At 71.9% G+C, this 93041-nt stretch carries 52 protein-coding genes and 1 pseudogene (1 of these 53 only partly in view); 26 read left to right on the plus strand and 27 right to left on the minus strand.

All coding sequences use genetic code 11. From position 1 onward, the window contains the following. Positions 1-1359 carry the beginning of a BTAD domain-containing putative transcriptional regulator gene (locus I4J89_RS32135; protein WP_196417881.1) on the minus strand. Its footprint begins 1974 nt before the window's first position, so the window shows 1359 of its 3333 coding nt (coding positions 1-1359); the start codon lies at positions 1357-1359; the stop codon falls past the left edge of the window. A gap of 230 nt (positions 1360-1589) precedes the next feature. Here I4J89_RS32135 and I4J89_RS32140 point away from each other — a divergent pair, with 230 nt between their 5' ends. Continuing rightward, positions 1590-2000: a hypothetical protein gene (locus tag I4J89_RS32140; protein ID WP_196417882.1), complete on the plus strand. Its 411-nt coding sequence runs from the start codon at positions 1590-1592 to the stop codon at positions 1998-2000. Between the two features lie 56 nt (positions 2001-2056). Here the strand turns inward: I4J89_RS32140 and I4J89_RS32145 are convergent, their stop codons facing one another. Both I4J89_RS32145 and I4J89_RS32150 read right to left on the minus strand, forming a co-directional pair. Then, positions 2057-2488, minus strand: coding sequence for a hypothetical protein (locus I4J89_RS32145; protein ID WP_196417883.1), 432 nt, complete (start codon positions 2486-2488; stop codon positions 2057-2059). Positions 2489-2498: 10 nt separating this feature from the next. Beyond that, entirely contained in the window at positions 2499-2819 is a 321-nt protein-coding gene (locus I4J89_RS32150; protein ID WP_196417884.1) for a hypothetical protein, read from the minus strand. Between the two features lie 349 nt (positions 2820-3168). Between I4J89_RS32150 and I4J89_RS32155 the strand changes: the two genes are divergently transcribed. Further along, positions 3169-3891: a helix-turn-helix transcriptional regulator gene (locus tag I4J89_RS32155; protein ID WP_196417885.1), complete on the plus strand. Its 723-nt coding sequence runs from the start codon at positions 3169-3171 to the stop codon at positions 3889-3891. Positions 3892-3978: 87 nt separating this feature from the next. After that, a complete protein-coding gene (locus tag I4J89_RS32160; protein ID WP_196417886.1) occupies positions 3979-5271 on the plus strand; it encodes a GAF domain-containing protein in 1293 nt (430 codons plus the stop codon). Here I4J89_RS32160 and I4J89_RS32165 read toward each other — a convergent pair. Continuing rightward, the gene (locus tag I4J89_RS32165; protein ID WP_196417887.1) at positions 5261-5707 is read right to left on the minus strand and encodes a tyrosinase family oxidase copper chaperone; all 447 of its coding nucleotides are present in this window, start codon (positions 5705-5707) and stop codon (positions 5261-5263) included. The two genes, I4J89_RS32160 and I4J89_RS32165, sit on opposite strands and share 11 nt — an antisense overlap. Before the next feature lie 378 nt (positions 5708-6085). Between I4J89_RS32165 and I4J89_RS32170 the strand changes: the two genes are divergently transcribed. Together I4J89_RS32170 and I4J89_RS32175 are read left to right on the plus strand one after the other, a co-directional pair. Next, positions 6086-6535, plus strand: a complete 450-nt coding sequence (locus I4J89_RS32170; protein ID WP_196417888.1) for a tyrosinase family oxidase copper chaperone — start codon at positions 6086-6088, stop codon at positions 6533-6535. Between the two features lie 88 nt (positions 6536-6623). Next, positions 6624-7403 (plus strand): tyrosinase family protein, encoded by a 780-nt coding sequence (locus I4J89_RS32175; protein WP_230859952.1) that lies wholly within the window; start codon positions 6624-6626, stop codon positions 7401-7403. Here the strand turns inward: I4J89_RS32175 and I4J89_RS32180 are convergent. The 4 genes and pseudogenes from I4J89_RS32180 to I4J89_RS32190 form a co-directional block, all read right to left on the minus strand. Next, on the minus strand, positions 7394-8740 hold the full coding sequence (locus I4J89_RS32180; protein ID WP_196417890.1) for a glycosyltransferase family 2 protein: 1347 nt from the start codon (positions 8738-8740) through the stop codon (positions 7394-7396). The two genes, I4J89_RS32175 and I4J89_RS32180, sit on opposite strands and share 10 nt — an antisense overlap. 1 nt (position 8741) lies before the next feature. Continuing rightward, positions 8742-9560: a glycosyltransferase family protein gene (locus tag I4J89_RS32185; protein ID WP_196417891.1), complete on the minus strand. Its 819-nt coding sequence runs from the start codon at positions 9558-9560 to the stop codon at positions 8742-8744. A 128-nt stretch (positions 9561-9688) separates the two neighbouring features. Then, positions 9689-9994 (minus strand): cellulose binding domain-containing protein, encoded by a 306-nt coding sequence (locus I4J89_RS51665; RefSeq protein ID WP_309238562.1) that lies wholly within the window; start codon positions 9992-9994, stop codon positions 9689-9691. Positions 9995-10096: 102 nt separating this feature from the next. Next, positions 10097-11143, minus strand: a pseudogene (locus I4J89_RS32190) (PQQ-dependent sugar dehydrogenase); the annotation flags it as partial. A gap of 133 nt (positions 11144-11276) precedes the next feature. On the opposite strand from I4J89_RS32190, the gene I4J89_RS32195 reads away from it, so the two are divergent. Continuing rightward, positions 11277-11951: a hypothetical protein gene (locus I4J89_RS32195; RefSeq protein WP_196417893.1), complete on the plus strand. Its 675-nt coding sequence runs from the start codon at positions 11277-11279 to the stop codon at positions 11949-11951. A 56-nt stretch (positions 11952-12007) separates the two neighbouring features. Next, on the plus strand, positions 12008-13729 hold the full coding sequence (locus I4J89_RS32200) for a glycoside hydrolase family 43 protein (protein WP_196417894.1): 1722 nt from the start codon (positions 12008-12010) through the stop codon (positions 13727-13729). An 8-nt stretch (positions 13730-13737) separates the two neighbouring features. On the opposite strand, the gene I4J89_RS32205 is transcribed toward I4J89_RS32200, so the two are convergent. Genes I4J89_RS32205 through I4J89_RS51670 form a run of 4 tightly spaced genes read right to left on the minus strand, consistent with a single transcriptional unit; the run spans position 13738 to position 18720 of the window. Beyond that, entirely contained in the window at positions 13738-15543 is a 1806-nt protein-coding gene (locus I4J89_RS32205; protein ID WP_196417895.1) for an amylo-alpha-1,6-glucosidase, read from the minus strand. Then, positions 15540-16859, minus strand: a complete 1320-nt coding sequence (locus tag I4J89_RS32210) for an MGH1-like glycoside hydrolase domain-containing protein (protein WP_196417896.1) — start codon at positions 16857-16859, stop codon at positions 15540-15542. The genes I4J89_RS32205 and I4J89_RS32210 overlap by 4 nt, the downstream gene beginning before the upstream one ends. Then, entirely contained in the window at positions 16856-17674 is an 819-nt protein-coding gene (locus I4J89_RS32215) for a sugar phosphate isomerase/epimerase family protein (protein ID WP_196417897.1), read from the minus strand. Before I4J89_RS32215 ends, I4J89_RS32210 begins: the two co-directional genes overlap by 4 nt. Next, positions 17671-18720 carry a zinc-binding dehydrogenase gene (locus I4J89_RS51670; protein WP_196417898.1) on the minus strand — a complete coding sequence of 350 codons (1050 nt, stop codon included), beginning with the start codon at positions 18718-18720 and terminating at the stop codon, positions 17671-17673. The genes I4J89_RS32215 and I4J89_RS51670 overlap by 4 nt, the downstream gene beginning before the upstream one ends. Positions 18721-19006: 286 nt before the next feature. Between I4J89_RS51670 and I4J89_RS32225 the strand changes: the two genes are divergently transcribed. Both I4J89_RS32225 and I4J89_RS32230 read left to right on the plus strand, forming a co-directional pair. Further along, complete coding sequence (locus tag I4J89_RS32225) at positions 19007-20215, plus strand: ROK family protein (RefSeq protein ID WP_309238561.1); 1209 nt, start codon at positions 19007-19009, stop codon at positions 20213-20215. A gap of 44 nt (positions 20216-20259) precedes the next feature. Next, positions 20260-21156: a Gfo/Idh/MocA family protein gene (locus I4J89_RS32230; RefSeq protein ID WP_196417899.1), complete on the plus strand. Its 897-nt coding sequence runs from the start codon at positions 20260-20262 to the stop codon at positions 21154-21156. Positions 21157-21159: 3 nt separating this feature from the next. Here I4J89_RS32230 and I4J89_RS32235 read toward each other — a convergent pair whose 3' ends face one another. Both I4J89_RS32235 and I4J89_RS32240 read right to left on the minus strand, forming a co-directional pair. After that, positions 21160-22500 (minus strand): M1 family metallopeptidase, encoded by a 1341-nt coding sequence (locus tag I4J89_RS32235; RefSeq protein ID WP_196417940.1) that lies wholly within the window; start codon positions 22498-22500, stop codon positions 21160-21162. After that, positions 22497-26366 carry a Pls/PosA family non-ribosomal peptide synthetase gene (locus I4J89_RS32240; protein ID WP_196417900.1) on the minus strand — a complete coding sequence of 1290 codons (3870 nt, stop codon included), beginning with the start codon at positions 26364-26366 and terminating at the stop codon, positions 22497-22499. The genes I4J89_RS32235 and I4J89_RS32240 overlap by 4 nt, the downstream gene beginning before the upstream one ends. Positions 26367-26620: 254 nt before the next feature. Here I4J89_RS32240 and I4J89_RS32245 point away from each other — a divergent pair, with 254 nt between their 5' ends. From I4J89_RS32245 to I4J89_RS32280, 8 genes are all read left to right on the plus strand, one after another. Next, positions 26621-27751 carry a hypothetical protein gene (locus I4J89_RS32245; protein WP_196417901.1) on the plus strand — a complete coding sequence of 377 codons (1131 nt, stop codon included), beginning with the start codon at positions 26621-26623 and terminating at the stop codon, positions 27749-27751. A 202-nt stretch (positions 27752-27953) separates the two neighbouring features. After that, a complete protein-coding gene (locus I4J89_RS32250) occupies positions 27954-28391 on the plus strand; it encodes a glycosyltransferase family protein (protein ID WP_196417902.1) in 438 nt (145 codons plus the stop codon). 10 nt (positions 28392-28401) lie between these two features. Next, positions 28402-28548 carry a hypothetical protein gene (locus tag I4J89_RS32255; protein ID WP_196417903.1) on the plus strand — a complete coding sequence of 49 codons (147 nt, stop codon included), beginning with the start codon at positions 28402-28404 and terminating at the stop codon, positions 28546-28548. Between the two features lie 109 nt (positions 28549-28657). Continuing rightward, positions 28658-30475 carry a sensor domain-containing diguanylate cyclase gene (locus I4J89_RS32260; protein WP_196417904.1) on the plus strand — a complete coding sequence of 606 codons (1818 nt, stop codon included), beginning with the start codon at positions 28658-28660 and terminating at the stop codon, positions 30473-30475. Between the two features lie 74 nt (positions 30476-30549). Further along, positions 30550-32412: a sensor domain-containing diguanylate cyclase gene (locus tag I4J89_RS32265; RefSeq protein ID WP_196417905.1), complete on the plus strand. Its 1863-nt coding sequence runs from the start codon at positions 30550-30552 to the stop codon at positions 32410-32412. Next, positions 32409-34742 carry a putative bifunctional diguanylate cyclase/phosphodiesterase gene (locus I4J89_RS32270; protein WP_230859953.1) on the plus strand — a complete coding sequence of 778 codons (2334 nt, stop codon included), beginning with the start codon at positions 32409-32411 and terminating at the stop codon, positions 34740-34742. Before I4J89_RS32265 ends, I4J89_RS32270 begins: the two co-directional genes overlap by 4 nt. A gap of 63 nt (positions 34743-34805) precedes the next feature. Next, the gene (locus I4J89_RS32275; protein ID WP_196417906.1) at positions 34806-35246 is read left to right on the plus strand and encodes an ATP-binding protein; all 441 of its coding nucleotides are present in this window, start codon (positions 34806-34808) and stop codon (positions 35244-35246) included. Positions 35247-35342: 96 nt separating this feature from the next. After that, the gene (locus I4J89_RS32280; RefSeq protein ID WP_196417907.1) at positions 35343-36956 is read left to right on the plus strand and encodes an ATP-binding protein; all 1614 of its coding nucleotides are present in this window, start codon (positions 35343-35345) and stop codon (positions 36954-36956) included. 18 nt (positions 36957-36974) lie between these two features. Here the strand turns inward: I4J89_RS32280 and I4J89_RS32285 are convergent, their stop codons facing one another. The 11 genes from I4J89_RS32285 to I4J89_RS32335 form a co-directional block, all read right to left on the minus strand. After that, positions 36975-38138 carry a PP2C family protein-serine/threonine phosphatase gene (locus tag I4J89_RS32285; protein WP_230859954.1) on the minus strand — a complete coding sequence of 388 codons (1164 nt, stop codon included), beginning with the start codon at positions 38136-38138 and terminating at the stop codon, positions 36975-36977. Positions 38139-38278: 140 nt separating this feature from the next. Continuing rightward, on the minus strand, positions 38279-38803 hold the full coding sequence (locus I4J89_RS32290) for a peptidase M23 (protein WP_196417908.1): 525 nt from the start codon (positions 38801-38803) through the stop codon (positions 38279-38281). A gap of 79 nt (positions 38804-38882) precedes the next feature. Further along, on the minus strand, positions 38883-40280 hold the full coding sequence (locus tag I4J89_RS32295; RefSeq protein WP_196417909.1) for an MFS transporter: 1398 nt from the start codon (positions 40278-40280) through the stop codon (positions 38883-38885). A gap of 6 nt (positions 40281-40286) precedes the next feature. Next, positions 40287-41612, minus strand: a complete 1326-nt coding sequence (locus tag I4J89_RS32300) for a glycosyltransferase (protein WP_196417910.1) — start codon at positions 41610-41612, stop codon at positions 40287-40289. A 28-nt stretch (positions 41613-41640) separates the two neighbouring features. Further along, positions 41641-42981 (minus strand): NAD(P)/FAD-dependent oxidoreductase, encoded by a 1341-nt coding sequence (locus I4J89_RS32305; RefSeq protein ID WP_196417911.1) that lies wholly within the window; start codon positions 42979-42981, stop codon positions 41641-41643. Further along, positions 42974-43393 (minus strand): DUF4345 domain-containing protein, encoded by a 420-nt coding sequence (locus I4J89_RS32310; RefSeq protein WP_196417912.1) that lies wholly within the window; start codon positions 43391-43393, stop codon positions 42974-42976. Before I4J89_RS32310 ends, I4J89_RS32305 begins: the two co-directional genes overlap by 8 nt. Before the next feature lie 44 nt (positions 43394-43437). After that, a complete protein-coding gene (locus I4J89_RS32315; RefSeq protein ID WP_196417913.1) occupies positions 43438-44277 on the minus strand; it encodes an SDR family NAD(P)-dependent oxidoreductase in 840 nt (279 codons plus the stop codon). After that, positions 44274-46589, minus strand: a complete 2316-nt coding sequence (locus I4J89_RS32320; protein WP_196417914.1) for an SDR family NAD(P)-dependent oxidoreductase — start codon at positions 46587-46589, stop codon at positions 44274-44276. Before I4J89_RS32320 ends, I4J89_RS32315 begins: the two co-directional genes overlap by 4 nt. Then, positions 46586-47959, minus strand: a complete 1374-nt coding sequence (locus I4J89_RS32325) for a cytochrome P450 (RefSeq protein ID WP_196417915.1) — start codon at positions 47957-47959, stop codon at positions 46586-46588. Before I4J89_RS32325 ends, I4J89_RS32320 begins: the two co-directional genes overlap by 4 nt. Beyond that, positions 47952-53831: an SDR family oxidoreductase gene (locus I4J89_RS32330; RefSeq protein WP_196417916.1), complete on the minus strand. Its 5880-nt coding sequence runs from the start codon at positions 53829-53831 to the stop codon at positions 47952-47954. Before I4J89_RS32330 ends, I4J89_RS32325 begins: the two co-directional genes overlap by 8 nt. Positions 53832-53841: 10 nt before the next feature. Next, entirely contained in the window at positions 53842-55356 is a 1515-nt protein-coding gene (locus I4J89_RS32335) for an acyltransferase domain-containing protein (RefSeq protein ID WP_196417917.1), read from the minus strand. Between the two features lie 503 nt (positions 55357-55859). Here I4J89_RS32335 and I4J89_RS32340 point away from each other — a divergent pair. Then, positions 55860-56618 (plus strand): thioesterase II family protein, encoded by a 759-nt coding sequence (locus I4J89_RS32340; protein WP_196417918.1) that lies wholly within the window; start codon positions 55860-55862, stop codon positions 56616-56618. A 127-nt stretch (positions 56619-56745) separates the two neighbouring features. Here the strand turns inward: I4J89_RS32340 and I4J89_RS32345 are convergent, their stop codons facing one another. Beyond that, positions 56746-57243 carry an HIT family protein gene (locus I4J89_RS32345; RefSeq protein ID WP_196417919.1) on the minus strand — a complete coding sequence of 166 codons (498 nt, stop codon included), beginning with the start codon at positions 57241-57243 and terminating at the stop codon, positions 56746-56748. A gap of 54 nt (positions 57244-57297) precedes the next feature. Between I4J89_RS32345 and I4J89_RS32350 the strand changes: the two genes are divergently transcribed. Beyond that, entirely contained in the window at positions 57298-57795 is a 498-nt protein-coding gene (locus I4J89_RS32350) for an NUDIX hydrolase (protein ID WP_196417920.1), read from the plus strand. Between the two features lie 247 nt (positions 57796-58042). Here the strand turns inward: I4J89_RS32350 and I4J89_RS32355 are convergent, their stop codons facing one another. Continuing rightward, the gene (locus tag I4J89_RS32355; RefSeq protein ID WP_196417921.1) at positions 58043-59911 is read right to left on the minus strand and encodes a Xaa-Pro dipeptidyl-peptidase; all 1869 of its coding nucleotides are present in this window, start codon (positions 59909-59911) and stop codon (positions 58043-58045) included. Between the two features lie 277 nt (positions 59912-60188). On the opposite strand from I4J89_RS32355, the gene I4J89_RS32360 reads away from it, so the two are divergent. The 7 genes from I4J89_RS32360 to I4J89_RS32390 all read left to right on the plus strand — a co-directional run. Further along, positions 60189-60881, plus strand: coding sequence for a 4'-phosphopantetheinyl transferase family protein (locus I4J89_RS32360; protein WP_196417922.1), 693 nt, complete (start codon positions 60189-60191; stop codon positions 60879-60881). Positions 60882-60918: 37 nt separating this feature from the next. Continuing rightward, positions 60919-63249 (plus strand): ACP S-malonyltransferase, encoded by a 2331-nt coding sequence (fabD, locus tag I4J89_RS32365; protein ID WP_196417923.1) that lies wholly within the window; start codon positions 60919-60921, stop codon positions 63247-63249. Further along, positions 63246-64052, plus strand: coding sequence for an alpha/beta hydrolase (locus I4J89_RS32370; RefSeq protein ID WP_196417924.1), 807 nt, complete (start codon positions 63246-63248; stop codon positions 64050-64052). Before fabD ends, I4J89_RS32370 begins: the two co-directional genes overlap by 4 nt. A gap of 35 nt (positions 64053-64087) precedes the next feature. Beyond that, entirely contained in the window at positions 64088-64924 is an 837-nt protein-coding gene (locus tag I4J89_RS32375) for a methyltransferase domain-containing protein (RefSeq protein ID WP_196417925.1), read from the plus strand. Between the two features lie 9 nt (positions 64925-64933). Then, the gene (locus tag I4J89_RS32380) at positions 64934-78028 is read left to right on the plus strand and encodes an SDR family NAD(P)-dependent oxidoreductase (protein ID WP_196417926.1); all 13095 of its coding nucleotides are present in this window, start codon (positions 64934-64936) and stop codon (positions 78026-78028) included. Next, positions 78025-90435 carry an SDR family NAD(P)-dependent oxidoreductase gene (locus tag I4J89_RS32385; protein WP_196417927.1) on the plus strand — a complete coding sequence of 4137 codons (12411 nt, stop codon included), beginning with the start codon at positions 78025-78027 and terminating at the stop codon, positions 90433-90435. Before I4J89_RS32380 ends, I4J89_RS32385 begins: the two co-directional genes overlap by 4 nt. After that, positions 90417-93041 (plus strand): SDR family NAD(P)-dependent oxidoreductase (locus I4J89_RS32390; protein ID WP_196417928.1); only part of this gene is annotated, 2625 nt, incomplete at its 3' end. The genes I4J89_RS32385 and I4J89_RS32390, both read left to right, overlap by 19 nt.

Here is a 93041-nt window from a genome sequence, read left to right on the forward strand (position 1 = left end):
CACGCCCAGACCGGTAAGCAGCCGTCGCAGGGCCTCGCCGCAATCGACCGGCCGGTCCTCGTCGTAGCCGCGCAGGTCGAGATACAGCTGCCCGTCCGGGAACCGGTCGCGAACCCGGTGGGCCCACCTGATCGCCAGAGCGGTCTTGCCCACCCCGGCGGTGCCCGCTATCGCCGAGATGACGACCGTGTTCGGCTCCGCGTGGCCGGCCAGCGTGTCGAGTACGCGCAGTTCCGCCGAGCGGCCGGTGAACGCGGTGACGTCCGCGGGAAGCTGAGCCGGCGGTGGCGGATCAGCCTGGCCGCCCGCAGGGGACCGGACAACTGCCGGATGCTGCTGCCGCAGCACGTTCAGATGGGCCGCGGTGATGCCGGGTCCTGGCGACACGCCGAGCTCGTCGGCGAGCCGGCTCCGCAGATCCGCGAATGCGCCGAGCGCGGCCGCCTGCTGACCGGAGCCCGCCAGCGCCAGCATCAGCCGCTCATGCAGCCCCTCGTGCAGAGGATGCTCAGTGATCATCCGTTGTAGCTCGGCCAGCACCGCCGCCGGGCGGCCCAAGGCCAGCCCAGCGTCGGCGAATCCGATGGTTGCCAGGACCCGTCGCTGAGTGAGGGAGACGGCCGCCGGATGACTGCGCAGCCGGTGGGTGCCATCGGCGAGGACCGGACCACGCCAGTGGGCGAGGGCCCGGGCGAAGGACGGGAACGCCTTCTCCGGCTGTCCCGCGTCGAGGAGCCGCTGTCCCTCATCCGCCGACCGCCGGAACTCGGCCACGTCGAGCTGCCCGGCGGCCAGCCGTAGCAGGTATCCGCCGCGGGACGCGACGACGAACGTGCCGGGGCTGCGCGGTGCCCGCCCTGGCTCCAGGCTGTCTCGCAGTCGCCGGACATAGACGTGCACCAGGTTGTGGCAGGTCCCCGGCGGGCGGTCACCCCAGAGGACGTCGATGATGTCGGCAACGGCGACGCGGTCGCCGGCATGGATGGCGAGCAGGCCGAGGACGTCGCGCTGCATCGGTGAGGAGAGGTGGACGTCAGCGGAGTCGCGGCGAACGGCAAGTGGTCCGAGCGCGGCCACGGCGAGGGGCTCGACGGTCACGACCGTGGCCTCGCCGCCGTCCGGTGGCAGTGCACCGTTCGAGCCCGGCCCGTCCAGCGCGGCGATCAGCCGCCGAACCGTCTCCGGCCGCGGCCTGGCCATGACACCACGCTCGATGTTGCGAATGGCCCGCACACTCACGCCCGCTCGGTCGGCGAGCTCCTCCTGCGACATCGCGGCGCGCCGACGCCGCTCTCCCAGCTCGCGTCCCAGCACTGCTCGGTCGTCCCCGACAACCACGATCGGTCTCCGCTCGGTCATGGCCCTGCCCCGCAAGGATCACTGTATCGACGTCGGTGATGCCGGCATTGTCGTCGCGGTGACAGCAGTGCCGGTAACCCGACGGCGGCATCATGCCGGTCGCGCCGAATAAGCCCTGGTCAGCTGGCTGTCGCCGCGGTCAGTGAGAGTTCAGTCCGGCACCCTGTGGTCGCACCTAGATTCGTCATCGGAGGTGGATGGCAATGTTGAGAACACGCAGACTCGTCGCGATGCTGATCGCTGTGAGCATGTGCACCGCCGCGCTCACGGTGGTGCCGGCGTCACCCGCGTCAGCGTTCGCCTACCGGTCGGACAGATGCTGGGAGGACGGTTGCGGCAGCGCCTCGGCGGACCGGCTCAGCGCGTCCAGGTACTACCGGGGCCAGTTCTCCACCAAGGACTTGCGCTGTGGGCCGCTGTCGTTCTCCGACTATTTCGGCACCGTCCGCGTGTGGTGGAGCGACGGATCCAGCCGGTACGTTCCGGCGGAAGCCAAGCGCGGCCAATGCGGCACGCCGAAGGCGTACACGTGGGAGAGCCCGATCCGGAGCGGACTGGAAGTGATCCGCTTCCGGTACGTGATCTGCGACAGCACGAGCAGCCCCGGACGCGGCTGCTTCGAAGGCGGCGACGCGGGCTGATCGGCCGCACACTGCTGGGGCCGCCACGGGGAGCCCCAGCAGTGCTGCCGCGGTTGTCAGGAGTTGCGAAGGAAGCAGCCGCTGGCCAGCAGCGGGCCACCGAAGAAGGGATGGAAGTCCTGGGTGACCCAGATGCAGGCGTGGCTGGTCTGCGCGGTGCTCCACGGCCGTTGCAGGTTGCCGGAGTACGTCGACCAGGTTCCCGGATCACGCGGCGGGAAACGAGCACTGGTGTCCGCCAGGACCTGGCCGAAGATGTCGATCCATTGCACTCGGATCACAACATAATGGGCCGGATCGCATTTACCGGAGAACGCGTATCCCACTCCGAGATTGCTGACATTGGCATTGAGGTTGATCGCGGTGCAATCCACCGCGGCGAGTTTGGTGTCGGGCGCGGCGTGCGCGGTGCCCGCGGTGGTGCCGAGGGCGAGCGCGATGGTGACGAAAAGCAAACCGAGCATGCGTCGGACAGTGTGCATCTTCATCGGTGCCTCCTCAGCACGAAACACTGATGTGGATTTCGATGTTGATGTCGCTCGGGAAGCGCCCGTCCTCGGCGGGCATCAGCCGGAACACCTCGTAGTTGGTCGGGCCGGGGTCCTCGTCCAGCGGCGGCCGCTTGGCCCGGCCGGCGTAGCCGACGGCCGAGACGCCGAGCCGCTTCAGCGCCCGGGAGACACCCGCGGGGTCGCCCGTCTGCAGCGCCTCCGCCATCGTCCTGGCCGCTGCCCCGTCCTCGGCGAAGCGATCGGCGGTCGAGGCGATCTCGCGCAGCGCCGTCTGGTAGCCGCTGACGCGCGAGTCGGTGATGGTCATTCTCGTTCCTCCATGAGTGAAGTGATCCGCAAACGGCGCCTGCCGCCGTTGCGCTTTCGACTATGGCAATCGGTGGTGGCTCCGGAAATTCGCAGAATTGCGTACGCGTTCGCGAGTTTTTCCACCGCGTCTTCAATCCGGAGCAGGACAATGGTTCGTCGAATCTCGGACAGTCGAACAGGTCGATGCTGTGTCACCCTCGAGCGCGACATTCCGCGGAGCCGGCCGTTCGTGCGCGGCCACCGGACACGGGGACGGCGAGAGGCTTCCGGCCATGAATTCAGTGACCGCCGCAGATTGGCGCAGAATCTCCGATCTGATCCATAGGTTCCACGCATCGGAGCAGGACATGCCCGCGGCGGTGCTCGCCGACATCGGTGGACTGATCGGCTGCGAGGTGGCTTCCTACAGCGTGGTCGACCACGTGGAACAGCAGCTCCTGCAGGCGGTCGCCGTACCGCATACGTCGAATCTTCTCGGCATCGCGTCGTTCCATCAGCTGTTCGATCAGCACCCCGGCTTCTCGGCCTACCGCGACGGCAAGCTGGACCACGGGGAGTCCGCCGCCTGGTCCGATCTGCTGGAACGGCGAGCGCTCCGCCGGCTGCCGTTGATCGTCGACTTCTTCGAACCCCGCGAGACACGCGATCAGCTGCTGTGCGTGGTACGCCTGCACCGCCACCAGGGAGGCGTGCTTGCCATCAACCGGTCTCGCCCCGGATTCTCCGCGCGTGATCGAGCCGTGGTCGAGACACTGGCGTCACACCTGCGCGTGGCCGTGCTGCACCGTGAACAGGTGTCGATGATGCGGGCCGCCGTGCGCCGTACCGACCGCCACAACCGGCGACTCGACCGGGCGTCACCCCGGTTGGACACGCTCACCGCGCGGGAACGGGACGTCGTCACGCTCCTCACCGACGGGCTGGGCGACCGCGAGATCGCTCAGTCCCTGCACGTCAGCGTGCGTACGGTGCACAAACATCTGCAAAACGTCTACCGCAAGCTGGGCCTCGACGGTCGTGCCCAGGTGATCGCCATGACATCCGCGAGTGTGGCCGACGACCTGATTTGAGCCGGCACGTCAGCCGGTACGCTGCACCGGCGGCTCAGGTCCGGCCGCGCGATCATTGGCCGAGATCCGCGGACGAGAGGCAACAAGATGACGGCGGTATCAGGCCAGCACCCGGCTGTTGCGGGCCCGGCGATCGCCGGACAGGCAGCGGAGGAGGATCTGCGGGCCCTGTTCGGGCACTCCACCGCCGTCTTCGCGTCGCTGGCGGGTCCCACGCACCTGGTGGAGACGGCGAACCCGGCGTTCTTCGCCGCCATCGGCGAGGAACGGGCTCGTCCCGGGGCCGCACTCGCCGAGCTGATGCCGGAACTGACCGGTCAAGGCTTCATCGCGCTGCTTGACGAGGTCTACCGCACGGGTGAGCCATACACCGGCCGTGACGTGCGGATCGAGCTGGGCACCGGCCCGCACGCGCGGGAGGCGTTCTTCGACTTCACCTACGAGCCGCGCCGGGACGCCGGCGGCACCGTGACCGGGATTCGTGTGCTGGGCGTGGAGACCACCCAGGTCAAGCACGCCCAGCGGCTGATGGCCGAACACCGTGCCCTGCTGGAGCAGATCGCCCGTCAGGCACCCCTGGCCGAGGTACTCGACGGGATGGCCCGCTGTATCGAGAATCTCGCACCGCAGGAGGTTCTCGTCTCGGTTCTGCTCGCCGATCCGGACGGCCGGCACCTGCGCCACGGCGCCGCGCCTAGCCTGCCCGACTTCTACAACCAGGCCATCGACGGGATCGCCACCGGTGAAGGCGTCGGCTCCTGCGGCACCGCCGCCCACCGCCGGGAACCGGTGATCGTCACCGACATCGCCACCGACCCGTTCTGGGCCGACTTCCGGCATCTGGCCGAGCGGGCCGAGCTGGCCGCCTGCTGGTCGACGCCGATCCTGGCCCGCGACAGCGGCCTGCTGGGCACCTTCGCGATGTACCACCGCACCCCGCGCGTCCCGCAGGACACCGACCTCGCCCTCACCCGGGTCTTCGCCGGCACCGCGGCCCTGGCCATCGAGTGTCACCACAGCGAGCAGGCGCGCCGAGCCGCCGAGGCACGCGCCAAGTCAGCCCATGACCAGCTGGCCGAGGTGGTGAGCGTGGAGCGGGAGCTGCGCGCCGAGGCCGAGCAGCGCGCGACCGCCGCCGCGGAACTCGCCGCGAGGATGCGCGCCGCCGCGGCCGCGCAGGCCGCCATGCCGCACCCCGAGCGCTGCGAGCTCGGCGGGGCCGCCGGGTGCACCGCACCGGCCGAGATCAAGATCGCCGATTCGTGGGGCGACGCGGCATGGGGCTGCCCGGCCCACGTCGAGGAAGCGATCATCAACGTGCGGTCGGTGTTCATCGCCAGCGAGGAGCTCGGAGGCCTGGCCGCCTACGTCAACCGCTGACCGCTGTCCCCTTGTCCTTCGGGCGGATCTTGAACGCCGGGCAATGCCCCGGCGGCTCCGTCGCGTCGACCATGTCCAGGTCGCCGAGTACCCGGACCGAGGCCTTGGTGATGGCTCGGAGGCCGCGCTCCTGCTGGTAGCCCTGCAATGAGCTGGTGTACAGGCCCTTGCCGGCCGGATAGAGCACCAGCCGCTTGCCGTCGATGTAGGCGCAGGCCGACTCGTCGTGTCCCCAGCCCATGATGTGGTGTCCGCGGTAAGTCTCGAAGAATCCGACGTTGTTGCCCGACGGGACCGGTGGAGCGGCGGGGGCGGCGGCGGCCGAGCCGGCGGTGGCCATCACACCGACGGCGACAGCCAGCGTGGTGAGCGCTCGTCTGGCGTTCCCCGGGGTCTTCGCCCGCTGTTTTCTCTGCCGCTGTTTTCTCTGCTGCATTGAGATCATCGCCCAATACGCCAATCATCGACGTTCGAAAGAATATTACCGAATCGTGCGGCGCCGTCGACCGATCCTACCTCGCAGGCGGCCTACCCGGTGCGGCGTCGAGCCGTTTTGGTTCGCGGAGGGGCCGACGCGGTAACCCCGTGGTGGCGTCCGCCCAGCCAATCACTCGAAAGCCTTACTGCCGGCCGCGGCCGCGAACCGCCTTGCGGTAGCCCTTTCGGTGGCCGGTCCCGTCCATATTCCTTCGATGGGCTTATGCGGGTAGGAGTTCAAACCTCGATCTGGTTCTATGGAGATACACGGCGCACTTTCAACACCGTAATAAACGGTGTCCGAGCGCTTGCGACCGGTTCCAGATAAGAGGTTTCCATGACCGACATGAAACGCCGCGACCTCCTGCGCTACAGCGCGGCCGGAGTGGTCACCACCGCAACCGTGCTGGTAGGTGCGCAGGGGCTGGCGGCCTCCGGCCCCGCCTCGGGACGGCAGAACGCTGCCCCGGAGGACCCCCGCGACTTCGACGAGGTCTACAAAGGCAAGAAGATCAAGGGCAAGCACAACGCCGCCCGAGACAAGGATGAACTGCGTATCAACAACAAGAAGTTGGCGCTTACGGTCATCAGCACCCTGTTCATCCCGGAGGACGGATCCGCGCCGCATGTGGGCCTCGGCTACATCAGCGCCATCAACCATTACGATCCGGTGGAGATAGACAACGATAAGCACAAGGACGGCCTCAAGAAGCTGGCCAAGAAAGTCGTCGACATCTTGGGGGATCTCGAGCTGAGCGACGAGGCTGCGAAGGACCACAAACACTGACACGCGCGTCAACCCGCCAGCATCTGATAGTCCTCAAAATGAGAGGCGACTGACCAAAATGGCCGTCGTACGCAAGAGCATCGCAGTCATGACGAGCGCGGAGAAGACCGCGTTCATCGACGCTCTCCGCCAGTTCAAGACGACATCCGCGAACGGGCGTAACTACAACTGGTACATCGACCAGCACATCACCTTCTTCTCCCGCACCTCTGACAACATCAGCCATGCTCACCAGTCGCCGTCGTTCTTCCCCTGGCACCGCGAATACCTCCGGCTGCTGGAGCTGGACCTGCAGACGGTCAGCGGCAATCCGGAGATCTTCATCCCTTACTGGGACTGGACCGGCACGACCTCGCCGTTCACCGCCGATTTCCTCGGCTCGATCACCAACGGCAGCGTCTCCAGCGGCAACTTCAGTCCCTCCTGGGGCTGGGCCATCTACCGGAGCAGCATCGCCACCAGCTTCCTCCAGCGCCGGCTGGGACAGAACGCCAGCCGTCCGACCGCTACCACGGTGAACACGGTTCAGGGCTACACGGTCTACGACCGGTCGCCGTGGAACTCCACCGTGTCGAGCAGCTACCGCAACCGCAACGAGATCGAGCTGCACAATCGGGTGCACAACTATGTCGGCGGCCACATGGGAACCCGGGAGGCGCCCAACGACCCGGCCTTCTGGCTGCACCACTGCAACATCGACCGCCTGTGGTGGCTGTGGCAGAGCAACCGAGGCATCGACACCTACCAGCCTCGGACCGGAACCACCTCCGGCGTCATCGACAACACCGAGACGATGCGCCCGTTCGCCGCCGGTCGCACCCCGTTCGCGGTACGCGACATCAGCGCCCTGGAGTACAGCTACGCCTGACCTCGGCGCCACTCGTCGCGGTGCTCCCACGCCGTTGCCCACAACGGCGTGGGTTGGACCAGCGCTCTGGTGCGAACCCCGAGGACGAGCGCGCGGCAGGCGAGCCGGCCGATCCGGGCCGGCAGGTGCTCACGGTGAAGCAGGAGCTCATCCCGCAGGACATCCATGACATCCAGGTCCGGCCGGGTGCACCGGACCGGGATGGACACGGGTGTGATCCCCGACCGGCCGGCACGCAGGCACAGGTCGATCACCGCACCGTGATCGCTGAACCTCGCGTCGGTGCCACCGAGTCGCCGCAACAGGGCACGCCGGACGAGGACCACCGACGGCTGCCGTCCGAGGGCGGTCAGCCCGAGGCAGAAGGCGATCGCGCGGCGCAGCGTCGGCCGGACCGCCGATCCGCCGTAGAGCCCGGCGGCGGGAAACCTCGCGGCGAGGGCGCGCAAGTCGTCGACCGCGTCCGTGCCGGAGCCGACCGTCACCAGATCATCCGAAGCGGAGGCGGCGGACGCCGATGCCCGTACGCCCTCCGCCCGGGCCCAGCGGCGTCCGCGGCGCAACCGGCTGGTCCCCTGCACCCAGAGGAAAGCGGCGAGGTGGCGCCACAGGTCAGGTGCGGCCAGCACCGCCCGCGCGTTGCGGCCGCCGCCCGCGGCCGGCGACGACCCGCCCAGCTCGGCGTTGCCCCGGCGCCATCGCGCCAGCACCCGGCTCAGCTCCGGCCCGGCCGGCAGGACGAGCAGGAACCCGGCCCCGTCGACGACGATGCGTTCGTCCCTGGCGAACAGTGAGCGTACGTAGGCGTCGTCGGCGACCAGATCCGGAAAGACGCTCCACCGTCGCCGGCCCGGGGCGTTGACCGCGTAACAGCCGGCTCCGATCACGTCACCCTGTACTGCCGGCAGGCGCGACCAGACGGCGGCGAACCCACGGCTCAGCCGGTCATCCGGGCGGACCAGGATCGGACGCGGTCCCACCATGACCGGCCGGCCGGCCGCGTCCATCGCCGCCAGCAGGGCCGGCAGCGTCCCGGGCGTTATCACCGTGTCCGCGTCGAGGTAGACGACCGGGCCGCCTCGGAGGTGGTCGTTCGCCGCGTTCAGTGCGGCCGGCTTGGCCGCGATCGGCAGCTCGACCACGACGAGTTCGACGCCCGTGGCGGTGTCATCGCCCAGCGCGCGGGCGACGTCCACGGTGGCGTCGTCGCACCCGTTCGCCACCACGATCACCCGTACGTCCAGATCGCGCGAGTCGCCGGCGACCGCACCCAGGCACGCTCCGAGCAGGGCTTGCTCGTTGTGGGCCGGGACCACGACGTCGATCCGCCCAGGCACCTCAGCCACCGTGGGCCGGGCGCCCGAGTCGGCCGGGAGTCACCCAGGCCGCGACGTGCACGGCCAGGAAGACGGCGGCGGCCGGCCACGCCGCGGGGTTGGCCAGCAGCGATCGTACGATCCCGTGGTGCCGGGTGTGGTCGTCCGGATAGGGCGGCTGCACCGCGAGGCCGGCCAGCTCCCGGTTGCCGCGCTGGTACCGGCGCCGGGCCCGGAGCAGGGCCGGCAGGCCGTCGGGCGCCACGACCTCGTACCACGCGGCGGAGACGAGCAGGCGTTCGTGAGGCGCGAAGTGCCACCGCACCCACTTGTCGTCGGAGTGCAGGTCGGGCAGCTCTTTCCAGCGCGACCGGCCCTCGGCCGAGACGGCGTACGCCCCGCACGTCGCCGGTGACCGCCGTACGTACGGCAGATCGCGCCAGATCCGGAAGTACGCCCGCGTCACCGCGCTTCGTGCCGGCGCCAGACGCGACGCCGGCGCCGCGAAATGGATCCCGGAACCGGGAGCGAGGACCGCGAGCAGCGTGGCGACCGCGCACGGCGAGAGCGCGGCGTCCTCGTCGAGGTAGAGCCGGGCGCCCGGTGGCAGCAGACGGTCGCCGGCCCGTAACGCCGCGGACCGGCCCGTAGGCGTACGGATGACCGTGCACCCGATGCCGGCGGCCCGGAGCGCGGGTGCCAGGTCGACGGCCCGGTCATAGCTGTCGGCGCGGCTGTCGTTAACGGCCACGACGACGTGAAGGTCGCGCGTCCGGGTCTGCCGGGCCAGCGAGCAGACGCTGCGATCGAGCAGGGCGGAGCCGCGGTGCGTCGGGATCACGACACCCAGGCTGGCCACGGTTGCCCCCGCTCCGTCAGACAGGCCTGCATCGTCTCACCGGTGGCCGGGCCTGCCCATTGGTGGACCGGCCCGGCATCGATGTCTGAGCGGAGGACCTTGCTGCTCGCTCAACCGGTCGCCGTGCAGGTCGCCCCGTCCAGGCGGAAGTCGGTGGGCCGGCCGTTGGTGCCGCTGTAGGTGGCCTGTAGACCGAAGGTCACCGTCGCCCCGGCCGGCAGCGTGCCGTTCCAGCCGGCGTTGCGCGCGGTCACCGCACTCCCGGACTGGCTGACCGTGGCGTTCCACGCGCCGGTGACCCGCTGGTCGCCGGGGAAGGTGAAGGTGACCGACCACGAGTTGCGGGCGGCGCCGAGGTTCGTCACGCCGACGTTCGCGGTGAAGCCGGTGCCCCACTGGTCGGCCGTCCAGCGCACCGAGCAGGCCGTGGCCGGCGGGGAGGCCGACGGCCCGGTGGACGGCGGGGAGACCGAGGGCCCGGTGGACGGCGGCGTGCTGGGGGAGCCGAGCGGCGGGAAGCGCAGGATCCGGTCGTCGTCCGCGGCCGGCGTACCCCGGCCGTCGCGGTTGCTGGTGGTCACCCACAGTGCGCCGTCCGGCGCGCGTTCCACCGTGCGCAGCCGTCCGTACCGGCCCTGCAGCAGCGCGACCGGCGTACCGGCGCCGCCGGCGCCGTCCAGCGGCACCGACCACAGGCGCTGGCCGCGCAGGGCGGCGACGTACAGCGTCTGGCCGTCGATGGTGGCGCCGCTGGGCGACGCCTCGGCGGTGGTCCACACCACGATCGGGTTGCGGAAGCGGGTGTCGGTGCTGCGGCCCTCGACCGTGGGCCAGCCGTAGTTGCCACCGGCGACGATCTGGTTCACCTCGTCCCAGGTGTTCTGGCCGAACTCGGCGGCGTACAGCCGGCCCTGCGCGTCCCAGGCCAGACCCTGCGGGTTGCGGTGACCGAGGCTGTAGACCAGCGAGCCGGGGAACGGGTTGCCGGTGGCGGGCACGCCGCCGTCGGGTCGCATCCGCAGGATCTTGCCGTTGAGGCTCTGCTGGTTCTGGGCGTTCGCCGTCACGCCCGCGTCGCCGACGGTGGCGTAGAGCATGCCGTCCGGTCCGAACGCGATGCGCCCGCCGTCGTGGATGCTCGCCCTGGCCAGCCCGCTGAGGACCACCTGCTGGGTCTGCGGCGCGTCCAGCCGGAACCGGACGATCCGGTTGTCGCTTGACGAGGTGAAGTAGACGTACACCAGGTTGTCCTGCGCGAAGGTCGGTGACACCGCCAGGCCGAGCAGGCCCGCCTCGCCGGTGGCGGCGACGCCGGCGATGGTGGTGACGGTGGCCGGCGCGGTGCCGGGACGCACCCGCGACACGCGGCCGCTGTTGCGTTCGGCGACCAGCGCACTGCCGTCGGGGAGGAAGCCGAGCCCCCACGGAACGGTCAACCCGGTCGCCACCACCTGCGGGTTGGCCAGGTCGGGTTCCAGGGCGGCAGCGGGCGGACCGGCCGCGACCAGGGCGGCGCCCAGGGCAAGCGCGGCGAGTGTGCTGCAGACAGCCAGTTTACGGCGCATGGGCACCTCCAGATTGATCGACGCGAGTCAATCTACTCGGGTCGTGGGAGCGTTTCCAATCGGAGCGCCTCGGCGCAGATGGTGAAAATCATCCGGTGAACGGGTGCCGCGGCGCGGGGCGACACTGGAAGGCATGGTGGGAACCAGAGACGCACGGCCACCGGATTTCGTACCGGTGTTGTCGCGGGGAAAGCACCGGCATCCGCGCCGGGGCGCCTGTTTCATGGAGTTCGCCTCGTACCTGGCGGGCGAGAGATGGACTGATCATCCGGCCTGTACCCATCCCCTGCTGGCACACCTGGCACGCCTGGTCAACGACTACACGTCCGACGCGGAGCGTCGCCGGTTGATCGGGCTCATTCCCTCTGTGGTGGGTCTGACCAGCGACGACGCACGCGTCGACCTGAAGATCGCGTTGCGGGCCGCGACAACCGCGCTGCCGGTGGTCGCCGAGGAACGGCAACGGACCATGGCGGTGACCGTGCTGACGGCCAACCGGTTGCTCGCCGAACTGGACGGCCGGGCGCCCGGTCATCTCGAGGACGCCAGCGCACACGCCCTCAGGCAGGCCCCGCTTGCCGCCCGCTGGGCGCGGGAGTACACGGCGACGGTGCCGGTGTCACTGCGCGCCTTCCGTGAGCGCGGCGCGCGGGCGGCCGTGCTGTACGCGGTGGACGGCATCTCAACGGCCTGCACCGGGAACCCCGACCAGCTGCTCCGCGAACTGCTGGCCGCCGCGATCGACGACTGCGCCGCCCACGTGCGCGCGGCAACCTCCCCACAGCCGCACGTCACCGCCGGACGGTAGGCCGCAGCGATACATTGTCGACGATGTATCTCGCTGCGGCCTGAGGGGCGGACACCATGCGCCGATTCATCGCTGTCCTCGCGGCGGCGTTTCTGCTGCCCGGAGCGTCGCCGGCCGCTGCGCGGCCGAGCGAGCGCTATCAGAACCCGGTGTCGGCGAGCTTCGCGGACACCTTCGCCGACCCGGTGATCATCGCGGGAGACGACAATCATTGGTACGCGTACGGCACCAGCGACCCGCTTCGGGAAGGAGAGGGTACGCCGCACCGGATCCCGATGGCCCGCTCGACCGACCTGGTGAACTGGACGTACGTCGGCGACGCTTTCGGTCCGGCCCAGCTCCCGGCATACGCGCGACCCACCGCCGCGCTCTGGGCACCCGACGTGCGCAAGACCGGGAACCACTGGGTCATGTACGTGACCGTCACCGAGACCGAACCCGACGGTGCCTCAGCGATCGGCGTGGCCACCAGCCCCACTCCCACCGGTCCGTGGACCTTCGCTCCGGAACCGGCCGTGCCGCCCCGCGCCGCACCCGGCGGCGGTTGGTGGTGGACGTTCGACCCGGCGCGGCTGACCACGCCGGACGGCACGCGCTACCTGTACTACGGCAGCTACTTCGGGGGCATCTGGGTCTCCCGTCTCAGCCCGGACGGCCTGCGGATCGTCGGCGATCCCACCCGGGTGGCGATCGACAACAAGTTCGAGGGCGCCTACGTGGTACGCCGCTCCGGCTGGTATTACCTGTTCGCCTCCTCGGCGAACTGCTGCGCCGGACCGACCACCGGCTACTCGGTCGCGGCCGGGCGCTCCCGCAGCCCGCTCGGGCCGTTCGTCGACCGTGACGGCCAGTCGCTGAACGTCTCCCGTGCCGGCGGCACTCCGGTGATCGCACCGAACGGCAACCGCTGGGTCGGCACCGGCCACAACGGCCTGGTCACCGACCGCACCGGGCAGGACTGGCTGGTCTACCACGCGATCGACCGTGCCGACCCGTACCTGGACGAGCCGTTCGGCGTCAACGAGCGGCCCATGCTGATCGACCGCCTGGACTGGATCGGGGGCTGGCCGACCGTGAACGGCGGCGCCTGGGCGTCGGAGTCGCCCCAGCCGGCGCCCGGCCGCCGGCTGGGCCCGGTCCGACCGGCCCCGACCCCGCAGGCCGGCCGGTTGCTGCCCGCCTACTCCGACGACTTCACCGCCGGCACACTCGACCCGGAGTGGGAGTTCGTCCGGCCCGATGCCGCGGTGACGGTGTCCGGCGGCCGGCTGCGCTGGCCGGTCCAGGGTGCCGACCTCACCGGTGACTCCGACGACGCCGGGGTGCTGCTGCGCGACGCCCCGCCCGGGAACTGGATCGCCGAGACGAAGGTCGGCATCGACCTCGGTGAGGATACGGTTCGCAACTTCCAGCAGGCCGGGCTGATCGCGTACGTGGACGACGACCACTTCGCCCGGCTGTCCACGGTGGCGATCTGGAATACCCGGCAGGTCGAGTTCGGCAAGGAGATGCCGTTCGCGGCGAGCACGTCGTACGGCGGAACCATCGCCGGCACCCCCGGTCTGACGACCACCTGGCTGCGGCTGGCCCACCGGCGGGACGCGGGCGGGGAGCACGAGTACCGGGCGGGGGTGAGCCGCGACGGCCGCAACTGGACCTGGGGCGGGGTGTGGACGCTGCCGGCGGACACGGTTCCGCGGATCGGGCTTGTCGCACACGGCGGTGCGGCACCCGCGGTCACCGCGGACTTCGACCACCTGCGCTTCTATCGCTGGTGAGCGACCGGTCACAGGGTCAGCAGCAGCAGGGGAGCGGCGGCCGCCCAGGCCTGCGGCGAGCAGGAATGCGGGTACGGCACCGGGCCGTGCCCGCGCTCGCGTGCCAGGCCGGTCATCACCTCGGGTAGCCGGCCCTCGGTGTAGGACGCCGCAGCGAGGAGGCCGTCGGCGATGCTCGCCGCCTCGGCGCGGTACCCGGCGGCGGCCAGACCGGCCACCGTGATCGCCGTGTCGTGCGGCCACACCCCGCCGCGGTGGTAGGACAGCGGGTGGTACGGGACCTGCCCGGCGGCGAGTGTCCGCACCCCCCAGCCGGAGAAGAAGTCGTCGCCGGCCAGCCGCGAGGCCACCGTGGCCGCCCAGTCGTCGGCGAGCAGCCCGCACCACAGCACGTGTCCGGCGTTGGAGGCCGGCGCGTCGACCGCTGTGCCGTTCGCGTCGAGGGCGAGCGCCACGAAGCCGTCCGGCAGGCGGAAGTCGGCGGCGAACCGGTCGCGCAGGCCGGCCGCGGTGGCCGTGAGCATCGTGGACCAGGCCGGGTCGTCCCAGACCCGGGTGGCGAGCCGGGCAGTGCCCAGCAGCGCGCGATAGGCGTACCCCTGCGCCTCGGCGACCGCGATCGGCCCGGCGGCCTGCGTGCCGTCGGTGAAGACGATCGAGTCGGCCGAGTCCTTCCAGCAGTGGTGCACGAGGCCGGGCAGGTCGGTGCGATAGCGCAGGTAGCCGGTCGGCAGGCCGCCCGGCCCGAGCATCCAGCCGGCCGCGGCCCGCGCCGCCTGCTCCAGCTGTCTCACCAGCTGGTCGTCGCCGGTCACCTCGTGGTAGGCGGCGAGCAGCATGAGGAACAGCGGCGTCGCGTCGACCGACCCGTAGTAGCGGGCGTAGGGCACCTCGCCCGTGGTCGCGAGCTCACCCCGGCGGATCTCGTGGATCATCTTGCCCGGCTCCTCCACCCGGGAATCGTCGGTGGTCCGGCCCTGGGTGGCGGCCAGCACCCGCAGCGTGCCGGCGGCCAGTTCCGGCCGGTGGTGCAGGGCGAACAGCGAGGTCAGCAGGCTGTCGCGGCCGAAGACGGTGAGGAACCAGGGTGCGCCGGCGGCCGGCACGACGGCGCCGGGCACGCCCGGTGCCGGCATGCTCAACGCATCAAGATCAGAGAGCCCTTTGCGTACGCACGACGCGAGGTCGTCACGGGCCACCGTGGGGGCGGGCCCGGCCGGGATCCGGTCGCCGGCCTCGGCGGGCGCCGACGCGGACACGGTGACCCGCAACGTCACCGATTCGCGCGGTGGCAGGAGCACGGACCACCGGATGCCGTCGCGGGCGAGCTCGGCGGCCGGTGCGGGCTCGACCGTCGTGGTGCGGGTGAAGCCGCGCCGGGCGTACGAGTAGCTCAGCCGGCCACCGGACACGTCGGCACCGCGGATCGCGTCGGACTTGTCGAACGTACCCGCCGAGCGCAGCTCGAACTGGTCGGCGAAGTCGGCCGCCAGCTCGTAGTGCACCGGGATGGTCTGCGGCGTGGTGGCGAAGCTGGTCAGTTCCAGGGACTCGATCAGGCGGCCGGGCCGGACCTCGCGACGCCGGACCATCGCGTACGGCGGATCGGCGTGGCGGCCCGTGTCGGGTGCGTACACCGTCGAACCGGGGTCGCCGCGCAGCACCCGCAGCGGCGGCCCTGGTACGCGCAGCACCAGCCGTGACAGGTGCCGGCAGTCGTCGACGAAGAAGCCGTCCGTGGCGGAGCCGGTGACATCGGCGCCGCTGTCGGTGAGCAGGCAGGTGGTGCCCGCGACCGTCGAGTGCCCGGTCACGGCGCCCGGATCAGGTCGAGGATCAGCGCCGCCGTCCAGCTGAACCCGTCGGTGCCGTGGCCGGCTCCGGTCAGCGGGTCGAGGTACTCCCGGAAACCCGCGTCGCGTACCCGGTCGAGCAGGCGTTGCCGCAGATCCTCGGCGAGCGACGGCTCGCCGTGCAGGCGCAGCCCGTGCCAGAACAGCCAGCTCGTGTTGATCCACCCGGGTCCGCGCCAGTAGCGGCCCGGGTCGTGGTCGCCGGCGGTGAGGTCGTACGACGGCAGGGGACACGCGTCACGCAGCCGGAACCGGTCGCCGAGCGCCGTCCGGATCAGCTCGGCGGCGACCGGCAGGCCCGGTACGACGAGCGGCACGAGACCACCGACGGAGTACGACCGGATGAGCTTCCCGGTGTGCGCGTCGCGGGCGAAGAACATGCCGGCGGCCGGGTCGTACAGGGTGGCCGTCAGGGTGCCGGTGAGCCGGGCGGCGGCCGACCGGTGCGGCCGCGGGTCCCGGCCGAGTTCCACGGCCATCGACGCGAGCGCGTCCTCACCCGCGGCCAGCAGCGCGTTGCACAGCGGATCCTCCACCGCGAAGCCGTGCACCCGCAGCGAGTCGGCGTATCCGGCGTCGCGGTAGTCGCGTGCCAGCCGGACGTAGCGGCCGTAGTCGGTGTCGGTCGGCCGGTCGGCGGCCGCGGCGTGGTCGAGGTCGCGGCGCGTGAACTCGCCGGCCGGCACCGGCGTGACCCGCGACAGCGGTGTGTCCCAGGCCGGGCTGTTGTCCAGCCCGGACTCCCACGGGTGTACGACGGACATCAGCCCGCTGCCGGTCAGGTCGCGCCGGGTCATGAGATAGCGGTGCCACTCGACCAGCCGCGGGTAGAGCCGGGACAGGAAACCGCGGGCGCGGGCGGTCGCCGGGTCGGCGCGGTAGGTCAGCCAGACGGCGAGAGCGTGCGCCGGTGGCTGGACGATGCCCGAGGTCGGCACCGCCGGTGCCTCCGGCACCGCCCCGGAACGCCAGAACGAGGGACCGGGGAAGTAGGCGTCAGCGGGCACGTGCGGGTCGAAGACGATGTGCGGTACGCGTCCGTCGCGCCATTGCGCGCCGAACAGGGACTCCAGTTCGCGCTGCGCCCGGGCGGGGGAGAGGTGGCGCAGCCCGATGGCGACGAACGCCGAGTCCCAGCTCCACTGGTGCGGGTAGAGCCGGGCGGCCGGCACGGTGGCGTGCTGCCGCCAGTTCGTGGCGAGGACCCGTCGGGCGGCCCGGTCCAGATCCTCGATCGTGCGATGCGCCACCTCCGGGCGCTCGGTGCAGGTCGTCATACCAGCGCGCTGACGTCGTGGCGGCGCAGGAAACCCGGGACCGCGGCGACGGCGGTGGCCGGTTCGCCGCGCAGCCGGCACTCCAGAGCAAGGTAGCCCTGGTATCCCAGGGCGTCGAGGGTGCCCAGCAGCGCCGCCCAGTCGAGGTGCCCGGCACCGGGCTGGAAGCGGTTGGAGTCGCTGACCTGCACGTGACCCAGGTGCGCGGCGGCCCGGACAAGCGCTGAAGTGGGCTCGTCCTCCTCGATGTTCATGTGGTAGGTGTCGGCCAGCACCTTGACCGACGGCAGGCCCACCGCGTCGATGAGCTCGACCGCCTGCTCCAGCCGGTTGATCATGTGGTCCTCGTACCGGTTGAGCGGTTCCAGCGCGAGCGTCGCGCCCACCCGCGCGGCGTGCCCGCCCAGTTCCGCGAGGCCGTCCAGCAGGACCGCCCGGTCCTCCGGCTCGCTGCGGGGCGGCTCGAACGGCGGCAGCCGGCGGGAGAACATGCCCCAGGACGCGGGCGTGCAGGCAACCGCGCCGGGACCGCCCACCTCGGCGATCACCGACAGCTGCGACTTCAGCTGGGCGACGGCGTCGCGGCGCAGATCGGGGTCGAAGGCGGCGAAGAAGTGCGACATGTCGACGCACACCGACGGCATGACCACCCCGTCGCGGGCCGCCCGGCGCAGCTCGGGCAGGCGGTCACGGAACGCGAAGTCGCCGCGGGCGCGCAGCTCGATGCCGTCGTAGCCGGCGTCGCGGGCGAACTCGAACTTCTCCTGCAAGGTGTGGCCGGGTAGCAACTGCTCCTGGCATGAAAGTTTGATCATGGGAAGGTCAACACCACCTGGAGTGCTTCGTGTGGATTGCGGTCGAGCATGTGATAGGCGGCCGCCGCCTCGTGCACCGGAATGACGTGCGTGACGAGCCCGGCGGGGTCGATCCGGTGGTCCGAGGCGAGCCGAAGGAACGTCTGGTTGAGCCGGATCTGGTCCCATCGCCCGACGACGGCCGGCGGTACCCCGCCGATCTGCGAACAGATCAGGTCCACGCGGTTGTGGTGGAACTCGTCGCCGAGGCGCAGTCCGACGCCCTCGCCCTGGTAGAAGCCGGCCGCCACCACCCGCCCGTTGACCGCGACCGCGCGGATCGCCTCGTGCAGCGCCGCGTACGAGCCGCTGATCTCGATCGCCACGTCCGCGCCGCGGCCGTCGGTGAGCTTGCGGATCTGTAGCCCGGCCGTGCCGTCGCGCGCGTCCAGGACGGTGTCGGCGCCGTACTCCAGAGCCTTGTCCAGGCGCCCGGGGACCGCGTCCACCGCCACGACCGAGCCGCCGGAAAGCCACACGAGCCGGGTGGTGAGCAGTCCCAGCACACCCTGTCCGAAGACCGCGACGGTCTCGCCGAGGTGGACGTCGGCTGCCAGTACCGCGTTGAGCGCGACCGCGCCCACCCGTGCGAACGTCGCCGCGATCGGGTCGAGGCCCGCCGGGACCGTGCAGCCGCGTACCTTCTCGGCGGGCAGGACGGCCTCGCTGCGGTGACCCCAGATGCCCCAGACGTGCGCGCCGATCGGTGGGAGGCCGGGGTCGTCCGCGACGTCCGGGGCGACCTCGACGATCTGGCCGACCTCTGAGTAGCCGAGCCCGGCCACCGGATATCGCAGACCGCTGGTGTCGTCGACGAACAGCCGCAGGCCGGGATCCCACGACTTGTTCAGATAGGGGTTCGAGCCACGGTAGGCGGTCAGTTCCGTGCCGGCCGAGATACCGGAGAAGCTGGTACGCACGCGTACCTGCCCGGCGCGCAGCTCGGGGTTGGGCTGATCGACCACCTCGACGCGGTGCGGTGAGGTGATCTGCACTGTCTGGGACACTCAGACATTTCACCGCATTAACTGCGGCTACGCGGCAAAACGCGGGATGTTCGGTCGAGTTTCCGCGCCACTTATGTCTTGCGGTCGTGCATTAGTCGCCGCCTCCGGTGGGTGAATTCATCGCCGGCCGCCCGCGCCCAGGACGGTGTTCGCACCGTTGAACCTCGTCATGACGCCTGCAACGCCGGGTGGCGCCGCGAGCGCCGCCCTGTCACACACCGCATCGGAGGTGCTTACGCTACGCATCATGACCATCTGCTCCCGCGCGACGAAGGGCTGACGGCTTGTGCTGACCAGGGATAGATGGGGCCGCAACCAGAACTCGGCGGGCCACCTGCTGTGGCTGGTGCGCACCGGGCGCGCCCGTACGCGCGGCGAGTTGCAGAGCTACACGGGCCTGTCCCGCTCGACCACCACGCAGCGCATCGACGTGTTGCGCGCGGCCGGCTATCTGCGTGCCGGTGGCGTCGACGGGTCGACCGGCGGGCGACCGGCCGAACTGCTGGAGTTCGACACCGCGCACGGGGTGGTGCTGGTGGCCGACCTCGGCGGCAACCACGCCCGGGCCGCGGTGGTGGATCTCGGCGGGCAGCTGCTGGCCGAGGAGCACGAACCCATCAAGATCGGCACCGGGCCCGAGGCGGTGCTGGAGTGGGTCGACAGCGCGTTCGGCCGGGTGCTGGCCCGAGCCGGGTGGAACGCCGGCCAGATCCGCGGCATCGGCGTCGGCGTGCCCGGCCCGGTCGAGTTCGACTTCGGCATGGTCACCCAGCCGCCGATCATGCCCGGCTGGGACGGTTACCCCATCGCCGACCGGTTGCGCCGGACCTGGAACCGGCCGGTCTACGTGGACAACGACGCCAATCTCATGGCGCTGGGCGAGCAGGCGGTCCACTACCCGGACTGTCCGGCGCTGGTTCTGGTGAAGGTGGCGACCGGTATCAGCGCCGGTGTGGTCATCGACGGGCAGGTCTACCGGGGCATCGACGGTGGCGCCGGCGACATCGGCCACATCCGGCTGTACGAGCATCGCGAGGCCCGGTGCGAGTGCGGCCTCTACGGCTGTCTGGCGGCGGTGGCCAGTGGTCTCGCGCTGGCACACCGGCTCACCGCCTCGGGTACGCCCACGTCCTCCGGTGCCGAACTCGTCGAGCGGATCCGATCCGGTCACGCCGAGGCGGTGCACCTGGCCCGTACCGCGGGCAAGCTGGTCGGCGAGGTGCTGTCCACGGTCGTGTGCATGGTCAACCCCGCGGTTCTGGTCATCGCGGGTGACCTGGCCGACATCCACTTCGTCACCGGCGTACGCGAGGTGCTCTACCAGAGCGCCCTGCCGCGCTCGACGCGCCACCTGGAGGTCAGCACGAGCCGGCTGGGCGCCAAGTCGGCCGTGATCGGCGGCTACGCGATGGTCGTCGACCAGGTGTACGCCCCGGCCGCCGTGGACGCCGAACTCGCCCGGATGATGCCTGCCGCCGTACCGGTGACCTGCTGACGCTTCCGCACCGGCTCGGGCGGATCACGTGAACGATGTCCGGCATGGACGAGTCGGGAAATCCGGGGACGCCGGTCGAGGTCGGGCTGGTCGGCGCCGGGCCGTGGGCCGCGAGGATGCACGGGCCGGTGCTCGCCGCCGGTCCGCAGACCCGGCTCGCCGCCGTCTGGGCGCGCCGCCCCGAGGCTGCCACGCGGCTGGCCGCCCGGCTGGGTGCGTACGCTGCTCGCTCGTACGAGGAACTGCTTGACCGGTGCGAGGCGGTCGCCTTCGCCGTGCCGCCGGACGTGCAGGCCGCGCTCGCGCCGCGCGCCGCGCGGGCCGGCAAGGCGTTGCTGCTGGAGAAGCCGCTCGCGCTCGACCTCGGCGGCGCGCGTGCGCTTGCCGACGCCGTCGCGGAGAGCGGCGTGGTCACCCAGCTCGTGCTGACCAAGCGCTACCACCCCAGCACCCGGGCCTTCCTCACCGCGGCGGCGAGTTTCGACGCGGCCGGGGCCAGGACCCAGTACCTGCACGGCGCCTTCCTGGGTGGTGCGATGGCGACCGGCTGGCGGCTGACCCTCGGCGCCCTGTACGACCTCGGCCCCCACCTGCTCGACCTCGTCGACGCCGCCCTCGGGCCGGTCGAGGAGTTGCGCGCGGTCGGCGACAGCCGCCGCTGGATCGAGCTGACCTGCCTGCACCGCGGCGGCGCGGTCAGCCAGCTCTCCCTGTCCGGCGCCGTCGGGCTGGCCTCCTCCCGGGCCGGGATCGAGCTGTTCGGCCCGGCCGGGACGCTGGCGCTCGACTTCGGCACGGTGGACCACGAGCAGTGCTGGCCGGCGCTGCGTGCCGAGTTCGCCGCCGCCGTACGCTCCGGCGTGCCGCACCCCCTCGACGTGCGCCGCGGGATGATGCTTCAGGAACTGCTCGACCGGGCCGGCCGTACCGACCCTCGGTGACCGTCAGGGAGTGCGGGGAACCGGAGGCAGCGCCGGGCGGTCGAGCCACGTGGTGAACAGGGCGTCCAGCGGCCGAGCCGTGAAACGCCCGGCGTGCTCGCGGAACTGCTCGGTCGTCACGGTCCGGTGCTGGTGTTCGGCGGTCCACGACCGCAGCAACGCGAAGAACGCCTGCTCGCCGACGCCGGCGCGGAGGGCGTGCAGGGTCAGCGCGCCGCGTTTGTAGACCAGCGGGTCGAACATCCGATCCACCCCCGGGTCGGCGACCCTGACGGTCGCCGGGCGCGCCTTGAGCCAGGCGTGCCACTGGGCCGCGCAGGCGTTCGCCGGCAGGCCACCGGAGACCTCGGACCACAGCCATTCGGCGTACGTCGCGAAGCCCTCGTTGAGCCAGATGTGCCGCCAGTCCGCGATGGTGAGACTGTTGCCGAACCACTGGTGGGCGAGCTCGTGCGCGACCAGCCGCTCGTGGGTCCGCCGCCCGTCGACGTGGTTGCGCCCGAAGACGGCCATGCCCTGCGCCTCGACCGGGTCGTCCAGGTCGTCGTCGGTGACCACCACGACGTACTCCCGGAACGGGTAGGGCCCGAACAGCCGTTCCATGGTCGCCATGATCTCGCCGTGCCGGCCGAAGTCGTGCCGGAAGACGGTCCGCAGCCGGGGCGGGATCGCGGCCCGCTGGATCACCCGGCCGGCGGCCAGTTCGATCTGCTCGTAGCGTCCGATCTGGACGCTCATGAGGTACGGCGCGGTGGGCTCGTTGCGCTCGTAGACCCAGGTGGTGCTGCCGGCACCGCGGCGCCGGGAGACCAGGTCGCCGGTGACCACCACGGTGTACGGCGTCGCGGCGGCGATCTTCACCAGGAAGGAGGCCTTCTCCAGCCGGTCGTTGCACGGGAACCAGGACGGTGCCCCGTTCGGCTGGCTCGCGACCAGGGCGCCGTCGGTGAGCTCGTCCCAGCCGATGTCGCCCCAGCGGCCCGAGACGGGCGTGGGCTTCCCGGCGTACCGAATCTCGATCTTGAAGGTGGAACCGTAACCGACCGGCCGCTCCGGCTTGATGCGCAGCTTGCCCGCCCGGTGTGTGAAGGCCGCCCGGCGGCCGTCCACGCGCACGTCCTCGACCCGGAACTGGCCCAGGTCGAGGCTGAACCGCGACAGCGGCTGGACGGCCTGCGCCGTGACGGTCGCCCGGCCGGCCAGCCGATTCGACACGATCCGGTACTCCAGGTCAAGGTCGTAGTGCAGTACGCGGTACCCGCCGTTGCCGTGCCCGGGCAGGTACGAGTCGGCCGAGTGGTCGGCGCCCGGTGAGGCGTCATCCGGCCGCACCGCCGGGGTCATCTCCAGGTCGCGATCGGGTTGCCGATCCACCTGCTGTCCTCGGGCACGGCGTCGCCGCGGGTGATCAGCGAACCGGGGCCCACCGTGGTGCGCGCGCCGATGCTCGCGCCGGGCAGCACGATCCCGTGCGGGCCGAGCGTGGCGCCCGCGCCCAGAGTCACCTCATCCATGCTCATGATCCGATCATGGAACAGGTGGGTCTGCACCACGCACCCCCGGTTGACGGTCGCGCCGGGGCCGAGCCGCACCAGGTCGTACTCGGGCAGCCAGAAGGTCTCCAGCCACGCGCCCCGGCCGATCTTCGCACCGAGGGTGCGCAGCCACACGTTGAGCAGCGGCGTGCCGCTGGCGAAGCGGAACAGCCACGGTGCGGCGAGCACCTCGACGAACGTGTCGGCGAGTTCGTTGCGCCAGACGAACGAGGTCCACAACGCGTGATCGGTGACCCGGAACCGGCCGACCAGCAGCCATTTCGCGGCCGTCGCGAGCAACGCGCCGGCGATCGCCGCGACCAGCAGCACCGGTCCGGCGGCGAGCGCCGCGGCCCAGACGCCGCCGGTACGCCAGATCCACGCGAGCGCGGCCAGCACGAGTACCGCCAAGGCGCCGGCGCACATCACCGGGACGACGCGGCACAGTTCGATCCCGGCCCGGGCCAGCTTGAGCCGCAGCGGCGGGTCGTAGGTACGGCTCGCGTCGCCCGCCTCGACCGTGCGGCGCAGCGGCATCGGCGGGGCGCCGAGCCACGACGAGCCCTTCTTCGCCTTGCGCGGCGCCGACGAGAGCACACCGACCAGGCCTCGTTTGGGCACCGACCGGCCGGGTGCCGCCATGCCGGAGTTGCCGAGGAAGGCCTGCTTGCCGATCCGGACCGGCGCGACCCGCAGCCAGCCGTGACTGAGCTCGTAGGTGGCGACCATCGTGTCGTCGGCCAGGAACGCCCCGTCGTCGACGGTCGTCATCGCCGGGAGCGCGAGGACCGTGGACACCTCGGTGCCGCGGCCCACCCTGGCGCCGAGCAGTCGCAACCAGACCGGCGTGAACAGGCTGGCGTACATCGGGAACAGCGCGACCCGGGCCATCCCCATCAGGCGCTCGGTGGTCCACACCTGCCAGGCCACCCGCCCGTGGACGGGGTGGTAGCCGGCTCGCAAGCCGATGCTGAGCAGTCGGACGGCGATCAGGACGAGGACGGCGTAGCCGGCGAAGTAGGCGACGGCCGCCGCCGGGACGGCAAGCAACGCGGCGCCGAGGTCGGGCCGGTCGGCGATCGTCCAGCCGAGCAGGGCGAGTGCCGGCAGCACGGCGACGACCGGCACCAGGCTCAGCAGCTGAGCGGTCAGGCTGTACGCGCCCACCCAGAACCGGGACTGTCGCGGCGGACGTTGCGCCGGCCAGTCCGCCGCGTCCTTCGCGGCGGTGGGCGCGGCGGGTGAGCCGGACCAGCGCTGGTTCGCCGGCACCGTGCCGGTCACGGTCGACCCGGCGGCGACCTTCGCGGCTTTGCCGATCCGGGTGCCGGGCATGAGCGTGCTGCGGGAGCCGACCCGGGCACCGGCGCCGACTCGCACCTTGCCGATCCGTACCACGTCACCATCGACCCAGTAGCCGGACAGGTCGACCTCCGGCTCGATCGCCACACCGCGGCCGAGCTTCACCAGGCCGGTGACCGGCGGCGCCGAATGCAGGTCGACGTCCTGGCCGATCCGGGCGCCGAGCAGCTTGGCGTACGTGATCATCCAGCCCGCTCCGGCGACGCCGGTCGCGCCGGTCAACTCGGCCAGCCGCTCCGCCGCCCACAGCCGCAGGTGGACGCTGCCGCCGCGTGGGTAGTCGCCCGGGCGTACGCCGCGCAGCAGCAGCCGGGCTCCGCCGGCGGCGATGGCGATCCGTCCCGGCGGGCTGGACAGCAGCAGCCAGCCCGCTGCGATCCACCACCAGGAGACGTGTGGCGCCCACCCGACCAGGTTGCTCATCGCCGCGAGCACGACGAGCCAGCGGAGTCCGACGAGCGCGAGCATCGGCAGCATCAGCAGGCCCTGGATCAGCCCGGCCCGCCGGGGAGTCGGCCGGATTTCGCGACGGACCGTCTCGGTTGCGCCGAGCTTGTCGAGCACCGCCGCCATCTGCGAGAGCCGGGTGTGCTGATAGACGTCGGCCACCGACATCCGCGGGTGCCTCAGCCGGATCCAGGCCACGAGTTGCGCCGCGTTCAGGCTGCTGCCGCCGCTGCTGAAGAAGTCGGCGTCGGCCTCGGCGGGGCGTACCCCGAGAATCTCCTCCCAGCCGCCGGCGAGCCACTCCTCGGTCGCGGTCAGCTCGGCCGCGTCGGGGCCGGCGGTGGCCAGCGGCCAGGGGAGCGCCGCCCGGTCCACCTTGCCCGACGTCCGGGTCGGCAGCGCGTCCACCACGGCCAGCAGGGGTACGAGTGCGGCCGGCAGCTGCTCGCGGATCCGCAGCGTCGCGGCCGCGACGTCCAGGTCGGTGCCGTCGCGGGGCACCAGGTAGCCCACCAGCAGCTGGTTGCCCGCGGCGGTCCGCTTCACCGCGGCGGCCGCGCCGGCGACGCCGGGCAGCGCCTGGAGCGCCGCGTCCACCTCGCCCAGCTCGATCCGGCGTCCGCCGAGCTTCACCTGCTCGTCGCCGCGGCCGAGGAACAGCAGCCCGTCCGGCTCGGCGCGCACGATGTCCCCGCTGCGGTACGCCCGCCGCCAGCCGAGGGCGGGCAGCGGCGCGAACTTCTCGGCGTCCTTGGCGGCGTCCAGGTAACGCGCCAGGCCGACCCCGCCGATCACCAGCTCGCCGGTCTCGCCCATCGCGACCGGAACGCCGGCCGGGTCGACCACCGCGAGCTCCCAGCCGGCGAGCGGCAACCCGATGCGCACCGGTCCCTCGCCGGTCAGCGGCGCCGCGCAGGCGACCACGGTCGCCTCGGTCGGGCCGTACGTGTTCCAGACCTCGCGGCCCTCGACGGCCAGCCGCACCGCGAGTTCCGGCGGGCACGCCTCCCCGCCGAAGATCAGCAGCCGGACCTCGTCGAGCGCCTCGGCCGGCCACAGCGCGGCGAGCGTCGGCACCGTGGACACCACCGTGATGCGCTGCTCCACCAGCCACGGGCCCAGGTCGACGCCGCTGCGCACCAGGGTGCGCGTGGCGGGCACCAGGCACGCGCCGTGCCGCCAGGCGAGCCACATCTCCTCGCAGGACGCGTCGAAGGCCACCGACAACCCGGCCAGGACCCGGTCGTGCGGGCCGATCGGCTCGGCGTCGTCGCCGGCCAGGAACAGCTGCGCCTCGGCGTCCACGAACGCGGCCGCGGCGGCGTGCGTGACGGCGACACCCTTCGGGGTGCCGGTGGACCCGGAGGTGAAGATGATCCAGGCGTCGTCACCCGGTTCCGGGCGGCCGGGGCGGCCCCCGGGCGTCCGGCGCATCGACACGGTCAGCCCGTCGCCGAGCACGGCACAGACGCCGGCCTCGGTGAAGACCAGCTCGGCACGCTCCTCGGGATCGTCCGCGTCCACCGGCACGTACGCCGCGCCGGCCGCCAGCACACCGAGGATCGCGAGGTAGAGCTCCGCCGTGCCGGACGAGATCCGGACGCCCACCCGGTCGCCGGCGCCGATCCCGTGCCCGCGCAACGTCGCCCGTAGCGCCTCGACCTCGCCGGCCAGCTCACGGTAGGTCAGGGCGGTGCCGCCCGCCTCGATCGCACGGGCGCCGGCATGGGCCTGCACCGTCGCGTCGAAGACGTCGATGAGCGTGCGGCGCATCGGGGCGGACCAGGAGCTGAACAGCGCCGGCGCCTCCGGTTCGAGGGCGATCTCGGGGAGGTCGATCAGTCGCAGGTCAGTTGTGACGGTCACTCGGCGTGCTCCATCTCCACCTTCACGGTCAGCGTCGGCCAGGCGCACGACGGTGAGCCGCCCGGGGCAACACTCAAAGCTACGGGCGGACAACGCGGAATGACGGCTCAGCGTCGGATACGTGTCGACTGACACATCCACGACCGAGGCCGCCGGGAAATCGCTTGATGACTTTCGGTGGATGTTCGAACCGCAGAGGGTTGCCGCCCGTACCACTCACCGAGCGTGTCGGGGTGGCAGCAGGGAGACATGGGGTGGAACGGCTTCCGTCGGACGGCGAGCGGACTCTACGGGTCGGCGGCTACGTCACCCGATGCGTGAAAGGCAGGGAGACGGAACGCGCCGCCGGCCCGGCCGCCGATCCCGGTACGCCCGGGATCAACTGGCCGAACATCTCGGACTACTGGCCGGACGCGCCGGACCGGCCGGAGGCCGCCCCGGCGTGGACCGAACATCTGGAGCGCGGATCCGGTCCTGCGAACACCGGTGTCCGGGTGATCGGCGACGCTCCGGACAGTCCGCGCCGGCGGCGGCTGCGGACCAGCCTCGGCGCGCTGGTCGCCGTGCTGACGGTGACGGCCTGCGGCGTGATCGTCGCGCAGCTGTCGGACCGGTCCACGACGCCGGCCGATCTCGCGGCGGGGACGCCGCAACCCCCGGCGACTGCTCCCGGCGCTGTCCTTCCCTCCGTACCGGAAGCGGTCCTGCCGTCGGCGCCGGCCGATGCCGGGACCGAGCCGAGCCGCACGCCGGAACCGGCGCGGACGCCGTCGAAGAAGCCGGCCGCACCGGCCGCACCGGCCGAGCCGCCGCTGGAGGACGCGGCGTTCGAGATGGTCGACGGCGTCACCGAGCTGTCCGTGCGCACCACCGAGCTGGCCGAGACGTTCGAGGTCAGCACCCCGCGGGACTCCGGGCTCAAGGTGCGCCCGGTGTTCTCCGGCGGCGTGCTGCGGGTCCATGCCACGCCCATCGGCGAGGGCGGCACCGGCCGGGTCGAGGTGTTGCTCAGCGACGATGTCACCTGGCGGCTGCGGATGACCGGGGGAGTGGCGCGGGCGTCGTTCGACCTGGCCTCGCACAGCGTGCGCCGCATCGACCTGACCGGCGGCGCCGCGCAGATCGACATGGAGCTGGGCCGGCAGGACGCCACCGTGCCGATCCGGATGTCCGGCGGCGTGAGCGCCTGGAACATCCGGACCTCGGCGCGGCTGCCGGTACGGGTCGTCGCGGGCAGTGGCGGCAGCCGGGTCGACCTCTACGGGCAGATCACCGAAGGGCTGGCCGCCGGCACGACCGTCCGGTCGGGAGACCTGGACGACGGCCGGGGCCTGGACCTCGACGCCGAGGGCGGGTTCAGCGCCCTGACCGTCGCCAAGGCTTGAGCGTTCGAACCCGCCGCCGTGGGACGCTCCTCAGTGAACTCGCCACGTCGAGAACCGCCAACTGTTCGGGCGAGGTCATCGCCACCGGCGACGCCGATCGGACCTATCCCTTCGAGATCCTGCCGGAGGTCATGGTCACCCTGGAGAGCGAGAACATCGACTTCCTCACCACGAATCGTCTCGACGGCTGCGACCGGGAGCGATGTCGCGTTCCCACCTCTGGGGCAACAAGGGGCTCAGCGTGGTGGCACGGCAGCTGTTCGGTGTGCCGTTCCGGGACTCGCAATCGGGCATGTGGGTGTTCCGCCGGAAAGTGTGGTCGGCGATGCGGATGCGATCCGGCGGCATGGCCTTCTCCCAGGAGATCAAAGTCGAGGCGTTCCGGCATGGATTCAAGTGCGTGGAGATACCGATCACCTACCGTCCGCGCGGCGGCGAGTCGAAGATTCACACCGTCACCGACGGGCTGCGCAACCTGATCCAACTGTTCGCCGAGCGCGCCCGGCCGGCGGTATCCGCCGAGCGCCGCGGCTATGCGGACGCGATGGGATTCCTCGGGCCACCGCACACGTTCGAGGACGCTGCCCCGCCGCCCGTCTGCAGTGTCTGTTCCAGCCGGAGCGCGCCGGACATGGCCTAGTGACACCGCCATGAAGATCCTCATCGTGTCCAGCTACTGCCCACCACACGTCGGCGGCGTCGAAGTGGTCGCGCAGCAGCAAGCCGTCCCGGTGGAACCGGACGCCGCACGCGAGCGGACCGGACCGGTGCGCGAACTCGCCGAACTCGGCCGCTAGTGCTTCGACGGCTGGTGCGGGGTCGGCGTGTGACCCTCACGTGGGCAGCTCCTGAGCCGATGGGCAGCTCTGAACCGGAGCCACCCGGTGCGGCCAGGACGGAGCGATCATGCGAATGCCGACAGCGGCGAAGGACCCGGTGCTGCTGGCGATCGCGGCACTGTGCCTGCTGATCGTTCCGTGGTTCCTGATCGGGCCCGGCGGGACGGTCACCTCCTGGACGATCCAGGCCGCCGTCGACGTCCTGGACGTGTACCTCGCCTGGCGGCTGGCGACCCATGCGAGAACGACCCCGGCCGGGCGCCGGTTCTGGCGGGTGGTCGTGCTCGGCTGCGTCGCCTGCGCGATCGGCGACACCTATCAGACCGTTCTGATGATCGCCGAGCCCGGCACCACCAGGATCAGCCTGGTCCAGACCGCCTTCGTGCTCGCCGGCATGGGAACGGTGGTGGTGGCGACACTGCGCCACCCGCTCGGCGGTGCCGGACGGCAACGACTGCGGCTCTGGTTCGACGCCGCCACGGTGCTCACCGGTGTCACCGTCCTCCTCTGGTACTTCGTGCTGGCCGGCGAGCTGAGTGGCAGGCAGGCCGCCGACCGCTGGGGCGCTGCCGCCACCGCGGCCGTCATGCTGCTCGTCACGTTCGGCCTGCTCAAGCTGATCCTCAGCGGAACCGCGCCGTTCACCCGCAGCGCTGGCGTGACCGGCAGTCTCGGGGTGACCGGCACCGCGTTGGCCGCACCGCTGACCACCGGGCTGCTCGGCGACCCGGGACCCCAGCTGATGATCGTCGTCCAGTTGGTGCCCTGCCTCCTGCTCGCCTTCGCCCTGCGCCTGCAACTGCTCCAGCAGCCTCGCCTGGCCGAGCGGCAGAGCGGGGAGCCGGGACCACGCTCCAGCCGGTTGCCGTACCTTGCGGTGATCGCGACTCAGCTACTACTCGTGTTCTCGCTGCGGGAGGGCCGGATCGACCTGCGGGTGTGGGGTGTCGCGATCGGCGCCGCGGCGATCACCGCGCTGGTGCTGGGCCGGCAGATCGCGGCATTGCGCGACAACGAGCGGCTGCTCGGTGAACTGGACGAGCAGAAGGACCGGTTCCGCGCACTGGTGCAGCACACCTCCGACCTCACGCTGGTCATCGACGGGACCAGCGCGATCAGTTACGCCAGTCCGGCGGCTGATCGGGTGCTCGGGATACCGGCCGGGGAGCTGCTCGGCACCTCGCTGGCCGACCGTACGCACCCGGACGACTCCGCCGCGGTGGAGCTGCTGGCCGAGCAGCTCCGCGCCAATCCCGGGCTGGGAGTCACCACGCAGCTGCGGTGGCGCCACGCCGACGGGTCGTACCGGTGGATGGACATCGTCGTGACCGACCTGCGGCACAACCCCAGCGTCGGTGGCCTGGTCCTGAACGCCCGGGACGTCACGGAGGCCCGGGTCCTGCACGACGAACTCCAGCGGCAGGCCACCCACGACCCGCTGACCGGGCTGGCCAACCGGGCGCTGCTGCAACGACGCCTGGCCGGAACGACCGCGCGGCTCAGCGTTTTGCTGATCGACCTGGACGGGTTCAAAGAGATCAACGACCGGCACGGTCACCACGCCGGTGACGAGGTGCTCCAAGCGGTGGCCGCGCGCCTCACCGGGCGGCTGCGCGCGGGTGAGCTGGCCGCGCGGCTCGGCGGCGACGAGTTCGCCGTACTCCTGCCCGGTATCGAGGCGGCAGCGGCCGCGAAGCTCGCCGAGCAGATCACCGCGGTTCTGTCCGAGCCGATGCTGATCGCCGGTTCGTGGATGACGGTGGGCGCCAGCATCGGCGTCGCGACCGGTACGGCCCGGGACGACGACGGCCTGCTGCGTGCGGCCGACGCCGCCATGTACCGGCGAAAGAGCCGCCGCAAGGCGGTCGAGCCCGCGGCCCGGTGATCCTCCGCGATTCACCGGCAGCTAACCCTCAAGGAGTCGAGATCCCGGCCGATGCGGGCGGAGTGGATACCACCATGACCGCGCCCGGCCGGGGCGCCCCGGTCCCGCTGCTGCGGGACCCGGTACTGGCCGGGCTCGCCGTGGCGGGCATCGTGCTCGTCGCCGGTTATGGGCTGGACCTCGGTTCCCCCCGCGCTCAGCTGCTGGCCGGCTGGCTGATCATGCCGGTGCTGGACCTGCTGATCTTCGTTTACGCCCGGCAGGCCGCGCGGGTGGCCACGGCCCGGCTGTGGCGCGCGCTGTCGGTGGCCGGCCTGCTCTTCTTCGCCGGTGACTCCTTCCAGCTGGCGATCACGATCGCCGACCCGGCCGCGGACCACCTGGTGTTCCACCCGTTGCAGACCGCCTCCGCGCTGACTGGGGCGCTCCTGGCGGTCGGCGCGGGGATGATCCATCCGACCGGCAGCTGGACGCGGCCGGCACGGATCCGGTTCGTGCTGGACACCGCGATCGTCACCAGTGCCGCGGCCGTGGTCGCCTGGTGCCTGATCACCCGGCCGGACCTGGCGGCGGCGGACCTCAACGACTTCTTCACCGCGGTCTTCGGCACCGGTCTGCTCCTGGCCGGCGTCTTCACGGTCGCGAAGATGATCCTGAGCGGGTCCAGCCCGATCGTGGCGCAGGCGGCCGGCCCGCTCATGGCGGCTGCCGCCGGACAGGGCCTGAGCAACGCGCTGCTGCCCAGCTCCGAGCTGGGCGACCTGGTCGGTGTGCAGATCCTGCTGGTGATCCTGCCGTGTCTGCTGGCCGCGGTCGCGGTGCGGATCCAGGTGCTGCGTCCGGCCGGGGCGGCGCGCGCACCCCGCCGGACCGGCTCGCGGCGGTACAGCGTGCTGCCGTACGCGGGCACCGTGACCAGCGTGATCACCCTGGTCATCGTGCTCGCCAGCAGCGGGCTCGGGCTCTCCGCCTGGGGTGCCCTCGCCGGTCTGCTGGTCAACGTCGGGCTGGTCGTGGCGCGCCAGCTGGTGGCGCTCGCCGAGAACAGCACGCTGCTGGTGCGCCTCGACGAGAGCCTGGCCGAGATCCGCCGCCGCGAGTTCCGCCTGGAGTCGCTGCTGCGGCACTCCTCGGACGTCACCACGATCATCGGTACCGACGGCTCCTTCGCCTACCTGAGCCCGGCCGTCGAGCGCATGCTCGGTGTGCCGGCGTCGACCGTGGTCGGCCGGCAGGTGCTCGACGCGATGCACGGCGACGACGCCCGGCGGCTCGGCGACGACCTGGCCCGGCTGCTCACCACGCCCGGCGCGGAGCTGACCTTCGAGGCCCGCGTGCGCAACACCGACGGGACGTGGCGCTGGCTGGAGGCGATCGCCGTCAATCTCGCCGACGAGCCCGGCATCGCCGGCGTCGTGATCAACGCCCGGGACGTCACCGAGGCCCGCGAGCTGCGGGAACGGCTGCGCTTCCAGGCGGGGCACGACACGCTGACCGGCCTGGCGAACCGCCGGCTCTTCGCCGACCGGATCCGCGAGGCGGGACGGGCGGCGGCAACCGCCGCGGTCCTGCTGGTCGACCTCAACCGCTTCAAACACATCAATGACACGTACGGGCACGCGACCGGCGACGCCGTGCTGAGGCACGTGGCCGACCGTCTCCGCGAGTGCGCCGGTCCCGCCGATCTGCCGGCCCGTCTGGGCGGCGACGAGTTCGCCGTGCTCGTCGGCGGCGACGATCCGGAGGCGGCCGGCCGGCTCGCGGCCGGCTTCCGGCAGGCACTCGCCGCGCCGTTCCGGATCGACGGTCACAACCTGACCGTGAGCGCGAGCGTGGGCCTCGCGACCGGTCCGGCAACCGACCCCGGCCACCTGCTGCACGTCGCCGACCTGCGAATGTACGAGGAGAAGCAGCGATCGCAGGCGTGGGCGACATGACATCCGCTACGCCGGAGGCACCGCTGCCCGATCAGGTCGGCATGGACGCGGGTACCCACGCACCCTGGCGCTACGTCGCGGCCACCGCCGTCGTCGCCCTCCTCGGCGTGCTCTGGTACGCCTGGTGGACGGCAACCGGCGCCGGACCGCTCGCCCTCTGCTACGTCTTCATGCCGGTGGGCTGTGCGATGAGCGCCCTCGCCGTCTCCGCCCTGTGCCGCAGCGGCCGGCTCGGCCCGGTGGCCCGCCGGTTCTGGCGGTGGCTCGGCGTCGGCAGCCTCTGCCTGACCGGCGGATACAGCCTGCTCGCCGCCGCCGCGTTCGCCGCCAGCTCCGGGTTCCCGCCGATGCCGCTCGCCGGCGCTCTGCTGGTCTGTGCCGGCGTGCTCGCCGCGATCTACGCCGTGGTCCGGGTGCCGCTCGGCGTGATCAGCCCGTCCGAGCGGGTCAGGCAATGGCTGGACCGCGGCATCGCGTTCCTCGGCTGCACCGCCGTGCTCTGGCACTTCGGGCTCGCCCCGCTGATCTGGTCGCCCGACCCGTGGAGTCCGTCGTTCACGGTGATGATCCTGCTGGCGTTCCTGCTCGCCGCGGGCGGCATCACGAAGGTCTCCTACCTCGGCGCCGGCCCGGTCGACCGGGTCGCGGTACGGCTGGTCGCCGCGACCGGTCTATGCGCGGCCGCGGTGGCGGTGCTGGCCGTGCGGGGCAGCCACGAGACGGCGATCCTGCTGGCGCAGGCGGTCATCCTGCCGGCCGCGCCGCTGCTGCTCACGCTCGCCGTCCGCTGCCAGTGGAACAGCACCGGCCGCCCGTCGCGGCAGGCCAACACCTGGCTGCCGTACCTGGCGGTGGCGGCGGTCGACGTCCCGGTGATCGATGTGCTGTCCCACCCGGCGGGGAAGGAGGCGAGTATCGTCGCCCTCTCCGCCGTGGTGGTGACCGGCCTGGTCCTGGTCCGGCAGTACGTGGTGTTGCGGGAGAACACCCGGCTGCTGCGGGAGAAGCGGGCGTCCGAGGAGCGGCTGCGGTTCGAGGCGACCCATGACGCCCTGACCGGCCTGGCCAACCGCGCGCTGTTCCGCGACTGGCTGGCGGTCACGTTGCGCTCCGGCGACGCCACCGTGCTCCTGGTCGATCTGGACGACTTCAAGACGGTCAACGACTCGCTCGGACACGACGTCGGCGACGAACTGCTGGTGGCGTTCGCCGAGACGCTGCGCGCCGCGGTCGGCGACGACGGGCGCGTGGTACGCCTCGGCGGCGACGAGTTCGCCGTCCTGACCACCGGCCCCGGCGGCGAGGCCCTGGCGGGGCGGATCATGGCCGCGTTCCGTGACCCGATCAGCGCACACCGGCTGCTCGTGCGTGCCAGCGTGGGAATCGCCTCGGCGCCGGCCGGCACCGCCGTGAGCAGCCTGCTGCGCGACGCCGACGTGGCGATGTACACCGCCAAGCAGCGCGGAAAGGCCAACTGGGTCCGGTACGCCACCGGTATGGAGAAGCCGCTCGTGGCACACGCCCAGATCGGTGGTGACCTGCGCCGGGCGCTGGACGCGGGCGAGTTCCGCCTGGTCTACCAGCCGCTGGTGGAGCTCCGCACCCGCCGGGTGATCGGCGTCGAGGCGCTGGTCCGCTGGATGCACCCGGAGCGGGGCATGGTCTCGCCGGCCGAGTTCATCCCGGCCGCCGAGCGTACCGGCCTCATCGTGCCGCTGGGCCGGTTCGTGCTGCGCGAAACCTGCCGGCAGTCGGCCGCGTGGCTCGCCGAGTTCGGGCCGGACGTGTTCCAGAAGGCGGGCCCCAACGTCTCGGTGCGGCAACTGCACGACCCGGAGTTCGTGGCGGAGGTGCGGGCCGCGCTCGCCGACAGCGGGTTTCCGGCGGAACGGCTGATCCTGGAGCTCACCGAGTCGGCGGTGCTGCGTGGCCCGCAGGTCTCCCGGGCGCTGCACGAGCTGAACGCCCTGGGCGTACGGCTGGCGCTCGACGACTTCGGCACCGGTGAGTCGTCGCTCAGCCTGCTGCGGGCGTTCCCGGCCGCCATCGTGAAGCTCGACAAGTCGTTCGTCGACGGCATCGAGCTGGACGAACCGGGCACGGCGGCGGCCGACGCCCGGCAGGCGGTGGCCCGGGCCGTCGTCCAGCTCTCCGGTGCGCTCGGGCTGGACACCGTCGCCGAGGGCATCGAGAACGAGGAGCAGGCGCAGCGGCTGATGCGCCTCGGCTACACCACCGGTCAGGGGTATCACCTGGGGCGGCCGATGGAGGCCGAGCAGATCACCCGGCTGCTCGCCGCTCAGCGGGACCTGATCGCGGCCGCCGCCTGACCCGCTGCTGATGATCATGAGCCGTTTGGCATGCTCGCGAGACCAGTGGGCAGAATCTGGGTCATGACGGGGTGGCTGATGCGACGTCCACCGGCCATCGATGAGGAGCTGGCCCGATGGACGCTCGCCGAGGCGCCGGAGTTGCGTTCCCTGCGCGCCGCGTTGCGGCGTGTCGTCATGAACCAGACGCCGGCTGCGACGGATCCTCAGGATCTCGCCGAGCGACTCGTCATCGTCGCCACCGAGCTGGCCGGGAACGCGCTTCGCCATGGTCGCCCTCCGGCCGTCGTCGTCCTGCAACGGGCGAACGGCAGGCTGGTCATCGACGTCCTCGACACCGGCCCGGTCTCCGGACCGGTGGTCGACGACCGGCGTCCGGCCGGCGAGGGTGGGCTGGGACTGGTGATGGTCGGACGCCTCGCCGAGGACGTGGGCTGGTATCCCACCGATGAGGGCAAGCGGGTCTGGGCCACGTTCTCGCTGACCGGTACGGCGCCGCTGTAGAGAGAAGTGCCAGCTGGCAGGGCGTATCAGCGGTACCGTGGTTCGGCGGCGGCCGCCCGTTTGCGCAGGAGTCACCGCACGGGGAGGAGGGCCGCCGTGCAGCCGGTTGGGGATCGAATCAGTTGCGGGCAACGAGTCCTCGGTGACCCGCAGCGGGTGCTCGCGGTGGCGTTGCAGGCCTACGTGGCGATCAACGAAGCCGGCCGGGTGGTGGCGTGGAATCCGGCGGCACAGGCGACGTTCGGGTACTGCCTCGACGAGGCGTGCGGGGAAGACCTGGCCGAGCTGATCATTCCGCCGCAGTTCCGGCGGGCGCACCGGGCCGGACTGGCGCGGGTGGCGGCCGGCGGACCCGGCCGGGCGCTGGGGCGGCGGCTGGAGTTGATCGCGGTGCACCGCGATGGGCACGAGTTCCCGATCGAGCTGATGCTCACGGTCACCCAGGAGCCGATCGGGACGGTGTTCCACGCGTTCGCCCGGGACGTGACGGTCACCCAGCGGGTCAGCCGGTTCACCAAGGTCGAGGCCGCGGTCTCCCGTGGCCTGGCCGAGGCTGCTTCCAGCAGCGAGGCGGCCGCCCGGGTCGCCGAGGCACTCGGGGTGCGGATGGGCTGGCCGGTGGCGGAGTTGTGGCTGGCCGACGAGCAGCGCCAGATGATCTCCTGTGTGGCCCGGCACACCGGCGCCGGGCTGCGGCTCGGCCCGTTCGCCATCGACGAGCTGGAACCCGGCGTGGGCCTGCCCGGACGGGTCTATCAGCAAGCCGTCCCGGACTGGATTCCCGATCTGGCGGCCGACACCGCCTCGTTCCGCAGCCGCGCGGCTGCCCGCGCCGGGCTGCACGTGGCGATCGGCGTACCGATCTCGGCCGGCGGCCACGCGCTGGGCGCGCTGTGTGTCTACGGCGACCGCATCGAGGACCCGGAAGAGACCCTCACCGCGTTGCTGGGCGGTCTGGCCGCCCAGATCGGCCAGTACCTGGAACGGCGACGCGCCGAGGAGCTGACCGTGGAGCTGGCCAGGACCAAGGACGAGTTCCTGGCACTGGTCACGCACGAACTCCGCAACCCGCTGTCGGTGATCACCGGTGCCACGATGCTGCTGGAGGAGGATCTGAGCACGGCCTGCCCCGAGCTGCTCGACCAGGTGCGTACGATCGCCCGCAACGCGCAGCGGCTCACCGTGATCGCCGAGGATCTGCTCGACCTGGCCCGGCTGGAGTCCGGTCATCTCGCCATCAACCCCGGCCACACCGACCTCGGCATGATCATCGACGACTCGGTGCGTTCCCTCGCGGGCGCCGCCCGTGACAAGGGCCTGACGCTCACCGTGCTGATGCCCGGCGACGTCGAGATACACGCCGACGAGCACCGGCTGCGACAGGTCGCCGACAACCTGCTGTCGAACGCGATCAAGTACACCCCGGCCGGCGGCCAGGTCACCATCACCGTCGAAACCGACAGCAAAGACGTCCGATGGACCATCGCCGACACCGGTATCGGCGTCCCCGCGGGCGAGCGGCAACACCTGTTCCGCCGCTTCTACCGGGCCTCCACCGCGGTGGAACGCTGTATCCCGGGCACCGGGCTCGGCCTGGTGATCACCCGCGCCATCGTCGAACAGCACCAGGGAACCATCAGCCTGGCCGACACCACCGGGCCCGGCACCACCTTCCTGATCCGGCTACCGCGCAAGCCCACACCGGCGTGACCAGCGAATACGCCGGCTTCAGTCGATCAGGGGCACGCTGATGGCCATGACGGCGATGTCGTCCTCGAGGCCGTCGCCGAAGGCGTCGAGCAGGTCGATCAAGGCGTCGATGACGGTGGCCGCGTCCGCCGGGGCGAGGGCGTTCGCGAAGCCGGCGACGGCGTCGATCCCGAAGCGACGGTCGGTGTGCCGGCTGTCACTGGTCCGGGCCTCGACGATGCCGTCGGTGTAGAGCAGGAGGGTGTCGCCCGGCTTCGCCGTCAGAACGGTGTTGGTGTAGGTGGAGTCCGGGAACACGCCGACGAGGCGGCCTTTGGTCACGTGGTGTTCCGCGGTGCCATCGGCGCGCAGCAGGAGCGGTTCCGGATGTCCTCCGCTGGCGATCACCGCGCGGAAACCGTCCGGCGCAAGGGTGAGGATGCCGAACACCACGGTGCAATAGCGGGCGTCCCGGCGGTACTCCTGGTAGAGGACCTCGTTGAGGTTGTGCAGGACGGCGGCCGGGTCCGGGTCGTAGACCGCGGCGGCGCGCAGCGTGTATCGGGCGAGAGCCGTTACGGCGGCCGCGTCGACGCCTTTGCCACTGACGTCGCCGAGGAAGAATCCCCAGCGGCCGTCGTTGAGCGGGAACAGGTCGTAGAAGTCGCCGCCGACCTCATCGATGGAGGCCATCCGATAGTGGGCCGCGGTCTGCAGACCGGGCGGTGTCTGCAGCACCGACGGGAGCAGGCTGCGTTGCAGGTCGGAGACCAGATGGCGGAGGCGTTCGCTCTCGCGTTCGGCGGCCTGGCGGGCGTGCAGGAGTTCCTGCTCGTAGGCGCGGCGTTCGCGGCCGTCGAAGACGATGATGCGGATCCGCTGGGGATGGCCGTCGCTCCCGGTTTCCACGATGGCGCTCATCAAGGCGAGGAAGGGGCTGCCGTCCGCCGTACGCAGGTTCAGCGCGATGCCGGTGATCTCACCCTGGATGGTGAGCAGGGGCGCCAGATGGGTCTCGTAGTAGATCCGGGCGCCCACGGTGAGGATGTCGCCGAACTTCCCGCGCCCGACGAGTGCGTCTCGCGGGTAGCCGAGCCAGCCGAGGAGGGTGGTGTTGACCCTCGTGATGGTGCCGTCCGGCGACAGGGTCAGGTTGCCGCAGAGTGCGTTCTCGTAAAGGTCGTCGGCGCTGTCGTCGAGCAATGCGGTGAGACCTTGCCTTCGTCGTGTTCGACGGCCGGGTCGGTCGCGGTGCGCGTGACCTGTCGCGACGGTGCTCAGCCTGGGCGGATCAGATCAGACTATCTCGCTCTCCGGGCCGGGCGGGGCCAGGACCTCCTCGATCAGACCTCGGACGCGCAGGAGTCCGGAAGGCTCAGCGCGTCGACGAGACGGGTGGCGGCGCGAGTGTGTTTCGCGTAGGCCTCCGGATAGGCCGACACCTGTACGGCCTGGGCGGCGTCGGTGAGCCGCATCTGCTGCCAGTCGTCGATGGTGAGCAGCTTGTCGTAGAACTTCTGGGTTTGGTAGGCCGGGTCGGAAAGCTGCTTCGGAGTCCCCCAACCCTGGCTGGGGCGCTGCTGGAACAGCCCGATGGAGTCCCGGTCGCCGCCGCGCAGGTTGCGCAGGCGGGACTCCTGCAGGGCGGTGGCGACCGCGATCACCTGGCCCTGGTCCGGCACCTGCCGCTGGTCGCCGATGGTGATGATGACGCGCGCGTTGGCGATCTGTTCGTCGCTCCAGTCGTTCAGAGTGGATGCGGCGGGCGGCGCGGCCGGGCTGGGCGTGCAGGCCGCGTCGGCGCGCAGCAGCGGGCTGAGGACGAAGCCGACCATTACGGCGGCGGCGATCACGAAGAGCGTGCGCACGACGAGGGGTACCTTCCGGGCGTGGGGGTCCGGCGAAGGGTACCGGCCGGCCGTGGTCGACAGTGGACCGGAGTACCTGTCACCCCGACCCGGTCGCGGCCGGCTGGTCGTCGCGTACCCGGGCAGGTGGGGTGAGGATCGCGACCACCGTGGCAAGGAGCAACAGGGCGGAGCCGACCCATACGGCCGGACGCAGGCCGGTGACGAAGCCGTCCCCGGTGTCGCTGCCGCCCGCGCTGAGGAAGACCGTGGCCAGCACCGCCACCCCGAGCATCACCCCGATCTCGCGTACCGAATTGTTGATGCCCGACGCGAGGCCCTCGTCCTCGCGCGGGGCGAAGGCCAGCGCCTGGGTGGCGACCACCGCGAAGAAGGCGCCCATCCCGGCGCCGGCGAGCAGCATGCCCGGAAGCAGCGCGACGTAGCTGACGTCGCTGCCGACGACGACGGCGAACCAGACGAGTGCGGCGGCCTGCAGGCCCGATCCCACGACCATGACCGGGCGGGTGCCGTGCCGCTCCGCCAGCATGCCGGAGACCGGGGCGGCGACCGCCGGCAACAGCGTCCACGGCAGGGTCTTCAGGCCGGCCTCCAGCGGGCCGTACCTCAGGGTGTTCTGCAGGAACTGCATGAGCAGGAAGACGGATCCGAAGACGCCCGCCGTCAGCAGCAGCGCGTTGACGTTGGTCAGGACGAAGCCTCGCTCACGCAGCAGCCGTGCCGGCAGCAGCGGCCGGGGTACGCGCCGCTCCCAGGCGCCGAAGGCGATCAGCAGTGCGGCGCCGGCCAGGACGGGCCAGATCGTCGGCCCGGACAGCCAGCCCTGCTCGGCGCCGTTGAGCAGGCCCAGCACGAGGCCGAGCAATCCGCCGGAGAGCAGGGTCAGGCCCACGCCGTCGAAGCGGCCGCTACCGCGGACCACGGTGTCCGGGAAGACCACGGCCGCCGCCGCGATCAGCAGCCCGACCGGTACGTTCAGCCAGAAGATCCAGTGCCAGTCCGCGGCCTGGACGATCAGGCCGCCCACGAAGGGCCCGATCGCCACGGCCAGGCCCTGGGCCGCCGACCAGACGGCCACGGTGATCGCGCGTTTCGCGGCCGGGGTGGCATCCACCACGAGCGTGAGCGACAGCGGTACGAGCATCGCCGCGCCGAGTCCCTGCACGGCCCGGAACACGGCGAACAGGGCAAGGCTGGAGGAGAGCGCGACAAGCGCCGACGCGACCGTGAAGAGCAGGACGCCGGCCTGGAAGACGCGGCGACGGCCGATCCGGTCGCCGACCGCGGCGGCCGCCAGCATGAACACCGCGAAAGCCACGGTGTAGGAGTTCACCGTCCAGGTCAGGCCGGCCAGATCCGTGCCCAGGCTGCGTTGTATCTCCGGCAGCGCGATCGTGACCACGAGATTGTCGAGGCTGGCGATGAAGGCGGCGCCCGCCGCAACGATCAGGGGCAGCTTGCCGGTTCGCTGGGCCATGCGAGGTCAGCCCCGGCTCACTGCGCGACGCTGCGGTTCGGTCTGGGTCAGGATGAAGTCCTCCACCGCGTCGACGCCCGGTGCGCGGTCGATCTCGGCGCCCAGGCGGGCGGCGTTCTCGCGGTACCGCGGATCCGCCCCGACCTCCCGGACGGCCTCCACGATCTGCTCCGGGGTCGGTGTGCGCACCAGCAGGCGTACCCCGGCGCCGGTCCAGGCCACCCGCGCACCCACCTCGGGCTTCTCCTCGGTGTTGCCGGCCACGACCAGTGGCACTCCGTGCTGCAGCGCCAGGTTGACCCCGCCGTAGCCGCCGTTGGTGATCAGCACGTCCAGTCTCGGGAAGAGCCACGAGTAGTCCAGGTAGGCGCCGATCCGCACGTTGTCCGGAACCGAGCCGAGCTCGGCGGTCAGGCTCGCCTCCACCTCCGACTCCGGCCGCCCGCCACCGGTCACCACGACGATGCAGTCCTGGTCCGCCAGGGCACGCACGGTGGGTGCCACCAGGGTGGAGAAGTCGGTGTTGGCGACCGTGCCCTGGGTCACATGCACCACCCGGCGGCCCTCCAGATCAGCGTGCCAGGGCGGCAGCGGGCTGCCGGTGGCGGTCGAGATCAGCGGACCGGTGAAGATCAGCTTGGTACGCGCGCTGGGCCGGGGATACTCGAACCCCTGGATGCCCAGGTGCAGCAGCGCGTCACCCAGCCCGGGCATCTCGAAGAACGGCACGCCCAGCCGCCGGCCCACCAGCCGCTGGGTGCTCTGCGCCAGGTAGCGCTGCGCGGGCCGGAGCACGAAACCGTTGGCGAGCAGGTGCAGGATCCGGTTGCGGACCCGTTCCAGCGGGGTCCGGGCCGGCAACAGGCCCATCCCGTACGGGGGCAGTCCCGGCCCCTTGAGCGTCATCGGGCTGATCCCCAGGATGCCGACGGCCGGGCGCACCGCGCGGGGCTGCAACGCGATGGGGTAGACCCCGGCGAACAGCATCTCGGACAGGATCACGTCGGTCAGCTCGGTCCGCAGTGCCTCGGTCACCGCCGCGAACTGCGCGTCGATCGGCTTGGAGAAGACCTCCAGCACGATGGCGCTGAGCCCGCGGATGCCGGTCATGCCCTGCAACTGCGGGAACGCGGCCGCCATGTCGGTGTCGTCGAAGTCCGCCTCGGCCGGCAGCGGCAGGAAGGTGGCGCCGGCGGCCTCGACCCGCTCCTGATGGTTGCGTCCGGTGAGGAAGCGGACGCGGTGGCCGCGGCTGACCAGCTCCTTCGTCACGGCGACGCAGGGCGAGACATGACCGAGCATGGGAAGGGCCGTCACGAGAATGGATGCCACAGCGTCTCCTTGCGGTTCGGTGGTCGGATCAGGCGGGGACGAGGAACTGGCCCATCTCGCCGAGCTTGCGGGCGATCAGGCGTTCCGCCAGCCGGCTCGACGACTGGCTGTACCGGCCCAGGTCGAGCAGCAGCCAGCGGGCCAGCCGCAGCCGCCAGCCCAGCCGGTCGGGTTCGGGCAGGGAGTCGAGCAGACTCCGCATGCCCGTGCCGGAGAAGAAGTCGGCGGGCGAGACGGTCTGCCCGAACAGGCCCACCAGGTTGCTCGCGGTCGGCCCGCTCTGGGTGGCCAGGGCCAGCAGCTCGAGGACCTCAGGCGGGTACGTGTCGAGCGTGGCGAAGTCGCAGGTGTACTCGTAGTACGGGATGGCGTGGGCGTTGCGGCGCCGCTCGTGGTCGGCCAGTGCGGCGGCCATCGGGCGCTCTCCGGCCAGCCCCTGGTGCAGAGCGCCCACGAGTGATTCCGCGTCGCGGAACGCGTCGGTGATGCCCTGCGCCGTGCACGGATCCTTGCTGTACGAGGAGTCGCCGACGAGCGCCCAGCCGGGGCCGAACGGCCTGCGGAAGAAGTTGGGGATGGAGCCCCGCATCCACGCCTGGGCGCGTCCCGCCTCCCGCACCCGCTCGGCGAAGGCGGGCGCGGTGTCGTGCAGGGCGGTGAAGTACGCCTGCTCGGGTTCGTCGTCCGGGTACTCGTTCGCGCGCCAGGCGATACCGACGAGCGTCAGGTCGTCGTTCGTCGGCCACGCGAAGACGTACCGCCCGTTCGCCCGGAAGGAGGGCAGGTTCGGGGTCGGCAGGTCGCTCCAGTAGGTCCACAGTCCGCGCGTGAGCGGCGGCCGGGCGCGGTACTGCGGCGCTCTGGTGATGCGGGCGACCAGCGAGTTGGTGCCGTCGGCGCCGATCACCACGCGGGCGTGCTCGGTGAAGGAGACGCCGTTGCGGTCCTGTGCCCGGATGCCGGTGACGACGTTGCCGTCACGGAGCAGCTCGCGTACGGAGACGCCCTCGCGCAACGTCACCCCGGCCGCCACGGCGGCCTCGACGAGGATGTGGTCGAGAATGTGGCGGCGCGGTGCGTATGCCACACCGACGTCCTCGATCGGTGGCAGCGGCGCCATGAAGTCCAGCGGCCCCTCCACGAAGCCGTAGTCGCGGATCGGCGGGCAGCCGGTCGCCACCACGCTGTCGAGCAGCCCCCACTCGCGAAGCCGCAGGATCGCGGGCGGGTGCAGCAGGTGTGTCGACATCGGCTTGTCGCTGGGGAACGACGCCCGGTCCACCATCAGCACACGGTGACCGGCGCGAGCGAGCAGCATCGCCGTCGGTGCCCCCGCGCACCGCGCGCCGATGACGATCGCGTCATACATTCGCCCGCACCCGGCTCTGCGCACTCACCCGGTTCTGCCACAGCACGAGGATCGGCGGGGCGATGAGTTCCAGCGCCGTGAACGCGACGAACATCGGGTGCGGCATCCCGTCCACCACCATCGCCAGCACCCGCGTCAGGCCACCCAGGAAGACGAGTGCGGTCACGGCGCGCAGCGGCTGCACCGCCGTCTCCACCCGGGGCACGATCCAGAGGATCGCCAGCCCGAGGCCGAACCACATCGTCGCGAAGAACCGGTAGTTGCTCTGCAGGTCCGGGTTGAGGTCCTGATCGCTGGGCAGCGTCCCCGCGCCCAGCAGCATGTCCATCAGCCCGGTGCCGATCGGGATGACGGCCAGTACCACCAGCACCACCTGGAGCGCCCGGCGTGAACCGTTCGGAGGTTGAGTCATCTCATGCTCCTCGTCGTCGAGGTCGGTTGTGTCATGGCGCCGGCTCAGGGCGCCGGGAACTCGCTGCGCAGGAACCGTTCGAACGCGGCGTCCGGCAGCAGCCGCCGCAGGGCGAAGACACCGTGGGTCAGCGCGCCCACCGGGTAGCGCTGCCGGGGACGCCGGCTGCACACCGCCTTCTCCACCACGCGTGCGACCTGTTCCGGGTCCACCGCCAGGACGCTCGGCAGGGTACGGCGGGTGCGGTGATAGATGGCCTCGTAGTACTCGACCAGCTCATGCCGGAACTCCCCGTACACCTCGTCGCCCTGCCGCAGCGTACCGATGTAGGTGCTCCCGAACGGGGTCCGGACCGGCCCGGGTTCGATCACCACGACCCGGACGCCGAAACGGCGGACCTCCAGCCGCAACGCCTGACTCACCGCCTCCACCGCGTGTTTCGTGGCGTGGTAGAAGCCGCCGCCCGCCACCGCGAACCGGCCGAAGATCGACGCCATGTTGACCACGGTCCCGCCGCCGCGGGCGCGCATGCCCGGCAGCACCAGCTGGGTGAGGCGTACGGTGCCGAGCACGTTGGTCTCGAACTGGGCGCGTACGTCGGTCAGCGGCGTCTCCTCGACGGTGCCGGCCAGCCCGTACCCGGCGTTGTTCACCAGCACGTCGACCGCGCCGCAGTCCCGCTCGACCCGGGACACCGCGGAGCGCATGGAGTCGTCGTCGGTCACGTCCAGCGGCAGCGTGCGGATACCGAGGTGGCTCAGCTCGGCCATCGTCTCCGGGCGGCGTGCCGTCGCGTACACGGTGAATCCGCCGCGGTGCATGCGCTTCGCAACGGCCTGGCCGATGCCGGACGAGCACCCCGTCACGAGCACGGACCGCGTCATTGCGTCACCCGCCATCGGGGCCGGCTCAGAACCGCCAAGGCCCGGCCGTCCTTGTCCGCGATGACGGCTCGCCGCCGGTCGGCGTCGGTACGCACGAACACCGCCTCCTCACGGCAGGATTGGTGGAACCAGGCGCTGTCGATCTCCCACTGCTCTTCCCGGTCGTCGTCGGTACCGGCCGGCGGTGACATCCGGATGACCGTCTCGAGATGGTTGATCGGCAGTTGCGGCTGCGGCGGCTCCCGCAGCGTGAACAGGTCGAGCGCCGACGTGCGAGCCACCGGGACGGCCCACTCCCCGCCGGAGGCCGGCTGCTCGGCGATGGCTACGTCCATCGAGGACCACCGGTACCGCACCGCTGCCGGCACCGCGGGCCGGCCTTCCGCGTCGAACGGCGGAGCGGGTTGCTCGTCGCCGGTGGTGTAGACGACGCGTCCCTCGGCCGCGCAGACCTCCCCGTGCCACAGCGACACGTCGATCACCCAGTCATCGCCGTCCCACCTGGACCGGGCCCGCCGGACCAGGGTCATCTCGCCACCCGGTGGTAGCCGCAGCACGCCCGGCCGGACCCAGACGTCACGCAGGTAGCGGTGGCCCGGCGCCTCCTCACCCGGCGGGCCGAGCCACAGGCTGACCGCCTGCAGGTACTCCAGCGCCAGCGAGACCGGCAGTGCCGGTACGCCGTCGATCCGGACGTCGTCGACGCAGGTGGCCCAGTCGGCGTCCACCCGGTGTTCGCTCTCCAGCAGACTGCCGGGCGCGTAGGCGACCACCTCGCCGAGGAAGAACCGGCGGCTCAGCATGGTCGAGCGGCCGGCCCAGCCGGGCGGCAACGGGATGCCGTTGAGGTATTGCGGCGCCACCTCGCCGATCTCGCCCATGAACCCGATCTCACCGCTGCCGCTGCGGGTCAGCTCGGCCCGCCAGGCCTGTACGCCGTCGCCCACCGCGATCGGCCGCATGTAGCGCGAGGCGGCCTTGAGATTGGTGATCAGGCCCACCCCTTCCCAGGTGGGCCAGGCCAGCGTCTTGACCGGGTAGCCGAGGCGGTGCCCGGCCCAGCCGGCGAGCCGGGCCAGGCCGTCGTTCGCCGCGGCGTAGTCCAGCTGGCCCGGCATGCCGCCGTACCGCCCGGTCTGCGAGCCGACCGCGCAGAGCATCTTCAACCGGTGGTCGCCGAGCGCGGCCAGCACGTTGCCGAATCCGTCCACCTTGACCTCGATGACGTCGAGGAACTCCGGTGTCGCCTTCTTGGGTAGCCGTGCCGGCCGGTCGATGCCGGCGTTGTGCACCACCATGGAGAGCCGGTCGCCGAGCGAGCGCACCAGAGCGGCCACGTCGGCCCGGTCGGTCACGTCGCACGGCCGGTAGCGGATCCGCAGCCCGCGTTCGTCCGCCCGGCTCAGGTTGTGGCGGATCTCCCGGGCCTGGCGCATCCCGGCCACCCGCGCCCGGGTCCGCGGGACCGAGGTGTCCCCACGGGTCAGGTACATGCGGCGTTCGATGGCCGCGAACTCGGCGGGGGAGGCGGTCAACCAGGAGGTGTCCGGCCCGGGTAGCGGCGAACGGCCGGTGACGACGACCTCGCAGTCGTACCGCGCCGCCATCTCGAGGGCGATCTCGAAGCCGATGCCCCGCGCGCCGCCGGTGAACAACAGCAGATCCGAGCTGTCGACCGGGATCGGGTCCCCGTCGACGGGCTGCTCACGCGGCAGCAGCGTGACCCGGCGCTCCCCGAGGCGCCCCACCTCCAGCAACCGGCCGGCTGCCAGCTCGGTGACGACGACCTCGCCCAGATCGGGCCGGTCCGCCAGATCCACCACGAGTGGGCGGCACGCGGGGAATTCGCGCGGCAGAGTCTTGGCCAGCCCGGCCCACAACCCGCCCAGCGGTTGTGCCCCGGCGTCGGCCAGCAGGCCCATGGAACCGCCCATGAAGGTGACGGCGACGTAGCTCAGCCGGTCGGTGCGGACTTCGCCGGCCCAGTCGGCATAGACGCCGCGAAGCGCCGTCACGGTACGGGTCATCGGCTCGCGCCACGCGTCCGGGCCGACTACCTCGGCGTCCGCGGCCACGCCGAGGTCGATGATGACGTCGGTACCGGAGTCGCTCGCGGGCGGCTCCGGGGCGTCCGTGTCCCACACCGCCGCCGTACCGCCGTGGCCGGTGACCGCCCGGCGGACCGAGGAGCGCCACTCGGCGGTGCCGTTGAGGATCAGCACCCGGCGCCCGGCCAGGAAGTCCGCCGCCGGGGCGGGCGCGGCGGGCAGGTCGGTCAGCTCGAGGGTGTGCCGCAGCGGGGTGTCGGTCATGACGCCGCCCCGGTGAGCACGCTGCGCGCGCGGGGCCGCAGGCGCAGCAACATGTCCGGCGTCGGCCGCATCGAGATCAGCGAGTCGCCGTACCGGACGAAGCTGCCGGGAACGAGTTCGAACCGGTACCGGGACACCACCATGGCGACGATCATCCGCAGTTCGAGGAGCGCCATGGTGTTGCCGATGCACTGGCGAGGACCACCCCCGAACGGGAAGTACGACATCCGGGGCCGTTCCCGCTCGGCCGCGGCGTCGAACCGGGACGGGTCGAACGCCTCCGGGTTCTCCCAGATCCGCGGGTTGCGGTGCGACACGAACGGCGACAGGAGAAGCGAACTGCCGGCCGGGATGTGGTAACCGGCGAGCACGTCGTCGCCGGTGGCGTCGCGTGGGTACAGCCAGATCGGCGGGAAGAGGCGCAGCGCCTCCTGCACCACCATCTGGGTGTAGGGGAGCCGGTCGAGATCGGCCACCGTCGGGTCGCGGCCGGCCAGTACCTGATCGACCTCAGCCTCGAGCTTCTCGGCCACCCAGCGGTGCTGTGCGATGGAGTGCAACGTCCAGCACAGGGCGGTCGCCGTGGTCTCGTGTCCCGCGAGGTAGATGGTCAGCAGCTCGTCCCGGATCTCCTGGTCGGTCCACGGCCGGCCGTCGGGGTCGCGGGCGGACTCGGTCAGGTCGACGAGGCTTCCGGCTCGCCGGGGCTGCGCGGCCCGGACGTCGTCGACGACCTGGTCGAGCCGGCGCCGGTTGGCCGCGACCAACCGGTTGCGGGACGTCGGCAGCCATCGGGGCAGCATCTCCCGTACGTAGCCGTGCGGGAACATCGTCTCGATGCTGTCCTCGACGACCTGCTTGAGCATCGGCACCGAGGGCCTGATGTCGTAGTCGAACAGCGACGTGCTGAGGGTGACGAGGGTGACCCGCAGCGCCTCGGTGACCAGGTCCACCGGTTCGCTGCGCTGTGCCGCGTCGTCCCAGCGGGAGAGCATCTCGTGGGTGGCGCCGACGACGTTGGGGCCGATACCGCGGATGGCGTCCCGGGCGAAGGCGGGCTGGACCGCTCGCCGGTGTGCCCGCCAGCGCTCGCCGTCGGTGGTGAGCAGTCCTTCCCCCATGACCAATTTGAACTGCTCGTAGAACCGGCCACGGCAGTAGTTGCCCTGGTTCTCGATCAGCACCCGCCGGACCGCGTCCGGATCGGTCACCAGGTGGACCAGGTACGGCCCGAACTTCATCCGCACCACCTCACCGTGGTCACGCTGCATGGTGAGCAGGAATTCGGCGGGATCGCGCCGGTACGGCAGCAGGCTGCCGAACGGTCCACGGGTCCGCGGCCCCGGTGCCTGGCGTTTCGGATCAACCATGTGTGGCCACCCCCACGGCGTCGAGTTCGAGTCGCTCCACGGGCTGGCCGGAGCGGGCGTCGACGTAACCGCGCACGAAGCCGGTCACGTCCTTCATCTGCAGCAGCAGGCGCCCGTCCGGCAGGGTCGCCACGAACCGGCTGCCCGTACCGCCGCTGTCGTAGAGCAGGCCTCGTGGCGTCACCGACATCTCGATCGGCACTCCCCGGGCGCCGAGGTCGACGTCGTTGTCCGGGCAGTAGAGGTCGATGCGCCGAATGCCGGTCGGTGCGGCCAGCGGGATGTAGCGGCCGTCGACGATCTCCAGTACGGCGAGCCGGGCCAGCCCGTCGAGCATGAGCGAGGGGACCAGGAAGTGCTCGAACTCGGACCCGGGCCCGACCGGCGCGGTGAACAGCGCCCGCTTGCCGAGCGGGTGCAGGCGCGTCGCCGTCGTGGTGACGAAGGGCCCGGTGAGCAGCACGGACGCGCCCGGTACGTGGTACGGGTCGAGGATCGGCTCCTCCGGCGCGTCCGGCCACGGTTCCATCCGCGGGGCGTGCGGGTAGTCGGCGGACAGGATCGCCTTGCCGGTGAAGTGCACCTTGTCCTTGACGAGCACCGTGCCGGCCGGGGACACCACGTCGCCGACCACCCGGACACCGACGACGGCGTGCCGGTCGTCGCGCCGGAGCACCCCGGCGATGATGCGGCGCGGGCTGCGGTCGGTCGCACCGCCGAGCTTGAGGAAGTGGTGGAACTCGATGTCACGGAAGCCGGTCACCCGCCACTGCGGCACGAGTTCGAGTGCCGCCTCCGCGATCAGCTCGGTGACGAAGCACCCCGGCAGCGTCGGCGCTCCGAGCACCGCGTGGTGCCGCAGATAGCCGTCGCGCTCCTCGGTGAAGAGCCGCTCGATCACCGCCTCCTCCGCCGAGCCGCGCGTCACCGTGTCGATGTAGAAGTGTCCTCGCGGCGCCGGTCGCGTGACGGCCGGTGGTACGCGCGGCAGCCAGTACCCGGGCATGATCCGTTCCACCGCGCCGCGCTCCACCTGGCCCAGGTGGTATGTCGCGGTAGCCCGGTTGGCGGCGTTCAGCTCGGCCAGGAAGTGGTGGACCCCTTCCGGTGTGGACATCGGTGTCAGCGTGTCGGCCTGGGCGCCGGCGAAGAAGGAGTGGTGTACCGGCGTCGCCGCCATCCCCGCGTCCTTCCACAGCGTCCAGCCGATGGCGACCTCGTCCCGGCCGGTTCGCGCCGAGTTGTACGCGGCGGCGCTGCCGAGGAAGTCGTTCGCCGCGGCGTAGTCGGTCTCCCCGAGCTGGCCGGTGAGGGCGATCAGCGAGGAGAAGCTGCACCAGCGCAGTGGCATCCGGCCGCGCAGTGCCTTGCGCAGGTTCAGATAGCCGCCGACCTTGATGCGGCGTACCTCCTGGAAGTGCTGCAGCGGCTTGGTGCTCAGCGCGCCGGCGCGGTTCACCCCGGCGGCGTGGATCAGCAGGTCGATCTGCCCGTGCCGGTCGATGATCTCGTCCAGCACCGCGGTCAGACGCACCACGTCCGTCACGTCGGCCTGGCGGTACTGCACCCGCTCGGGTCCCGACCAGCGCCGCATCGCGGCCAGGTTCGCCAGGGCCGTGGCTCCGGAGCTGAGCCGCTCGTACGTCGCGATGGCGTCCCTGACCGGTTGGCCCGGGCGGCGTTCCATCTCGGTCCGGATGAACTCGGCCTTCGAGCCGAGGGCCGCCGCTCCGCCCCGGTCGGCGAGCTCGGCCTCGATCCCGTCCAGCGGCCGGGACCCGACCGCGTAGATGGTCGGCTGGTACCGCTCGGCGAGCGCTTTCAGCAGTTCCGGCGTGATGCCGCGGGCTCCGCCGATCGCCACGACGACGCTCTCGCGGTCCAGCGAGGGCGGTCCGTCCTCCGGCGGTTGCGGGGTGGCGACCAGGGTGTGCCGGACGCCGTCCACGTACCGCGTCACCGGAAGCAGTTGCGATGCCTGCGCCTCCTCGCGCAGCTCGCGCAGGCCCGCTCCCACCTCGCGCTCAGTGGTGAACACGCCGGCGACCAGGCATGGCCGCAGCTCGAGGGCGGTGCTTTTCAGCAGGCCGGTGAAGAGCCCCGTGAACGGGTGCGGCACACCGTCGCGCACGGCGGAGGTGAACAGGGCGAGCACCGTGCCGGCCCGCCTGCGGATCTCCGCCTCACAGACCTGGAGCGTGAGGAACGCCGCGTCCTGCAACCGGAACAACACCGTCGGGTCGGTGTCCAGCGCCTCCTCGGCGGGCAGCGCGGCGGCGAGATCGGAGACGATGCGTACGTGGCTCAGCGGCCTGCCACCGAGCGCCTCCTCCACCGTGGCGCGCGAGATCTCGCCGAGCACCCGCCGCCGGGCGCCGGTGGTCGGCACCACCGAGAGCACCAGCGGCCCGTCGGCGCCGGTGCCGAGGTCGCCGAGCGCGTCGGGGGTCGCGGTGACCACGACGCAGTCCGGGCCGAGCACCTCCATCGGTGGGCGGATCCGGTCGTTGACGGTCGGTTCCCACTGAGCGACGTAGCGGTCGAGCAGCGGTTCCGGTTGCGGCTCGGTGTCGCCCGGCAGCTCCAGTCGCATCGACAGCGGTACCGTCGTCCGGTTCTCGTACGCGGTGACCTCCACGTCGGAGCCGGGAGCCGTGACAAGAGCCCGGGCCACCGCGAAGGCGGCTTCGGCGCCCAGGTACACCGGCCGGGTGCCGGCGTCGGGCGCCGCACCGCAGAGGACGCGCTCGGCGGACCGCTGAGTCGCGGGGTCCTGCGTCAGCGCGCCCACGACGGCCAGAACCGGAAGGCCGGAAGCCTCGGCGGTCTCCCGGCGCATCACCGCGAACAGGGCCGCACCCTCGGCCGGCACGACGTCGTCCACCCCGCTGGTGGCGGCGACCACCCGTCCGGCCACCGGCGTGCTGTTGCCGTTGACGCCGCCCACCAGCGCCACGTCGACGTCACCGGCGCGCAGGTAGCGGGCGGCGACCTGGAACGCACCAAGCGTGGATCCGAAGCCGGTGTCGACGACCAGGTTGGGCCCGTTGAGGTCGAAGTAGTTGGAGACGCGGGCCGAGATGACGTTCGGCATGATGCCCGGGAACGAGTCCTCGTTGGAGGCCGGCACGCCGGCTCGTACGGCCTCGCGGAACAGCGCAGTGACCTGCTCGTCGGGCGCCACCGCGGTGGGCAGACCGCTGAGGGCCGCCGCTGCGCTGTCCAGGTGGCAGCGCTTGCCGTATTCGACCGCGTGCCGGGTCGGACCCATGTGACCGACGAAGACGCCCGTGGTGTTCCGGTACTCGTCCCACACGCCGCCCAGCCGGGTCCGCAACTCGTCGGCGCACCGCAGCATCATCAGCTGGCAGCGGTCCAGGGTCCGGATCACTCGCGGCGGCATCCGCAGCTTCATCTGCCCGGTGTCGTACCGGTCACCGAAGCTGGGCCGGGGCGGCTCGCCGGTGCCGGTCAGCCAGGCGCTGACCTCGTCGGTGCCGGCCAGGCCGGGAGCATGCCCGGACCAGGCGGTGATGACGATGTCGTCGGCGCCGGGCGCCGGCTGCGATACCGGCTGGTCCTGCACGACCACGTGCGCGTTGGTCCCGCCGAATCCGAAGCCGGACACCGAGGCGATCCGGGGGCGCTCGCCCGCGGGCCACGCCACCGGGCTGGTCGGGATGCCGATCCGGGCGTCCGCCAGCCGGTACTCCGCGGGGCTGGCCGAGAAGCGGTGCTGGGGCAGGATGGTGTCCCGGGCGAACCCCTGGAGCGCCTGGATGACCGAGACCGCGCCGGCCGCCCAGCCGGTGTGGCCGAACAGCGACTTGTTCGAGGTGAGCTGGATACCGGCGTCGGCGCCGCCCAGCGTCTCCCGGATGCTGGTGATCTCGCACAGGTCGCCGGCCGGTGTCCCGGTGGCGTGCGCGATGATCCAGTCCGGCGCTTCGTTCGCGAGCGGCACCTTCGCCAGGGCGCGCTGGATGGCCAGCCGCTGGCCCGCGACATTGGGCGCGTAGATGGCTTTGCCGCGACCGTCGGACGATGTGCCGATGGCGCCGAGGTAGCCGAGCACCGTGTCGCCGTCCCGCTTCGCCGTGTCGAGCCGCTTCAGCGTGATGGCGGCGGCGCCGTCGGAGAAGAGCACGCCGTCACAGGCACTGTCCAGCGGGCGGACGTCCCCGCTGACGGACAGCCCGTGCAGCTTGGCGAAGAGCACCGCGTTGCGGGGGCCGACCGCGAACGCGCCACCGCAGACCGCCACGTCGTGCGTCCCCTCGAGCAGGGCCTTCATGCCCAGGTCCAGCGCGTACAGCGAGGACGAGCAGGCGGTGTCCACCATCAGCAACTCGGACCCGCCCGGCAGCAGGCCGTCGATCGCGTTGCGGCCGACCTGGTACGGCAGCAGCGTCTCGTACGGCGCTGAGGAGAGGGGGTACCAGTCGCGGAGCAGTTCCCGCGCTCGGCGCAGCAGTTCCGCGCGGCGTTCGGGATCCCAGCCGGCCCGGCCGGCGGCGTCGGCCAGATCTTCGAGGAGGCCCTCGACGACGATCGCCTCCTCGAGGTGCTGGTTGCCGTCGGCCGTGTATCCGATGACGCAGGTCGTCCGGGCCTGGTCCAGGTTCCGCACACCGGCGGTCGCCTCGTAGAGGGCGTGCCTGAACCACTGGGTGGTGTATTCCATCGGCCCGGTGCGAGCGGCGAGTTCCGCGGCCAGCGACGGGTGCGGCCGGTAGTCGTCGCAGTATCCCGACCTGGTCTGGTAGGTCTTGTCCTCGTCGGCGCGTTCGGAGGAATGGAAGTATTCGATCCGGAACCGTTCCGGCCGGGTCGCCTTGAGCAGTTGCGGGCCGGCCAGCGAGGTGGTCCACAGTTCGTCGACGTCGTTCACGCCGGGCGCGACGAGGCCGGCGCCGACGATGGCGATGACGTTGCGGTCCGGATCAGGCTCGGTCACCTTCGCCACCGGAGCCGGCGCGGTCGCCTTCGCCGTCGGAGCCGGTTCGGTCTCCTTCGCCGCCGGAGCCGGTTCGGTCTCCTTTGCCGCCGGAGCGGGCTCGGCAGCGGGAGTGGCTTGTTTGCCGGCGAACCACTGGCTGGGCGGGGTGAGCATCACGCCGCCCAGTGACATGCCGCCGTCGGCGATGACGGTCTGCCCGGTGATCCAGCTCGCGTCCTCGGAGAGCAGGAAGAGGACCAGGCCGGCGAGTTCCTCCGGCCGGCCCACCCGGCCCAGCGGTGTGTTGCGGACGGCCAGATCCCGCACCGTCTCCGGCTCCGGGAACAGGGTGGCGACCTGACCGTCGATGAGTCCGCCCGAGGCGGTGTTGACCCGGATCCCGGCGGCGGCGAACTCGACCGCGAGATAGCGGGTGAGGGCCTCCAGCGCCGCTTTCGCGGTGCCCACCGCCAGGTAGTTGCCGATCACCGTCTCGGACCCGATGGACGACAGGTTCACCATCGAGCCTCCGCCGCGGGCCCGCAGCAGTGGGTAGGCACGCTGTGCGCACCACAGCGCGCCCTTGAGGTTGGTGTTCAGGGCCTTGTCGAGCTGCTCCTCGCCGATCGCCAGGGCCTCGCCGAACGCGCCGCTTGCCGCGTTGTTCACCAGCAGGTCGAGCCCGCCGAACTCCGCGCTGATGTCGCTGAACATCCGGTCCAGCTGCTCTTCCTTGGCCACCGAGGCGCGCATGACCGTGACGTCCAGGCCGCGGCCGGTCAGCTCGGCACCCAGCGACTTGGCCTCCGCGAAGGAGTGGAAGCAGTTCACGATGACCCGGGCGCCCTCTTCGGCGAGACGGGTGGTGATGACCCTGCCGATGCCGCGGCCCCCGCCGGTCACCAATGCGATCTTGCCGTCGAATCTGCCCATGGCCGCGCTCTCAGGCGACCGGGACGGGCCGCTCGGCGGCGGTCATGACGAGGTTGACGACGTCGCCCAGAGTCCGGTACTCGCTCAGGCGCAGCCCTTCCGGTGCGGGCGGCAGGCCGTACTTGCGGGCGACCCGGCCCAGCAGGTCGGTCTGCTTGACCGAGTCGACGCCGAGGTCACCCTCCAGGTCGACGTTCTCGGAGAACACCTCCGCGGGGTACTCCAGGGCCTCGCCGTACAGCTCCACCAGTTCGGCGTAGACCTGGTCGCGCCCGGGGATCGAGACGGTCGCCACGGCGGGCGCGGCGGTTTCGACGACGGACACCGGTGCCTCGATCACCGGGGCGGGTGACATGGGGACGGCTGAGGTGGACCGGAACCGCTCCCAGGACTGCTGGATGGTCGCCAGCACGGTGAACCGCTCCGCGTTCCAGTACCGGTCGAAATCCGCGGCGGACGGAACCGGGTCGAGCAGCGCCCGGATCTGCGGGCGCAGATCATCGCCGCCGGCCGTCAAGTGCAGGATCTGTTCGGCCGACGCGGCGGACGGCGTCGTGGAGTCGGTCGCCACCGCGGCCCATCCCGGCTCGCCGGACAGCACGCGCTTGACGATCTTCGTGAGGACGTCGCGTCCGCCGCACTCGGCGAACAGGCGGGTTCCGTCGCCGTGCAGGGACCTGACGGCGGACAGGAAGTCGAACGGCGTGGTGAAGTGCTGCGCCAGCAGGGTCGCCATGTCGTCACCCGGCCGGTACGCCCGGCCGAGAATGGGCGAGTAGACCCGGGCGACCTGTTCGGTCCAGCGAATGCTCCCCAGCGCGGCGGCGAACATGTCGACGGCGGGCGCCAGCACCGGGCTGTGGAACGGGTACGGCGAGGGAATCCGGCTGCCGGCCGTGCCGGTCGCGCTCAGCACGGCGCCCAGACGGTCCATCGTCGCGGTCGCGCCGGAGACGACGACCTGCTTCTCCTCGTTCTGCCCGGCGACGGCGACGTCGGTGGCGCCGAGGAAACTCAGCAGATACTGCGCGCGGGCACGGTCCATCGCTACGGACATCATGTAGCCGCCCCGGCCCTTGACCGTCGCGAGAGCGCGATTGCGGTGGGCCACGATCCGGGCGCCGTCCTCGATCGAACAGGCTCCGCTCGCCGCCAGCGCGCTGATCTCGCCGAAGCTGTGCCCGGCGTAGACGTCCGGCGTGACACCGGCCTTCTGCAACGCCTGCGCGATGCCCACGGAGGCCGCGTAGATGAGGAACTGAAGCGCCTCCGGTGACGCCTGCAGGAGCGTGTCGGTGTCGAGGCTTTCATCCGCGACGTACGGGTCGAGCTCGATTCCCGCCTCGGCGCGAGCCACCGAACGGACGGTCTCCAGGACGCTGTCCACTCCGTCCATCTCCCGCATGGCGCGTGTCAGGAGCGCGGGCGAGTAGCCGCCCTGGCCGGGAAAGAGAAACGCGGTACGGCCCGCAGGGCGCGACGGTGCGGAGTTGGTCAGGACGTCATCGTGGTCGGCCTGGTGCATGAGAACTCCCCGGTTTGCAAAAATCGAGCACGGGGAAACCGGCGACCGCTGAAATGATCTATATCCCCCGCGCAGAAATGTGGCATGATCAGCACTGATTTTCTAGCTGGCAAAATCTACTAACGCATTACTGACAGTGCCAAGGCGTATATCGAAGTATTCGATCAGTCGGTGTATCGAGGCGCCCCGGGCATCGGAATAGGTTGAGTGGAGCCGGTGCGGACCTGGTCGTGGTGATACTCGCGAACTATGTCGGCATGGGACCTCCTCGAGACGGCTGGTTCACCAGTCAGCGAACCGAGGCCACTCTTTCAGCGATGGCCGCGCGAACGATGATCGAATAGGCATCTCCTATGCACGGGCCGGCGACCGCGACCGAACCAGGCCGCTGCTTCGCCGATCGGCGGGGCTCAGGATTTCGAATCAGACTCGCGCGAATGCTCTCGATGCCGAATGCTGGCCGTTGGTCTCCAACGTCAGTTCGGCCCGAGAATGAGGCATACATGGATCAGACCTGGATCAGGGCCGCGCGACGCCTTCCGCAGGCCCCGGTCCGGCTGGTCTGCTTCCCGCACGCGGGCGGATCCGCCAGCTACTTCGCTCCCCACGCCCGGCTTCTCGGCGACGACGTTGAAGTTCTCGCCGTGCAGTATCCGGGGCGTCAGGACCGCTACCGCGAACCGGCGATCACCGACCTCGGCCGGCTCGCCGACCGGCTGGCCGACGTGCTGGCCGGCACGGTCCCGGGTCCGTTCGCGTTCTTCGGTCACAGCATGGGCGCCATCGTCGCCTTCGAGGTGACCCGCCGGCTGGAACGCCGGGGCGCCCCGGCGCCCCGGGTGCTCTTCGTCTCCGGCCGGCGCGCGCCCTCGCTCGTCCGCGAGGACAACGTGCACCGGCGCGACGACGCGGGCGTGATCGCTGAGATGAGCCGGCTCGGCGGCACCGACATGAGCCTGCTCACCGACCCGGAGGTGATCGAAATGATCATGCCGGCGCTGCGTGCCGACTACACGGCCATCGAGACGTACCGGTGCGACCCTGCCGACGCCACCGTCGGCTCGCCGATCGAGGTGCTCACCGGTGACAGCGATACACGCGTGTCGGTGGTGGACGCCAAGGGCTGGGCGGATCACACGACTGCCGGATGCGAGCTGCGCGTCTTCCCGGGCGGTCACTTCTATCTCGCCGAGCGCGCCACCGAGGTGGTGGCACACATCGCGGCGCGGCTGGAAGCGCGGATCTCGGCCCGCGCTGAGTAGCTGTTTGAACCCATTTCTCCAGGTGACGACGGCTTTCGAGTGGGGGGACGTTCATTGCCGAACGGTCCGTCGACAGCTCCAGAGCTGTCATGGCCGTTTCTGGCTGGCCGCTGGTGGACGTTAGGCCTTAGAGATGTTCTCGGATGCGTTGAGCGAGTGCCTTCTGGGTCGCATCGTCGACTGGCAGAACCCCGTTCTCCGCCATCAGAGCATGGAACTGTTGCTGGTGGTACGGCACGCCAGGCGGTAGTGCGGCGAGGTGCCAGTGCAGGTGTGCGTTGCCCTGCTGGCTGCCTAAGCTCAGTGAATACATCCGCTCAGTCGGTACGGTAGCCGCGACGGCGAGAGCCACTTTGCGGACCGCGCCCTGGAAGCGAAGGAACTCGAGCTCCTCCATGTCGTGAATCCAGCTTTCGACATGTCGCTTCGGTGCCACAAGGCAGTACCCGAGCTGGACAGGGTGGCGGGTGAGAAACGCGATGGTGTCGCCGTCTTCGTACAGCTTGTGATGCTGATAGTCCTCGTGGCCGTCGAGGAAGGCGCAGACGAAGCATGGTCCTTCCCGTACGCGGCGGCCGTATTGCTCGAAATCGAAAGCAATTCGCGCAGGCTGGTCATGATTCATGCAGGGCAGGGTAGGCGACGCCAGGTCCTGGCACGTTCTTCGTAGGGTGCTCGCATGCCCATACCCGAGTTCGTGGCCGCCCTGCGTTCCAAGATCGGCCATGCCCCGTTGCCGTTGAGCGGCGTCATCGCGGTGGTCCTCGATGAACGGAACCGGGTGCTCCTGGTCCGCCGTTCAGATAGTGGCGATTGGGCTCTCACCACCGGATGTCTGGAGCCGGGCGAGCAGCCGGCCGACGGTGCCCGGCGCGAGGTGTTCGAGGAGGCCGGTGTTGAAGTGGGGGTCGAGCGGCTGCTCTCGGTCGAGGCATTGGATTTGTCCGTTGCCCCCAACGGCGATCAAGTCTATTGGCTTGCCATCGGGTTCCGCTGCCGAGTTGTCGCCGGGGACGCCCAGGTCAACGACGACGAGTCCGTCGAAGTCGGCTGGTTCGATCCGGACTCAATGCCGTCTTTGCCTCCTCATCAGGCGCGCTGCTTGGCACTCGCCCTGGCCAGCGATGGCGATCCATGGTTCGCCGATTCGCCCTTTCGGATGGGCTCGAGATCGTGAGGAGAGGGGTTGGATCGCGTGTGCCCAGAAGACGCCATTCGGGCCTGATCAGGCGGCGATGAGGCCGGGTGACGATCAGGTGACGCTTCCGGCCATTGGTCAGCTTCGCGCCATTGAATCCGCGCGTTCCCGGCTGACGGTCTCGGCGGTTTTCACGCTCTGGCGCCACGCTCGTCACCGCTCATCTTGCGAGCGTAGAACCAGGCCTAACTCGATCTTGCAGCAGAGAAACAGGCAGTGAGGACGGTCAGAACCCGAGGGTGGCGGCACCACCCACGACGGGCAGCCGGAACGTGCTCGCCGCCAGGTCCAGCGTGACCTGGGCGCGGTTGGTGTCCGGACGGGTCCAGAACGGGTCACTGCCGGCCACCACCACCCCGATCCGGTGCCCGGCCGGGAAGATGTGGTCGTCCACCTGGACCCGGACCGTGAAGTTGTAGGTCTCCCCGGGCACCAGCGGTGTCTCGGCGAGCAGTGAGTCACGGTTCTTCGCGTCCAGCCAGCCCCGGGTGACGACGTCGTAGGGAGTGTCCGCGGTGCGCTCGGCGGTCTCCCGGTAACACGCGTCGTCAGCCGGGGTGCTGGCGCCCCAGCAGGTCTCGGTGTCCAGCGTGACAAGCCCTTCCGACCAGGACGGAACGCCGTTGTCCACCACCAGGCCGGTCACCACCCGGTTGGCCGGTCCGTAGTCGACAAGTTTGACGGCGAGGTTCGTGTCGGTGTCGTTCACCCGGCCGGTGAGGTGGGCGTACGAGGTGCCGGAGATCCGGACCGGCTGGGTGAGCGCGGGGGAGAGGAAGACCAGCCGGCCGGGTGTCACGGTCTGCTCGTTCTCCACCATCGCGGTCTCGCGCTGTGCGGGATCGTCGGTGAAGGTTCCGGTGGCGGCGCCGACCGGGCCGGTGGTCAGGACGCCGGGACCGTCCGGTGCGCCGGCGCCGAGGCGTACCGTCACCGGGGCCGCCTGGCGGTCCGGCCAGCTCTGGTGCCGCTTCCATTGGCCGGGGGCGTGCTCGACGTCGGCGATGGGCTCGCTCATGATCCCGTTGGGTATGCCGTACAGCCAGAAGTCGAACCAGCGGTGCAGGGTGGTCATCCACTCCGCCCGGCGGAAGTCGAACGGTTCCGCGTGGCCGACCTGGGACAACCAGATCTTGCGCGGGACGGCGTTCCGGCCGAGCGCCTCCCACCAGGCACCGAAGTGCTCCGGGTCGACGTTCCAGTCGTTGAGCCCGTGCACCAGCAGCACAGCGGCCCGCACCCGGTCGGCGGACCGGACGTAGTCGCGCGCCGCCCAGAAATCGTTGTAGTTGCCGGTGGCGTCGTCCGGTGCGGTCTCGAGCTCGGCGCGCGCGGCGGCACACGTCTCCGCGGGCCGCCCGTTGACCTGACCGAACATCTGCGCCGGGCGCGGCCAGGGCGGCTGGATCGGCAGGCCGCCGTCGCGGTGGTACTCGTACCAGCTGGACGGACCGCCGACCGGGACGACGGTCCGCAGGCCGGCCACGCCGGTGGTGGCGACGCCGTTCGCGGTGGCGGCGTCCCACGACTTGCCGATCATGCCGACCCGGCCGGTGCTCCAGGCGGCGGCGACCGGACTGCCGTCGGCGCGGTACGCCCGCGCGCGACCGTTCAGCCAGTCGACGACCGCCTTGGCGCCCTGGATCTCGCTCGGTCCGCCGAGGTCGACGCAGCCCTCGGAGGCGCGCGTGCCGGCCAGGTCGGCGAGGACCACGGCGTAGCCGCGGGGCACGAAGTAGTTGTCGTAATACAGCGGGAAGGTGCCGTCCTGCTTCTTCTCGTTCTCGTTGCCCCGGCCGCAGCACGCGTAGTACGGACTGGATTCGAAGATCACCGGCACCCGGAGGCCGAGCGCGGTGGCCCGCGGCCGGATGACGTCGGCCGCGATCCGGTCCGGCCGGCCGTCACGGTCGCCGTCGGCGCCGGACTCGACGTAAACGGTTTCCCGTATCGCGTCCGCGTACGAGAAGACCGGTTGTGTCATGCCGAGACGGACCGCCGGGCCCGGCCGGGCGGCTGTCGCCGGGCTCGTGCCGAGCAGCGTGGCCATGCTCGCCAACGCGGCGACGGTGGCTCCCGCGATCCAGCGTCTCATTGTGCCTCCCGCCCGCAGGCTGGTGTGAGCGTGAATTCACCGGGGCGGATTCTGGCAGCGCCGGAAATGGGCGGTCAATGCGAATTAGAAATCTTCAAATCAATGGTTTGTCAAGGGCTGTAAAGAATTATCGGCAGAGGTTGTTCTCGATGAATGACGGCTCCTAGAGTGCTCGGTGGAAACGGAAATCCAGCTAGGGTGTGCAATGCTTGACCTGGCCACTGCGCGTTCACTTTCCCTGACCAATTCCGAGAGCGTGTACCGAGCTGCGTTGAGCATGTGCAGATACTCGGCGCAGTCAACCGGTGAAGCGATACTGCACCGGCGGGAACGGCAGCGACTCGCCCGGATGCGCCACGAGCGCCGCCGGGCCGACTATCTCGCCGGTCGCTGGGCGGCCAAAGCCGCCGTCACCCACCTGTGCGCGGTGCCGGAGCCGGCCGCTATCTGGCTCGAGCCGGGCGTCCTCCACCAGCCGGTGCTCGGCGGGCCGGGCACCGGCGACGTCGCGGTGAGCCTGACACACAGCCAGCAGGTCGGCGCGGCGGTGGCGTTCGACGTCGCCCACCCGGTCGGCATCGATCTGGAACGGGCTGACCCGCTTCGGGCCGGCACGCTCCACTCGGCGCTGACCCCCGGCGAAGGCGAGATCACGCGGGGCCTGCGGCTGGATCCACTGTTGGCGGCCACCGCGCTGTGGACGGCCAAGGAAGCGCTGGCGAAGTTCCTCCGCGTCGGCCTGAGCATCGACATGAGCCTGCTCGAGGTGGCCGCCTGGCGGACCGAGGGGGAGTGGTGGCGTCTGGAGTACCGCCACGTCGTGTCCATGAAAGCGCTCGTGCTCGCCGTGGACGACTGGCTGCTCGCGCTGTGCGTGCCGATCCGCACTGCCGTGTCGGCACCAGGTCTGCCGGGCTCCCTGTCCGCCGCACTGGCATGCGACCTCGCCCCGGTCGGAGCCGTCCTGTGACGCCGGCCGCCGGCCGTCCGACCGAATTGGAGTCGCCGTGATCGCCTACGTGTTCCCCGGCCAGGGTTCACAGTCCGTCGGGATGGGTGCGGGCCTGTTCGAGGAGTTTGCCGAACTGACCGCCGAGGCGGACCGGATCCTCGGCTATTCCGTCGCGGAGCTGTGCACCGCGGACCCGCACGGCCGGCTGGGGCGGACCGAGTTCACCCAGCCGGCTCTGTACGTCGTCAACGCCCTGTCCTACCTGCACCGGCTGAGCAGCACGGGCCGGGCGCCCGACCACGTGGCGGGGCACAGTCTGGGCGAGTACAGCGCCCTCTTCGCCGCCGGTGTCTTCGGCTTCGGCGAAGGGCTGCGCCTGGTCGCCCGCCGCGGTGAGCTGATGGCGACGGCCCGCGACGGCGGGATGGCCGCGGTGCTCGGGCTTGCGGCCGATGCGGTCGCCGGGGCGCTGTCCGAGGCCGGGCTGGACACCGTGGACATGGCCAACCTCAACAGCACCACTCAGGTCGTGCTCTCCGGCCGCCGCGCCGACATCGAACGGGCCGGGCCGATCCTCAAGGCGGCCGGTGCGCGGGCGTACACGATCCTCAACGTCAGCGGGGCGTTCCACTCCCGGTACATGCGGGAGGCGGCGGACGCGTTCGCCGGGACGCTCTCGGGCGTACCGATGTCCCGGCCCCGGATACCGGTGATAGCGAACGTCACCGCCCGGCCGTACCCGGCCGACGGCGATGTCGCCACCCTGCTCGCCCAGCAGATCACCTCGCCGGTGCGCTGGACCGAGACCGTGCGGTACCTCCTCGACGCCGGTGTCGAGGAGATCGAGCAGGTCGGGCCGGGCAAGGTGCTCACCAACCTGGTCCGCGCCATCCGGCGCGAGACCGCCCCGGCGGCCGCTGCCAGCCGCAACGGCGGCAGGCGGCCGGAGGCCGCGCCGCATGGCCGTCCGGCGGATCATGAGGGCGCGGCCTGGCTCGGCGACGCCGAGTTCCGGCGTCAATACCGTTTGCGGTACGCGTACGCGAGCGGCTCGATGTACCGGGGCATCGCCTCGCCCGACCTGGTGATCCGGATGGCGCGTGCCGGCATGCTCGGGTTCCTGGGCACCGGGGGGATGCGGCCCCAGCAGATCGACGACGCCGTCGCCCAGGTGCACCGGGCTCTCGAACCCGGGCAGGTGTTCGGCGTCAACCTCCTGCACGCCCCGGCGGACCCGGCCCGCGAGGACGAACAGGTCGACCGCTACGTGCGTCACGGCATCCGGCTCGTGGAGGCGTCCGCTTTCATGGACGTCACCGCGGCCCTGGTGCGTTATCGCTGCCTCGGGCTGCGGCGTGACGAGCAGGGCCGCGTGGTGGCGGAACACCGCCTGATGGCGAAGGTCTCGCGCCCGGAGGTGGCCCGCGCGTTCCTCGCTCCGCCGCCGGAGCAACACCTGCGCCGCCTGGTCAGCGACAACCGGATCACCGAGGAACAGGCCCGGCTGGCCGCCGAGGTCCCGATGGCCGACGACCTCACGGTGGAGGCGGACTCGGCCGGGCACACCGACGGTGGCGTGGCGTACACCCTGATGCCCGCGCTGCGCCGGCTGCGTGACGACCTCGCCGCCGAGCACGGCTACCGCCAGCGGGTACGCATCGGTGCCGCGGGCGGTATCGGCACACCGGAGGCGGCCGCGGCCGCGCTGATCCTGGGCGCGGACTACCTGGTCACCGGGTCCGTCAACCAGTGCACGGTGGAGGCGGGCACCAGCGAGCCGGTGAAGGATCTGCTGCAGCAGATGGGGGTGCAGGACACCGCGTACGCCCCGGCCGGGGACATGTTCGAGATCGGGGCGCGGGTCCAGGTGCTCAAGCGGGGCGTGTTCTTCCCGGCCCGGGCGAACAAGCTCTACCAGCTCTACCAACAGCACGACAGCCTCGAGTCGATCGACACGAAAACCCGCCAGCAGATCGAACAGCGTTACTTCAAGCGCACCTTCGAAGAGGTGTTCGAGCTGGTCCGGGAGTACAAGGGCGGCGACTGGCCGGCCGCGGAGACGCTGAGCCCGAAGCAGCGGATGCTGCTGGTCTTCAAGTGGTACTTCGCCTACTCCTCGGATCTGGCGATGCGCGGGGATCCCGGCGGCCGGGTGGACTACCAGGTGCACTGCGGACCGGCCCTTGGCGCGTTCAACTCCTGGGTGCGGGGCACCGAGCTGGAGGACTGGCGCCACCGGCACGCCGACGACATCGGCCGCCGCCTGCTCGCCGAGACCAGCGTCCTGCTGAACGACCGGCTGACCGCCTACCGGGCGGGATCCGGCCGCGCCGCGGCGCCGGACGACCTCGTGCTGGCCACCGCCGGGGACGGGTACCGGTCGTGACCGGGGTACAGGCCGGCCTGGAGGTGCTCACCGCCGGGCCGCACGGGCTGCGGCACAACGGCACTCTGCTCTTCGTCCACGGCGGCTATCACGGGGCGTGGTGCTGGGCGGAGAAGTTCCTGCCGTACTTCGCCGGGCTCGGCTACCGCTGCGTGGCGCCCAGCCTGCGCGGGCACGGCGAGAGCGCCGGCTTCGAGAAGCTGAACTCCTTCCGCCTGCGGGATTTCGACGACGACGTACGGGCGGTGCTGTCCGAGCTGCCGGAGCCGCCGGTGCTGATCGGTCACTCGATGGGCGCCGCCGTCGTGCAGCGGATCCTCACCCGGGAGCCCGATTCGGTGCGTGGTGCGGTGCTCATCTCCGCGCCGCCGCCGTCCGGCATCGGCGCCGGGATCGGGTTCCGGTGGATACGCACCGGCGGCTGGCCGGTGATGTGGCAGCTGTGGAAGCTGCACCAGGGCCGGATGCGGACCGGTGACCCGTTCCCGTTCCAGGCCTTCTTCCACGGCACCCTCACCGAGCAGCAGCGCAGCGACTACGTGGCCCGGGTGCAGAAGGAGTCGCACCGGGCCGGCAAGGAACTGGCCCGCCGGTTCGCCCGCGTCCCGGCCGGCCTGCGGATCCCGGTGCTGGTGATGGGTGGCGAACAGGACTGGCTGTTCCCGCCCGACCTCACCCGCCGGACCGCGCAGGCGTATGGCACCGACGCGGTCCTGATCCCCGGCAGCGGTCACATGGTCATGCTCGACGCCGCGTGGCGCCGCGCCGCTGACCGGATCGGTGAGTTCCTCGGCGGGCTCTGACCCGCTCCCATCCAGGCCGGCAGAAGGGCAGGCGGATGCGCAACGACAGCTCGTACGACGTACGGCGGATCGCCCGGAGCGTTCCGGCCGAGATCAAGCGTCTGGGCGCACAGGTCGAGCTCTTCGCCGACGCCGAGATGCGGGCGTACCGGCGTTTCGGCCTGCGCGCCGGGATGGCCGTCGCCGACCTCGGATGCGGTCCCGGCTTTCTTCTCCAGGCCCTGCGTACGGCCGAGCCGGACCTCGTACTGACCGGGATGGACATCGAGCCGCTGCTGCTCGAACAGGCCCGCGAACTGCTCGACGACGGTGGCCCGGCGATCACCCTGCTGGAGGGGTCGATCGAGAAGACCGGCCTGCCCGACGAGTCGTTCGACTTCGTCGTCTCCCGGCTGGTACTCGAGCACCTGGCCGATCCGATGATCGCCCTGCACGAGGTCCACCGGGTGCTGCGTCCCGGCGGGATCGTCGTCTTCGTCGACAACGACTTCGCGATGCACGTGATGACCCATCCCCACATTCCGGAACTGGACGACCTCTACCAGGCCTACTGCCGGTCCCGCCGGGACGAGGGGGGCAATCCCACCATCGGCCGGGAACTCCCCGCGCTGCTGCGCGCCGCCGGGTTCGGCGACATCCACTTCGACGTGCTCAGCGCGCACAGCCAGGTGACCGGCATCGACGCCTTCCTGCGCTCGGAGGGCTCGGGCATCCCGCTGCAACTGGTCCGCGACGGCTACCTGGACAGCCGTACCCTCGCGCGTCTGTCGGTGGGCTGGCGCGCCATGCGCCGCCGCGACGACCACGCGATCATCCGTCAGCTCTATGCCGCGGCGGGCCGCAAGGCGCACCCCGCCGGCGACCGACACTGAGGAGCGAGTATGCCGGACCGGCAGACGCCGTTGGACGTCGTCCTGGCTGAGCTGAGCCGCCTGGTCGACCGGCCGGTGGAGTGGCTGGATCCACACGGCAGCCTGGTCGATCAGGGACTGGACTCCTCGGCCGCGGTCGAGCTGGTGGAGGCGGTCAACGACCGGCTGGGCCTGGAGCTGGGCATCGAGGTGGTGTTCGACGTCGACACCCCGGCCGAGTTGGCCGCCCAGGCAGGCCACGTGGTTACCGCCGTGGAGCCGGAACCCTCGGATCCCGTCGTGGTGCGAACGGCGGAGGACGACGCGATCGCCGTCGTCGGCCTCTCGGCGCGCTTCGCCGACCTGCGTACGCCGGACCACCTGTGGCAGGCGCTGCGCGCGGGGACGAGCCGGATCCGCGAGATCGACCGTCCCGGTTGGGGCGCGGACTTCTACCATCCCGATCCGGCCGCGGAGGGCCGCTCGATCAGCAGATGGGGCGGGCATCTCGACCGGATCGACAGCTTCGACGCAGGGTTCTTCCGCATCTCGCCGCGGGAAGCGCGCCGGATGGACCCGCAACAGCGGATCTTCCTGGAGGAGGCGTACCACGTCTTCGAGGACGCCGGATACGCGCCGCGGCAGCTGGCCGGACGCCGGGTCGGGGTATTCGTGGGCGCCCGCGCCTCCGACTACCAGGAGCAGGTGGCGGCCGCCGAGGACGTCGGCTCCCAGCTCTTCCTCGGCACCGACATGTCGATCCTCGCCGGGCGGATCTCCCACCTGCTCGGCCTGACCGGACCGAACCTCGCGGTCGACACCGCCTGCTCCTCCTCGCTCGTGGCGCTGCACCTGGCGTGCGCCAGCATCCAGCGCGGCGAGTCCGAGATGGCACTGGCCGGCGGCGTGTTCCTGGCACCGACGCCGCGGTTCCTCGTCCTCGCGTCCAAGACCGACATGCTCTCCCCGACCGGGCGGGTGCGCAGCTTCAACGCCGCCGCCGACGGCATGGTGGTCGGCGAGGGAGCGGGGGCGGTGCTGCTCAAGCCGCTCAGCGCCGCGCTGCGCGACGGCGACCATGTGTACGGCGTGATCCGGGGTACCGCGGTCGGCCACAACGGCCGCACCCACGGCATCACCACACCGGCCACCCGGGAGGTAACCGACCTGGTAGGGCGTCTCTACCGGGACTGCGGGGTGCCGGTGGACTCGGTGCAGTACCTCGAAACGCAGGGCGCCGGCATCCGCCTCGGTGACTCGGTGGAGCTGCGGGCGCTCGCCAACGCGTTCGATCCGGTCGGTGACCTGGTGATCGGTACGCACAAGGGCAACCTCGGCCATGCCATCACCGCGGCCGGTGTGGCGGCGGTGGTGAAGGTGCTGCTGGCCCTGCGGCACCGCGAGATCCCGCCGACGGTCACCGGCGGCGGGGACGGTGACACCGAGATCGCCGGGACGCCGTTCCGGCTGACCACGCGGCCCCGGCCGTGGCAGGTGCCGTCCGGCGTCCCCCGGCGGGCGGGCGTCAATTCGTTCGGCTTCAGCGGCACCAACGCCCATGTGGTCATCGAGGAGGCACCGGAACCGGCATCGCGCGCCGGCTCGTCCGAGGACCCGGCCGTCGTCCTGCTGCCGATCTCGGCTCGGCGACCGGCCGAGCTCACCCGCCGGCTGGCGGATCTGCTGGAGTGGGCGCACCGGGACGGCGACCGGTACCCGCTGGCGGATGTCGCCTACACCCTGCAGACGGGACGTGACCACCTCGAGTGCCGGGTCGCGGTGCTGGCCCAGAGCCTCGCCGAGCTGCGCTCCGCGTTGCAGGCGGCCCTCGACGGGCGGGATCATGCCGGCTGTGTCACCGCGACCGGTGCCGCCGGCGATCCGGCCGGTCCCGCCGGGGAGCTGCGGGCGGTGGCCGAGGAGTACGTGCGGGGAGCCGAAGTCACCTGGCCGGGTGAGGGCACGCGCCGCCGGGTGCCGCTGCCCACCTACCCGTTCGCCGAGGAGAGCCACTGGATCAGCCGGCCGGAGACCGGGGCCGCGGAACCGGAGCGCGCCGAGGTGCGGCCGGCGGCCCCACCGGACGCGCCGTCCCGGTTGCTCACACCGGCCGAGGCGCCGCGGCTCGGCACGGCGGAACGGGAACTGCACGAGCGTACGCACGACGAACTTCGCCGGTGGGCCCACGACAACATCGCCCGGATCCTCATCGACCACGGGGCACTGGAGGCGGGCGGTGCCGCCGTCACGGCCGACGCGGCGATGAACCGGCTCGGTGTCGCCGCCCGGCACCGCCGTCAGTGGGACGCGCTGCTCGACATGCTGAGCCGGTCCGCGACGATCGAACTGACCGGCGATGCGGTGGCGCTGGTCCGGCCCGTACCCTCGGCTGCCGAGCTCGCCGCCGAGCGTGCCCGGCTGGAGGCCGCCTACCGTGAGGCGGAGTCCTTCACCGGTCTGCTCGGTGTCTGTTTCGACAGCTACGCCCGGGTGCTGCGGGACGAGATCCCGGCGACCGACGTGCTCTTTCCCGCCTCGTCGTTCGCTCGCATCCAGCCGCTGTACCAGGGGCACACCATGGCCGACCTGTGCAACGACACGGTCGCCTGGGCGGTCGGCCGCTACCTCGAGCACCGGGTGCCCCGGCTCGCCGCAGGTGAACGGGTCGAGCTGGTCGAGGTGGGTGCGGGCACCGGTGGCACCAGCCGGCGGGTCTTCGCGGCGGTGGGCCGGCACGCCGGGCGCCTGCGCTACCACTACACCGACGTGTCGCTGGCCATGGCGAAGTTCGGGGCGCACGAGTTCGGGGCGGCCAACCCCTTCGCCGAGTTCGGCACGCTGGACGTCGACCGGGACGTCGCCGCCCAGGGGTATCCGGTGGGCGGGTTCGACATGGTGCTGGCTACCAACGTCCTGCACGCCACCGCGGACGTACGGCGTACCGTCGCGAACCTGCGCCGGCTGCTCCGGCCCGGCGGCTGGCTGGTACTCAACGAACTGACCTCGGCGGCCGACGTGATCGCCATGATCGTCGGCCAGCTCGACGGCTGGTGGCGCTACGAGGACGCGGAGCTGCGGCTGCCGTACTCGCCGGTGATCTCCCCGGACGGCTGGGAGGCCGTGCTGCGGGAGTCCGGCCTGACCGATGTGGTGGTTCTGGGCCCGCCGCCCCGGCCGGACCGCGGGATCGGCCAGAACGTTCTCGTGGCGCGGAACCAGGGCACGCGGGAACCGCAGCCGTCACCCGCCGTGGACGTCCCGGAGCGAGCCGTGCCGGCAGCGCCCGCGGTGCCGGTCGCTCGCGGCGACCTGGAGACCGGCGTACGCGAGCAGATCCGTGCCTGCCTCGCCCAGGCCGTCGAGACCGACGCCCGCCTGCTGGCCGACGACCAGCCGTTCGCCGACTACGGCGTGGACTCGCTCATCGGCGCCGAATTCGTCGAACGGATCAACACCGTGCTCGGCACCCGCCTGCGCACGCCGGATCTCTTCGCGCACATCACCATCGGTGAGCTGGCCGCCCATGTGGCCCAGGCGTATCCGGCGGAGGCCGCCGAGCACGGCGCCGACCGGCCGGAGCCGGTCCCACCCACCGACCGGGACGTCGCCATCATCGGGTTGTCCTGCACGTTCCCGGGCAGCGCCGACGCCGAGGAGTACTGGGACAACCTCGTCCACGGCCGGGTGATGTTCCGGGACGTGCCGGCCGGCCGGTGGGACGCCGACCGGTTCTACCACCCGGACCGGGCCCGGACCGACACCACCTACTGCCGGCAGGGCGGCTTCCTCGACGACATCGAGCGGTTCGACGCGCTCTTCTTCACCATCTCCGGCCGGGACGCCGAGGTCTCCGACCCGCAGCACCGGCTGTTCCTCCAGGAGGCCTGGAACGCGCTGGAGGACGCGGGCTACGCCGGTTCGGTCGGCGGCCGCCGGTGCGGTGTGTTCGTGGGCAGCATCGGCGGCGACTTCGACGCCCTTCAGGAGGACCACGACGTCGCGCACGGTCCGACGACGATGCTGAACAATCAGACCTCGACGCTCGCCGGGCGGATCTCGTACTTCCTCGACCTGGCCGGGCCGAACCTGGCCGTCGACACGGCCTGCTCGTCCTCCCTCGTCGCCCTCCATCTGGCCTGCCAGAGCCTGCTGTCCGGGGAGAGCGAACTGGCCCTGGCCGGTGGGGTGTTCATCGCCACGACGCCGCGTTTCTTCGTGCACATGTCGCAGCTCGGGGTGCTGTCGCCGAGTCACGCCTGCCGTCCCTTCGACGCCGGAGCCGACGGCTTCGTCCCCGGTGAGGGTGTCGCCGCCCTGGTGCTCAAGCCACTCGCGGCGGCCCGGCGCGACGGGGACCACGTCTACGGCGTCATCAAGGGCACCGCCATCAACCACGACGGCCGTACCAACGGCTTCACCGCACCCAGCACCCGTTCGCAGGCGGACCTGGTCACCGAGCTGTACGACCGCAGCGGTGTCGACCCGGACACGGTCGGCTACGTCGAGGCGCACGGCACCGGCACCCAGCTGGGCGATCCCATCGAGGTGACCGCCCTGACCACCGCCTTCCGCCGGTACACGCAGCGCCGCCAGTTCGCCGCCATCGGCTCGGTCAAGGCCAACATCGGGCACACCGTGGGCGCCTCCGGACTCGCCGGCGTCATCAAGGTGCTCCAGGCGATGCGACACGGCACCATTCCCCCGCAGGTGGCGTACCGGGAAGCCAACGAGCACATCGACTTCGCGTCGAGCCCGTTCTACGTGCCCACCGGCCCGGTTCCGTGGCCGGGCGGGCCGGAGCGGCCGCGGCGGGCCACGGTCAGCTCGTTCGGCTTCAGCGGGACCAACGCGATGGTGGTGCTGGAGGAGGCGCCGCCGGTGGCCGAAGCCGCCGCGGGTGATAGCGCGCCGGCCGAGTTGCTCGTCCCGCTCTCCGCCCGCGATGGTGCGGCGCTGCGCCGCTATGCGAGTGCGATCGCCGATCGGGTGGACCCGGCCACGGCGGGGCCGCTCGCGCCCCGGCTCGCGGACGTCGCTCTCACTCTGCGTACCCGGCGGAGCGTCTTCGCGGAACGGCTGGTGGTTAGCGCTGACACCCTGGCCACCCTCGCCGACCGCCTGCGCCGCTTCGCCTCCGGCGAGACCGGCGTGCCCGGCGTCGTCCACGGCATCGCGGGTCAACCGGCTCCTTCCTCGCCCGGCGACGAGACCGCTCGGGACTGGTGCGGTGGCGGTGACGTCGACTGGGCGGCGATGCCCGCCGGTTCCGGCCGGCCGGTTCCGCTGCCCACCTACCCGTTCCACGGTGAGCGATACTGGCCCGCTCCGGTCGGCGGCGAACCCGGAGCGGGCATCCACTTCCTGGAGTCCTTCTGGCAAGCCGCGCCGCCACCGGCCGCACCGGCCGGGCCGGGACGGGTCCTGCTGCTCGGCGGCGAGCGGGAGCGTGCCGCGGCGGCGGGGCTGATCGGCCCGGCAGCCGTGAACGGGGACGTCACCGTTCTGGAGCGGGGCGGGGACCGGTTCGACGGCGTGCTGTTCCTGCCGCCATCGGCGAGTGGCGGCGGACCGGCCGAGGTGACCCGGGACATGGCCGCCATCGTGGTGCCCGTACTGCGGGCGGTGCGCGCTGCGGCCGGGTTGGCGTACCCCATCCGCTTTCTGGTGGCCGTCGGGCGGCGGCCCGGAACCGAACTGGAACCCTGTGCCGGCGCCCTCGGCCCGCTGGGCCGCTCGCTGCGGCTGGCCGCGCCGCATGTGGCGCTGACCGTCCTGGAGGTCGCGGACACCGACGACCCCGCCGCTGTCGCCCGCGCCGCGCTGGCCGAGTGGTCGAGCCGGGGCTTGCCGGAGGTCCGCCGGTCCGGCGCCGAGCGACTGATACCGGCGCTGCGTGCCGTCCCGGGCCCGGATGACGGTGAGGCGATCGTGATCCGGCCCGGAGCCGCCTGCGTGGTGACCGGCGGTGCCGGGGGCCTGGGCGGCCTGGTGGCCCGCCATCTGGCTCGCCGGTATGGCGCGCGACTGTTGCTGTTGGGGCGCTCGCCGGTGGACGCGCGCATCGAGCGCGAGCTGTCCGAACTCACCAAGCTGGGCGCGGTGGAGCCCAGATACGTCCCGGTCGACGTGGCCGATTCCGCGCAGCTGTCCGCCGCGCTTGCCGATTTCCGGGTACGGGTCGGCGCCGTCTCCTTGGTGGTGCACGCGGCCGGTGTTCTGGATCAGCGGATCCTGCCGGAGCGGGATGGGGCGACGGTCGAGGTCACTCTGCGACCGAAGATGATCGGCACTGCGGCGCTGGACGCCGCCACGGCGTCGGATCGGCTGGATGCCTTCGTGCTCTTCTCGTCGGCCGCGTCCGTGGTGGGTGACTTCGGTGAGTGCGACTACTCCGTCGCCAACCGGTTCCTCGACGGTTTCGGTGCCTGGCGGGAGCGGATGCGCCGGCAGGGGCTGCGCCACGGTCCCAGCGTCGTGTTGCAGTACGGGCCGTGGGCGGAGGGCGGCATGCGGCTCAGCGAGGGCAGCCGGCGGCTGTATGGGGGCGACGGGGAGCTCGCGCCGATTGATACGGCACAGGGCCTGGCGGCGTTCGACCAGATGCTGTCGGCCGGTGGGGGCCGCCGGATGGTCGTCGCTGGCACCGCGGCCGGTGTTGGCCGGTTGATCCGTCAGCTCGATCCGCCTGAGGCTTCGGTCTCCACGCCCGCCGATCCCGTAGCCTTGTCGCCCGCCTCGCCGTCGCCTGCCTCGCCGTCCGGGGAGGCGCCGGCTCAGCTGCGCGACTGGGCGCTGGCGGAGGTCCGTGCGCTTGCCGCCGCGCTGCTGCGGCTGGAGAACACCCCGGCGGTCGCTGAGGGTGGCGGGCTGCCGCCGGATGAAGGGCTGGGTGAGTTCGGCTTCGACTCGCTGAGCCTCAAGGACTTCGCGGATCGGCTGAGCAACCGCTTCCAGGTGGCCGTTTCGCCGACCGTGTTCTTCAGCCGCAGCACACTGCGGGCGGTGGCCGAACACCTGGTGGAGTCGGAGCCGACTGCCGTGCACGCTCGGTTCGCCGCCGTGCGGCCGGGCGAGCCGGAGCTCGCATCCTCTCCGGCGCTGGCAGCGCCGGCAGCGCCGGCCGGCCCTTCGGCGCCGGCGGTCGGGGAGTCGGTTCCCATCGCCGTGGTGGGCATGGCCGGGCGGCTGCCTGGCTCGGCGGACCTGAATCAGTTCTGGGCGCACGTCCGGGCCGGCCGCGACCTGGTCGGTGAGGTGCCGCCGGAGCGCTGGGACTGGCGGGAGGTGTACTCGCCGGACCGGTTCGCCGACGGCCGTACCAGATCTCGGTGGGGTGGCTTCCTGCCCGGCGTGGACCGTTTCGACGCCCGGTTCTTCTCGGTGTCCGGCCGCGAGGCCGAGCTGATGGACCCGCAGCAGCGGTTGCTGCTGCAAGCCACCTGGTCCGCGGTGGAGGATGCCGGCTGGCGGCCGTCCGCGCTGTCCGGCACACGGACCGGTGTCTATGTGGGCGCCCAGTTCAGCGACTACCAGGAGCTGCTGCGCGGGCACGGGGTGACCGAGCCCCAGGTGGGCACCGGTACCGAGCTGACCATGCTGGCCAACCGGGTCTCGTACCTGCTCGGCCTGCGCGGCCCGAGCGAGGTGGTGAACACCGCCTGCTCGTCGTCGCTGGTCGCGGTGCACCGGGCGATCACCGCCATCCGCCACGGCGACTGCGACGCCGCCGTAGTGGGCGGCTGCAACCTGATGCTCACGCCGACCTACCACGTCGTGACCAGCCAGATGGGCGTGAACTCGCCGACCGGCCGCTGCCGCACCTTCGACCGGTCGGCCGACGGGTACGTGCGCGGCGAGGGTGTGCTGGCCATGGTCCTCAAGCCGTTGCCCGCCGCGTTGCGCGACGGCGACCATGTGTACGCCGTGCTGCGCGGCTCCGCCGTCAACCACGGTGGCCGGGCGAGTTCGCCGACGTCGCCGAACGCGGACGCCCAGGCGGATCTGGTGGCCACCGCGTGGATCCGCGCTGACGTGCCGCCCGAGTCGATCTCCTATCTGGAGACCCACGGCACGGGGACCGAGCTGGGCGATCCGGTGGAGGTCGACGGCCTGCGCCAGGCGATCAAGCTCTGGTCGCAGCGCACCGGCCGGCCGGTGCCGCCCGGGGCCTGGTGCGGGCTCGGCACGGTGAAGACCCGGATCGGGCACCTGGAAGCCGCTTCCGGGCTGGCCGGTCTGGCGCACGTCATCCTCGCGATGCGGCACCGTACCCTGCCGGGCCTGCTCCATCTCACCGACCCGAATCCCCTTCTGAAGCTCGACGACGGGCCGTTCTATCTGGTGGACAGCGCCCGGGAATGGGCGTCGCCACCCGGCGTGCCGCGCCGCGCCGGGGTCTCCTCCTTCGGCTTCGGCGGCAGCAACGCACACGTCGTCGTGGAGGAGCATCCGCCCGCCGACGCCGGCCGGACGGCGGCGCCTCGGCTGCCCCATGCCGTCGTCCTCTCGGCTCGGACCGAGGAACGGCTGCGCTGTGCGGCCGGGCGGCTCGCCGGCTTTCTGCGCACGTCGCCCGGCATGCCGATCGCCGAGGTGCGTACCACGGTCGCCGAGGTACTCGCCGTCGACGTGGCGGACGTCGACGTGCACGCGCCGCTGGCGGAACTCGGCGCGGACCCGGTGACCACGGCCGAGATCGGCCGGCGGCTGGGCCTGGCGGGTGCCGCACCCGGCCCGTACGCCTCCGTGGCGGAGCTGGCGACGACGGTCTCCGGCGAGGCGGTCGATCTGGCGGACCTGGCGTACACCCTGCAGACCGGCCGGGATCCCATGGCGGAACGCCTCGCCGTGGTGACCGGCGATGTGGACGCGCTGGCCGGGCTGCTCGCCGACTTCGCGGCCGGAGGCGACCCGCCGGCGCTGCTCCGTGGCCGGGTGCCGGCGCGGGACGGGGCGGGCGAGGCCGCTGACGTGCCGCGGTCCCCGCAGGACGCGGCTCGCGCCTGGATCGACGGCCGAGAACCGGACTGGACGGCGCTGCACCGCGCGGCCGGCCACTCTCCGCGCCGGATCTCGCTGCCCGGCTACCCGTTCGCCGAGGACCGGTACTGGCTGCCCGACGTGGAAGAACCGATCCCGGGCACCGGACGGCCGCACCCCCTCATCGACGAGGAGTGCTCGACCCCGGAGGAACCGCGGTACCGTGCCCGGCTGCACCGCGACGCCCTCGTCCTCGCCGATCACGTGATCGCCGGACGGGCCACGCTGCCCGGTGCCGCCTATGCCGAGCTCGCCCGTGCCGCCGCCGAGCTCAGCGACGCGGGTGGGCGGCGGGTCACCGCACTGCGTGACCTGCTGTGGGCGCGTCCCGTCGTGGTCGCCGGCGAACCGGTCACCCTGGACGTCGTGCTCGGACCGGGCCGGCGGCCGGGGACGGTGACGGCCGAGTTCCGTACCGGCGAGGCCGACGGCCCGGTGGTGCACGCCAGAGTGACCGCCGTCTTCGACGCCGAGCCACCGGAGACGGACCGGGTGGACGTCGCGGCGATCACCGGCCGGGCGGCCGGCAGCCTCGATGGCGCGGATCTCTACCGGCGCTTCGGGGCCGACGGTGCGGAGTACGGGCCGGGGTTCCAGGTGGTCGAACGGCTGTGGCACGGCGGCGGCGAGGCCCTCGCCCGGCTGCGGCTTCCCGCCGGAGCGGAGTCCGGGATGGTGCTGCATCCGGTGCTGCTGGACGGTGCGTTCCAGGCGGTGTCCGGGCTGCTGGACGGTACCGGCGGGGACGGCGGGCCGCTCGTGCCCTTCGCCCTTGAGGAGTTGCGGATCCTGGATCGCCTGGCGCATACCGGTTACGCGTATGCGACCCGGTCGGCGACCGGCGGTGCTGGTGATCGTTTCGACATCCGGCTGACCGACGATCAGGGTCGGGTGACCGCCGTCGTCCGTGGCTTGTCGGCCCGGGCGATGACCCGTCCGGCCGGTTCGGTGGGCTCGGCTGGCCCGGTGGCTTCGGCCGGTCCGGCCGCCCCGGCTGGTCTGGCCCCGGCAACCCGCTTCTTCGTTCCCGCGTGGCAGCCCGCGGAGCCGATCCAGGTCGGTCCGGCTCCGCGGCGCGTGCTGGTGCTGGGTGACGGCGCCGGGGCGGAGATGACCGTGGTGCGCTTCGGGCCGGGCTTCACCGAGGTGGAGCCCGGGCGGCAGTACGTCGTCGATCCGGCCTCCGCCGACGACCTGGACCGGTTGCTCGACCGGCTCGTCTCGCTGGGCGTCACCCCGGACGGAGTGCTGCACCGGTGGCAGGACTCCGGCGCCGAGCCGATGCTGATCGTGAACCTCTGCCGGGCGTTCCGCCGGCGCCGGCTGAACGCCCGGATCGTGAACGTCGTCCCGGCCGACCGCCCGGCGGCCGTGGCGCTGGCCGCCATGGCCCGGGTGGTGCGACAGGAGCATCGCGATCTCGATGTCGTCGTGGTGCAGACGACCCGTCCGCTCTCCCTGGCCGAATCCCTCCAGGAGCTCTCCGTCGTGCACGACGAACCGGAGGTCCGGCGCGGCGACGGGGAGCAGCGGGACGTGCCGCGGTGGCGTGAGGTCGGCGGCATGCCCGCCGGCCCGTCCATCTGGATCAGCCCCGGGGCGGTATGCCTGGTGACCGGTGGCCTGGGCGGGCTGGGCCGGATGGTGGTGGAGCACCTGGTGTCAGCCGGCGGCCGGGTGGTGACGATCGGTCGCACCGAGCCGGACCAGGCCACCCAAAGCTGGCTGACAGGTCTGGGCTCGTCGGTGGCGTTCGTGCGGGCTGATGTGTCGGTGCGCTCCGATGTGTTCGCCGCGGTGGCGGCGGTGCGGGAGCGTTTCGGTCGGCTGGATGTCGTGGTGCATGCGGCGGGTGTGCTGCGTGACGGTTTGGTGGCGGGGAAGACCGCCGAAGACGTGGCGGCCGTGTGTGGTCCGAAGGTGGCGGGGGCGCGGTGGCTGGATGAGGCGACGGCGGATCTGGACCTGGATGGGTTTGTGTTGTTCTCGTCGTTGGCGGGTGCGCTGGGCAATGTGGGTCAGGCCGATTACGCGTACGCGAATCGGTTTTTGGATGAGTTCGCGGTGTGGCGGTCTGGTCGGCGTCGTGGTGTGACGGTGTCGGTGGAGTGGCCGTTGTGGGACGGCGGCGGCATGACCGTCGACGCCGACACCCGGCAGCGGCTCCGGCGTGCCACCGGAATGGTCCCGCTGCCGCATGATGCCGGGCTCGCCGCCCTGGCGCACGCGTGCCGGCTGGGCGAGCCACGGATCGCGGTGTGGCACGGCGAGCAGCGGAACGACCCGCCTCTACCGATCGCGTCCTCCCCGGCGAGCCCGGCGCTGCCGCCCTCGACCCCGGATCTCGAGCGGGCAATCGCCGAGGTCTGTGCCGAGGTGTTGAAGGTGGACGTGGCGGAGCTCGATCCGGACGAGGAGCTGTCCGCCTACGGCTTGGACTCGATCCTGATGATGACATTGCTGAATCGCCTGGAAGCGCGATTCGACACGGTGGTGGAGCCCAGCGTGGTCAGCGAGTATCCGACGATTGCCGGGCTGGCGGGCCGGCTCGCCGCCCCGGCCCCGCTCGGTGAGTCGTCGCCGGCCACCGTTTCGCAATCGGCGGATGCGGTGGCGGTGGTGGGCATGGCGGGGCGTTTCCCGGGTTCGCCGTCGGTGGCGGTGTTGTGGGAGAACCTGCTGGCTGGCCGGTCTCTGGTGTCGGAGGTGCCGGCGGATCGGTGGGATGTGGACGCGGTCTTTGACCCGTCGCGGAGCCGGCCGAATTCGTCGTATTCGAAGTGGGCGGGGTTCGTCGACGGGGTGTTCGACTTCGATCCGCGCTATTTCGGGATCGCGGATGCGGATGCGCTGGTGATGGATCCGCATCAGCGGTTGGTGCTGGAGCTGGCGGCCGAGCTGTTCGCCGATGCCGGGTACCGGCCGGAGGAGGTCGCCGGATCACGAACCGGCGTGTTCATCGGCGGCGGCGACAGCAACTACCTGCCCAAGGACGTCGGCGCGGTGCCACCACAAGCCGTCCGCAACCTGTTGACCAGCACCATTCCGAACATGATGGCGGCGCGGGTTTCGGACTTCTTCGACCTGCGCGGGCCGGCGCAGACCATCGACACCGCGTGTTCGTCGGCCCTGGTGGCCATCCACGCCGCCTGCCGGGCGCTGCGAGCGGGTGAGTGCGACTTCGCCATCGCGGGAGGCGTCGAACTGCTGACCGACTCCTACTTGCACGTCGCCTTCAGCCAGGCGGGTGCGCTGGCGCCGGACGGGGTGTGTGCGGTGTTCGACGAAGGTGCGCGTGGGCTGGTGCTCGGTGAGGGCGGCGGTCTGGTGCTGCTGCGGCGGCTGCCGGACGCGGTCGCCGGCGGCGATCGGGTCGCCGGCGTGGTGTTGGGCGGTGCGGTGAACAACGACGGCCGGACGATGGGCCTGACCGTGCCGAGTGTGGAGGGTCAGGAGGTGGTGTTGCGTGCGGCGTTGGCGGATGCCGGGGTCCCGGCGGAGTCGGTCGGTTATCTGGAGGCGCATGGGACGGGCACGTTGCTGGGAGACCCGATCGAGGTGCGGGCGGCGTCGCGGGTGTTCGGTTCCGGTGCGGGCGAGGCGTGGTGCGGGATCGGGTCGGTGAAGTCGAACCTCGGCCATTTGATGCGCGCCGCCGGAGCGGTGGGCTTCATGAAAGCGGTGCTGGCGGTGGAGTCCGGGATGATGCCGGCGACGTTGCATTGCGTCCGCCCGCATCCGCGGTTCCGGTTCGCCGAGTCGCCGTTCTTCCCGGTGACCTCGACCCGGTCGTGGGATGCCGGTGACCGGCCGCGGCGGGCGGGCGTGTCGGCGTTCGGGTTCGGTGGGACCAACGCGCACGTGCTGGTGGAGCAGTACCAGGGTGCTGCCGGGACCCGGGTGCCGCTGCCACCGCCGGAGTTCAACCGGCGCCGCTACCGGCTCGGCGACACCGCGAAGACCGGCCGGAACCTCATGGATCTGCTGTCGTCCGTCCACGACGGCCGGCTCAGCGCCGCGACCGCCGCGGAGCTGATCGACGTCCTGGCATCCGCACCGGCCCGGAACGGGGTGACCGCCGGATGAACACCGACGACGTCCACGACATCCTCCAGGCGCTCGCCCGCCGGGAGATCGACCCGGCCCGGGCGCGGGAGCTGATCGCCGCCCGCCGGGAAAGCGTGTACCGGTACCCGCTCGACTATGCCCAGCCCGAGCTCCGCGACCACCTGGGCACCAATCCGTTCGACGGTCGCCCGGACACCCGCGTCCTGCTCGGCGTCACGCACGCCGCTCTCGCCGTGCAGGCGCACCTCGCGGCCGGTGGCGAACTGCCCGTGCGGGTCACCGACCTGACGATCGCCGCACCCGTGTTGCTGCACCCCGGCGAGCGCGGGCAGATCACCGTGAGCCGTACCGGCGGGCCGGAGCGCTTCAGCATCCGGTTCGACCGCGGCGACTCCGGCACCGAGGTCGCCCACGGTGAGTACCACCCGGCGGACGCCCCGCAGCCACCGGGAACCGATCCCGGCGCGCCCGGACCGGGCGCGGGACAACCGCTCACCGAGGACATGCTGTACGACTCCGTCAGCACCCGCCGCGGGCCGGCGCTCCGGTCCCTCCGCCGAGCCTGGGTTACTGACAGCCGGGCGACCGGCGATCTCACCACGTCGGCGGACGCGGGCCTCGCCCTGCCGGCCGACCTGCTCGACGGCGTGTTCGTCGCCAGCATGGCGCTTCTGCGCCAGGACGGCACCGGCATGTGGATCCCGATGCTGATCGAGGACCTCACCGTGCACGCCGCGCCGGGCTCGTCGTGCCACGCCGATGTCCGCCTGGCCCGGGCCGGACACCGGACCGCTGCCGTCGACGCGGTACTGCGCGACGACGAGGGCCGTGTCCTCGTCGTCATCCGTGGCCTCACCTACCGCTTCGCCGGCGACAACCCGGCCCCGGTCTCGTCCGCGCCGGCCGGCCCGGAGCTGGGCGACCGCGTCACCGCCTACCTGCGGGCCGTGGTCGCGCGGGAGAGCGGCGTCGGCGATCTGCCGGCCACCGAGCCGTTCATGTCGGCCGGCATCGACTCCAGCCAGCTCCTCGCGATGGTCCGGCGGATCGAGGACGAACTCGGGCTGGAGTTGTACCCGACGCTGTTCTTCGAGCACCAGACCCTGTCGGAGCTGGCGGCATACCTCGCGGCGGAGCACGGATCCGCGGTGGACGAGCGACTGCCGGGCGCGGCGCCGGCACCGGAGGCCGAGGTGCCGCCGGGCGCGGTGGCGGTGGTGGGGATGGCGGGCCGGTTCGCGGGAGCGCCGGACCTGGCCGCGTTCTGGGCGAATCTGATGTCGGGCGCCGATGTGGTGGGGGAGGTGCCGGCGGAACGCTGGGACTGGCGCGAGTGGTTCGACGAGGATCGTTCGGTCGCGGATCGGTCGTACGCGCGGTGGGGAAGCTTCCTGTCCGGCGTGGACCGGTTCGACGCGGAGTTCTTCGGCATCGCACCGCGCGAGGCGGCCTGGTTGGATCCCCAGTTGCGGTTGCTGCTGGAGGTGGCATACGAGGCGGTCGAGGACGCCGGGTACGCGTCGCGGATCCGCGGCACCCGCACCGGCGTCTACGTCGGCACCTGCTTCCAGGACTACTGGGCCGAGATCGTCCGCAATCACGTGCCGCTGCGTGACTATCAGGTCAACAGCAGCGTCGTCTCGGCCCTGGCCGGGCGGCTGTCGTACGCCTTCGATCTCCAGGGCCCCAGTGTGCCGGTCGACAACGCGTGCGCGTCGTCGCTGACCGCACTGCACCTGGCCGTGCGGGCGCTGCGCTCGGGTGAGTGCGACACCGCCGTCGTGGCAGGCGTGAACCTCCTGCTCAGCCCGTTGCACCTGATCACGTCGGCGCGCCTCGGAGCACTCTCCCCGACGGGCCGGTGCCGCCCCTTCGGAGCGCAGGCGGACGGTTATGTGCCGGGTGAGGGCGTGGCGATGCTGGTGCTGCGCCCTCTGGAGCGGGCGCTGGCCGACGGCGATCGCATCTGGGCGGTGGTGCGGGGCTCGGCGACAAATCATGTGGGCCGCTCCAACAGCCCGACCGCGCCACGGCCCGAGTTGCAGGCACGGGTGCTGCGGGAAGCATGGGCGGACGCGGGTGTCTCGCCGGCCGAGCTGGGCCTGCTGGAGGCGCACGGCACCGGCACGCTGCTCGGCGATCCGGTCGAGGTGCGCGGGCTGCGAGCAGCCTTCGGCGACGGGGTACGGCCGGGCAGTTGCGTACTCGGCTCGGTGAAGGCGAACCTGGGTCACCTCGAAGCGGCGGCCGGCCTCGCCGGGGTGATGCGGGCGATCCTGTCGCTGCGGCACGAGACGATCCCGGCGATGGCCGGGTTCGACGAGCTCAACCCGTACGTGGATCTGGACGGCTCGCCGTTCGTCGTCAACAGCGACGCGGTGCCGTGGCCGGCGACCCAGGGTGCGGTACGCCGCGCCGGCGTCAGCTCCTTCGGCATCTCCGGCAGCAACACCCATGTGGTGGTGGAGGAGCCCCCGCGGGTGACCGAGCCGGTCCGGCCCAGCGGTGGGCAGCTTCTGGTGGTGTCGGCGCGGACCGCCGAGCGGTTGCGGGTGCACTGCGGCCGGCTGGCGCAGGCGTTGCAGCGGGACCGTCCGCATCTGGCGGATGTGGCGTGGACGCTGCAGACCGGCCGCGAGTCCCTCGAGCATCGGGCCGCGGTGTGGGCCGGCGATCTCGACGAGGCGATCGGCGCCTTGCAGGCCCTGGCCGCCGGTCGTGACCCCGAAGGGCTGCCGGTCTGGACGGGCAGCGTCCCTGCCGGGACCGAGCCGGAGCGGGTGCCGGTCCATGCGGACGCCGATCCGCCCACGTGGGCGCGATGGGCGCGGGCGTGGTCCACCGGCGCCACCGTGGACTGGGCCGGGGCCTGGCCGGTCACCCACCCGCCACTGGCCGACCTGCCCGCCTACCCCTTCCGCCCGGACCGCTACCCGTTGCCGGACGGATTCGGCCGGCCGCGAAGCGCACCCGCCGAGGCCGGGGAGCCGCAGGTACACATCCTGGAAGTCACCGACGAGCCGATCGCCCCGCCCGGTGCGGACGCGCCTCGCCGCATGCTGGTCGTCGGCGACGGCCCGGACCTGTCGGCGGCCCGTACGGTGCTCGGCTCCCAGGCGGTGCTGACGGCGGATCTGACCGGGCTCAGCGAACCTTTGGTCGAGAACTGCGTCGTTCAGCGCGTCGACACCGTTCTCTGCCTGCTGTCTACACCTCCCGCGACGACCGGCGCTCTTGACCACACCCGGCTGGAGACGACCGTCCGTCCGGTGCTCCAACTCGTACGCGATCTGGCCCGCACGGCCGGTCCGGCACCGCACCGCATCGTGGTGGCCGGCGCCGACCCGTACGCCGGCGCCTTCGCCGGCCTGGGCCGCTCGCTGAAGGTGGCCGCTCCCCACCTCGAGTTCACCTACGTCGAGGTGGCCGACGCCCCGGACGCCGCGGCACGGATCCGGGCCGGCGCCGCCGTGTGCGAATCCCGGAACCTGCCCGAGGCGCGGCACGCGGACGGGTCCTGGACCCGTCCCGGCCTGCGCGCCGCCCGGCCGGCAACCGGAAGCCCCGCTCTGCGTGACGGCGCGGTGGTCCTCGTCGCCGGCGGCCTCGGCGGTCTCGGCTGGGCGGTCGCGGAGCGGCTGGCCGCCACCCGGCGGGCAACGCTGATCCTGACCGGGCGCTCGCCGGAGACCCCGGACACCGCGTCGCGGCTGGCCGCCCTGCGAGCGGCCGGCGCGGCCGAGGCGGTCTACTGGCCGGCCGACCTGACGAACCACACCGACCTGATCGGGCTGGTCGAGCGCATCCGGGGCCGGTTCGGCCCGTTGCACGCCGTGGCGCACGCCGCGGGCGTCCTCGACGGCCGTGGCCTGCCGGACAAGGACTGGCCGGAGCTGAGCGCCGCGCTGGCCGCCAAACTCGTCGGCCTGCCGCTGCTGGACGCGGTCACGGCGGATCAGCCGCTCGACCTGTTCGCCGTCTTCTCGTCGGCGTCCGCGCTGCTCGGCGACTTCGGACAGGGCGACTACGCGATGGCCAACCGGTTCGCCGGCGAGTTCGGCGCATGGCGCGAGCAGCGGCGCGAACAGGGCGAACGCCAGGGCCGTACGGTCGTGGTGGACTGGGGTCTCTGGCGGGACGGCGGGATGCACCTGGCCGGCGCCGAGGAGCTCTATCTCCGTACGGCCGGATTGGAGTACCTGGAACGCGGGGCGGCACTCGACGCCTTCGAAGAGGTGCTGCGGCGAGGCATGACCCGGGCGGTGGTGCTGGCCGGTCCGCAGGCGTCCGTCACCCGGCTGACGGAGAGTGCGCCCGCGCAGCCACCTGAACCCGCCGAGCCGGAACTCGACCCGGACGGCACCGCCCGCCTGTACGCGGAACTGCGCTTGCTCGCCGCCGAGGTGCTGGGCACCGAACCCGGCCACATCCAGGTGCAGGAGAGCCTCAACGAGTACGGCTTCGACTCGGTGAGCGTCCGGGACCTGGCCGACCGGGTCGGCGCGCTGCTCGGCATCCGCCTGTCGGCCACGGTGTTCTTCACCTCCGGAACGCTCGCCGGAGTCGTCCGGCACCTGCTGGCCACCCACCCCGATGCGGTGGCCGCCCGCTTCGGCCGGGCCGCCCCGGCAGCCGCCGCGATCCCCGGTCCGGTGGCGGTCGCCGAACCGCCGGTCCAGGAGCCCGGGCGGGCGGAGGCAGGCGCCGCCGAGCCGATCGCCGTGGTGGGCATGGCCGGCCGCCTGCCCGGTGCCGCCGATCTGGAGGAGTTCTGGGCACACCTGATGGCCGGAAGTGACCAGGTGACCGAGGTGCCGCCGGAGCGATGGGACTGGCGGTCGGTCTACTCGGCCGATCCGCTCGCCGCCGGCCGTACCAGGTCCCGGTGGGGTGGCTTCCTGGACGGCGTGGACCGGTTCGACGCGCCGTTCTTCCGGATCTCGCCTCGGGAGGCCGAGCTGATGGATCCGCAGCAGCGGCTCCTGCTCCAGGTCGCCTGGTCCGCGCTGGAGGACGCCGGCTGGCGGGTCTCGGCGCTCGCCGGCCGCCGGGTCGGCGTATACGTCGGGGCGCAGTTCACCGACTATCACCAGTTGCTGCAACAGGCCGGCGTGCGGCAGGTGCAGGTCGGCACCGGCAACGCGCTCAACATGCTGGCCAACCGGCTGTCCTTCACGTTCGACCTGCGCGGACCGAGTGAGACCGTCGACACGGCGTGCTCGTCCTCGCTCGTGGCGGTGGACCGGGCGGTGGCCGCGCTGCACCGGGGCGACTGCACGGCGGCGATCGTCGGCGGGGTCAGCCTGATGCTCGACCCGTACTACTACGTGCTCGCCAACGAGGCCGGCGCGTTCTCCCCGACCGGGCGGTGCCACTCCTTCGACGCGGCGGCCGACGGCTACGTTCGCGGTGAGGGTGTCCTGGCCGTGGTGCTCAAGCCGCTGGATGCCGCCCTCCGCGACGGCGATCAGGTGCACGCGGTGCTGCGCGGGTCCGCCGTCAACCACGGCGGGCGGGCCGGCTCGCTGACCGCACCCAACCTGGACGCCCAGGCTGAGGTGGTCGCCGCCGCCTGGGAACGCGCGGGCGTCGACGCGACCACCATCTCCTACATCGAGGCGCACGGCACCGGCACCGCGCTCGGCGACCCCGTCGAGTTCGACGGTCTGCGCCGCGCCGTGGAGATCTGGTCGCGTACCGCGAGGCGGCCGGTGCCGGGTACTCCGTGGTGCGCGCTCGGCACCGTCAAGACGCACATCGGGCACCTGGAACCGGCGGCCGGGCTGGCCGGCCTGGTCACCGTGGCGCTGGCGTTGCGCCGCGGTGTCCTGCCCGGCATGTTGCATCAACGCGCGGCGAATCCGCTGCTGGACCTGGATGCCGGACCGTTCCGGCTGCACGACCGGACCATGCCGTGGCGGACACCGGACGGCGTCCCCCGCCGTGCCGGGGTGTCTTCCTTCGGCTTCGGTGGCAGCAACGCCCACGTCGTGCTGGAGGAGCCGCCGACGCTGGCGCCACCGGAGAACGATCCCTCCCGGCCGCAGATCGTCGTCCTCTCCGCCCGCGACGAGCCGAGGCTGCGGGCGTACGCGGCCCGGCTCGCCGCCGCACTCCGGCGGCCCGCTGCCGCGGCGGAACCGGTGGATGCGGACGGCGTACGTGCCGCCGTCGCCGAGCTGCTGGGCGTCGCCGCCACCGACATCGACCCGCGCAACACGCTTGCCGACCTCGCGGTGGACGCGTTCGGCCGGGCGGCCCTCGCCACGCGGCTCGGCGTGGCCCCGACCGGCATCGACCTGGGGCGTCCCCTGTCCGAGCTGGTTCCGGCGGACCCGCCGGCTCCGGCCGGGCCCGACGCCCGTCCCGGGCTGGCCGACATCGCGTTCACCCTGCAGACCGGCCGCGAGCCGATGGCACAGCGCATCGCGCTCGTCACCGACGACCTGGACCGGCTCGTCGAGACCCTGGACGACTACGCGGCCGGCGGCGACCCGGCGGGGCTGTCGCACGGTCGCGCCGACTCGGCGGACGACCTCGCCGGTGCGCTGGTGTCCACGCCGGCCGGCCGGGACTACCTCGCGGCCCTGGTGGCGCAGGGGCAGTGGCGGCAACTCGCCCTGTTCTGGACCCGGGGTGTCGAGGTGGACTGGACGGCCGTGCATCCGGGGACCCGGCGGCGGGTCTCGTTGCCCGCGTACCCGTTCGAACCGCAGCGGCACTGGTTCGCCGAAGCCGCGTCCGCCGTACCCGAAAAGCCAGCTGAAGTGACACCGGAGCCCGCGCCCGCCGCGCCCGCCCTCCCACAGATGTTCGCCCCGGTGTGGGCTCCGGTCGAGGAGCCCGCGGCGGACGGCGTCAGCGCGCCGCCGGGCCCGGTGTGGATCCTGCACGACGCCGCCGGCGCCCGCCTCGGCGAGGCGCTCTCGGCCGGCCGCGATGCCCGCCGGATCGCCACCGCCGTGCCCGGCGGCGTCCAGCTTCCCGACGGGTCCGCCGACCCGGCGGTGGTCTACCTGCTGTGCACGCCGCCGGCACCGGACGGGCCGGTCGGCCTGGACCGGGTCGACGCCGCCCAGCGGGACGGCGTGCTGGCCCTGCACCGGCTGGTCCGGTCGCTGGACCGGCGCGGCCTGGGCAGCCGGCCGCTGTGGCTGTGCGTGGTGACCGCCGGCGTCTGCCCGGTCGGCGACGCCGTGCCGGCGCCGCTCGCCGCCGGACTGCACGCTCTGGCCGGCACCGTCTCCCGGGAGTACCCGGCGTGGCGGGTCCGGGTCGTCGACCTGGACGGTGCCGAGGTGAGCCCGCCGCCCGCCGTGGTGGCCACGCTGTCCGATCCGGCCCGGGTGCCGGCGCCCGGGCCGGCCGGCGCCGCCGTCCTGCGCGGCGGCCGCTGGTACGTGCGCGCCTTCCGGCCGGTACAGGGCACGGCTCCGGCCGGCGGCCCGCCGGCGCCGGTTCGCCGCGACGGTGTCTACGTGGTTCTCGGCGGCGCCGGCGGGGTGGGCGGTGTGTTCGCCGGTCACCTCGCCTCCGCCGGCGCGACGGTCGTCCTGCTCGGCCGCGGCGAGCTCGGCGACCGGGAACGCGAGGCGCTGGCGGAGATCGACCGCCGCGGCGGGACGGGCGTCTACCTGCGCGCCGATGCCACCGACCCGGCCGGACTCCGGGCCGCCGGACAGCAGATCGTCGACCGGTTCGGTGCCGTGCACGGCATCGTCCACTCGGCACTCGTGCTCCACGACCAGACGCTGCGCACGATGGACGAGAGCACCCTGTTCGCGGTGCTCGACCCGAAGGTGCGTGGCAGCGTCGCCTTCTGCGAGGAGTTCGCCGGCCAGCCGCTCGACTTCATCCTCTTCTTCTCCTCGGTGCAGTCCTTCGTGGCCAGCAGCGGCCAGGGCAACTACGCCGCGGCCTGTGCGTTCCAGGACGCGTACGCCGCACACCTGCGCGCGCTCGGCCGGCCGGTGACCGTGCTCAACTGGGGTTTCTGGGGCTCCGTGGGTGTGGTGGCCGACGCCGGTCACCGCCGTCGTCTCGCCGCCGGCGGCGTGCACTCCATCGAACCGCCGGAAGGCCTGGCCGCCATGCGATTGGCCCTGACCGCCGGGCTGCCGCAACTGGTCGCCGTGCGGGCGGACGCGGCGGTGCTGCGGGACACGCTCCCGATCGCCGCCGATGCGGCGCTTGTGCCGGCGGAGCCCGCGGTCCGGGTGCCGGTGTCCGTGCTGGACGCCCGGTACCGCCGTCCGGAACCCGATGACGCCACCATGACTGCCCTCGCCGACGGCTGGCGGGAGCTGGAGGCGTACTGCGCGGACCTGGTGGCCGCGCTGCTACGGGACTCGGGCCTGCTTCCCGCCGCGGATACAGCGGTACCGGTCGAGCAGGTGCCGGCCCGGCTCGCGGTCGCCGGCCATACCCGTCTCGTCCACGAGCTGGTCGCGATCGTCACGGAGGCGGGATGGCTGCGGCGCGACGGTGACCTGCTCCGCGCCGGACCGGCGGTCACCGGCGGGGAGGGTGGCCGCCGGCTGGACGACCTGCCGGGGCGGGCGGCGGGCATCCGGGCGCGCCATCCGGGCCTGGCGCCGTACCTGCGCCTGCTGGACGCGGTATGGCCGCGGTACCGGGAGATTCTCGGCGGGAGCGTCACACCGCAGGAGGTGCTGTTCCCCGGCGGCCGCGACGATCTGGTGGCGGCGGTGTACGCGGGCGACCCGGCCGCCGATCATGCCAACGCGCTCGCCGGCTGGGCCGTCGCCCGGTTCGTCGCGGCCCGCTCACCGCACGCGGATCGTCCGGTGACCGTGCTGGAGATCGGGGCCGGTACCGGCGCCACCACCCGCCGGGTGCTGGCGGCGCTGGACACCGGCGGCGCGCCGGTGGAGTACGTCTTCACCGACGTGTCCGCCGCCTTCGTCCGGCAGGGCTTCGCCGGGGACGACCGGGTCCGGTGCCGGCAGCTGGACATCGAACGCGATCCCGCCCCGCAGGGCTTCCCGGTCGCCGGGTTCGACCTCGTGCTGGCCGCCAACGTCCTGCACGCCACCACGGACGTGGCGGCCACCCTGGCCAACGCCAAACGGCTGCTGCGCCCCGGCGGCTGGCTGGTGCTCAACGAGGGCACGCGCAACCGTGCCTACGCCACACTGACCTTCGGCCTGCTCGACGGCTGGTGGCGGCACGACGACAGTGAGCGGCGGATCCCGGGCTCGCCACTGCTGGACCGTGATTCCTGGGCGGAGGCGCTGCGGGCGGCCGGATTCGAGCAGGTCCGGTCCTGGGACGTGCTGGCCGGCCACCAGTCCGTGTTCGTGGCGAGCAGCGACGGTCTCGTACCGCTCGGAACGGGCGAGACGGCCGCCGTTGTGGACGCTGCTCCGGAACCGGCCGCTCCGGAACCGGCCGGGGCGGCCGACCGGGTGGCGGCCGTCTTCGCCGAGGTGCTCAGCCTGGACCCGGACACGCTGGACCGGGACGCCGCGCACACGGATCTCGGGGTGGACTCGGTCGTGGCGATCCAGGTGGTGAACCGGCTCAACCACGCCCTGGGCATCACCCTGCGCCCCACCGACATGTTCAGCCACCCGACGATCGCGGCGCTCGCCGCCCACATCGCCGCCGAGCACGGCGAGCTGCGGCCGCCGCCCGCGGCGATTCCGGTGACCGTACCCGCCCGGGAGACGGCACCGGCGAGAGCCGGGGAGATCGCGGTGATCGGCATGTCGGCCCGCTTTCCCGACGCCCCCGACCTCGACCGGTTCTGGCGGAACCTGATCGGCGGGCACAGCGCGGTACGCGAGGTGACCCGCTGGCCGGCCGCCGACTTCTACGATCCCGATCCGCGGCGCACCGACCGCAGTTACAGCCGGTGGGGCGCGTTGCTCGACGACGTGGACCGGTTCGACCCGCTGTTCTTCAACATCTCCCCGAAGGAAGCCGAACGGATGGATCCGCAGCAGCGCCTGCTGCTGGAGGAGTCCTGGCGTGCCGTGGAGGACGCCGGCTACGCGGGCGGCGATCTCGCCGGGAGCCGCTGCGGCGTCTACGTCGGTTACAACGGCAACGACTACCTGCGTACGGTGGAGGCCGCCGAACCGCTGAGCGCGCACGCCTTCATGGGCAACAGTGAGGCCATCCTGGCCGCCCGCCTGTCCTACCTGTGGGATCTACGCGGCCCGTGCATCACCGTCAACACCGCCTGCTCGTCGTCGCTTGTCGCGTTGCACCTGGCTGCCGAGGCCCTGCGGTCGGGCGAGGTGGACACCGCCATCGTGGCCGGGGTGATGGTGATGAACACGCCGCTGTTCTACCACCTCGCCAGCCGGGCCGGGATGCTCTCGCCCACCGGCGCCTGCCACACCTTCGACGCCGCGGCGGACGGGTTCGTACCCGGTGAGGGTGTTGGTGTCGTGGTGCTCAAGCGGCTCGACGCGGCGCTGCGCGACCGCGACAACGTCCATGCCGTCGTCGCCGGCTCCGGGCTGAACCAGGACGGGCAGACCAACGGAATCACCGCGCCGAACGGCGCGGCGCAGACCGAGCTGACCACCGAGGTGTACGACCGATTCGGCGTCCGCCCCGAGCAGATCGGCTATGTGGAGGCGCACGGGACCGGCACCCGGCTCGGCGACCCGATCGAGATCGCCGCGCTCACCGACGCGTTCCGCCGTTCCACCGACCGCACCGGATTCTGCGCCATCGGATCGGTGAAGACCAACATCGGCCACACGCTCGCCACGGCCGGTATGGCCGGCCTGATCAAGCTGATCCTCTGCGTCCGGGAGGGGACGCTGGTGCCGTCGCTGAACTTCCGCGAGGGCAACGAGCTCATCGGATTCCCGGACACGCCGTTCTACGTCAACACCGCCGCCCGGCCCTGGCCGGAGCCGGACGGTCCGCGATACGGCGCGGTGAGCGCCTTCGGGTTCAGCGGCACCAACGCTCACGTCGTCGTACGCCAGGCGACCGAGGCGGCCACGCCTGCCGAGCCCTCGGCCCGTTCCCGCTACCTGGTCGGTGTCTCCGGCCACACCGAGCAGGCGCTGTGTACCCGCGTGGCCGATCTGCTGAGCTGGCTGGAGACGCGGGACGCGGTACCGGAGATCCGTGACGTCGCCTTCACCAGCCTGGTCGGCCGCGCACACCGCCGGCGGCGTGCGGCCTGGGTGGTCCGGAACACCGCCGAGCTGATCGACGCGTTGCGTGGCTGGCTGCGAGACGAGACGACCGGGCAGCCGGCCGAGACGCTGCCGGACGAGGTGGCGCAGCGGCGGTGCGCGGAGGCCGCCGACGGCCCGGACCGGGACGGCGCCCTCGCCACGCTCGCCGCCGGATACCGGGCCGGCGCCGACCTGTCGTGGCGGCGGATGTTCGCGGGCGAGCCCTGCCGGCGGCTGCCCCTGCCGACGTACCCGTTCGCCGGCGAGCGGTACCGGCTGGATTCGCCGGGGCCGGCGTCCCGCGACGACGACGGCCGGCCGCATCCGATGATCACAGCGGACCTCTCCACCGCCGGGCCGCGTTTCGCCGTCGACCTGGACGGCACCGAGTTCTACCTGCGGGACCACGTCGTGGCCGGCGAGCCGACGCTGCCCGGCGCTGCGGTCCTGGAACTGGCGCGGGCGGCGGGAGAACTGGCGGCTGGAACGCCGGTGGCGGGACTGCGCCGGATCACCTGGGCACGAGCCGTCACGGTGGACCGGCCCAGGGCCCTGCACATCACACTCGCCGCAACGGACCGAACCGGCGTGCTGGATTTCGCGGTTCGCGACGCGGATCCGGCCGACGGCCCCTACGCGACCGGGCAGGTCGTCGTCGCTTCCGATGGCACGGCTTCGCGACGCTCCACGCTCGACCTGGACGCGGTGCTGCGTCGCTGCGCCAGGCGCGTCGACGGCGCCGAGCTGTACCGCGGCTTCACCGCGGCCGGCATCCGGTACGGCGACACCTTCCGTACGGTTCGAGCGCTGCACTGCGCGGACGACGAGGTGCTGGCCGAGCTCGCGCTGCCGGACGGGACCCCCGGGACCGGTCTCCACCTGCACCCCTCCCTGGTGGACGGCGGGATGCAAGCCATCTCCGGGCTGTTCCCGGGCGCCGACGCGTGGACAGCGGGCCCGCAGATCCCGTTCACGGTCGGGCGTCTCGACGTGTACGGCCCCACGCAGCCGGTCCGCTACGCCCACGTGGTGCCCGCGCCGGGGCGTACCCGTTTCACCGTCACGCTGCTGGATTCCTCCGGCGAACCGGTGGTGGAGCTCGGCGACGTGGTTCTGCGGCCGGTCACCCGTACCCCCGCGGCGGGGCCACCACCGCGGACGCCGGACGACGAACGCCTCATCGGGCTGCTGCGGCGGCTGCACGCCGGCCAGGCCGAGGTGCACGAGGTCAAGCGGGAATGGGAGACGTTGTCGTGAACGAGGCGCCGCTGACGGTGGATGGCGTGCTGCACCGCGTACGCGCCGGTGAGCTCACGCCCGAGCAGGCGATGCCGTTGCTGCGGGACCTGGCCGCCGGCGACGCCGGCGCGGACGACCTGATCCGGCTGACCCCCGTCTGGGAGCCGGCACCGACGCCGGAGATCGCGGGCCGCCGGCACCGGCACGTGGTCCTGGTGGGCGGTGGCGACCTGGCCCGGTCCGGCGGCAGCTGGCCGGCCGACCGGCTGTCCGTCGTGGTTCCCGGGAGCCGCCTGCTGGTCCGGGAGGACGGCGTGGTGGAGGCTCCCGCCGATCCGGAGCAGGCCGGCCGGCTGTGGCAGCACCTGTGCGCCGGGGGAGTGCCCGACGCGGTCGTCTACGTCTGCGACCTCGACGTGCCCGGCGACCGCGGGCCGCACCCGGAGCAGATCGACCGGGAGGTCGTGTTCCTGCTCGGCCTGGTGCGCGCGGCCGCCCAGGTGCGGTCGGACGTCCCGATCCGGGTCGTCGTCGTGCATCCGGGTTCGGTGGTGGGCACCGCCCTCGGTGGTTTCGCCCGGTCGGTGCGGGCCGAATGCGGCTGGCTGGACCTGCGGGTGGTCGGTGTCGGCGGGCTGCGTGGTCCGGCGCTGGCGGCAGCGTTGCGGCCGGAGGTCGCCGGGGAGGGCGACGGCATCGAGGTACGCACCGACGGGGCGCTCCGGGAGGTGCTGGGTTATCGGCCGGCGCCGGTTCCCGGCGAGGCCGGTGTACCAGTGATCTCGCCCGGTGACGTGGTGGTGGTCTCCGGTGGACTCGGCGGGCTGGGCCGGCTGGTCACGGGCTTCCTGGTACGGCGATGGGGTGCCCGGGTGGTGCTGCTGGGCCGTTCGGATCCGGACGCCTCGGCGCGACAGTGGCTGGCGGGCTTGGGCGAGTCGGTGGTCTTCGTGCGTACTGATGTGTCGGTGCGCTCGCAGGCGCTGGCGGCGGTTGCGAGCGTGCGTGAGCGGTTCGGCCGGGTGGACGCGGTGTTCCATGCGGCCGGGGTCCGGGCGGACGGCTGGGTTCGCGAGAAGTCCGTGGCGGATTTCCGGTCGGTGATGGGGCCGAAGGTGTGGGGGGCGGTGTGGCTGGACGAGGCGACCGCAGGCGATGACCTGAAGGTGTTCGCCGGGTTCTCGTCGGTGGCCGGGTTGGCCGGGAATGCGGGTCAGTGTGATTACGCGTTCGCGAATCGGTTTCTGGACGAGTTCCTGCGGCGGCGGGCGGGGCGCAGCGTGTCGGTGGCGTGGCCGTACTGGGCGGACGGGGGCATGCGCATCGACGAGGCCACGCAACGCCTGATGCGTACCGTCGCCGGGATCCGGCCGATCGATGCCGGCGAAGGCCTCGCCATGCTCGAGCGTGCGCTGGCGGCCGGCGAGCCGCTCTTCATCGAACTGCACGGCGATCGGGAACGCATACTGCGGACCTTCCGGGCGATCGATGGCCGGTCCGGCCCCGAGCCCGGCCCCGACCTGGCGGAAACGCTCCGGCTGGGCGACCGCGTCCGCGAGGATCTGCTCGCCGCGATCCGGATCGTCCTCGACGTCGATCCCGCCGACGTCGACCTCGACGCCCACCTCAGCGAGTTCGGTTTCGACTCGATCTCCTTCACCGAACTGGCGAACGTGCTGAACGACCGGCTGGGACTCGACCTGTTGCCGTCGGTGTTCTTCGAGTACCCGACGCTCGCGGCGTTCGCCGATCACCTGCAGCGGGACCACCTCGACCGGCTGCATAGCCACTACGGTTCTCCGCCGATTTCCGTGGTCGAGCGGAAGCCGCCGGCGCCCGCGCCGGCCGATGTGCTGCCGGCCGACGCGGTGGCGGTGGTGGGACTGGCCGGGGTGTTCCCTGGTTCGGCGGACGCGGAGGGCTTCTTCGCCGATCTGGCCGCCGGCCGGGACCTGGTCGGCGAGGTGCCGGCCGACCGCTGGGACTGGCGCCGCTGGTACGGCGACCCGTGGACCGGCGGCAACCGCACCCCGGTGCGCTGGGGTGCGTTCCTGTCCGGGGTGGACCGGTTCGACCCGCGGTTCTTCGGCATCTCGGCGGCCGAGGCGGAGTTGATGGATCCGCAGCAGCGGATCTTCCTGGAGACCGTCTGGCGCACCATCGAGGACGCCGGCTACCGGGCCTCGGACCTGGCCGGCACCGACACGGGCCTGTTCGTCGGCGTCGGGGGTATGGACTACCTCGAGCTGATGCTGGCCGGCGGGCGCGGGCTGCAGCCGCACACGCCCACCGGGATCGCACACTCGGTCCTGGCGAACCGGGTGTCGTTCCTGCTCGACCTGCACGGCCCGAGCGAGCCGGTGGACACCGCCTGCTCCGCCTCCCTGGTCGCGGTGCACCGCGCGGTCACCAGCATCCAGCGCGGGGAGTGCAGCGCCGCCATCGCCGGCGGCGTCAACGTCATCGCGACGCCCACCGCGCACATCGCCTTCACCCAGGCCGGGATGCTGGCGCCGGACGGGCGGTGCAAAGTGTTCGACGCCGCCGCCGACGGCTACGTCCGCGGCGAGGGCTGCGGCGCCGTCCTCCTCAAACCGCTCGCCACCGCCCTCGCCGACGGCGAC

It is taken from the genome of Actinoplanes aureus, assembly GCF_015704865.1.
Taxonomy (GTDB): domain Bacteria; phylum Actinomycetota; class Actinomycetes; order Mycobacteriales; family Micromonosporaceae; genus Actinoplanes; species Actinoplanes aureus.

Excerpts from the sequence above, each read along its gene's own strand:
- I4J89_RS32140 (WP_196417882.1), top strand. The coding sequence starts at position 1,590 with ATGCTGATCGCTGTGAGCATGTGCACCGCCGCGCTCACGGTGGTGCCG.
- I4J89_RS32145 (WP_196417883.1), bottom strand. The coding sequence starts at position 2,488 with ATGAAGATGCACACTGTCCGACGCATGCTCGGTTTGCTTTTCGTCACC.
- I4J89_RS32150 (WP_196417884.1), bottom strand. The coding sequence starts at position 2,819 with ATGACCATCACCGACTCGCGCGTCAGCGGCTACCAGACGGCGCTGCGC.
- I4J89_RS32155 (WP_196417885.1), top strand. The coding sequence starts at position 3,169 with ATGCCCGCGGCGGTGCTCGCCGACATCGGTGGACTGATCGGCTGCGAG.
- I4J89_RS32160 (WP_196417886.1), top strand. The coding sequence starts at position 3,979 with ATGACGGCGGTATCAGGCCAGCACCCGGCTGTTGCGGGCCCGGCGATC.
- I4J89_RS32165 (WP_196417887.1), bottom strand. The coding sequence starts at position 5,707 with ATGCAGCAGAGAAAACAGCGGCAGAGAAAACAGCGGGCGAAGACCCCG.
- I4J89_RS32170 (WP_196417888.1), top strand. The coding sequence starts at position 6,086 with ATGACCGACATGAAACGCCGCGACCTCCTGCGCTACAGCGCGGCCGGA.
- I4J89_RS32175 (WP_230859952.1), top strand. The coding sequence starts at position 6,624 with ATGACGAGCGCGGAGAAGACCGCGTTCATCGACGCTCTCCGCCAGTTC.
- I4J89_RS32195 (WP_196417893.1), top strand. The coding sequence starts at position 11,277 with ATGGTGGGAACCAGAGACGCACGGCCACCGGATTTCGTACCGGTGTTG.
- I4J89_RS32200 (WP_196417894.1), top strand. The coding sequence starts at position 12,008 with ATGCGCCGATTCATCGCTGTCCTCGCGGCGGCGTTTCTGCTGCCCGGA.
- I4J89_RS32210 (WP_196417896.1), bottom strand. The coding sequence starts at position 16,859 with ATGACGACCTGCACCGAGCGCCCGGAGGTGGCGCATCGCACGATCGAG.
- I4J89_RS32215 (WP_196417897.1), bottom strand. The coding sequence starts at position 17,674 with ATGATCAAACTTTCATGCCAGGAGCAGTTGCTACCCGGCCACACCTTG.
- I4J89_RS32230 (WP_196417899.1), top strand. The coding sequence starts at position 20,260 with ATGGACGAGTCGGGAAATCCGGGGACGCCGGTCGAGGTCGGGCTGGTC.
- I4J89_RS32235 (WP_196417940.1), bottom strand. The coding sequence starts at position 22,500 with ATGACCCCGGCGGTGCGGCCGGATGACGCCTCACCGGGCGCCGACCAC.
- I4J89_RS32250 (WP_196417902.1), top strand. The coding sequence starts at position 27,954 with ATGTCGCGTTCCCACCTCTGGGGCAACAAGGGGCTCAGCGTGGTGGCA.
- I4J89_RS32255 (WP_196417903.1), top strand. The coding sequence starts at position 28,402 with ATGAAGATCCTCATCGTGTCCAGCTACTGCCCACCACACGTCGGCGGC.
- I4J89_RS32260 (WP_196417904.1), top strand. The coding sequence starts at position 28,658 with ATGCGAATGCCGACAGCGGCGAAGGACCCGGTGCTGCTGGCGATCGCG.
- I4J89_RS32265 (WP_196417905.1), top strand. The coding sequence starts at position 30,550 with ATGACCGCGCCCGGCCGGGGCGCCCCGGTCCCGCTGCTGCGGGACCCG.
- I4J89_RS32270 (WP_230859953.1), top strand. The coding sequence starts at position 32,409 with ATGACATCCGCTACGCCGGAGGCACCGCTGCCCGATCAGGTCGGCATG.
- I4J89_RS32275 (WP_196417906.1), top strand. The coding sequence starts at position 34,806 with ATGACGGGGTGGCTGATGCGACGTCCACCGGCCATCGATGAGGAGCTG.
- I4J89_RS32295 (WP_196417909.1), bottom strand. The coding sequence starts at position 40,280 with ATGGCCCAGCGAACCGGCAAGCTGCCCCTGATCGTTGCGGCGGGCGCC.
- I4J89_RS32305 (WP_196417911.1), bottom strand. The coding sequence starts at position 42,981 with ATGTATGACGCGATCGTCATCGGCGCGCGGTGCGCGGGGGCACCGACG.
- I4J89_RS32310 (WP_196417912.1), bottom strand. The coding sequence starts at position 43,393 with ATGACTCAACCTCCGAACGGTTCACGCCGGGCGCTCCAGGTGGTGCTG.
- I4J89_RS32315 (WP_196417913.1), bottom strand. The coding sequence starts at position 44,277 with ATGACGCGGTCCGTGCTCGTGACGGGGTGCTCGTCCGGCATCGGCCAG.
- I4J89_RS32320 (WP_196417914.1), bottom strand. The coding sequence starts at position 46,589 with ATGACCGACACCCCGCTGCGGCACACCCTCGAGCTGACCGACCTGCCC.
- I4J89_RS32325 (WP_196417915.1), bottom strand. The coding sequence starts at position 47,959 with ATGGTTGATCCGAAACGCCAGGCACCGGGGCCGCGGACCCGTGGACCG.
- I4J89_RS32330 (WP_196417916.1), bottom strand. The coding sequence starts at position 53,831 with ATGGGCAGATTCGACGGCAAGATCGCATTGGTGACCGGCGGGGGCCGC.
- I4J89_RS32335 (WP_196417917.1), bottom strand. The coding sequence starts at position 55,356 with ATGCACCAGGCCGACCACGATGACGTCCTGACCAACTCCGCACCGTCG.
- I4J89_RS32340 (WP_196417918.1), top strand. The coding sequence starts at position 55,860 with ATGGATCAGACCTGGATCAGGGCCGCGCGACGCCTTCCGCAGGCCCCG.
- I4J89_RS32345 (WP_196417919.1), bottom strand. The coding sequence starts at position 57,243 with ATGAATCATGACCAGCCTGCGCGAATTGCTTTCGATTTCGAGCAATAC.
- I4J89_RS32350 (WP_196417920.1), top strand. The coding sequence starts at position 57,298 with ATGCCCATACCCGAGTTCGTGGCCGCCCTGCGTTCCAAGATCGGCCAT.
- I4J89_RS32355 (WP_196417921.1), bottom strand. The coding sequence starts at position 59,911 with ATGAGACGCTGGATCGCGGGAGCCACCGTCGCCGCGTTGGCGAGCATG.
- I4J89_RS32360 (WP_196417922.1), top strand. The coding sequence starts at position 60,189 with ATGTGCAGATACTCGGCGCAGTCAACCGGTGAAGCGATACTGCACCGG.
- I4J89_RS32375 (WP_196417925.1), top strand. The coding sequence starts at position 64,088 with ATGCGCAACGACAGCTCGTACGACGTACGGCGGATCGCCCGGAGCGTT.
- I4J89_RS32380 (WP_196417926.1), top strand. The coding sequence starts at position 64,934 with ATGCCGGACCGGCAGACGCCGTTGGACGTCGTCCTGGCTGAGCTGAGC.
- I4J89_RS32385 (WP_196417927.1), top strand. The coding sequence starts at position 78,025 with ATGAACACCGACGACGTCCACGACATCCTCCAGGCGCTCGCCCGCCGG.